Raw genomic sequence first — 112,586 nt, 5'->3', positions numbered from 1 at the left:
CCGTCCCGCCGCCGCACGGCCTCGGCCCGGAGCTTCTGGGGCAGGCCCCGGTTCCCCGCCACGAGCCTCCCGTGAACCGTGATCCCGTCCCCGGCCGGCACGAACCGCACCAGCTCCGCCCGCGCCCGCGATCGCGTCGCCTGCAACACCGCCCGCCCGCTACGGGCCCTGACGATCCGGACGAGCGTGCCGGTCAGGGGGTCGGGGGCGTGAGGCACGGTGGGCGTGGCGGGCGGCGGGGCGGTGGGCGGCGCGGGTGGGGGATTCGGCGGTGTGGTGGGGGTGCCCGTCTCGGCGGGAGCGAGACCGTACCGCCGTACGCGGCCGTCGGCGCCCCGCGCCTCGACGGTGAGCCGCCACACGCCGTCCCCCATGCCGCGCAGGGTCGCCGTGGCCGTCAGCAGGGGCATCCCGCCGGTACGCGTCTCCCGGACGAGCGGCACGACGAGCCTGCGCGGCCCCCGCGAGATCACCAGGCGGGCGCCGCCCGTCCCGCCGAGGACGCCTTCCGCGCGGAGTGCGAGGTTGAGGGTCCGGCTGTCCCGCAACGAGAAGTGCACAGGTGCCAGCAGCGGCGCCCCTGCCGCACGGCGGCCCGGCCCCGCCGCGGGCCCACGCTGCCGCCCCGCCGCCGCCCGCTCCAGGCGGAAGCGGGTGGTCCGGGCGGTGGCGAGCAGGCGTCGTACGAGAGCAGCGGGTGGTCCGGGACGTCGGCGCGGCCTCAAGCTCAAGTGGTACATCTGTCCACTCTGACCGCATATGTTCGGAACCTCGCGCGCAGCTACGCCATTCTCGCGGGGGCCGGACGGGTCATGCCCTGCCCCCGACCCGGCCCTCGCCCGCTTACTTCACCGCCCCCGCCATCACGCCGGAAACGAACTGCCGCTGGAACGCGAAGAAGACGGCCAGCGGAATCACCATCGAGATGAACGCGCCCGGCGCCAGGATCTGCACGTTGTCGCCGAAGAACCGCACCTGCTGCTGGAGCGCCACCGTGATCGGCGGGTTCTGGGAGTCCGCGAAGATCAGCGCGATCAGCATGTCGTTCCAGACCCAGAGGAACTGGAAGATGCCGAGCGAGGCGATCGCGGGCGCCCCGAGCGGCATCACGACCCGCAGGAACAGCCGCATCTCGCCCGCGCCGTCGAGCCGGGCCGCCTCCAGGAGTTCGCGCGGGATCTCCGCGAAGAAGTTCCGCAGCAGGAAGATCGCGAACGGCAGGCCGAACGCGACATGGAAGAGGATCACGCCGATCGTCGTCTCGAAGATGCCGATCTCGCCGAACAGCTTGGAGACCGGCAGGAGCGCCACCTGCACCGGGACGACGAGCAGCCCCACCACGCCGATGAACCACCAGTCGCGCCCCGGGAAGTCCATCCACGCGAAGGCGTACCCGGCGAGCGCCCCGATCACCACGACGAGCAGCGTCGCCGGCACGGTGATCATGACGCTGGCCAGGATCGAGTCGGTGATCGTGTCGTCTTCCAGGAGGTTGGAGTAGTTGTCCAGCGTCAGCTGCGAGGGCGCGCCGAAGACCTTCCACCAGCCGCTCTCGCTCATGTCGGCGGGCGTCCTCAGCGAGCCGATCAGCAGCCCGACCGCCGGCACCAGCCAGAAGAGGCCGACCAGCACGAGGAACACGCGCAGCGCGGTGCCGCCGAGCGCCGAGGCGACGCGGGCGCCCACGGACTGCTTGGCCTTGACGGTCACGGTCTCGGTCTGCGTCGTCACCGCTGCGCCTCCCGCCTCATGCGCCGAATGTTGAACAGCATCACGGGAATCACGAGCAGGAAGAGCAGGACGGCGATCGCGCTCGCCACGCCCGCGTCCCGGTCGCCGAAGGCCGAGTTGTACAGCTGGACCGCGAGCACGTTCGCCTCGTCCTTCGACGAGCCCGGCGGGATCACGAAGACCAGGTCGAAGATCTTCAGTACGTTGATCATCAGCGTGACGAGGACCACCGCGAGGACCGGGGCGAGCAGCGGCACCGTCACCCGGCGGAAGACCTGCCACTCGTTGGCGCCGTCCACGCGCGCCGCCTCCAGGAGTTCACGCGGCACGCTCGCGAGACCCGCCGCGATCAGGACCATCGCGAAACCCGCCCACATCCACAGGTAGGAGCCGATGATCGCGGGCGTGATCAGGCTCGGGCCCAGCCAGTCCACGCCGTTGTACGCCTCGCGGAAGTTCGACGCGGGATAGCGGAGTTGGGCGCCGTCGGCCTCCTTGGGGAGGGCGAAGGTACCGTCCGCCGCCGCCTCCGTGGACGCCACGACCTCACCGTCCTTGACGGCCTCGATCTTGATGCCCGCGTAGCCGAACTCCGAGGAGTCGGGGGCGTTCGGCTCGCCCCGGCCCTTGCCGCGCGTGAAGTCCTGCCAGGCCGTACCGGTGACCCGGTCCGGGTCGGCCCGCGCCGGCTCCGCGGCCTTCGCGTCGTCCGGCATCTCGTTCGGCGGCACACCCGTCAGCGGCAGCACCACCGGCTTGCCCGCCTCGACCGGCTCCTTCGTGATGAAGGCGCCGCCGCCCGCCGACTTGAGGGGCGAGTTCATGCTCGGATGCGCCTGCGGGAACGCCGACGCCTCGGCGAACGTGTCGTGCACGCTCACCGCCACCGCGTTGGCCACGCCCCGGTCGGGATCGGACTCGTACACCAGCCGGAAGATGATGCCCGCGGCCAGCATGGAGATCGCCATCGGCATGAAGATGACGAGCTTGAACGCCGTGCCCCAGCGGACCCGTTCGGTCAGCACGGCGAAGATCAGGCCGAGCGCGGTCGCCACGGTCGGCGCCACCACCAGCCAGATCGCGTTGTTCTTGATGGCGGTCACGATGCTGTCGTCGGTGAACAGCGTCTCGTAGTTGCCGAACGCCGTGAAGTCGCCCGACTTGTCGAAGAAGCTGCGGAACAGCGAGTACCCGATGGGGTAGAGGACGAGCGCGCCGAGCAGCACCAGGGCGGGCAGCAGGAACAGCACCGCCACGGTCTTCCGGGTGCCGGTCACGCTCTTGCGCGAGGTCGGGGCCGGGGGCACCACCTGCGGGGTGCCCTCGGCGTTCGCGGACGCCACCGCGTCAGTCCTTGTAGGCCTTGGCGGCGGCCGTCTCCAGGACCTTCTGCGTGCCGGCGACGTCCTCCGGGTTCTTCAGGAAGTCCTGCAGCGCCTTCCACTCGCCCTTGCCCGGCGTACCGCCGAAGGACTGCGGGGCCTGGTCGGACATGTCGAAGCGGATGTCGTCACCGGCCTCGATCAGCGCCTTGGCGATGTTCCGCTGCACGTCGTTCGGATACGCGGACATGTCCAGGTTCTTGTTCGGCGAGATGAAGCCGCCGGCCTCCGCCCAGATCTTCGCCGCGTCCGGCGAGCCCAGGAACGTCAGGAGCGCCTGCGCGCCCTTGCTGTCCTTCAGCGCGACCGCGGCGTCACCGCCGACCACGGCGGGGGACTCGTCACCGACCGCCGGGAAGGGGAACACCTTGGCGTCCTTCCCCACCTCCGCCTTGGTCTCCGAGATGGCGAGGGACACCATGTCGCCCTCGAACACCATGCCCGCCTTCGGTTGGTCGCCGCCCCGGAAGGTCTGCTTCACGGACGCGGGGAACTCGGTCTGCAGCGCGCCGTCCGCGCCGCCCGCCACGAAGCCCTTCTTCCCGAACAGCTCACCGAGGGTGGTCAGCGCGTCCTTGACGGACGGGTCCGTCCACTTGATCTCGTGCCGGGCGAGCTGGTCGTACTTCTCCGGGCCCGCCTGCGAGAGGTAGATGTTCTCGAACCAGTCGGTGAGCGTCCACGCCTCGGCGCCCGCCACCGACACCGGCGGCACACCGGAGTCGTAGACGGTCTGGGAGGTCTCCATGAACTCGTCCCAGGTCTTGGGCGGCTTGACGCCCGCGTTCTCGAAGACGAGCGTGTTGTACCAGATCAGCGACTTGTTGGCCGCCTTGAAGTACACGCCGTACTGCTTGCCGTCGACGGCTCCCAGGTCCTGCCAGCCCTTGGCGTAGTTCTTGTCGAGCTGCTTCTGGGCCTCGGGCCCGACCGGCTTGGCCCACTTGTTCGCCACGGCCTGCTCGATCGCGCCGACCTGCGGCAGCATCGCGACGTCCGGCGGCGCCCCGCCCGCCACCTTCGACTCCAGGAAGCTGATGATGGGGTCCTGCGCGGGCACGAAGGAGACCTTGGCGCCGGTCCGCTTCTCGAACTCGTCGAGGACCTTCAGGAACACCTTGCGCTCCGCGCCGCCCCACACGGCGGCCACGGAGACGTTCTCCCCGTCCAGCTTCGGCAGTCGGAGCGCGCTCCCCGTTTGCTTGTCGCCGCCGCCGGAGCCCTTGTCACCGTCGTCGCTGTCGTCACCGCCGCAGGCGGTGACGGTGAGAGCGAGCGCGCTCGCGACGACGGCGGAGGCGATCCTGGCGGTGGTACGCCGATGTAGCGGTGCCCTGCGTGTACGAAGAGTGCTGCGCATCACTGCCCCGTTCTCTTCCCTGGCGAGTCCCGTGCGGTCTGGTCTACGCCCGCGCGGGGAGGGGCGGCAAGATGGCCTGCGCTGTCAACTCGCTGATCGTAATGGCGTTGTGACGTGGCGTCATGAGGTTTAGGAGCGGTGTTCCCTCACCACCAGGGACTTGCTTCCCTTGCCTCCAGGGACTTGCTTTCCTCACTGCCAGGGACTTGATTCCCTCACAGCAGGGACGGCACCTGGTCCGCCGAGACGGACCGTGCGGCCCGCTCCAGCGCACTGGCCAGCAGGGCCAGATCCGTCGGTCCGTTCCCCAGCTCGCGCACGGGCCGCCGGGCCGGCGGGTCGCCCATCCGCTCCCACTCCAGAGGGACCACCGTGGGCCGCAGCGTCGCCGTACGGGGAATCCGGCCCGTCACCCGGCCCGCCTGGAAGGCCGTGGCCCGCCCGTCCGGGGAGCGGAGCTCGCCCCGCCCCGGCGCGGGCTCCTCCGGCCCCGAAGCGACCGCGTCGAGGACCACCCGCAGGGACGCCCGCTGCCCGAGCTCCGTCTCCGGCATCCGCTCACTGCGGCCCGTGGTCGCCACGAGATGCACCCCGAGCCGCTCCCCGTCCCGCGCCACGGCCTCCAGCGCGCGGACCACCGAACCGGCGGCGGGCCGCCCGGGGGAGCCGAGGGCGGGGGAGAGCAGCGCGTCGAAGTCGTCGACGAGGACGACGAGCCGGGGGAGCGGCGGCCCCGGCTCCACCCGCTGCCGCGCCGCGGCGGGCCGCAGCCGCATCGTGGCGCTGGGCGGCGGTTCGAGGTCGCCGTCGAGCCCCTGCGCCACTCCGGAAGCCGCCGCCGAGGCCGAGACCGAGGCTGCGGAGGCGGAGGGTGCGGAGGCGGAGGCCGTGGCCGCGGAGGACTGCGAGCGCTGCGTGACCATCCGCCCCGACACCTCCCGCTGCGTGTGCCACTCCGTGAAGCCAAGCCTGCCGAGCAGCTCGGCCCTGCGCTTCAGTTCGGCGGCCAGGGACTGGGCGAACTCCCGCATGCGGACAGGGTCGTTGGCCACGAGGTGCGTGGTGACGTGCGGCAGGTCCGTACAGACACCGAGTCCCGTCCCCTGCCGTCCCGTGGCGCCGCCCGCGCCGACGCCGTCCCGCCCGTCGACGAGCACGATGCCGAGCCGGTCGGGGCGCTCCGCGGCGGCCAGCGAGGCGGCGACGGAGCGCAACAGCTCCGTACGACCGCTGCCCGCGGGGCCCTCCACGAGCAGATGCGGCCCGTCGGCGGCGAGGTCCGCGACGACGGGCCCGCGCGGCCCCGCGCCGAGCACCGCCACGGCGCGCCCGCCGAGCGCCTCGGGGTCGTCGGCCGCCGCCGCCCACCGCGCCATCAGGGAGGCGGGGGTGGCCCTGGCGAGCCCCAGCTCGTCGAGCAGCCGGGCCGCCTGGGGCAGCGGCGCGGACACGCGCGCGTGGCCCTCACCGGCCGTGCCGTCCGAGCGCAGCGGCGCGAGCGCCCGCGCGAACCGCTCGGCCCAGGCCGCCGACACGGCGTCCACCGCGGCGACGGTGCCGTGCCCCGCGGGGCGGCCGCCCGCCGTCCGCATCAGCCTCAGCGCGGTCGCCACGTCACCGCTGAGCAGCGCGGCGGCACCGCAGGCACGGAAGGCCGGCGTCACCGCGCAGGCGGCTTCGTACGTGTCGAGGACCGGGGACGCGGGGGAGGCCGCCACCGTCTCGGCGAGGCACACGACGTGGATCCCGGCGCGCGCTCCCTCGTCGGCGAGCCGGACGGTGGCCTCGCGCAGCCCGGCGGACCCGGGGTCGCCGTCGACGACGACGACCGTGCGGGCACCGGCCGCCACGCCGTCCGTGCCGTACGCCCCGCCGTCGGCGATGCGGTCGTCGAGGCGCCGGGCCAGCTCGTCCGTGCGGGCGGCCGCCTGGTCGCGGTCGTAGGCGAGGAGGAGGCGGCAGTCCTGGCCGTGGGTGGGCCGCAGGTGGGGCAACCAGCCGAGCCACGCCCACTCGGCGGTGCGCTCGGCCGTGGGGCGCGCCCGGTCCGTGCTGATCAGCACGATCTCCAGGGAGTCGGGCGAGTGCAGCGCGGCGAGCTGGGCGACGACCGCCCTGGCCAGGCCGGCCAGCCGGTCCCTGGGCCCGGCGAGGCCCAGCGAGCCCGCCTCCCGCAGGCCGACCGTGACGGGCACGGCGGGCAGCAGCTCGTCGCGCCCGTCGGCGCCGGGCAGGGTCCGGTCGACCGTGCCGAGCCGCACCGCGAGCGCCTCCGGGTGGTCGGGGCCGCGCTCCCAGAGGCGGGGGCCGGGGCCGAGCGCGGTGAGCAGCAGGGTGGCGGGATCGGGCCACGACTCGGGCGTACGGGCGGCGGCCGTTATGGCGAGGTCCTCCGGGGAGAGCTCCAGGGGTCCGCCGGCGCCGCCCCGGCCGCCGTCGGCGTACGCCTCGTGGCGGCCGTCGTGGTCCTCGTACTCCTCGGGGCCGTCCGGGCCGTCGTACACGTCGTACCCCTCCGGGGTGCGGCCGCCGTCCCGGCCTCCGGTGAGCCGGCGGGCCCAGGCGGAGAGGCCGCCGCGCCTGCGCACGGCGCGCGGCAGGGCCGTCCCGCGCGCGGGGGTGCCGGTGGTGCTGCCGGGGGCCCCGGTGCTCCCGGTGCCGGTCCGCTCGGCGTCGGGCATGCCGCCCTGCTGCGGCACGACGGGGGTGTCGGTGCCGGTGGGGCCTGCGTGGGTCCCGTGTGTGCCGTACGCGGCCGTCGGCCGGTTCTCGTATGTTCCTCGTGTGCCGTACGCCCCTTCAGTGCCGACACCGGTGCCGGCCGCGGCGCCCCAGCCCGCCGAGCCGTACGCGTGGTGGGTGGCGGCGGGGGTGGGGGACGGCTCTCCGAGGGTGGGCGGCGGGGCCGCGGCGGGGCGCACGCGCACGTGGCCCTCGCCGTCCGGGGCCGTGGCGAGCACGCCGCTCACGCCGGGCACCGGGCCGCCCCTGCCGTCCGTCAGGCGGAGCGCGGACTCGCCGATGCGGAGCAGGGAGCCGGGGGAGAGCCGGACCGGGCGGTCGGTGATCTCCCTGCCGTCCACCGCCGTGCCGTTCGTCGAGTGCAGGTCCGCGACCGTGACGCGGCCGTCCGGGTCGAGCGTGACAGCGCAGTGCAGCCGGGAGACGTCCGGGTCGTCCAGCGGCACGTCGGCCTCCGCGGAGCGGCCCACGCGGATCTGGCCGCCGTGCAGCAGGTGGACGCCGCCCGCGTCCGGTCCCGCCACGACGTGCAACTGCGCGGCCGCGCCGGACAGTTCGGGACCCGGCTCGGCGGGGGCGCCCAGCGAGAGCACCGCGCCGTCGATCAAGGGGGGCTCGCCGAGCGTGCAGCGCTGGGCGTCGAGGCGGTCCGGGCCCGCGAACAGCACGAGGGGCGCCTCGCTGCCCGCCACGGCCGTGGCGAGACCGGAGACCACCGCGGCGAGCGCGGTCCCCGCGGGGGCGGTGACCAGGACGTCACAGGCACCTTGGGCCCCGGTCGCCGTCGCGGGGCGGCCTTGCTGCTCGGTCTGGCCGCTGCGCGGCCCGAGGACGGTCAGCCGGATCTGCATCGCCGTCAGCGGTCCCTTCTGCGCTGGGCGCCCGGCACGGGGACACGCGCTGTGATTCCCCCCACCGCACACGGGCACGTCGGCCAGTACTGGAGGCATCCTCGCACCTGCCACTGACAACACGCCCGGCGGCCACCTGTAAGTGATCTTGATTGGTCGGCTCTGCTCGGAAAAGTGCCTGCTTGGACCGTTGCGCATAAGCGCGGAGGTTCCTCGAAGAAGGTCAATCCGGGACCACTCGGCAACCAATGGCCACGGGCGAGCGTCTTTCCACCGAACAACGATCCGGAAAGCCCCGGAAAGAAATGGCCGAGAGGAATCCGACCGGCCGGTGCCCTGTTCGGCGGCACTACAGTGGGTCGGAACACCTTCGTCGGAACATCTTGTCGGAACACCTTCGGACAGCCCCCCGGACAGGACCAGCGTCCGGGCGGGACCAGCCAGACCAGCAGGGAGCGCATGACGTGCGGCCGGTAGGCAGCAAGTACCTGCTCGAGGAGCCGCTCGGGCGCGGCGCCACGGGCACCGTCTGGCGAGCCCGCCAGCGGGAGACCGCGGGCGCCGAGGCGGCCGTTCCCGGCCAGCCCGGCGAGACCGTCGCGATCAAGGTCCTCAAGGAAGAGCTCGCCAACGACGCGGACGTCGTGATGCGCTTCCTCAGGGAGCGGTCCGTCCTGCTCAGGCTCACGCACGAGAACATCGTCCGCACGCGTGACCTGGTCGTCGAGGGCGACCTCCTCGCCCTGGTCATGGACCTCGTGGACGGCCCCGACCTGCACCGCTACCTCCGCGAGAACGGCCCGTTCACGCCGGTCGCGGCGGCCCTGCTGACCGCCCAGATCGCCGACGCGCTCGCCGCGAGCCACGCCGACGGCGTGGTGCACCGCGACCTGAAGCCCGCGAACGTCCTCCTCAAGCAGGACGACGCAGGGATGCACCCGATGCTCACCGACTTCGGCATCGCCCGCCTCGCGGACTCGCCCGGCCTGACCCGCACCCACGAGTTCGTCGGCACGCCCGCGTACGTGGCGCCGGAGTCCGCCGAGGGCCGCCCGCAGACCAGCGCCGTGGACATCTACGGCGCGGGCATCCTGCTGTACGAGCTCGTCACCGGCCGCCCGCCGTTCTCCGGCGGCTCCGCCCTCGAAGTCCTGCACCAGCACCTCAGCGCCGAGCCGCGCCGCCCCTCGACCGTCCCCGACCCGCTGTGGACGGTCATCGAGCGCTGCCTCGACAAGAACCCGGACCGCCGCCCCAGCGCCGAGAACCTCGCCCGCGGCCTGCGTGCCGTCGCCGAGGGCGTCGGCGTGCACTCCACCCCGGCGCAGATCGCCGCCGCGGAGGGCGTGGGCGCGCTCCTCATGCCGGACCCGGCGCCGGCCCCCGTCCCGGGGACCCCGGGCGCGGCCGACCCCACGCAGGTCCTGCCGAGCAACGCGGGCTCGTACGACCCGAACGCCGCGACCAGCGTCATGCAGAGCACCGGCGGCCACACCCCCGGCTCCTCGGACGCCGACCCGACGTCCGTGCTGCCGCGCGGCGGCAACGCCGACCCGACCGCGGTCATGCCGCCCGTCCCGCCGAACGGCCCGGGAGCGGACCCGAACGACCCGCACCCCTGGCAGAGCCAGATGGCCGCGGCCCGCGACCGCAACGAACAGACCCAGTACCAGGCCTACCTGGACCCCGAGCAGGACCCGCTGCGCCGCCGCCCCCAGCGCCAGGTCGCCCGGCCCCAGCAGCAGCCGCCGCAGCAGCACCCCCAGCAGTACGCGCCGCAGCAGCCGCGGGGCCAGCGCCAGCAACGACAGCAGCGCCAGCAGCAGTACGCGCCCGCGCCGCAGCAGCACCAGCCCCAGCACCAGCCGCAGCAGTACGCGCCCCCGCAGGCGCCGCCGCCCCAGCAGCCCGCCCCGCGTCCCGCGCGGGAGCCGCGCGAACCGCGTCAGCCGAGGCAGCGCAGCGCCAACCCGATGAAGATCCCGGGCCTCGGCTGCCTCAAGGGCTGCCTGTTCACGATCGTCATCCTCTTCGTGGCGAGCTGGCTGGTCTGGGAGTTCAGCCCCCTCCAGGACTGGATCGGCACGACGAAGGGCTACTGGGAACAGCTGACGGATTGGTACAACACGGTCAGCGGCTGGCTCGGCAAGGTCGGCGGCAACTAGGCCGCACCCAGACGGTTCTGTGGATTTGTCGACATCTGCAGAGTGAAATCCGCTCCCGGAGTGAAGGTTGGCGGCAAGGCCGCGTAGTTTTGTCGCCAACACGCATCCGTAGGAGCAGTCTTGACGCGCAAGATCGGCAGCCGGTACACCGCCCACCAGATCCTGGGCCGTGGCAGCGCCGGCACGGTGTGGCTCGGCGAGGGACCCGAGGGCCCCGTCGCCATCAAGCTGCTGCGCGAGGACCTGGCGTCCGACCAGGAGCTCGTCGGCCGCTTCGTCCAGGAGCGCACGGCGCTGCTCAGCCTCGACCACGCGCGCGTGGTGGGCGTCCACGACCTGGTCGTCGACGGCAACGACCTCGCCCTGGTCATGGACCTCGTCCGCGGCACGGACCTGCGCACCCGCCTGGAGCGTGAGCGGCGCATGGCCCCCGAGGCCGCCGTCGCCATCGTCGCGGACGTCGCCGACGGCCTCGCCGCCGCGCACGCAGCGGGCATCGTCCACCGCGACGTCAAGCCCGAGAACGTCCTCTTGGACATGCAGGGCCCCCTCGGCCCCGGCGGCGCGCACCCCGCCCTCCTCACGGACTTCGGCGTCGCCAAGCTGATCGACTCCCCGCGCCGGACCCGCGCGACGAAGATCATCGGCACGCCGGACTACCTCGCCCCCGAGATCGTCGAGGGCCTGCCCCCACGCGCGGCCGTCGACATCTACGCCCTCGCCACCGTCCTCTACGAACTCCTCGCCGGCTTCACCCCCTTCGGCGGCGGCCACCCCGGCGCGATCCTGCGCCGCCACGTCACCGAGACGGTGGTCCCCCTCCCCGGCATCCCCGAGGAGCTCTGGCAGCTCCTCGTCCAGTGCCTGGCCAAGGCGCCCGCGTCCCGGCTGCGCGCCTCCGAGCTGGCCACGCGCCTGCGGGAGCTGCTTCCGCTGGTCGCGGGGATGCCGCCGCTGGACGTCGACGAGCCGGACACGGAGTCCGACGGGACCGAGGAGGCGTACGAGAACTCCGCCTCCGGCTCCTCCACCGCCCCCGAGCCCCGCGAGGCCGCGCCCCGGCGGGGTGCCGTCCCCCTCGTCCCCGGCTCGGCCTCCGCCGACTCCAACCGCGACACCCACACGTCCATGCGGGTCCCGGGCCCGGACGAGCTCGCCGGCGGCGCCCGCGGCACGGCCCGCGCCCCCCGTGCGGCAGGCGCGGCCCGCCCCGGCTCCGCCAAGCACCGCTCCTCGGCCCGCCGCCGCAGGATCACCCTGGGCGTGGCGGGAGCGGTCCTGGTCGCCGCAGCGGGCATCGGCACCTGGGCGGCCACCCACAGCGACGCCGCCGACACACCCCCCACGGACAGCGGAAACTCAGCGCCTCCGGCCCCGTAGAGGCCCCGGGCCCGGATGTCTCCCACCCACCCATCCGCTCACCCGCACCGCACGGTGCCGTAGGACACAGAGCCCTGCCCCGGACCGGGGCACTTGCCGCAGCCGTTACGCTGGAGTCGTGGCAGTCGTCGATGTTTCCGAAGAGCTCAAGTCCCTCTCCTCGACCATGGAGTCGATCGAGGCCGTCCTGGACCTCGACAGCATGAGGGCCGATATCGCCGTGCTCGAGGAGCAGGCGGCCGCGCCGTCCCTGTGGGACGACCCGGATGCGGCGCAGAAGATCACCAGCAAGCTGAGCCACCTCCAGGCGGAGGTGAGGAAGGCCGAGGCGCTCCGTGGGCGCATCGACGACCTCGGCGTGCTGTTCGAGATGGCTGAGGAGGAGGACGACTCGGACACCCGCGCGGAGGCCGAGACCGAGCTCACGGCCGTCAAGAAGGCGCTGGACGAGCTGGAGGTCAGGACCCTCCTCTCCGGTGAGTACGACGCCCGCGAGGCGCTCGTCACCATCCGCGCCGAGGCCGGCGGCGTCGACGCCTCCGACTTCGCCGAGAAGCTCCAGCGCATGTACCTCCGCTGGGCCGAGCGCCACGGCTACAAGACGGAGCTCTACGAGACGTCGTACGCGGAAGAGGCCGGCATCAAGTCGACCACCTTCGCCGTCAACGTCCCGTACGCCTACGGCACGCTCTCCGTGGAGCAGGGCACCCACCGCCTCGTGCGCATCTCGCCCTTCGACAACCAGGGCCGCCGCCAGACCTCCTTCGCCGGCGTCGAGATCCTCCCGGTGGTCGAGCAGACCGACCACATCGAGATCGACGAGAGCGAGCTGCGCATCGACGTGTACCGCTCCTCGGGCCCCGGCGGCCAGGGCGTCAACACCACCGACTCCGCGGTCCGGCTGACCCACCTGCCGACCGGCATCGTCGTCTCCTGCCAGAACGAGCGCTCGCAGATCCAGAACAAGGCGACCGCGATGAACGTCCTCCAGGCGAAGCTCCTCGAGCGCCGCCGCCAGGAGGAGCAGGCGAAGATGAACGCCCTCAAGGGTGACGGCGGCAACTCCTGGGGCAACCAGATGCGTTCGTACGTCCTGCACCCCTACCAGATGGTGAAGGACCTGCGGACGGAGTTCGAGGTCGGCAACCCCGAGTCCGTTTTCAACGGCGAGATCGACGGTTTCCTGGAAGCCGGAATTCGCTGGCGCAAGCAGCAGGAGAAGTAAAAGCCGCCGGAAACGGCTTTATCGACAAGGCAACTGCTGCCCCAGAGGCGGCAGTTGCCTTTTGCGTCACAGTCAGATGTCCGTACGCCGGGCAACTCCCCTAATTTCGGACATCGCGCCCGCAACGACCTTGACGCTGCTGTGAAAAGTGGAAAGGCTAGCGCGCGGCGTGCGTATTTCTGGGGCGCGTGGGATCCGTGGGGGCTGAAGGCTGATCGTGATGGCCGATCGAACGCCCCCGGCGAACGCAGCCCCGGACGCTGCCTCACTGACGATTCAGCTACTGGGGGTAGCAACCAGATGACGAAGAAGACGCGGATCCGTGTCGCGCGAATAGCTGCCGGCGCGGTGATCGCCGCCGGTGCCTCGCTGACCGCCGCGGGTGCCGCCTCGGCCCTCGACGTCGGTGTCGAGCTCGGCGGTGTGGGCGCCGGTGCCCACGCCGACGAGAGCGGCGTCGGCGTGGATGTGGACCTGGACCCCGCCGACCCGGCCCCGGGCGACCCGGACCCGGGTGACCCCGAGCCCTCCGACCCGCCGGAGCCCACCGAGGAGCCCACGGAGCCGACCGAGGAGCCGACGGACCCGGAGATCCCGACCGAGGAGCCCACGGACCCGGAGATCCCGACCGAGGACCCCACCACCGACCCCACCGACCCGGGTGAGGGGAACGGCAACGGCGGCAACAACGGCCACGGCAACGGCGGCGGTGGCGGCGACAACGGCAACGACGCCGGCCCCGACGGCGGCGGCTCCGTCCCCGTCGAGCAGGGCAAGGGCAAGGACAGCCTGACCGACACGGGCTCCCGGCCCGTCGAGCAGGGCGGCAACAACGCCCAGCCGGCGGCCGACAAGGGCGAGCTCGCCGAGACCGGCGCCGCCGAGACCACGTTCCTGCTGATCGGCGCCGCGACGATGATCGCCGGCGGCATCGGCTTCCGCATCCTGCCGCGCCTCGTCGGCAACCGCGGCGCAGCTGCCTGATCCGTACGAATGAAGAAGGGCCCGGAGCTCCACGGAGCTCCGGGCCCTTCTGTGTCGCCGCCGATGTCAGCTTCGGGACGCCTCGTGACTCTTTGTGTTCACTGTGTGCCCCGTGGGCGCCCCCGCAGGGGCCGGCGCGCTACGCGGTCTGCTGCGCCAGCAGCACGACCGCCGCGATCAACACGACGAGCAGCGCTATCAGTGCCGCGGGATTGAGCCCGGCGAAGGGCCCTTCCTGCTGCAGACGCTCGCGATTGGCCCGGCACACGGGGCAGCGGCCTTCATTCACGGGCGCTGCGCAGTTCGCGCATACCAACCGATCCAGGGTCATGCGCTTCTCCTCCCGCACAGTCTCAGCCTGCCCAACGCTACGGGGAACTCAATCGTTCCCCCTACCACTGTGCCAGCTTCCGCGGATTTCGGCGCGGCCCACCCCTTCGCCACGGTTTCCGCCCCGTACTTCCGTGACAATCCGCGCAACTCAGGACGCCGACTGCGCGCGCGTACCTGCTTCGCGTATGGTCACGCTCACCTACCCCCGGCAACCCGTGGTGCATCCGTGATCCGATTCGACAACGTCTCCAAGGCCTATCCGAAGCAGACCCGCCCAGCGCTCAGGGACGTCTCCCTCGAGATCGAGAAGGGCGAGTTCGTCTTCCTGGTGGGATCCTCCGGCTCCGGAAAGTCCACTTTCCTGCGGCTCGTCCTGCGCGAGGAGCGCACCAGCCACGGCCAGGTGCACGTCCTCGGCAAGGACCTCGCGCGCCTGTCCAACTGGAAGGTGCCGCACATGCGGCGCCAGCTGGGCACCGTGTTCCAGGACTTCCGCCTCCTGCCCAACAAGACCGTCGGTGAGAACGTCGCCTTCGCGCAGGAGGTCATCGGCAAGTCCCGCGGCGAGATCCGCAAGTCCGTGCCCCAGGTCCTCGATCTCGTGGGCCTCGGCGGCAAGGAGGACCGGATGCCGGGCGAGCTCTCCGGCGGTGAGCAGCAACGCGTCGCGATCGCGCGCGCGTTCGTCAACCGGCCCAAGCTCCTCATCGCGGACGAGCCGACCGGCAACCTCGACCCGCAGACGTCCGTCGGCATCATGAAGCTGCTCGACCGGATCAACCGGACCGGCACGACCGTCGTGATGGCCACCCACGACCAGCAGATCGTGGACCAGATGCGCAAGCGGGTCATCGAGCTGGAGAAGGGCCGTCTCGTGCGCGACCAGTCGCGCGGCGTCTACGGCTACCAGCACTGACACCGTCTCGCCCGACCGCTGTCTGTTCCACCTGATCCACTGAAAGGCCGCCATGCGCGCCCAGTTCGTCCTGTCGGAGATCGGCGTCGGTCTCCGCCGGAATCTCACGATGACCTTCGCGGTCATCGTCTCCGTAGCGCTTTCGCTCGCCCTCTTCGGCGGTTCGCTGCTCATGCGTGACCAGGTGAGCACGATGAAGGGCTACTGGTACGACAAGGTCAACGTCTCGATCTTCCTCTGCAACAAGGCCGACGCCGAGCAGGACCCCAAGTGCGCCAAGGGCGCCGTCACGAACGAGCAGAAGGACCTGATCCTCCGCGATCTGAAGAAGATGACCGTCGTGGACAAGGTCACGTACGAGTCGGCGGACGAGGCGTACAAGCACTACAAGGAGCAGTTCGGCGACTCGCCGCTGTCCAGCTCCCTGACGCCGGACCAGATGCAGGAGTCGTACCGCATCAAGCTGAAGGACCCGGAGAAGTACCAGGTGGTCGCGACCGCCTTCTCCGGGCGTGACGGCGTGCAGTCCGTGCAGGACCAGAAGGGCTATCTCGACAACCTCTTCGGGCTGTTGAACGGCATGAACTGGGCGGCCGTGGCGGTGATGGCGCTGATGCTCGTCGTCGCGCTGATGCTGATCGTCAACACCGTGCGCGTCTCGGCGTTCAGCCGCAGACGCGAGACCGGCATCATGCGGCTCGTCGGCGCCTCCAGCTTCTACATCCAGATGCCGTTCATCATGGAGGCCGCCGTCGCCGGCCTCATCGGCGGAGCCGTCGCCTGCGGAATGCTGTTGGTCGGGCGGTACTTCATGATCGACCACGGTCTGGAGCTGTCCGAGAAGATCAACCTGATCAACTTCATCGGCTGGGACGCGGTCCTCGCCAAGCTGCCGCTGGTGCTCGCAATCGGCCTTCTGATGCCCGCGCTTGCCGCGTTCTTCGCGTTGCGCAAGTACCTGAAGGTGTGACAAGAGCCGCCGGTGCGGCAGGGCGTCGTACGGTTCAACCAACCGTACGGCGCCCTTCGTTGTCCTAGACTCACCGGCATGTCAGGCCTCGTCCGGTTCGCCGACCGGTTGTCCCGGCCCCGCCGCATCCGCCGCGGGGCGACCCTGACATTGGTCTTCGCGAGCGTCCTCGTCACGGGCGCCGCCACCGGCTCCTGGAGCGACGCCGCGGACGACGGCCGAAATCCCCCTCCTCCTTCGTCACGTTCGGACGTGCTCGGCTCCTCGGAGCGTCCCGACGACACCGCGGAGGAAGCCGCCGACGCCGCCGCGGAGGCCATGGCCGACGGCAAGTCCGGCAAGAAGGCCGCCGAGGAGGCCGTCAGCCGCAGCGGGGACCGCTGGGGGTCGGTGTACTCGCCGGGGGAGTACCAGGAGTTCGAGAAGGCCCTCGGCGGCGGGTACACGGGCGTCGGGCTGTGGGCCCGGCGCGGGGCCGCCGGGCGCATCGAGGTCTCCCGGGTCCAGCGGGGCGGGCCCGCGGACCGGGCCGGGCTCCGCGAGGGCGACCGGCTGCGCACCGTCGACGGCAAGCGCGTCACGGGCCGGCCCGTCACGGAGGTCCTCGCCCTGCTGCGCGGCGACCGCGCGGGCACCCCGGTGACCCTCGGTGTGGAGCGCGGCACGCGCGCGTGGCGCGAGACCGTGCGCAGGGCCCACGTCTCCACGGACCCCGTCACGGTCAGCCGGCTGACCGGCGGCGCCGTCCTGATCAAGGTCGCGGCGTTCACCAAGGACTCCGGAGAGGCCGTGCGGACCGCCGTGCGGGAGGCCCCCGAGGGCGCGGGGATCGTGCTCGACCTGCGGGGGAACTCCGGAGGCCTCGTGTCGGAGGCGGTCACCGCCGCGTCCGCGCTGGTCGACGGCGGCCTCGTCGCGACGTATGACGTACGGGGTGAGGAGAAGGCGCTCCACGCCGAGCGGGGCGGCGACACGGAAAGGCCCGTGGTCGCGCTCGTCGACGGCGGCACGATGAGCGCGGCCGAGCTCCTCACAGGTGCCCTCCAGGACCGCGGCCGCGCGGTCGTGGTGGGGTCGAGGACCTTCGGCAAGGGCGCGGTCCAGATGCCGAGCCGGCTGCCCGACGGCTCCGTCGCCGAGCTGACCGTCGGCCACTACCGCACTCCTTCGGGGCGGGCCGTCGACGGCCGGGGTATCACCCCGGACCTGGAGGCCGACGAGCGGGCCGAGGAGCGGGCCGAGACGGTATTGACTGGCCTCGGACCCCCCTCGTAGTGCGAAAATGGCCGGACTATGGCGAAGGAAAAGGTAAAGCGCAAGGCCGCGAAGGCCGCTGAGAAGGCCCCTGCCCGCAAGATGGTCGCGCAGAACAAGAAGGCGCGGCACGACTACCACATCCTGGACACCTACGAGTGCGGCCTGGTGCTGATGGGCACCGAGGTCAAGTCACTGCGCATGGGCCGGGCCTCCCTGGTGGACGGCTTCGTCCACATCGATCACGGCGAGGCGTGGCTGCACAACATCCACGTCCCGGAGTACGTGCAGGGCACCTGGACCAACCACTCCGCCACGCGGAAGCGGAAGCTCCTGCTGCACCGGGCCGAGATCGACAAGCTGGAGTCCAAGGCGAACGAGACGGGCCACACGATCGTGCCCCTCTCCCTGTACTTCAAGGACAGCCGGGTCAAGGTCGAGATCGCCCTGGCCAAGGGCAAGAAGGAGTACGACAAGCGGCAGACGCTCCGCGAGAAGCAGGACACGCGTGAGACCAACCGCGCGATCTCGGCGGTGCGGCGGCGCCAGGGGATCGGCTAGCCCCAGGGGCCCGGATCGGCGGGCCGCCGGGAATACGCTGGCATCGTCGTGCGTTGGTCACGTACGATGGGCCGTGCCCCGCACAGCAGGGGCGCCGGGCCGAAAGGCCCAGATTGAAAAATCAACATGGGGATGATCGGTTTCGACAGCGGATGTCGAAGCAGGGGAAGCGTGTCGAGGAAGCGGCAATGATCTCGTAAACCATATGTCGCAAAAAATAATCGCCGATACCAAGCGCGATTCCTTCGCCCTCGCTGCCTAAGTAGCGACTTGCGAAGTGTCAGCCCGGGGCCGTTCCCGACCCGGATCCTGGCATCAGCTAGGGAACTAAACTTCTAGGCCCGGTCACGGGACCTAGGAGGAAATCAAACAGTGACTGGGCCCGTCGGCGACTTGTTCGCGTGATCGCCGGGGCCGAGAAAATCGCAGCGAACTGCACACGGAGAAGCCCTGATTCTGCACCGTTGGACGCGGGTTCGATTCCCGCCATCTCCACAATTCCCATGTGAGACTGAAGCCCTCTGGCCCTCCGGCCAGGGGGCTTCTGTCGTGCCCCAGGGGCTGTCATGCTCCGGGGTCATGAGTAGACCCGTGAGACGCGTCACCATCCGTATGCGCCACTGGATCTGGCCCGCCGTGCTCGCCGTCGCAGCGGCCGGGCTCGCCGTCGGCTCACCGGCCGGGGCGGACTCCGACCGGTCGGGGCTCCCCGAGGCCATCGACACCATCCTGGCCGACCCGCGCATGGAGGGCGGTGTGGCCAGCGTCGTCGTCGCCGACTCCGCGTCCGGCGACGTCCTGTACCAGCACCGCTCCAGCGGGCGCCTGATGCCCGCCTCCAACACCAAGCTGCTCACCTCGGCCGCGGCCATGGAACTCCTCGGCCCCGCCCACCGGTTCACCACCGACGTCCGCTCCACCGCACCACGGCGCGGCTCCGTGCTCCAAGGCGACCTGTACCTGCGCGGCACAGGTGACCCGACGACGCTCGCCGAGGACTACGACCGGCTCGCCGCGAAGATCGCCGACTCGGGGATCCGGCGGGTCTCGGGACGGCTGGTCGCCGACGACACCCGCTTCGACGACAAGCGCATCGGCGACGGGTGGAGCGGCGACGACGAGTCCGCGTACTACGCCGCGCAGATCAGCGCCCTGAGCGTCGCGCCCGACACGGACTACGACACCGGGACGGTCATCGTCGAGGTGGCGCCCGGGGCGCGGGCCGGGGACAAGCCGCGCGTCGGCGTGACGCCGAAGACCGACTACGTAGACATCGATCTGCGCGCGACGACCGTCGCGGAGGGCGGCGCCGACACCGTCGCGGTGGAGCGGCAGCACGGCAAGAACACCATCACCGTCAGCGGCACCGTCCCGGTCGGCGGGGACACCACCAAGGAGTGGGTCACCGTCTGGGAGCCCGCCGGGTACGCGGCCGCCGTCTTCCGCGACGCGCTCGCCGCGCACGGTGTGCGGGTGAGCGGACCGACCCGGACCGGGATCGCCACGCCGAGGGGCGCCCGGCAGCTCGCCTCGCACGACTCCATGCCGCTCAAGGACCTCATGGTCCCCTTCATGAAGCTCTCCAACAACATGCACGCGGAGAGCCTCACCAAGGCCATGGGCCACAAGGCGACCGGCCGGCCCGGGAGTTGGGGCGACGGCATCGCGGCGATCAACGGCTATCTGAAGACCGCCGGTGTCGACCCGGGCAAGCTGCGCCAGGTCGACGGCTCCGGACTCTCACGCAAGGACAACGCCGCCGCGGAGCAGTACATCAAGCTGCTGCGTTCGGTGAAGGCCGAACCGTGGTTCGCCGACTGGCACGCGTCCCTTCCGGTGGCCTGCGGCCCCGGCAAGTCCGTCGGCGGCACCCTGCGCTCGCGGATGTGCGGCACTCCGGCGGCCCTCAACGTCCACGCCAAGACGGGAACGCTGACGGCAGCGTCCGCCCTCTCCGGCTACGTCAAGGACAAGGACGGACGCGAGCTGGTCTTCAGCGTCATCCTCAACAACCACCTGGCCTCCTCGGTGAAGCCCGTCGAGGACGCGATCATGGTGACCCTCGCCTCCTCGACCGAGGACAGGGCCGTCCTGGTCAAGCCGCGCTCGACGCGTGCGGCCGAGCGGGACGGCGGCGAGCTGGAGTGCTCGTGGCGCAGGCCTGTGCGCTGCTGAGGAGCAGGGCGCAGCAGGCGGCGGTGACCGGCACTCCGTAGCCCGCGGCGGTACCCAGGTGCTCCACCGCCAAGCCGCCGCCCGCGGCGCCGCAGGCGATGCCTCCGAGGAGGCCGGTCACGGCGAGGGTCATGCCCTCGTTCAACCGGCCCTCGGGGGTGCGGCGCTGGACGAGCGTCATGGCGGTGACCATCGCGGGCGCCGTCGCCATCCCGGCGACGAGCAGCGCTCCGGAGAGGGCGATCAGCGAGCCGGTGGCCACCACCGCGAGCAGGGGCAGCGTCATCAGGGCCGCCATCGCGGCGGCGCACAGCAGGTGGCGGCGGCCCAGCGAGCCGCGCGGTTTCACGGCTCCGTAGACGAGGCCCGCCGCGCAGGACCCCGCGGCCTGGAGGGCGAGGACCACTCCCGCGGCGGCCTTGTGGCCCTGCGTGTCCGCGTAGGCGATCGTGACGACTTCGAGGGAGCCGAAGACGGCGCCGGTGGCGAGGAAGCCGGCGAGCAGAGCGGGCATCCCGCGCGCGCGGAGCAGCGATGTCGTCCCGGCGGATGAGTCCGTACGCCCCTGCGGCGGGGGTTCCGTCGCCCGCTGGGCGGCGAAGACGAGCACGCCGGTCAGCAGCAGGACCACGCCGATGAGCGTGCCCGCCTGGGGGAAGAGCGCGCCGCACAGGAAGGCGGCGAGGACCGGGCCGAGCATGAAGCAGAGCTCGTCGGCGGCCTGCTCGAAGGAGTTGGCGGTGTGCACGGCCTGCGCGTCGCCCTTGAGGAGGTGCGCCCAGCGGGCCCGGGACATGCCGCCCGTGTTGGGCGTGGTCGCCGTGGCGGCGTACGACGCGAAGAGGGTCCAGTCGGGCGCTCCGTAGCGTACGCACAGCAGCAGTGAGAGCGAGCCGAGCGCGGCGACGGCGGTGGCGGGCACGGCGACGCGCGCCTGGCCGTGGCGGTCGACCAGCCGCGCCGTCCAGGGCGCCACGAGGGCGGTCGCCGCGAGGCCGGTCGCGGTGACGGCGCCGGCCAGGGCGTACGAACCGCGGGCTCCGGAGATCATGATGACGGCGCTCACGCTGAACATGCCCATGGGGAGGCGGGCGATGAGGTTGCCGATGGTGAAGGCGGTGGCGCCGGGTATCGCGAAGAGACGGGCGTAGGGGTTGTGGGGCATGTGGTCACCCTCGCCGGGGGTGCCGGGCGGGGTCCAACACCTGTGGGGTGCCGATTCACGCACCTCCGTTGTAGGTTCCTGCGGTGACCGAGGAAACAGTCGTACGCAGGGACGAGGATTCAGTCGTACGCAGAGATGTGGACCCCAGGCTGCTGCGCGCCTTCGTCGCCGTCGCGGAGGAACTGCACTTCACCCGGGCGGCCAACCGCCTCTATGTCGCGCAGCAGGCGCTGAGCCGTGATGTGCGCCGACTAGAGCGGGAGTTGGGGGCCGAGCTCTTCGCGCGCACGACGCGGCAGGTCTCGCTGACCGCCGACGGCGAGCGGCTGCTGCCGTACGCGCGACGTGTCCTGGAGGCCCAGGACGACCTGGTCGCCGCTGTCACGGGTGCGGCCCGGCCCCTGCTCGTCGACCTGAACAGTCCCGGTCTGGTCTTCGGACGCATCCTGGAGCGGGCCCGCGAACTCGCCCCCGACTGCGAGCTGATGGCCCGTTTCGAGAGCGGCCTCACCGGCTCGGCCGCCGAGATCGCCGCCGGACGGCTCGACGTCTCCTTCGGGCGGTTCGCCGGACTCGACCCGGCGCTGCGGGCCGGGCTCGACCAGCAGCCCGTGCGGTACGAGCCGATGGCGGTGCTGCTGCCGACCGGGCACCCGCTGGCGGAGCTCGACGCGGTGCCGCTGGACGCGCTCGCGGGGGAGACCGTGTACGCGGGGGCGGGCAACCCGAAGACGCTGGAGTGGACCGGCCTCGCGCGGCTGCTCTTCGCGGGGCGCGGCATCGGGATCGCGCCACCGGCGCCGCTCGCCGTCGGCGCCGAGGAGTTCGAGCGGGTGATGGCGAAGAGCCGGTGTCCGGTCCTCGCCGTCGTCGACTTTCCGGCCATGCCGGGCGCCGAGCTGCGGCCGCTCGTCGACCCCGTCCCGCTGTCCCCCGTGTCGCTGGTGTGGCGAAAGGGCCTGACGCACCCGGGGGTCACCGCACTGCGGACGGCGGCCGCGGCGCTCGCGGCCGAGGAGGGCTGGCTGGAGAAGCCGGCGGACGGCTGGGTGCCCGCGGCGGACGCACTCGTCATGCGGACGAACTCATCCTGAGGAGACGGAACCGACGCGGCACCGACCGTCGAACGGATCAAGGCGTTGCGCGACTGTTACGTGCAACGGGGCGCCCGCAATGGTTTGAAATGCCGCCGTAAATGCGGGCGTTCGACGTGTGCGGCTCCCTGGCCGCAGGGGTCTCGCGGCCCCCGGGATTCGCACCCGTGAACAACTGCCGCACTAAAAGGCGCTGTCCGCGAAGAGATCCGAGATGCGCGCGCGTACAGCATTGCAACTGCCAATAGTTGGGCGGTGAAGGACCGTAACGATCTCGACGCACCCTGTAGCCGACTCCTAAGCTGACGGCTCTTCCCGCTGCTCACGCCGGACGACCGCCGTGCGGCGGGCCCCCCACTTCTGCCAGGAGATTGCTTTGCTTTACAGGAAGACGGCGCTGCGCGCCGCCGCGCCCGTCGCCGTGCTCGCCCTCGCGCTGACCGCCTGCGGTGGCGGCGACGACAAGAAGTCGGAGGACAAGCCGAAGGCCGGTGCCTCCACGTCGCAGAACAAGCCCAAGGAGGAGTCGGTGCTGGCGGCCGGCAAGAGCACCTCGGGCAAGGTGAAGGAGGACAAGGCCTTCGTGACGTACGACGTCACCGCCGAGAAGGTCGACGTCGGCACGGAGGCCGAGACCAAGAAGCTGGTCTCGGACCCGAAGCGGGCCAAGGGCCTGGTCACGGCGACCGCCCACATGAAGATCACGCACAAGGGCGGCGCCCCGCTCACGGACACCCCCGACGTCCAGGACACCACGGAGATCTACGCGGACGGCACCCGCGGCGGCCTCCTCATCGGCGCCGCCGAGGACGCGCCGGGCTGCGAGGACGAGCTGGACCTCGAAGGCTGGAAGAAGGGCGAGACCCACGTCCTCTGCGAGACGTACCTGATCCCGAAGGGCTCGAAGTCCATCGAGGTGCGCTGGTCGGCCAAGGAGGACGGGGACCAGGTGAGCTGGAAGTTCGCCGGCAAGTGACCGGCGACCGGCTCAGTAGCCGACGGTGAAGCGGGTGCGGGGGCGGCTCGGGCGTTCCGCCTCGTTCAGGAGGGCGATCGCGAAGTCCTCCATGGAGATGGACGAGTTGCCCTCCGCGTCCACCAGCAGCTCGTCGTCGGCGAGGCGGAACTCACCTGTGCGGGTGCCGGGTTCGAAGAGGGCCGAGGGGCTGATGTAGGTCCAGGGGACGTCCGTGTGCGCGGTGCGGAGGGCGTCGTACTGGGCGTTCGACGCCTCGGCGATGTGGCGCCAGGCCGTGGGGACGTACCTCGGATCGTCGATGGCGAGGACCCCCCGCGTGCCGGGGACCGTCAGGCTGCCCGCGCCGCCGATGACGATGAGGCGTACGCCGTCGGTGCGGGCGAGGCCTGTCAGGAGGGCCTTGATGATGGCCGGGTGCTCGTGTTCGTGGCCGGGGGCGGGTCTGGTCGCGTTGACCACGAGGTCCTGGCCGGCGCTCAACTCGGCGACGTGGTCGGGGTCCACGGCATCGCCGGTGCGGTGGGCGGCGGCCGGGTGCAGTTCGGCGAAGCGGGTGGTGTCCCGGACGACGGCGGTGACGTCGTGACCGCGGGCGAGGGCCTCGGCGACGACGCGGCTGCCCGCGTTTCCGGCTGCTCCGAAGACGGTGATGCGCATGGGGGTCGGCTCCTTGGGCTCGGGACAGGTGTGCGGGCGGGTGGGCGGTTCAGGAGCGGGGTGACGGGCGGCGGCGGGCCTGGCCGAGCAGCACGCTCGCCAGGACGAGGACCAGGCCGCCCAGCTGCCAGGCGGTCAGGGTCTGCCCCAGGAAGACCAGGCCGGCGAGGGTGGCGACGACCGGGTTGGTCAGGCCGAGGAACGAGACCGACGAGGCGGGCAGGCGCTCGATGCCGCGGAACCACAGGGCGTACGCGAGGGCCGTGCCGATGATGCCGAGGTAGGCATACCCGGCGAGGTTCGCGCCGGTGAAGTGGCCCGGCAGACCCTCGACGCTGAGCGCGATGGGCGCGAGGACCAGACCGCCCGCGGTCAGCTGCCATCCCGTGAGGGCGAGGAGCGAGACGCCTGCCGGGCGGCCCCACCGCTTGCTGAGCACGACGGCCAGCGCCATCAGCGTGGTGGCCGTCAGCATGGCGGCGATGCCCGCGAGGTCGACCGCGGCGGTACCGCGCAGGACGAGGAGCGCGACGCCCGCGACACCGACGAGCCCGGCGGCCAACGTACGGCCGGTGGGCCGCACCTTCAGCACACCGATCCCGAACCCGGCGACCAGCAGCGGCATGACGGCGCTGATCGTCGAGGCGACACCGCCGGGCAGCCGGTACGCGCCGAAGAAGAGGAGCGGGAAGAACGCTCCGAAGTTCAGGATGCCGAGCACCGCCGCCTTCCACCACCAGTCACCACTCGGCAGGCGCCGGGTGAGCGCGAGCAGGATGAGCCCGGCGGGCAGTGCGCGCAGAGCGGCGGCGAGCAACGGCCGGTCCGGCGGCAGGAGTTCGGTGGTCGTTACGTAGGTGGTGCCCCAGGTGGCCGGGCCGATGGCTGCGAGTGCGGCGATGCCGGCGGCGGCTTTGGCGGAGGGGCGGGGGGTGGTGGCGGACCCGGGGGTCGCCCGCTGTGCCGACCTCTGTGCGGTGCGCTGCGCGGTGCTGCTCCTGCTGCCGATGTCCATGACGCGCTTCCTCTCCCCGTTCCCTCAACGCTTAACGCTATTATTCTCAACGTTGAGATAAATATGGACCCGGGATCTGCGAACGTCAAGTATCTGAACGTTGAGAGATTTCGCCGGGCAGGCCCGGCACCCGGCACGCCGCGAGCGGAGACGACGACATGACCGACCACGACACCCCCGCACAGAACACGCCCGACCACGACGCCATCGACGAGCTACGTGCCCAATGGCGACGCGAGCGCCCCGACCTGGACCTCGCGCACCTGGACGCGATGGCCCTGGTGGGCCGCATCAAGCGGGCCGACCACCTGCTGAGCAAGGGCATGAAGCGGGTCTTCGTCGAGTACGGCCTGGAGTTCGCGGAGTTCGACGTCCTCGCCACCCTGCGCCGCGTCGGCGCCCCGCACGAACTGACCGCGGGCGGCCTCCTCAAGACCGCCATGGTGACCTCCGGCGCCATCACCAACCGCCTCGACAAACTGGAACGCAAGGGCCTGATCGAACGCCATCCGGACCCCAACGACCGCCGCGCCATCCGCGTCCGCCTGACCGAGGCGGGCCGCGACATGGTCGACCGCGCGGTGGTCGACCACGTGGCGAACGAGGAGCGCATGCTGGCCGCCCTGACCCCGGAGGACCGCACCGCCCTCGACGGCGCACTGCGCCGGCTGCTGGTGTCGCTGGGGGACACGCATCTGGGGTGAGGGCGTCCGTGGCGGCCCGGGGGGACCTGAGGGGCTGAGGCCAGCGTTGCTTTCGCGGATGTGGCGAGCCGTGAGGCGAGGTGCCCTGTCGTGGCGCTCCGTCACCAACTCGGTGCGGTTGGCGAAAGATTCACGCCAACGACAGACGCGCACGACTGCTTTACCCGAGTATGCGCAGTGTGTGACTGGTCTCGACGTGACCCCGACTTTCTCTCATGGATAGCTTGGTTCACTCCAGAGAACTCTTCCCCACCAGGAGCTCACAGTGAACCGCCGACCCGCCCTGCTCACAGCAGCTGCCATGACTGCTGTGGCAGTCTTCTCGCTCTCCGCCTGTGGCGGGGGCAGCGGCGACTCCAAGGACAGCGACAAGATCGCGGGCGCCGAAAGCGATGCTCCGAAGCCGACCTCGCCGTCGCCTTCGGCTGACGGGATCGACCGGCCGGAGATCAAGCTGCCGAAGGGGGTGAAGGACGTCTTCGAGGGGAGCAAGACCGGCGACGTGAAGAAGGACGCGGTGCTGGCGGACAACGCGCAGCGGATCAGCTCGGTGACCGAGGCAGTCACGGGTGATGCGAAGAACCACCCGGCGCTGAAGTTCTACTCGACGGGCGATGCGCTGCTGTCAGCGGCGAACCACGTCCAGGGTTTCCACAAGAAGAACAAGAGCTTCGTCGGCACCACTCGCTACTACGACCGCAAGGTCACATTCCTCAAGGACGGCGCCGCTGCGGTGACGTACTGCATGGACGCAACGAAGACGTACCCCAAGGATCGCAAGACCGGCGCAGTCGACAGGTCGATCCCGGCATCCGCGCAGGACTACACCTTCTACAACACGCGCCTGGAGAAGAACGAAGACGGCGTCTGGCAGACCACGACCGTGCTGACCACGCCGGCGGCGAAGCGGTGCATGCCGTGAACTGTCGAATGCTGGCGTATGGGTGCGTTCCCCTGCTCGCTCTAGCCGTCGCCGCAGTGCCCTGCACCGCGTACGCCGCTGGTGGCAACGAGGCGGAAGCGCCGGTTGTGCAGGCCCAGGGTGGCGCCAAAGACCAGACGCTGCAGGTCGAGACGAAGATTCAGACGACCGTCAATGGCGCCCCGGAAACCGCGAAGACCGGCACACTGACACCGGCCGACAGCAATTGGGACCCACCGGCCTGCTGGTACGAGCCTGCATATTCCCCCAAGCAGATCCAGGCCACCGTCAAGGCGATCAGGCAGATGAAGCTGCTCGGTATCGGTGACTTGCTGGGCGGCGCGTTCGACCAGTACTTCAAAGAAGGCCACCCGTACAAGAACTACAACCTTGACAAGCAGGGCAAGGGACAGTTCTGGGCCGCGACCGTCAACAAGAACCGCAAGGACGACCCCGAGGCCAACTCCTGCAAGAGACTCCCGTTCTGGGTGCCCACGGGCAGCACGCCCAAGGAGCCGCTCGCAGTCTCACCCAAGATCCTCGCCGAGTACGCCTACGACGAACTCCCTGTCCCCAGCACCTCCGTCAGGATGGCGCCCGAGGGTACGACGAAGGTCAATCTCCCGACCTGGGTCTGGCTGGACAAGGCGAAGTTCAAGAAGGTCTCCGTCACCGCGAGCATCCCGGGGTCGGGGCTCTCCGCGACTACGACCGCCGAGCCGGTCTCCCTCTCGATCGACCCGGGGACGGAGGACGCCGAGACGTACCCGGCTTCCGGCGAATGCCCCATCGAGGACGGAAGGATCGGCGCACCCCGCGCCAAGGGCACCCCTGCGGACACAGACCCGCCTTGCGGCGTCAAATACCTCCGCTCCTCCGGCGACGGCGCGTATAACCTTCGGGCCACCATTACCTGGAAGATCAGCTGGACCAGCACGACCGGCCAGGGTGGTGACCTCCCCGACGGACAGTTCGGCGCGGACCAGCAGGTCGAGGTCGAAGAGGTTCAGTCCATCAACCGGTGATCGATGCCAGGTGTTTCTGGCTCCTACTCCTTGCCCGAGCGCAGTTGTCGGTGAGGGAGGTTCTGGGCTGGAGCAGACGCAACGAGGGAGGGCAGCGCGTGAGTGATCTGTACATCGACGGTGAAATGCTGAGTCGAGTGCGACGCAATTTGAGGAACATCGAGGATCTTCTAGGCAAGCCGATTCGCGCCATGGCTGATATTGACGCCAAAGCGATGGGAGCCAAGGATCTTGAGCGTCGTATGGAAGATTTCGGTCAAGAGTGGGAGTACGGGATCGGGCAGTTGCGGAAGTTCTCCAAGGGGGCAGCGAAGACTCTGTCTCACATTGAGAAGACCTTCGAAAAACTGGACGAGGATCTTGCTGCGGCGCTTTCGAAGGCGGCGAAGAAGAAGTGAGCGCCCCTACAGTCGACGACTTCCCGACACTGGAGTTCGTTCCGTGTCCTGGCGACCACGCCGCAGTGGACAAGGTCGCCGAATCGCTCCGAGGAGCTGCAACCGCGCTGGGAGAGATCAAAAGGGTCCTGCGCGGAGCTGACGACGGTAATTGGCGAGGCAAGGCAGCCATCTCCTTCCGGGAGCTGTTGGATGACGAGTTCCGCCCTAAGGTCGAGGAGGCTTTCGACTCGTTCGATGGGGCAAAGGGTGTCATCCAGGGCTGGGCCGACTACATGAAGGAAAAGCAGAAGGCGGCTCGCGGCCTCGAACGGGAAGCGGCAGAGGTCAAGAAGGCTGCTGACAAAAAAAAGGGCCAGGCGGAGAAGAGTGAAGAGAGGGGCAGTGCTGGAGGCAAGGGGTCATCCAGCGGTGCCGGTGATGAGGGAGATCCAGTTGAAGAGGTGCGCAAGCGGGCCCGGACTCTTCAATCTCATTATGAAGAGGAGGGGCGAAACGCCGCCAGCCGTTTGAAGGACGCCATCGATGTCGCGCCGAATGAACCGGGTTTCTGGGAAAGCCTGGGTGACTTCATCGGGGACGTACTCGACAAGGTCGGAGATGCGCTCGCCTGGGTTCACGATCAACTCATCGAGCTGCTGGGCGAGTTTGCCCCTTTGCTGGACCTCATTGGCGATATTGCTGGGCTGCTCAGTGCAGTCACGGGGCTCTTGGCTCTCATCCCAGGGCTGCAGTTCATGGCGGCCGCTTCTCTACCGCTGGCGGGTCTCGCGCTGGGAGCTCACTACCTCTCCGCTGTCGGTACCACGGGAAGTTTCGGTAAAGCCTTGCTGACCAAGGACGTCATCATGGATGCCGTAGGGTTCGGTGTCGGCAAGTTGGGGGCAAAGATGGGAGACAGCGTTCTCGCGGCAGCTCAACTGTCGGGAGCCCCGATGCGGACAGTCCCTCAACTTATCGGCCCAGCCCAGGAAATTCCGTACGGTATCTTCCAGTTGGCCAAGAGTACCCCTAGCGCCGGCTACGTCATGGGACAGGACGAATTCATCTCGCGCGCGGCCAGCTTTCACGTGACATGGGCAGGGCACGCGTTGACAGCCGAAGGCGGGGGCGACAGTGTCGAGACGGTCGGCAAGATCTTCAAGTGGGATTTCGGTGCGCTGACGCAGAAGCCAGAGGTGTCGAGTTGAGTGCCATGAGCTCCGAAACCGCAGGAATCGAGCCGGGTCGAGTCAACCTTTTCGTCCCTCCCGACTGGTTCGACTTGATGGCCGACGGGGCTGACCGGGAAGCAACTCGAACCCGTTGCGCTGAGATCGTACGCCGCACGTACCCCAACACGCCGGTGGAGCGGCAGGGAGAGTTTATCGACGGTTTGATGGCGTGCCACGAGCGGTATCAAGCTGACGGTGTGCTCATGTATGGGGTGATCACGGCGCCACTACCGAGCACGGGAGCTCAGGCTGTCTGGCAAGTGCAAGCAGGAGTTGTTGCTATTCCGCAAACTCCTGAAGAGGTGGACCTCGGTGAGTTGCTGACGAGGGTGTTCGATTCGCACTTCAAGGATCGAGTGGCTTACATCGAACGATTTACAACGGACATGGGAATCGGCTATGGGTTCTTGTCCCAGCCGCATGTTCCCGTCCCGGATGACTGGAGCGCCGAGGTTCCCCCGGACCTGCGTACAGGACTCGCAGGTGCGCTGACGTGTCCACCTGAAGGCGGGAGAGGCCTTCTGGTGATCGGGACCTGCCTGGACCCTGACCAAGTGCGTGAGCTCGCCGCTCTGGTGGCGGTCATCGCCGGGAATTCGGTCTTCGTGTCCACAGCGTCCCCGGACTCCGAGTAATCAGTAGGACGACAGAGGAACGGACATGACGAATACCACCAGCGCCAGATCCTCCTCACGAGGTTCGTTGTTTCGCGCGGCGCCACTTCCCGATGAGCCCGGACCGGCTTCGGCCTGGCCGGACCGGGCCGGCTTGCTGCGAGCGCAGTCGGAGGCGCTCAACGCACTGGTGCGAGAGGATCTCTCTCGCGGGCGTGGTTTCGCCTTTTTCCTGTGTTCGGCGGCGGTCACCCTCGTAGCTCTGCTGGTCCCGGTTCTTGTCGCTGATGCGGCCACGAGCGAGGACAGCGGTGGCAACGACGTGGCCGTCGCCGTCGTCGGGGCGGGCCTTCTGTTCGTGGTGGTGGCGCTTCCGGCACTCCTGGTTCTGCGGTCCCTGCGTGTTCGCGGGGTGCGGCGGAAGCGGCTGCTTCAGCAGTGGGGGGCCGTCGACCGGGGGCACGACTCCGAGATCCCTGCCGGCTACGGCTCGCAGGGCTCGCCGCACGCCCGCTTCTTCAATGCGGCGGCGCTTCTGGCACTGGCCTTCGTCCTGGTCGTCGTGGTGCTGGCGAATGCGGCCGAGGCGGATGACCTCGTGATGTTGCCGGGACTCGTGGTGGCGGCAGCCTTCGCCTGGGTGACGGTGAGGAAGTATGCCGACCGTTATGGCTGGGCTTCGCGGGAGAAGGTGATCCGCGGGCGGGAGCGTCGACGGCATCGGCACCGCGGGCTGATGGCCGGGACCGTGGAAGCCCATCCGACCGGAATTCGTCCCGCGCTGCTCTACATCGCTCTGTTCGCCCCGGTCACCGTCGTCGCCGTGGTCTTCGCGGTTGCCCGTCCGAAGAACGTCCTCGGCCTGGTGCTGGTCGGACTCGTCGCCCTTGCCGTGCTGGTGATCGGTTTTCCGATGGTCGCGCTCAAGCGGCGCCGGGAGCGGACCCGGGTCGCCCGGGCCGCGAGCGCCCTGACGGGTTCGCTTCCCGCTGGAGCAGTCGTGCACCCCATCCGTTACGGGTTGGGTGAGGCCACTGGACAGACTGGACAGGGTGCGGCCGTCGGGCCCGCTGCTTGGGACTGTGGGCCGCTGCGTGCAGGGGCTCTGGGGATCGGTGCGGGGGTGCTGCACCTTCGTGGCGCGGACGGGGACACGCTCGACCTCCCCTTCGCGGAGCTGGCAGGTGTGGCGTGCATCGCGAACACGGTGACCTGGCTCGATCCGACGCTCGACCTGCTCCTCCGCTCCGGCGAGTCGATCGAGGTGCGCACGGCTCATGCCGGGGAGATCGCTGACGAGCTCGCATCGGCCGGGGTGCGGACCCTCTCGGCCTAGCAGGGGGTGAGCCCGGCCCCTCACCGCCGCGCGCCCTGCCCCTCACCGCCCCACCCCACCCCCCGTGAGAGCAACGTTCCCCGGTGGTCATCGTGCGGCACAAGGTTGAAATGCGGTCTCTTTACGTTCGGGAGGGTCGGCCGGTGTGCGTGGACTACTCCTGGAGGCGTGTGATGTGGATCGAGCGGTGGGACCCGGAGGACGAGACGTTCTGGAAGGAGGAGGGCGGGGAGAAGGTAGCCCGGCGGAATCTCGCGTTCTCCGTGTTGTCCGAGCACATCGGGTTCTCCGTGTGGAGCCTGTGGTCGGTGATGGTGCTGTTCATGGGGCCCGAGTACGGGATCGACGCGGCCGGGAAGTTCTTCCTCGTGTCGATGGCGACCCTCGTGGGGGCCGTGGTCCGCGTGCCGTACACCTTCGCCGTCGCGCGTTTCGGCGGGCGTAACTGGACCGTCATCGCGGCCTCCCTGCTGCTCCTGCCGACCGTCGCCGCGTTCGTCGTGATGGAGCCCGGGACGTCCTACTCCACCTTCATGCTGTGTGCCCTGCTCACCGGGGTCGGCGGCGGCAACTTCGCCTCCAGCATGACCAACATCAACTCGTTCTTCCCGCTGCGGAAGAAGGGGTGGGCCCTCGGGCTCAACGCCGGCGGCGGCAACATCGGCGTGCCCGTGGTGCAGCTCGTGGGGCTCGCCGTCATCGGGGCGAGCGGTGGGCCGCGTGTGGTGCTGGGCATCTACATTCCGCTTGTTCTCGTGTCTGCTGTCTGTGCCTTTCTCTTCATGGACAGCATCTCGTCCGTCCGCAACGACACCGGTGCCGTGAAGGCGGCGACGCGCGACGCGCACACGTGGATCATGTCGTTCCTGTACGTGGGGACGTTCGGGTCGTTCATCGGGTACGGCTTCGCCTTCGGGCTCGTCCTGCAGACGCAGTTCGGGCGTACGCCGCTCGAAGCCGCCCAGCTCACCTTCATCGGACCCCTGCTCGGCTCGCTGATCCGGCCCGTCGGCGGGTGGCTCGCCGACCGGTTCGGCGGCGCGCGCATCACCTTGTGGAACTTCCTCGGGATGGGCGCCGCCACCGGCGTGGTCGTCCTCGCCTCCGTGCGTGAGTCGCTGCCGCTGTTCGTCGGCGCGTTCGTCGCGCTCTTCGTGCTCACCGGGCTCGGCAACGGATCGACGTACAAGATGATCCCCGGGATCTTTCAGGCGAAGGCGGAGGCGAGCGGGCTCGTGGGGGAGGCGGCCGCGGCTCAGGGGCGGCGGCTCTCCGGGGCGGCCATGGGGCTGATCGGGGCCGTCGGCGGGCTCGGCGGGCTCGGCATCAACCTCGCGCTGCGGCAGTCCTTCCAGACCGTGGGGTCCGGCACGGGCGCGTACATCGCCTTCCTCGCCTTCTACGGTGTGTGTGCGGCCGTCACCTGGGCCGTATACCTTCGCCGGCCGGTCGCCCGCACGGCCCCGGCGGCCGACACCGAGGAGAAGACGCAGCTCAGCTACGCCGAAGTGTGACGTAACACGGCGGACATCGTCGTGAACCGGGCCCGTCACGCGCCGTTGACAGGCTCGGTCGTCCGCCGCCCACGAGCCACGAGCGAAACGAGCGGGACAAGGAAAGCGGGACAAGGAACACGAGCGGGACGAGACGAGACGAGCCTATGCACGACAGCCCGAGCCCCAGCGCCAACCCCAGCCCCGGCCCCGGTCCCAGCGCCAACCCGAGCCCCGGTCCCGGTCCCAGCGCCGGCCCGAGCCCGAGCTCCAGCCCGAGCCCGGGCCCCAGGGCCACCCCCGCCGTCGGCGACCCGGCCGCGCACGGGCCCCTCGCCGGCTTCACCGTCGGCGTGACCGCCGCCCGGCGCGCCGACGAGCTCGGCGCGCTCCTCAAGCGGCGCGGCGCCACCGTGCTGCACGCGCCCGCGCTGCGCATCGTGCCGCTCGCCGACGACAGTGAACTCCTCGCCGCCACGAAGGAGTTGATCGACCACGCGCCGGACGTCGTGGTCGCCACCACCGCCATCGGGTTCCGCGGCTGGATCGAGGCCGCGGACGGCTGGGGGTACGGAGAGGCGCTGGTCCGCTGTCTGCGCGGGGTCGAACTGCTCGCCCGCGGGCCGAAGGTGAAGGGGGCGGTGCGCGCCGCGGGGCTCACCGAGGAGTGGTCGCCCTCGTCCGAGTCCATGGCGGAGGTCCTCGACCGGCTCCTCGGCGAGGGCGTCGACGGACGGCGCGTCGCCCTCCAGCTGCACGGGGAGCCGCTGCCCGGCTTCGTCGAGGCGCTGCGGGCCGGGGGCGCGGAGGTCGTCATGGTGCCCGTCTACCGGTGGCTGCCGCCCGAGGACCTCGGCCCCGTGGACCGGCTCCTCGACGCGGCCGTCGGGCGGGGCGTCGACGCGCTGACGTTCACCAGCGCGCCCGCCGCCGCCTCGCTGCTCGCCCGCGCCGAGGAGCGGGGCATGACGGACGAGCTCCTCGCCGCCCTCCACCACGACGTGCTGTCCGCCTGCGTGGGACCCGTCACCGCGCTGCCGCTGCAGTCCCTCGGCGTCGACACGGTGCAGCCCGAACGGTTCCGGCTCGGGCCGCTCGTCCAGCTCCTGTGCCAGGAACTCCCCTCCCGTGCACGGGTGTTGCGCATCGCGGGCCACCGCGTCGAGATCCGCGGGCACGCCGTCCTGGTCGACGACGAGCTGCGCGCCGTACCGCCCGCGGGTATGGCCCTGCTGACCGCCCTCGCCCGCCGCCCCGGCTGGGTCGTGGCCCGCGCCGAACTGCTGCGCGTGCTCCCGGGCGCGGGCCGCGACGAGCACGCGGTGGAGTCCGCGATGGCCCGCCTGCGCACCGCCCTCGGCGCGCCGAAGCTGATCCAGACGGTGGTCAAGCGGGGGTACCGGCTCGCGATCGACCCGGCGTCGGGGTCCAAATACGTGGGCTGACACACGTGGGGTGGGGCGGGTACGGTCGCGGCCGCCGAAGTGGGTTCTCGGGGCAACCTGGTACGCCGGGTTCCGGAGCCGCCCGGGGGAGTGCACTGTAGGGGTACGCAACGGCATTCACTCACCGGTGACCCCCACCAAGGCGGTGACAGGCGCATGGCGTTGGGCGCGGCCCCGGCTCCGTACGAGCTGCGATTCGACTCCGGGCGGAGCTGCCTGGACCTCGTGGCGACGAACCACCCCGTGGAACGGCTCGACTCCGTGGAGCGGCTGCGCGCCTGGCTCGCGGGCACCGGTCTCGTACCGGCCGGCGCGCCCCTGCCCGGCGCCGGCCCGCAATGGCTCACCGCCTTCCATGAACTGCGCGCCGCCATAGGGCAATTGGTGCTCGGTGAGATCGACGGGCGCCCCTTCACCGCGGCCGCCACCGCCGCCCTCGACCGCGTCAACGCCCTGGCCGCCACCGCGCCCCCGGCCCCCTGTGCGGTCCGCGCCGCCGACGGCACCCTGGTCCGCGTCCTGCGCGGCGACCCCGGCTGCGCGTCGCTCGTCGCCGCCGTCGCCCGGGACACCGTCGACCTGCTCACCGATCCCGCGGCCCGCGCCCTCCTGCGCCAGTGCGAGGGCGACAACTGCCTGATCGTGTACCTCGACACGTCCCGCGGCCGCCGCCGCCGCTGGTGCTCCAGCGAGGTGTGCGGCAACCGAGAGCGAGTGGCCAGGCACCGCAGGAGGGTGGCCGCGGTCGGACGGGAGTGAGGGGCAGTCCCGTATGCCCCGCCCCGCCCCCTACGCCCCCGCCCAAGTGCCCCCAGCGCCAACCCTCGCCCACCCCCGTTGAACATCCGCCACCCCGCATACGTACCTCCGTCGTGAGACCCGCCCGACCCGCCGAAAGGGCGGACACCGGAGGTACGCGTGCGCAAGGATTCCGCCGTGGCCGATGAGCGCCCGCAGCCGCACCGCCATCGCCTCGGACGGCCCCCGGGCCCGGACGAGGAGCTGATGCGCGCCCTCTACCGCGAGCACGCGGGAGCACTTCTCGCCTATGTGCTCCGGCTGGTGGCGGGCGACCGGCAGCGTGCCGAGGACGTCGTACAGGAAACGCTCATCCGTGCCTGGAAGAACGCCGGTCAGCTCAACAGAGCGACCGGTTCGGTACGCCCCTGGCTGGTGACGGTCGCTCGGCGCATCGTCATCGACGGCCACCGCAGCCGGCAGGCCCGGCCGCAGGAGGTCGACCCGTCGCCGCTGGAGGTCATCCCCGCGGAGGACGAGATCGACAGGGCACTGTGGCTGATGACGCTCTCGGACGCGCTGGAGGACCTGACTCCCGCACACCGGGAGGTACTTGTCGAGACCTACTTCAAAGGGCGTACGGTCAATGAGGCGGCCGAGACGCTGGGCATACCCAGCGGGACGGTCCGTTCACGGGTCTTCTACGCGCTTCGCTCGATGAAGCTGGCGCTCGAGGAGCGGGGGGTGACGGCATGACCGAGTTCCACAGCCACCACGGCGCGCGGCAGGACGACGAGCTCCACGAGACCGTCGGCGCCTACGCCCTCGGGATCCTGGACGACGCGGACGCCACACGGTTCGAGGAGCACCTCGCCGGGTGCGAGTTCTGCCGGCACCGACTGGACGAGCTCTCCGGCATGGAGCCGATGCTGGCCGCGCTCGCGGACCTCCCCGGGCCGCGCGGCATGCCCGCGATCGGCGAGCAGCTCGCCGCCCGGCCGAGCCCCCGGCTCGCCGAGCGCCTCCTCGCTGAGGTGTCCGCCAAGCGGGAGCGCGGGCGCAGGCGCGGCCTGTACCTGGTCGCGGCGGCGGTCGCGCTGATCGTCGGCGGGCCGCTCGTCGTCCTCGCGGTGGCCGGTGACGACGGCGGCTCGAAGGGCGTGGTGGCCGACCCGCACCCCTCCAGCCCCGCCGAGGACGCCTTCTTCCACCACATGGACGAGAAGGCGCGCGCCACCGACCCGACGACCAAGGTCAGCGCCACGGTCGGCACGGAGAAGAAGGCCTGGGGCACACACGCCGTCCTTGAGCTGAAGAACGTCAAGGGCCCGCTCAAGTGCTCCCTGGTCGCGGTCGGCAAGGACGGCGGGAAGGAGACCGTCAGCAGCTGGTCGGTGCCCGAATGGGGATACGGCATCAAGGACAGTCCGAACAAATGGGCGCGCAGCCCGCTGTACGTGCACGGGGGCGCGGCCATGGACCGGAACGACATCGATCACTTCGAGGTGACCACGTTCGACGGGGAGCGGCTGGTCAAGGTCGACGTGTAGCGCGTACCGGCCGCGAGACAAGTGCACAGGACGGGCCCCTTTCGCCTAAGGTGGACGGCTGCTCAATACGGGCAGCAGCACGGTGTGAAAGGGGCCTCGGTGGCCGACGTACGCGACCGCGAGATCAGCGTCGAACAAGAACATCTCGACCAGGTCTACCGACGTCTCGAGGAGAAGATCCACGAGGCCGAGTTCCTGATGAACGACGCTGCCCAGCGCTCCCAGGTCGGTACGCCGGGCGCGCTCGCCGAGCGTGACGCGCAGGTCTTCCGCGCCGGTGTCCACCTCAACCGGCTCAACAACGAGTTCGAGGACTTCCTCTTCGGCCGTATCGACCTGCTCCAGGGCAAGGACGGCAAGAAGGGGCCCGACGGCGCGTACACGGCGGTCGAGCCGGCGGAGGGCGCGGTGCGCGAGGACGCGAACGGCAAGTACGCCGACATCGCGGAGACCCTGCACATCGGCCGCATCGGTGTCCTCGACGCCGACTACTCCCCGCTGGTCATCGACTGGCGCGCGCCCGCCGCCGCGCCCTTCTACCGCTCGACGCCGGTCGATCCGGGCCGGGTGGTGCGCCGCCGCGTCATCCGCTCCAAGGGCCGCAAGGTCCTCGGCGTCGAGGACGACCTGATGCGCCCCGAGCTCACCGCCCGCCTCGACGGCGAGGAGCTCCCCGTCGTCGGCGACGGCGCCCTGATGGCCGCGCTCGGCCAGGCCCGCAGCCACTCGATGCGGGACATCGTGGCGTCCATCCAGGCCGAGCAGGACATGGTGATCCGCGCCCCCGCCGCGTCGGTGACGTACGTGGAGGGCGGCCCCGGCACCGGCAAGACCGCGGTGGCCCTGCACCGGGCCGCGTACCTCCTCTACCAAGACCGGCGCAGGTACGCGGGCGGCATCCTCATCGTCTCCCCGACCCCGCTCCTGGTCGCCTACACGGAAGGCGTGCTGCCGTCCCTCGGCGAGGAGGGGCAGGTCGCGATCCGTGCGGTGGGCTCCCTGGTGGACGGCGTGGAGGCGACGGAGTACGACAGCCCCGCGGTGGCCCGGGTCAAGGGCTCCTCGCGCATGCTGAAGGTACTGAGGAAGGCGGCGCGGGGAGCGCTGGAGACTCCCTCCGGCCCGGCCGCCCCCGCCGCCCCGCAGGACGGCCAGCTGTCCTTCGGCGACGAGGACGAGGAACCGCAGGCCGCCGCCCCCGCCGCCCCCACCCGCCTCCGCGTCGTCGCCTTCGGCCGCCGCCTCGAACTGGACGCCGGCCAGCTGGACCGCATCCGCCGCAACGCGCTCAGCGGCACCGCCCCCGTCAACCTCCTGCGCCCGCGCGCCCGCAAGCTCCTCCTGGACGCCCTGTGGTCCCAGTCCGGCGCGGCCGGCCGCCACACCGACCCCGAGCTCGCCGCCGAGCTCCGCTCCTCCTTCGACGACGACATCACGTCCGAGGACGACTTCATCCGCTTCCTCGACGCCTGGTGGCCGGAGCTCACCCCGCGCGGCGTGCTGGCCGCGATGGGCGACGAGCGGCGCCTCGGCCGCTGGGCGCGCCGGATCCTCAACCCCGGCGAGGTCCGCAAGGTCGCCCGCTCGCTGCGGCGCGACGCCCTGTCCGTGCACGACGTGGCGATGCTCGACGAGCTCCAGGCGATCCTCGGCACGCCGCACCGACCCAAGAAGAAGCGGGAACTCGACCCCCTCGACCTGCTCACCGGCCTCGAAGAGCTGATGCCGCAGCGCGAGGAGTCCCAGCGCGAGCGCGCCGAGCGCCTGGCGGCGGAGCGCACCGAGTACGCGCACGTCATCGTGGACGAGGCCCAAGACCTGACGCCCATGCAGTGGCGCATGGTCGGCCGCCGCGGCCGCCACGCCACGTGGACCGTCGTCGGCGACCCGGCCCAGTCCTCCTGGTCCGACCCCGACGAGGCGGGCGAGGCGCGCGACGAGGCGCTCGGCAGCCGCCCGCGCCGCCGCTTCACGCTCACCGTCAACTACCGCAACCCCGCCGAGATCGCCGACCTGGCCGCGCGGGTCCTGGCCCTCGCGATGCCGGGGGCCGAGTCCCCGTCGGCGGTCCGCTCCACCGGCGTGGAGCCCCGCTTCGCGGTCGTACGGGGCAAGGACCTCGCCTCGTCCGTGCGCGAGGAGGCGGCCCGGCTCCTGGAGCGGGTCGACGGCACGGTCGGTGTCGTCGTCGCGATGAACCGCCGTGAGCAGGCGGCGCGCTGGCTCGCGGGGCTCGGCGACCGGGTGGTGGCGCTGGGCAGCCTGGAGGCCAAGGGCCTGGAGTACGACGCGACGCTGGTCGTCTCGCCCGCGGAGATCGCCGACGAGTCCCCGGCGGGCCTGCGCGTCCTGTACGTGGCGCTGACGCGCGCGACGCAGCAGCTCACGGTCCTGTCGGGGGAGCGCGACGAGCCGGACGCGGCCGGGGTGCCGGATCTGCTCAGGGACTGACCCTTCGCGGTGAAGGACCGTCCTCCGAGATTGACCCGAGCGGCTTCTCGGGACGGGAATTGCCTTACGGGATTCGTTTGTTACCTTGGATGTGGCACCGGCTCGATCCAAGCCCCCGGGCCCAACCATCGTCGCTACGAGCGACCACTTGCCGCGAGGCGAGCATGGCGGGTCGGTGTCATAAGCGTGAGAGAGAGGCCCACGTCACCACGTGACGTGGGCCTCTTTCTGTTCCGGTCCCTCTTTCCGATCCACGTAACTTCTCGTATGGTGGAAACAAGTTTCCGAAACTGCAGCGCACTGGCCGGTGAACAAAACGTTCTCAATCCGGGGCGGCTACCACGTACTCAGCGGTAGGTGCGACCATCGGACGGCAAGAGCTACAAGGTGAAAGCAGAGGAAGTCCGCCATGGCAACGGCGCCCAGCGTCTCCTACTCGATGACGGTCCGACTGGAGGTGCCCGCCAGCGGGACAGCGGTCTCCCAGCTGACCACGGCCGTGGAGTCCTCCGGGGGTTCGGTCACCGGCCTCGACGTCACGGCCTCCGGCCACGAGATGCTGCGGATCGACGTGACGATCGCGGCGTCCTCCACCACGCACGCCGACGAGATCGTCGAGCAGCTGCGCACCATCGAGGGCGTCACCCTCGGCAAGGTCTCCGACCGTACGTTCCTGATGCACCTCGGCGGCAAGATCGAGATGGCGTCCAAGCACCCCATCAGGAACCGTGACGACCTCTCCATGATCTACACCCCGGGTGTCGCCCGGGTCTGCATGGCGATCGCCGAGAACCCCGAGGACGCCCGCCGCCTCACGATCAAGCGCAACTCCGTTGCGGTCGTAACGGACGGCTCGGCCGTCCTGGGCCTCGGCAACATCGGCCCGAAGGCCGCGCTGCCCGTCATGGAGGGCAAGGCGGCCCTCTTCAAGCGCTTCGCCGGCATCGACGCCTGGCCGCTCTGCCTGGACACCCAGGACACCGACGCCATCGTCGAGATCGTCAAGGCCATCGCCCCCGGCTTCGCGGGCATCAACCTCGAGGACATCTCCGCGCCGCGCTGCTTCGAGATCGAGGCCCGGCTGCGCGAGGCCCTCGACATCCCGGTCTTCCACGACGACCAGCACGGCACCGCCATCGTCGTCCTCGCCGCCCTCACCAACGCCCTGCGCGTGGTGGGCAAGGGCATCGGCGACGTGCGCGTGGTGATGTCGGGCGCCGGCGCGGCCGGCACGGCCATCCTCAAGCTGCTGCTCGCCGCCGGTGTGAAGAACGCCGTGGTGGCCGACATCCACGGCGTCGTGCACGCCGACCGCGAGGACCTGGTCTCCCACGACGTCGACTCGCCGCTGCGCTGGATCGCCGACAACACCAACCCCGAGGGTCTCACGGGCACGCTCAAGGAGGCCGTCGTCGGCGCCGACGTCTTCATCGGCGTATCGGCTCCGAACGTGCTGAACGGCGACGACGTCGCCGCCATGGCCGACGGCGCCATCGTGTTCGCGCTCGCGAACCCGGACCCCGAGGTCGACCCGGCAATCGCCCGGCAGACGGCGGAAGTTGTGGCCACCGGGCGCTCGGACTTCCCGAACCAGATCAACAACGTCCTGGTCTTCCCCGGCGTCTTCCGCGGCCTGCTCGACGCCCAGTCGCGCACGGTCAACACGGAGATGATGCTGGCTGCCGCCGGCGCCCTGGCGGACGTCGTCGCCGAGGACGAGCTGAACCGGAACTACATCATCCCCAGCGTCTTCAACGACAAGGTCGCGGGTGCCGTGGCCGGTGCCGTGCGCACCGCCGCGAAGGCCGCGGGGGCCGCTGTGACAGGCGCCACGGCCTAGCCGCACGGCGCGTCGCGGAACCCGGGCCCCTCGGGGCCCCTCTAGGGTGGCTTGGCAGCAAGCCCTCCCCTGCACCCGTATTTCAGGGGGTGGCGGACGCTTTCCGTGTGACCCCCAAGGGCGCCGGATTGGCTTTCCCGCCGCAGGTGGGGGCAGGATGCGTAATCGGGCGCGAGGGTCTGGACGTCAGACCCGGGTCCGGGGACTGTCCGAGGACCCTGGCAGCATCGTCTTCGCTGTGCCCATCATGCGGCCCTGCCGCGTGGCACGCCTCAACGGCAAAAGAACACGGGAGTACAAACATGAACCGCAGTGAGCTGGTGGCCGCGCTGGCCGACCGCGCAGAGGTGACCCGCAAGGACGCCGACGCCGTGCTGGCCGCGTTCGCCGAGACCGTCGGCGAGATCGTTGCCAAGGGCGACGAGAAGGTCACCATCCCCGGCTTCCTGACCTTCGAGCGCACCCACCGTGCCGCTCGCACCGCCCGCAACCCGCAGACCGGTGAGCCGATCAACATCCCGGCCGGTTACAGCGTCAAGGTTTCGGCTGGTTCCAAGCTGAAGGAAGCGGCCAAGGGCAAGTAGCCCCGGGCAGCTGAAAGGGGCGGTCACCCACTGGGTGACCGCCCCTTTCGTATGCCGTGCGGGAACCGCTAGCCGAGCGGTGCCCTGCCCGGCAGCTCGACCTTCGCGCCGAGCTCCTTGAGCTTCTCCATGAAGTTCTCGTAGCCGCGGTTGATCAGGTCGATGCCGTGGACGCGGGACGTGCCCTGCGCCGCGAGGGCCGCGATCAGGTACGAGAAGCCGCCGCGCAGGTCGGGGATGACCAGATCGGCGCCCTGCAGCTTCGTGGGGCCGCTGACGACCGCCGAGTGCAGGAAGTTGCGCTGGCCGAAGCGGCAGTCGGAGCCGCCGAGGCACTCGCGGTAGAGCTGGATGTGCGCGCCCATCTGGTTGAGCGCCGAGGTGAAGCCGAGCCGGGACTCGTAGACCGTCTCGTGGACGATGGACAGGCCCGCGGCCTGCGTCAGGGCCACGACGAGCGGCTGCTGCCAGTCGGTCTGGAAGCCGGGGTGGACGTCCGTCTCCAGGGCGATCGCGTCGAGGGAGCCGCCCGGGTGCCAGAAGCGGATGCCCTCGTCGTCGATCTCGAAGGCACCGCCCACCTTCCGGTAGGTGTTCAGGAACGTCATCATCGAGCGCTGCTGGGCGCCGCGGACGTAGATGTTGCCTTCGGTCGCCAGGGCCGCGGAAGCCCAGGAGGCGGCCTCCAGGCGGTCCGAGAGGGCGTGGTGGTTGTAGCCGCCGAGGCTGTCGACACCGGTGACCCGTATGGTCCTGTCGGTGTCCATGGCGATGATCGCGCCCATTTTCTGCAGGACGCAGATCAGGTCCTCGATCTCCGGCTCCACCGCGGCGTTCGACAGCTCGGTGACGCCCTCCGCGAGGACGGCGGTGAGCAGGACCTGCTCGGTGGCGCCCACGGACGGGTACGGCAGGCGGATCTTGGTGCCGCGCAGGCGCTGCGGGGCCTCCAGGTACTGGCCGCCCTCACGCTTCTCGATGGTGGCGCCGAACTGGCGGAGCACCTCGAAGTGGAAGTCGATCGGCCGGCCGCCGATGTCGCAGCCGCCGAGGCCGGGGATGAAGGCGTGCCCGAGGCGGTGCAGGAGCGGGCCGCAGAAGAGGATCGGAATGCGCGACGAGCCCGCGTGGGCGTCGATGTCGGCGACATTCGCGCTCTCCACGTGCGACGGGTCCATGATGAGCTCGCCCGGCTCCTCGCCGGGCCGGACCGTCACGCCGTGCAGCTGCAGCAGGCCGCGCACGACGCGCACGTCGCGGATGTCGGGGACATTGCGCAGCCGGCTCGGGGCGCTGCCGAGCAGCGCGGCGACCATGGCCTTGGGCACAAGGTTCTTCGCGCCGCGGACACGGATCTCGCCCTCCAGCGGGGTTCCGCCGTGGACAAGCAGTACATCGTCGGTGACGGTCATGAATCTCGCGTTCCGATTGGATGGACGGGGGGACCAAAGGGCAAGCGTAATGGCCGCGTACCCCCCTTCCGTAAGGCCAAGGGCGTGCAAAGCACGTCATGAGTTCGTGACAACACGAACCGTGCGGAACCGGACACTCCGGGTCACCGCCCGGCGCACCGGCTCCACCGGCCACTTCCGGCCCTGAGCTGCGTTCACTCCGGTATGCGCATTGCCTCCCCGCGCAGGGCGAATATGCGGGATCATGTGGTCCATGACCGAGGTGTCCTCGCTCACAGGGCGGCTGCTCGTGGCCACACCGGCCCTGGCGGACCCGAACTTCGACCGCGCGGTGGTGCTGCTCCTCGACCACGACGAGGAGGGCTCGCTCGGCGTGGTCCTGAACCGTCCGACGCCGGTGGACGTCGCCGACATCCTGGAGGGCTGGGGAGAGCTCGCCGGGACGCCGGGCGTCGTCTTCCAGGGCGGCCCCGTCTCGCTGGACTCGGCGCTCGGCGTCGCGGTGATCCCCGGCGACGAGGCGGTGTCCGCGGCCGCCGGGTCGCGGACCGGCAGACAGGACCCGGTCGGCTTCCGGCGCGTGCACGGCGCGATCGGCCTCGTCGACCTGGAGGCCCCGCCCGAGCTCCTCGCCTCGGCGCTCGGCTCGCTGCGGATCTTCGCCGGTTACTCGGGCTGGGGCCCGGGCCAGCTGGAGACCGAGCTGGCGGACGGCGCCTGGTACGTGGTCGAGTCCGAGCCCGGCGACGTGTCGTCCCCCGACCCTGAGCGGCTGTGGCGTGCGGTGCTGCGGCGCCAGCGCAGCGAGCTCGCGATGGTGGCGACCTATCCGGACGACGCGTCGCTGAACTGACCCGCCCGCCGCTCGGGGCAGTCTCCGGTGCCGTGCAGGTACCGCTCGGCCAGCGGGTGCGCGTCCCTCGCCGGGATCGCCAGGTGTACGGCGACGGGCGGGGCGTTCTTCAGGCGTACGTGGCGCAGGGCCGGGTGGGAGTGCCTGCGGGCCACCGGCTCCGGCGCCACCCCCACCCCGTGGCCCGCCGCGACCGCTTCCAGCCACTCGTCGAAGTTGTCGGCGGTGCAGGCGAGGCGCGGGCGGCGGGAGGCCGGCCACAGGTCGGGGCGGGTCGTGCCGGTGACGGTGTTCACCACCAGCGGCACGTCCGCGAGCTCCGCCCAGTCGACGACGCGGCGGCCCGCGAGCTCCGCGGCGCCGCGCGCGACGACGGCGACGCGCGGCTCGTGCAGCAGCACGCGGGTGCGGACCGGTGCGCCGGACGGGACGTCGCCCCGTACGACCGCGACGTCGCACGCGCCCGTGGCCAGGCCCGCCAGCGGGGCGTCGCGCCGCACCAGCCGCACGCCCGCGCCGGTCGCCGCCCGGAAGGCGGAGGTCAGTTCGACGCACGCCTCGGGCAGCACGGAGGTGAAGCCGAGCCGCAGCAGCGGGGGCTCGGCGCGGGTGGCGCGCAGGGTGGCGTCCAGGCGGGTCAGCAGCGGGGCGAGGTCGTCGCGCAGCCGGTGGCCCGCCTCGGTGAGGACGACGCGGCGCGTGGTGCGCTCCAGGAGCCGGGTGCCGACGGCTTCCTCCAGGGCGCGGATCGTGCGCGTGAGGGCGGGCTGGCCGACGCGGAGCCGGTCGGCGGCGTGCGTGAAGCTCAGCTCGTCGGCGACGGCGAGGAATCCTCGCAGGTGGCGCAGCTCTACCCCGTCCAGTCCCTGATCCGTACCCAGTCCTTGATTCATGCCGCCCGAGCATAAATGGGCTCGGCGGACATTTCTCGCCGGATACGGAGGCTGCCTACGTTTCCCTCCCGGAACCGCGAGGAAGAGGGAGCTGAGCGCCGTGCGCAAGGTGTGGTTGTTGATGTTGGGGTCCTTCACGCTGGGGCTCGACGCCTATGTGATGGCGGGGCTCCTGCCGGTGGTCGCCGACGACCTGGGGACGACCGTCTCGCTCGCCGGGCAGATGGTCACCGTCTTCACCCTCGCGTACGCGGTGAGCGCGCCGCTCGTCGCCGGGCTGCTGTCCGGAGTGCGGCCGCGCGTGCTGATCGTCGCCGCGCTGGCCGTCTTCACGGTCGGCAACGGGCTCACCGCGCTCGCCCCCGGTCTCGCCGTGCTGCTCGCCGCCCGGGCGGTGGCGGGGGGTGGGTGCCGGGGTCTACTCGGCGCTGTCCACGGCGGCCGCTGCCTCGCTCGTGGGGGAGGAGCGGCGCGGGCGGGCGCTCGCGATGGTGATGGGCGGGATGAGCTCGGGCACGGTGCTCGGTGTTCCGCTGGGGGTGCTGCTCGCCGGCCACACGTCCTGGCGGGCCACGATGTGGCTGGTGACGGGGCTCGGCGCGGTCGCTCTCCTGGGCCTCGCGGTGGGGCTGCCGGAGGTGCCCGCCGAGCCGCCGGTGCCGGTGCGGGCGCGGCTCGGGGCGCTCGCCGACCGGCAGGTGCTGCCGATCGTGGGCGTCTCCTTCCTGGGCGCGGTGGCGAGCCTCGGCCTCTACACGTATCTCGCGCCGGTGCTCGCCTCGTCGGGCGGTGTGGGCGAGGGGGCGGTGGCGCCGTACCTGTGGGCGTGGGGGATCGGCGGGGTGCTCGGCAGCCTGGTCGCCGGGCCGCTCGTGGACCGTACGGGCCGGGTGGGCGTCCTCGTGACGGGGATCGTCTCGACCCTGACCGTCGCGATCGCCGTCCTGCCGCTGTTGGGCGCTGCGGCGTATCCGGCGCTTGTCGTCTGGGGTGCGGCGGGGTGGGCCTTTCAGGTCCCGCAGCAGCACCGGCTGCTCGCGCTGCGCGCCGAGCGCGGGACGGTGGCCCTTGCCCTCAACAACTCCGCCCTGTACCTGGGCAGTGCGGTGGGCTCCGGCGTGGCCGGGCTGGCTCTCGCGGCGGGGCTCGCGCCTCGGGCTCTGCCGTGGGCGGCGGCGGGGGTGGCCCTGGCGGGCCTCCTCCTCCACCTGTCCGCTGCGCGGGGCCGGTCCGTCCACCTGCGGCTTGGTGGGGGCTGGTCGCGCAGTTCCCCGCGCCCCTAGGTGGGCCGGCGTGCGGCCCCCGTGGGGATGCCCTGGCGGGCGGGGCTCCTTCCGTCTGCGGGCCGGTGGGGGCTAGTCGCGCAGTTCCCCGCGCCCCTAGGTGGGCCGGCGTGCCGCCTCGCGTCTGGCCCTGGTCACCCGGGGGTGCCCTGGCGGGTGAGGGGCGGTGGTCTTCCCCAGGGGCGCGGGGAACTGCGCGAGCAACCCCCACCGGGCCGCACGATATGAAGAACCCCCCCGTGGGCACGGGCGCTGCCGGGACGTCGCGGGCGTGAGTACCCTTGGCCCTTATGAGCACTCTTGAGCCCGAGCCCGAGCGCGGGGCAGGTACGGGGACCCTCGTAGAGCCGACGCCACAGGTGTCGCACGGTGACGGCGACCACGAGCGCTACGCGCACTACGTCCAGAAGGACAAGATCATGGCGAGTGCGCTGGACGGCACCCCCGTCGTGGCGCTCTGCGGCAAGGTGTGGGTCCCCGGCCGCGATCCGAAGAAGTACCCCGTCTGTCCCATGTGCAAGGAGATCTACGAGTCCATGGGCGCCGGCGGCGACAAGGACAAGGGCGGCAAGGACGGCAAGAAGTAGCCCTGCCGAGGACGAGACGACGAAGTAGGCATCCCTTTCGTCCGTTGTGAGACCTCTTCGCCCGAGGGGCGTTGCGCCTGCCGCAACGCCCCTTTTGCGTCGCGCAATCGCGTGACAGCCTTGGGCGCCATGACCTTTGGGCAACTCATCCCGGCGCCCGCACGCGCCGAGGCCACGCAGAGCTCTTCCTTCGTCATCGACGCGTCCACCACCGTCTGGGCCGGCCCCGGCACCGGGTCCACCGAGCGGTGGCTGCGCGCCGCGCTCGGCCCCGCGCTCGGCCTCCCGCTCCGCGACGGCACCGAGGGCGCGGCCAACTCCCTCTCCCTGTACGTCGACGACTCCCTGGAGCCCGAGGCGTACAAGCTCACCATCGACAGCGACCGCGTCGAGATCCGCGGCGGCGCGGGCGCCGGCGTCTTCTGGGGCGCCCAGACGCTGCGCCAGCTCCTCGGCCCCGACGCCTTCCGACGCGCGCGGCTGCGGCCCGGCGCCGAGTACGCCGTCCCGGCCGGCGTCGTCGAGGACGCCCCCCGCTTCGGCTGGCGCGGCATGATGCTCGACGTGTCACGGCACTTCATGCCGAAGGACGGGGTCCTGCGCTACCTCGACCTGCTCGCTGCCCACAAGCTCAACGTCTTCCACTTCCACCTCACCGACGACCAGGGCTGGCGCGTCGAGATCAAGCGCCACCCGAAGCTGACGGAGACCGGCTCGTGGCGGGCCCGCTCCAAGTGGGGCCACCGCGCCTCCCCCCTCTGGGAGGAGCGCCCGCACGGCGGGTACTACACCCAGGACGACATCCGCGAGATCGTCGCGTACGCCGACTCCCTGCACATCGCCGTCGTCCCGGAGATCGACATCCCGGGCCACTCGCAGGCCGCCATCAGCGCGTACCCGCACCTCGGCAACACCGACGTCGTCGACACCGAGGCGCTCACCGTCTGGGACACCTGGGGCGTCAGCAAGAACGTCCTCGCCCCGACCGAGGACGTACTCCGTTTCTACGAAGGGGTCTTCGAGGAGATCCTCGACCTCTTCCCGTCCACCTTCATCCACGTCGGCGGCGACGAGTGCCCCAAGGACCAGTGGAAGGAGTCGCCCGCCGCGCAGGCCCGCATCAAGGAGCTGGGCGTGGACGGCGAGGACGGGCTGCAGAGCTGGTTCATCCGCCACTTCGACCGGTGGCTCTCGGCCCGCGGACGGCGCCTCATCGGCTGGGACGAGATCCTGGAGGGCGGCCTCGCCGAGGGCGCCACCGTCTCCTCCTGGCGCGGCTACCGGGGCGGCATCGCCGCGGCCAAATCCGGCCACGACGTCATCATGTGCCCCGAGCAGCACGTGTACTTGGACCACCGGCAGCACGGCGGCCCCGACGAGCCGATGCCCATCGGTTTCATCCGCACCCTCGAGGACGTCTACCGCTTCGAGCCCGTCCCCGCCGAGCTCACCGAGGAGGAGGCGGCCCGCGTCCTCGGCACCCAGGCCAACGTCTGGACCGAGGTGATGGAGCACCAGGGACGCGTCGACTACCAGGTGTTCCCGCGCCTCGCCGCCTTCTGCGAGGTGGCGTGGCGGCAGCTGCCCGCACCCGCCGAGCGGGACTTCGCCGACTTCGAACGGCGAATGACCGAGCACTACGCGCGACTTGACGCCCTCGGTGTCGACTACCGCCCGCCGGGCGGTCCGCTGCCGCACCAGCAGCGACCGGGCGTGCTCGGACGCCCGATCGAGGGGGCGCCCCCGAACGTGTGAGGAAGCTCCGGGATGCGTGCTCCCGGCGGTCCGTGCCGGGAGCATGGGCCGCCGGAAGCCGTGCGAAAACGGCATATCCCCCTGGTCTGGGGACGAATGCCTCCTAGCGGACCCCCGCGTCGGGGCCCGGGGAAGATGTGCCAGAGTTGCCACGTCCGGGTTGTGAGCACGTACCGTACGGCGGAACAGGCGTAACGGTGACACGTCGCGAAACGGCGAGCACTTCACATACGCGATGGATGTACGTGGAGCACGCGGCCGGACATCGGGAAGGGGCAGCCGGTTTTGAGCACGCACGCACCGCAGGCGGCACAGACACCGCAATCGGTGAAGCTGCCCGCCACGCTGGACGAGGCAGTGGCGGCGCTCGCCGCCATGCCCGCCGCCGTGCCCGTCGCCGGCGGCACGGACCTCATGACATCGGTCAACTCGGGACAATTGCGGCCCGCCGCCCTCGTCGGCCTCGGCCGCATCAACGAGATCCGCGGCTGGCAGTACCAGGACGGCCACGCCCTGCTCGGCGCCGGTCTCACGCACGCGCGCATGGGACGCCCCGACTTCGCCGCGCTGATCCCCGCCCTGGCCGCCGCCGCGCGCGCCGCGGGACCGCCACAGATCCGCAACGCGGGCACCCTCGGCGGCAACATCGCGTCCGCCGCCCCGACCGGCGACGCGCTGCCCGTCCTCGCCGCCCTCGAAGCCGTGCTGATCATCGCGGGACCCGGCGGCGCCCGCCGCGAGGTCCCCGTCTCGCACCTCCTCGCCGGCATGGAGATGCTCCGCCCCGGTGAGCTCATCGGCTTCGTGCGCGTGCCGCTCCTGCACGCCCCCCAGGTCTTCCTCAAGGCGACCGGACGCACCGGACCCGGCCGGGCCACGGCATCCGTCGCGCTGGTCCTCGACCCCGCCCGGCGCGGTGTGCGGTGCGCGGTCGGTGCCATCGCGCCGATGCCCCTGCGGCCGCTCGAGGCCGAGGAGTGGGTGGCCTCACTGATCGACTGGGACGGTGAGCGCGGCAGCCTCGTCCCGGAGGCGGTCACCGCCTTCGGCGAGTACGTCGCGTCCGCCTGCATCCCGGACCACCCCCCGGCGGCCGACGGCACCGAACAGCCGCTGGCGCCCGCCGTACTGCATCTGCGGCGCACCGTCGCCGCGCTGGCCCGACGAGCACTGGGGAGGGCGCTGTCGTGAGCGACGACCAGAACACCCACAACGGCGGCGGCTGGCAGCCGCACCCGCAGGGCGAGTACGACTCCGACGCCACGGCGTTCGTGCAGCTCCCCGAAGGCATGCTGGACACCCCGCTCGCCGCCCCGGGACACGGTTACGTACCGCCGCAGATAACGGTCACCCCCACCACCGCCGACGCCACCGACCCGGCCGCCACGGGCACCTGGGTCATGCCTCCCGAGGTCACGGGGGCGGCCGGCGGCGGCCGCGCGGTGAGCTGGCCCGACGCGGGCACGGTGCAGGAGCAGCAGCCGGAGGCGCACCCCTACGACCCGCGGGCGACCGGCCAGTGGAGCTTCGGCGAGGCCGAGGCCGCCGGTCTCCAGCAACCTTTCGGACAGGGGTACGAGCAGGAGACGCAGGGCTACGAGCAGGAGGCGTACGAGCAGGGCTACGGCCACCAGTACGGGCAGGCGCCCTCCGCTCCCGCCCCCTCCGACGTCACCGGGCAGTGGTCCATCCCCGTCGCCGACGGGGACCTGCCGGACGAGTCCGGTGAGTACACGGCGTCGTCGCTGACGGCCCAGTGGGGCGGCACGCCCCCCGCGACCCTGCCCGGCGGCGCGCCCGCGCCGTGGGCGACGGGAGCGGGAGCCGGTGCGCCCTGGGGCACGCAGCCGCAGGAAGCCGCCGCGCACGCCCCTGCCGAGCACGCCCCCGCACCGCCCGCTGCCGAGCACGCCCCCGCCGAGCACCGTCAGGAATCGCCGCAGGAGAGCCGGTTCGAGCAGACGACGCTGCTGCGGGCGATCAGCGTGCCGCCCGCCGGACGGTCCGGCGCGGAAGCGGCACGGGCCGCGGAGGCCGCCCTCGCCGCGGAGGCCGCCCACGCCATGGAGGCGACGGAGGCCGTCGAGGCCGCCCGGGAAGCCGTCGAGGCCGCGGAGATCGCGGAGGCCGCGGAGATCGCGGAGGCCGCGGAGATCGCGGAGGCCGCGGAGATCGCCGACGTCCTGGAGTCGTCCGAGCCTGCGGACGAGTTCGAGGCCGCCGCCGAGCACGTCGGCGTCCCCGTGACGCCCCCCGAGGCCATCCCTGAGTTCGCCCCCGAGCCCGCCCCGGAAGCCCCGGAGGCCGACCTCGAAGCAGTACCGGAGCCCGCCCCCGCGCCCGCCCCCGAAGCCGCCGAGGAGCCCCCGGCCGAGCTGGAGCCGGCCGACGAGGCCGACGTGACCGGCGAGGCGGACGCGACCGCTGAGGCGGACGAGCCCAGCGGAAGCGACCCGGCCGAAGCCGCGGCACAGGAGCCGCACGAGCCACTGGACGCGCCACAGGAGTCCCCGGAGTCACCGGAGTCCTCGGAGGCAGCGGAGGCGGAGGCCTCCGACGGCCCCGTCATCGCGCCCAACCCCCTCCACGACGACCACCCCCTCGTCTCCTACGTCCTCAGCGTGAACGGCACCGACCGGCCCGTCACCGACGCCTGGATCGGCGAGTCCCTGCTCTACGTCCTGCGTGAGCGGCTCGGTCTCGCCGGGGCCAAGGACGGCTGCTCGCAGGGCGAGTGCGGGGCCTGCAACGTCCAGGTGGACGGCCGTCTCGTCGCCTCCTGCCTGGTGCCCGCCGCGACCACCGCGGGCAGCGAGGTCCGCACCGTCGAGGGCCTGGCCACCGACGGGCAGCCCTCCGACGTGCAGCGCGCCCTCGCCGCCTGCGGAGCCGTCCAGTGCGGCTTCTGCGTGCCGGGCATGGCCATGACCGTGCATGACCTCCTCGAGGGCAACCCCGCCCCCAGCGACCTTGAAACCCGCCGCGCGCTCTGCGGCAACCTCTGCCGCTGCTCCGGCTACCGCGGCGTGCTCGACGCCGTGCGCGAGGTGGTGGCCGAGCGCGAGGCGACCTCCGCGGCCGCCGCCGAGTCCTCCGCGCAGAACGCGCACGAGCACCCGCACGAGCACCCACATGGGCACGCTGACGAGGCGCGCATTCCGCATCAGGCGGGCCCGGGAGCCGGTGGCGTCCACCCCGCCGCGTACGACGAACCGCAGGGCCCCTACGGCCAGGACGGAGGCCACGCGTGACCACCGAAGCCGGCACCGCGACCACGCCCACCGCCGCCCCCGACGGGCCGGGTCAGCCGGCGCACGGCATCGGCGCGTCGCTGCCGTCCGCGGAGTCCCGCGAGAAGACGGAGGGCACCTTCCCCTACGCCGCCGACCTGTGGGCCGAGGGCCTGCTGTGGGCGGCGGTCCTGCGCTCCCCGCACGCGCACGCCCGCATCGTCTCCATCGACACCAGCCACGCCCTCGACATGCCGGGCGTGCACGCCGTCGTCACGCACGAGGACGTCCCCGGCGAGCCGCTGCACGGCCGCAGGACCGCGGACCGCCCGGTCTTCGCCTCCGATGTCGTACGCCATCACGGCGAGCCCATCGCCGCCGTGGCCGCCGACCACCCCGACACCGCGCGGATGGCGGCCGCCGCCGTCATCGTCGAGTACGAGGTGCTCGAACCGGTCACCGACCCGGAGAAGGCCTTCGAGGCCGAACCGCTGCACCCCGACGGCAACCTCATCCGCCACATCCCGCTGCGGCACGGCGATCCGGAGGCGGCGGGCGAGCTCGTCGTCGAGGGCCTGTACCGCATCGGCCGCCAGGACCCGGCGCCCATCGGCGCGGAGGCGGGCCTCGCGGTGCCGCGCCCCGACGGGGGAGTGGAGCTGTACGTCGCCTCCACCGACCCGCACGCCGACCGCGACCGGGCCGCCGCCTGCTACGGCCTCACCCCGGACCACGTGAAGGTGGTCGTCACCGGCGTGCCGGGCGCGACCGCCGACCGCGAGGACGCGGGCTTCCAACTCCCGCTCGGGCTCCTCGCGTTGCGGACCGGCTGTCCGGTTAAGCTCACCGCGACCCGCGAAGAGTCCTTCCTCAGCCACGCCCACCGCCACCCCACGCTCCTGCGCTACCGCCACCACGCGGACGCCGAGGGCCGGCTGGTCAAGGTGGAGGCACAGATCCTGCTCGACGCGGGCGCCTACGCGGACACGTCGTCGGAGGCACTGGCCGCCGCGGTTTCCTTCGCCTGCGGTCCGTACGTGGTGCCGAACGCCTTCATCGAGGGCTGGGCGGTCCGCACGAACAACCCGCCCTCCGGACACGTCCGCGGCGAGGGCGCGCTCCAGGTGTGCGCCGCGTACGAGGCGCAGATGGACAAGATCGCCAAGAAGCTGGGCGTCGACCCGGCCGAGCTGCGGCTGCGCAACGCCATGGCGACCGGCGACATCCTGCCCACCGGCCAGACCGTGACGTGCCCCGCCCCGGTGGCCGAACTCCTCGCCGCCGTTCGGGACTTCCCGCTCCCCGAGCTGCCCAAGGACACCCCCGAGGACGAGTGGCTGCTGCCCGGCGGCCCCGAGGGCGCGGGCGAACCGGCCGCCGTGCGCCGGGGCGTCGGCTACGGCCTCGGCATGGTCCAGCTCCTCGGCGCCGAGGGCACGGACGAGGTCTCCACGGCCACCGTGAAGGTCCACGACGGCATGGCGACGGTGATCTGCGCGGCCGTCGAGACCGGCCAGGGCTTCACCACGCTGGCCCGCCAGATCGTCCAGGAGACGCTGGGCATCGAGGACGTGCGGGTCGCGCCCGTCGACACCGACCAGCCCCCGGCGGGCCCGAGCTGCCGCGGCCGCCACACGTGGGTGTCGGGCGGCGCGGTGGAACGCGCGGCGAAGATGGTCCGCACCCAGCTGCTCCAGCCCTTGGCGCACAAGTTCGGCATGTCCACCGAGCTGCTCCAGATCACCGACGGCAAGATCACCTCGTACGACGGCGTGCTGTCCACGACCGTCACCGAGGCCCTGGAGGGCAAGGAGCTCTGGGCCACCGCCCAGTGCCGCCCGCACCCGACCGAGCCGCTGGACGAGGCCGGGCAGGGCGACGCCTTCGTGGGCATGGCGTTCTGCGCGATCCGCGCGGTGGTGGACGTGGACATCGAGATCGGTTCGGTCCGCGTCGTCGAGCTCGCCGTCGCCCAGGACGTGGGCCGCATCCTCAACCCCGCCCAGCTGAAGGCCCGTATCGAGGCGGGCGTCACCCAGGGCGTGGGCGCGGCGCTCACGGAGAACCTCCGCACCCCGCGCGGTATCGTCCGCCACCCGGACCTCACCGGGTACGCCCTCCCGACCGCCCTGGACGCCCCCGACATCCGCATCGTGAAGCTGGTGGAGGAGCGCGACGTCGTGGCCCCCTTCGGCGCGAAGGCGGCCAGCGCGGTCCCGGTCGTGACGTCCCCCGCGGCCATCGCCTCCGCGGTCCGCGCGGCGACGGGCCGCCCCGTCAACCGCCTCCCGATCCGCCCCCAGGCCGCGGTCGCCACATGACCCCGCCCGAGGGCGGGGTCGTGGTGCTCACCGGCATCATGGCGTCCGGCAAGTCCACGGTCGCGCAGGCACTGGCCGAGCGCCTGCCGAAGGCCGCGCATGTGCGGGGCGACGCCTTCCGCCGCATGATCGTCTCGGGCGGTGTGGAGTACGAGGGCGAGCCCGGCGGCGAGGCCGAGGCCCAACTCCACCTGCGCTACCGCCTCTCGGCGTCGACGGCGGACGCGTACGCCGCCGCGGGCTTCACCGCCGTCGTCCAGGACGTCATCCTGGGCGAAGAGCTGAAGCCGTACGTGGACCTCCTCCGCACCCACCCCACGTACGTCCTCGTCCTCGCCCCGCGCCCCGAAGCGGTCGCCGCCCGCGAAGCCGCGCGAGGCAAGACGGGTTACGGCGCGTGGACGGTCGAAGACCTCGACGCGATCCTGCGCGAGCAGACACCGAGGCTCGGACTCTGGCTGGACAGCACGGAGTTGACGGTCGAGGAGACCGTGGACGCCATCCTGGAGCGCTTGGGCGAAGCCCGGGTGAAGTGACTCCACCCGGACTTCGCGGTGCGCGCTACTTGCCGTAGTAAGCGTTGTACAGGGACACGGACGACTTGTTGCCACCCTTGTCCGTGATCTCGGCGCGGAACGAGATGCCCTCACCCTTCGCCGGATTCGTCACGGACACCTCACCGTCCCGGACAGGGACCTTCTTCCAGCTCCGGCCCTCGTCGTACGAGACGTACACGGCAAGGGACTTGAGCTGCCCGGCGCCCGCAGCGGCGCCCTGCACCGTCACCGGAACGGACTGGTTCGCACCCGCAGGGGCGCGGCTCTCCAGATCAAGGGCCGGGGCGAACCGAGCGACGGAAACCGGAAGTGCAGCACGTCCCGCAGCCCTCTTGGAGCGGAACGTCCAGGACGCCTCGACACGCGACGAAGCTCTCGCGACCCTCGGGTCACGCGTCACCGACGCGGTCAGCCGGTACTCGGCGTCACCCGCCGGCACCTCGAACATCTCGGCGCCGGTCACCGGGTCGTCGTTCTCCGCGATCTTCGTGCCGTCGCGGTAGAGCGCCGACTTCGCCGCGGAGTACGCGGTCCAGCCCGCATGGCCCTCGCCGTCGGCGACGACCGGGATGCGGCCGCCCAGCCGGTCGCCTTCGCGGAAGACGCCGGTACCGGCGGCGTTCAGGGCGGGCCCGAAGACGCCGACGTTGAAGGTCTCCGTGTACTTCCGGCCCGCCTTGAAGGTCCGCGGATCCATCTCGTAGTACCCCTCCATGACCGGCTCGCCCTCCTCGCCCCTGTCGCCGTACTGATCGAAGTCGATGCCCCACTTCGTGGCGCCGAGCGCGGTGACGTGCACCGTCGTGGTGCGCGGCAGCTTCCGCGGGGCGAAGATGTGCGAGATGCCGCCCGCCTCGGGCCGGTATCCGGCGACGGCGAGGGAGCCCGACTTCCCCGGGGCCGAGGCGCCGGAACGCACCTCGACCGTGGCGAAGTCCGCGCGCTTCAGGTGCTTGGTGTAACCCGTCGACAGCTTCTTGACCGTGCCGCCGATGAGCATGTCGTAGCGGGTGCCCGCGCCCTTCGTCCAGGTGCCGAGCCACTGCTCGCCGAAGCCCTCGGGAACCTCCGGGCCGAGGTGGGCGGTGCGCAGGCCCTTGAACGTGGCGTTGGTGGGGCCGGATTCATACCCCTTGTACATGTACCGCGGTTCGCCCGACACCAGCGTGGCGTCGCGGTCCGGGACCGTGATGTCGACCGGCTTCGCCCTGCGGGCGTCGAGCGTCACCGTCATGTTCCTGTCGACGGTCAGCCGGGGCTGGACGAGCCAGTCGGTGCCCTTCTCGGTGTTGTCCGGGTCGGCATTGATCGACCAGTCCAGCAGGTAACTCCCCTTGGCGACCCGGACCTTGGTGCTCACGCCCACCGGGAAGACGTTGAGTCCCTTGTCCTTGCCGGTGATGGCCGACATCGTCGAGTCGTGGTGCGGCGTCGGCCTGCCGTCGCGGCCGATGGTCTTCAGCGTCACGTCATAGCGCTCGATCTCGCGGTCGAGTGCGGCGGCGGTGCGGACGGACTGGCCGCCGCCGTTCGCCACGACGTACGCGGAGTAGGCGCCGTCCACGGTGCCGCCGAGCTTGGAGTCGGCGGTCAGGTCCACGGAGGCGGTGCCGCCCGCGGGGACGGTGACCTTCTTCGCGCCGAGCGTGAAGAACCCGGCCGGGGCCGGGCGGCCCTTGGGGTCGGTCGCGGTCACCGTGAGGTCCAGGGTGACGTCGTCCTTGCCGAGGTTCTTGTACGTCACCTTCTTGGTGACCGGCTTGTCGTCGGTGTGCGGCCACTGCTGCGTGCCGAAACTCACCGACACCGGGTCGGCGATCACCGTCTGCTTGATCGCCTTGTCCACGGCGATACGGCCCGAACCCTGCTGGAAGGGCGTGTACTTGCCGCCCTTGGTGGAGCCGGTGAGCGCGCCCTTGAGCTCGGGCTGCTTCCAGTCCGGGTGCTGCTGCTTGAGCAGGGCGGCGGCGCCCGCGACGTGCGGGGCGGCCATCGACGTACCGGAGATCGTCAGATAGCCCTCGGGGTTCTGGCCGACCTCCCTCTCGATGACGGAGCCGGGCGCTGCGGCGGCCGTGATGTCCACGCCGGGCGCGGTCACGTCGGGCTTGATCGCACCGTCACCGACCCGCGGGCCCTGACTGGAGAAGTCCGCCGGCTTGTCGTTGTCGTCGACCGCGCCGACGGTCAGCGCGGCGTCCGCACTACCAGGCGAACCGACGGACTCAGCCGCGCCTTCATTGCCCGCTGAGACGGCGAAGAGGACGCCTTTGTCCTTGGAGAGCCTGTTGACGGCGGCTTCGAGCGGGTCGATCCCGGGGCTGTCGTAGCCGCCCAGGCTGAGGTTGACGACATCGGCGCCCTCTGCGGCCGCCCAGTCCATCGCGGCGATGATGCCGGAGTCCTCGCCTTCGCCGTCATCATCCAGGACCTTGCCGCTGAGGAGCTTCGCGCCGGGGGCGACACCCTTGAACTTCCCGCCGGACTCGGCGCCCGTGCCGGCCGCGATGGACGCGACGTGCGTGCCATGACCGATGCGGTCCTTGGCGTCCGGCGCGGTGGAGAAGTTCTTCTCCGCGAGGATCTGGCCCTTGAGGTCCGGATGGGCGGCGTCCACGCCCGAGTCGAGCACGGCGACCTTGACGCCCTTGCCGTCGTACCCGGCGGCCCAGGCCTGGTCGGCGCCGATCTGCTTGACGCTCTTGTCGAGGGTGGCTTTACGGGTGGCGTCCGGCCAGACGTGGCTGATGCCGTTCTTGCTGCGGGTCAGCGTCTTCCACAGGGCGGCCGCGTCCCGCGTGGGCGTACTGAGCGCGTCCGCGTTCAGCACCTTCAGGCTCCGGCGGACGGTGGTACCACCGGCATCGCGAACTGCGCCCTTGGCGCCGGTGGCGGCTCCCCGGTACCCGACGATGACCTTGAGGCCCTTCTCCTGGGGCTTCAACTCTGCGACATCGAAGAGCCGTTGATCGATCTTCCCGTCGGCGATCAGGCGCCGGGCGTCGGAGGGCAGGACGAGCGTGTGGCCGTTCGGCAGCCGTTGGGTCCGTACGGGTATGTGCTCGCGTCCCTTCGCGGGCCGGAACCCCGTGACGCGTCCTGAACGGTCGACGGCGACGCGGTCGCCGGTGAGGAGGGTGAGGTGCGTGGAATGGCTGGACGGCTTGAGGGCAGGGTCCGCCACCGGAGGCCGGGTGATCACCGGCGCGGCCACCGGTGCGGTCACCGGCGCGGTCTCCGGTGTGGCCGACGCGGGGCTGGTCGTGCCCGCTGCGAGGGCCGTGGCGGCGGCTGCGGCGACGGTGGCCGCGGCTGCTCTTCTGGCGTGGTTGCGCAAGTCTTCCCCCTGGAGTCGTGGCCCGAGGTGCTGTCCGGGGAGTATGTCGAGGGATGAGTCGCGCGCCGAACTCCGTTACGCAATCGCCTAGTTGGGGTTACACGTCCGTGTGGTTCCCATGAGATTCTGAGAGATGGCTCACGGGAACCCCCGCCGGGGCCGGTTGCGGGCCCCGCCAGACGCGGAAAGGGTGGCCCCTCGTGGGGGACCACCCTTTCGCTTGTTGCGGTACGGCGCGGTGACGCCGTCGGAGGCCGTGGCGGGATTCGAACCCGCGTTACTGGATTTGCAGTCCAGCCCCTGAGCCTCTCGGGCACACGGCCAAGTCGCCGACCTGACTTCTCGAAGGTAGCGGGGGCCTGCGGGGGGCTCAAGCGATCACGGGGGGACGCAATGGGACTGCCATGCCGCGTTCATGAAGGGGCGGTGGTCGGGGTTGCGGCGCCTTCGGTGGGCCTGTGCCTTCGATGCTTACCGGGGCCGCCCGGTTTTTTCCGGAGTGTGGCGCTTCCGGGCCGGCAGTAAAGGGCGCTCCCTGCGGTCGCGTCGGCTACGCCGATTCCGCTTCGCTCCACCCTTGACTCCCGCCCCTCCACCGCACGTTGACTTCGACCCGGACGGCCAGGGGTGGGGCCGACGGGTATCCCTGGGATGGGTCATCCCCTTTCGCTGCCGGGTGCGGCCCGGTCCATCGTGTGTGCCTGTCACGGTCGGGCCTCGGCCTCCCGCCTCCCGGCTTCGCGGCTCGGGTCATCGGCTTTCGCTGCCGGGTGCGGCCCGGTCCATCGTGGGCGCGGGCCACGCTCGGGGCGCGGCCGCCCGGCACGGCCCGGCTGGCCGGGCCATCCCCCTTCATTGCCGGGTGCGGGCCGGTCCATCGTGTGTGTCCGTCGCGGTGGGGGTGATGCCGGGCATGTGGGCGGCCGGTCGGGCACCTACTTTGGAAAAGTTGTGAATGGGGAGGTCGCGCGCCCCCCTGTCACGCCCTGCGCGCCGTCACGCAGGGCCGGTCGTGGAGGGATTGTGGCGCGGTGGGCTCGGATGCTGGGGGCGCATCGGCTAGTGAGGGGGGCGTGCGGCGAACGCATTCGCAACTTCGCGAAAGTAGGTCCCCGAGGGGGCAGCCTCTCCAGCCCGGCCGGGACGGCGCATAGGTCGTGAAGGGGGGGGCGCACGGCTTCCCCATTCGCAACTTTCCCAAAGTTGGTCCCCGACAGGCGGCCTCCCCCCCCCAGCCGGGCGGCGTATTGGTCGTGAAGAGGGGGCGCGCGGCTCCTCCATTCACAACTTCGTGAAAGTTGGTGCCCGGCAGGCGGCCTTTCCCTCCCGGTCGGGGCGGCGCATTGGTCGTGGAGGGGGGCGCGCGGCCTCCTCGTTCGCAACTTTTCCGAAGTAGGTGCCCGGGAGGGCGGGGCCCGGGCCTGCTCAGCGCCCTTGACCGTGACGGTCGCCCACGATGGGCCGGTCCGCACCCGGCAGCGAAAGTTGATGACCCGGCCAGCCGGGCCGTGCGGGCGGCCGAGTCGGGACCGTGACGGCCACGCACGATGGGCCGGTCCGCACCCGGCGGCGAGAGGCGATGACCCGAGCGGCGAAGCCGGGAGGCGGGAGGCCGAGGCCCGACCGTGACGGACACGCACGATGGACCGGGCCGCACCCGGCGATGAAAGGGGATGACCCCACAGACAGTCCCCGTCGGCCCCACCCCTGGCCGTCCGGGTCAAGGTCAACGTGCGGTGGAGGGGCGGGAGTCAAGGGTGGAGCGGAGCGGAATCGGCGTAGCCGACGCGACGCAGGAGCGCCCTTTACTGCCGGCCCGGAGCCGCCACACTCCGGAAAACACCGGGCGGCCCCGGTAAGCATCGAAGGCACGGGCCCACCAAAGACGCCGAGTCCTCAGCCGTCGGGCGAAAGGTTCCCCGAGAGCACCGGGATGTTGCTGAGGATGTGGGAGAGGGCCTCGTCACCCTTGGCCTCGGAAGCCTTCTCGATGCACTGCTGATTCTGCGGGTTGGACAGGACATTGATGTCCTGCACTCCGACATTGACCAGGGACAAAATGCTTTGTGCGTTGATCTTCGACGGGAGATTGAGGCAGGACTTGTTCAGTGATCCTTCCAGGAGTGCGGCCTGCGGCCCCAGCTCCTCCGCAGGGGCGTTACGTGCACCGTCAGAGCCCGCACCCGGCGGCTTGGGAACCGTGCCCTTGGCGGCGTTCAGCTTCTCGATGAGGGCGTTGACCGGGTTGTTCTTGTCGTCCTTGATGGCCTGAACGCAGCGATCCATGCCCGGACTCCGGAAGCGGGAAAGGTCACCCACGGTGAACGTGGTCAGGTCGGGGATGCCCTTGAGCGGGGCCTTGGCCGGCATGCCCAGGCACTTGGCGGTGGTCTCCGCGATGAGACCGATACGGACGTCGGGAGCCCGCTCGCCGGCCGCCGCGGGCACCGTGGACACGGCGGTACTCAGGAGACTGGCGGCGGACAGGGCAAGGGCGGTCACGGCGGTACGGGTGCGCATGCGCGGGACTCCTTCGAACGGATGTACGGAGGTTCTCCTGTCCTCCATTCATTCCGGTCCGTCGAGCGCCCGCACGCACACGGCACCCATACGGGCAGGGCCCCCGCACTAGGTCAAGATCTGACCTATATGCCTTCTAGCGTGGTGCTTGTCCTTATGGAGCGGTACCCAAGGAAGGCGGCCACCACCATGCCCGGAACCGACACCACGACCTTCGACCAGCCGGCGACCACCGGCGAGCGCGCCGACCTGCTGGAGGCGCTGGACCACCACCGGACCATGCTCCGCCGCACCGCACGCGACCTCACCGACGAGCAGGCCGGCCTGCGCACCACCGCCAGCGAACTGTGCATCGGCGGCATCATCAAGCACGTCACCTCGGTCGAGCGGGTCTGGGCCGCCTTCATCCAGGACGGCCGGGCGGCCTTCGGCGATTTCACCGCCATGAGCGACGAGGACTTGGCCCGGCGCGCGGACGAGTTCCGCATGCTGCCGGGTGAGACGCTGGCGGGCGTCCTCGCCGCCTATGCCGAAGCCGCCGCCGCGACGGACGCGTTGGTACGGGCGCTGCCCGACCTCGACGTCTCCCACCTTCTCCCCGCGGCTCCCTGGTGGGAGCCCGGCGGGTCGTGGACGGCCCGGCGTGTCCTGCTGCACGTCATCGGCGAGACCTCGCAGCACGCGGGGCACGCGGACATCATTCGCGAGTCCCTCGACGGCGCCCAGAGCATGGCCTGAGCTACGTCGGCCGGGGCGCGTCCAGCTCCGCCCAGACCGTCTTGCACGGGCCGTACGAGGGCGGCCGCAGGTCCGTGCCCCAGCGGTCGGCCAGGGCCTCGACCAGGAGCAGGCCCCGGCCCGACTCCTCGTCGGGGGCCGGCCGTCGGGGGTGCAGTGGCGGGCTCCGGTCCGCCCGCGCGTCCGACACCTCGATACGGAGTGTGTTCGTCGCCGTGACGGTCAGCGCCAGCCGGAAGCTCCTGCCGGGCACGTGGCCGTGCAGCACGGCGTTGTTCGCCAGCTCGGCGACGATCTGCTCCGCGTTCGCGGAGGGCTGCTCCCAGCTGCGCAGTTGCTCCCTCGTCAGGAGCCGGGCCAGGCGGGCGCCTCTTCGTGTCGCGGAGAGCAGGACCGTGAACTGGTGGGCGGGTGTGGGGGTTTGAGCCCGGGTTGTTTTCTGGTTCACGTCACTCAGCGTGGCGGCCCGAGCGCAGCGCGGATAGCGGTGCGCGCTGTGCGTACCGATTTTGTCCCACGCTTGTCCTGCCTTGTCCCGGCTGTCCCGGGTGACGTACGGGTACGAGTGCGCGTTGGGCCTGGACGGGACGGCGGAGGTGGCGCGGTGGAAGAACGTAACGACGGCGTGGACGAACCCGGTTGGGACGTCGACCCCGAGGACGAGATCAGCGCGGTGGTCGAGATGGTCGGCCAGCAGTTGAAGCGCTGGCGTGAGGCGGCGGGCTTCAGGGTGGCGGAGTTCGGGGAGGCGATCGGGTACGGGGAGGACTTGATCCGCAAGATCGAGCGCGGGGCGCGGATTCCCCGCCCCGAGTACCTGGACAAGGTGGAGGAGGTGGTCGACGCCCGTGGGCTCGTCTCCGCGATGAAGAAGGAGATGCGGGAGGCAAGGTATCCGAAGCGGGTTCGGGCACTTGCGAAGTTGGAGCAGCGGGCGGTCGAGCTCGGGATGTACAGCAACCACAACATCCACGGCCTGCTGCAGACGGAGGAGTACGCGCGGGCGCTGCTCGGAACGCGACGGCCCGCGTACACGGATGAGGCGCTGGAGCGCCTGGTGGCGGCACGTTTGGCGCGGCGGTCGGTTTTCGAGCGTAGCCCGGCACCCGAGTTCAGCTTCGTCCAAGAAGAGGTGACGCTGCGGCGGCCGATCGGAGGGACAATGGCTCTGCGTCGTCAGCTCGAACGCCTCTTGGAGTTGGGGGAGTTGCGGCACGTCGAGATCCAGGTGATGCCGACGTCCTGTAGTGACCACCCCGGGATGGGCGGTCGGATCCAGGTGCTGAAGTTCGGAGACGGTACAGCGATGGGGCGTACTGACGACGAGTTCGCAGGCCGTCCGGTCTCCGATCCGAGGCAGCTCCGCATCCTCGAACTGCGGTATGGCATCATCCGGGCCCAGGCTCTCTCACCCCGGGAGTCTCGGGCCTTCATCGAGCAAGTGCTGGGAGAGACATGATCCGCAAGGCTTCTGCCGGGCACGCCTCCAGGCTGGAGTGGTTCAAGAGCAGCTACAGCAGCAGCAACGAGTCCGGCGACTGCGTCGAGGTCGCCCTGGAGTGGTTCAAGAGCAGCTACAGCGACAGCAGTAACGGCGAAGACTGCGTCGAAATAGCCACCACCCCCGACACCATCCACATCCGCGACTCCAAGACCCCCCAAGCCCCCCACTTCACCATCACCCCCTCCGCCTGGTCCCACTTCGTCACGTACGCCTCACGGGACTCAGAGGCGTAAGACCAAGGGACGAGCAAGCCCCCACCCCAGGACAGGGGTAAAACCGCCCCACGCCTCTTACCCTGGCGTGCATGACTGACGACACCGGCGGCGTACTGAGCAAGCCCTACAGAGCCCTGAGCATCGGCATCGTCTCCGTCGTGCTGCTCATCGCCTTCGAGGCGACCGCCGTCGGGACGGCGATGCCCATCGCGGCCCGGGAGCTCGACGGCGTGGCGCTGTACGCCTTCGCCTTCTCCGGGTACTTCACGACGAGCCTCTTCGGCATGGTGTTCAGCGGGCAGTGGTCGGACCGGCGCGGTCCGCTGGGACCGCTCGCCACCGGTATCGCGCTGTTCGGGGCGGGGCTGCTGCTGAGCGGGACCGCCGCGACGATGTGGCTGTTCATCGCGGGGCGGGCCGTGCAGGGGCTCGGCGGCGGACTGGTGATCGTCGGGCTGTACGTGGTCGTCAGCCGGGCCTACCCGGAGCATCTGCGGCCGTCGATCATGGCGGCGTTCGCGGCGAGTTGGGTCGTGCCGTCCGTGGTGGGGCCGCTGGTGTCCGGCACGGTGACCGAGCACCTCGGGTGGCGGTGGGTGTTCGTCGGCATTCCGGTCCTCGTCGTCGCGCCGCTCGCCCTCGCGCTGCCCGCGATACGGCGGACGGCGTCCGGGCCGGTGGACCCGGACGCGCCGGCCGCCGGGTTCGACCGGCGCCGCATCCGGCTGGCGCTCGGCATCTCGCTGGGGGCGGGGCTCCTTCAGTACGCGGGGCAGGATCTGCGGTGGCTGTCGGTGCTGCCCGCCGCGCTCGGCGGGGCGGTCCTCGTGCCGGCCGTCCTGGGGCTGCTGCCCGAGGGGACGTACCGGGCCGCGCGCGGGCTGCCCTCCGTCGTGCTGCTGCGCGGCGTCGCGGCCGGGTCGTTCGTGGCCGCCGAGTCCTTCGTGCCGTTGATGCTCGTCACGCAGCGCGGGCTGAGCCCGACCATGGCGGGGCTTTCGCTGGCCGTGGGCGGGGCGACCTGGGCGCTCGGGTCGTACGTCCAGTCGCGCCCCGCGATGGAGCCGTACCGGTCGCGGCTCGTGGCCGCCGGCATGGTGCTGGTCGCGGCGGCCATCCTGGCCGTGCCGACCGTGCTCATCGAGTCCGTGCCCGTGTGGATCGTCGGGGTCGCGTGGGCCTTCGGATGCTTCGGCATGGGCATGGTGATCGCCTCGACCAGCGTGCTGCTGCTGCGGCTCTCGCCGCCCGCGGACGCGGGCTCGAACTCGGCCGCGCTCCAGATCTCCGACGGACTCTCGAACGTCGTCCTGCTCGCCGCGGGCGGCGCCGCGTTCGCCGCGCTCGGCGGCGGCACGGTGGGCGCGGGCCACGGGGCGGGGGAGGCCACGGGTTCGCACCCGGCCGCGTTCGTCGCCGTCTTCGTGCCGATGGCGGTGGTCGCCCTGATCGGGGCGTGGGTGGGGACGAGGCTCCAGGGGGCGCGGGTGCCGGACGCGGCGGCGGTCCCGGCGGCGGACGAGACAGGGGTCGTGGTGACCGACGTGGTGACGGACGTACGGATGGACGTGCTGTCGGACGCGGCGTCGGACGTACGGACGGACGCGCGGGCGGACGGGTAGCCGGGTGCGATGTCCGACGTTCGTACGGACGTGACAGGGCACACCAGGTGGGCTGGTGAGGCACGTCACGACGGCCCGCACGTGGACGTGCGGGAGGCCCTGCGTACCGGCATCCGCGCCCCCGCGAGAGCCTCGCCCCCAGTGGAACGTCCCCGCATCACCGGTAAGGTGGCCCGGTTGTCATACGTGCCGCCGACCTTGCGAACCCGGAGACCGTGACTACCACCAGCGCCGCCGCCAACTCCTCCCACCACCTCTCTCCCGCCTTCCCCGGCCGTGCCCCCTGGGGCACCGCCAACAAGCTGCGCGCCTGGCAGCAGGGCGCGATGGAGAAGTACATCCAGGAGCAGCCGCGAGACTTCCTGGCCGTCGCCACCCCCGGCGCCGGAAAGACGACGTTCGCGCTCACGCTCGCGTCCTGGCTGCTGCACCACCATGTCGTGCAGCAGGTCACCGTGGTCGCGCCCACCGAGCACCTGAAGAAGCAGTGGGCGGAGGCCGCCGCCCGGATCGGGATCAAGCTGGACCCCGAGTACAGCGCGGGACCGCTCAGCAAGGAGTACCACGGCGTCGCCGTGACGTACGCGGGCGTCGGCGTGCGGCCGATGCTGCACCGCAACCGCTCCGAGCAGCGCAAGACCCTCGTGATCCTCGACGAGATCCACCACGCCGGTGACTCGAAGTCGTGGGGTGAGGCGTGCCTCGAAGCCTTCGAGCCCGCGACGCGGCGCCTCGCGCTCACCGGTACGCCGTTCCGGTCCGACACGAACCCGATCCCCTTCGTCACGTACGAGGAAGGGAACGACGGCATCCGGCGCTCCGCCGCCGACTACACGTACGGCTACGGCAGCGCGCTCGGCGACGGCGTCGTGCGGCCCGTCATCTTCCTCTCGTACTCCGGCAACATGCGCTGGCGCACGAAGGCGGGCGACGAGATCGCGGCGCGGCTCGGCGAGCCCATGACCAAGGACGCCGTGTCGCAGGCGTGGCGGACCGCCCTCGATCCGCGCGGCGAGTGGATGCCGAACGTCCTCAAGGCCGCCGACAAGCGGCTCACCGAGGTCAGGAAGGCCATTCCCGACGCGGGCGGGCTCGTCATCGCCACCGACCAGGACTCCGCGCGCGCCTACGCCAAGCTGATCCGGGAGATCACGGGCACGAAGGCGACCGTCGTCCTCTCCGACGACACCGGGGCGTCCAAGCGGATCGACGACTTCAGTGCGAGCACCGACCGGTGGATGGTCGCCGTCCGCATGGTGTCCGAAGGCGTCGACGTGCCGCGCCTCGCGGTGGGCGTGTACGCGACGACGATCTCGACGCCGCTCTTCTTCGCGCAGGCCGTCGGCCGTTTCGTACGGTCCAGGAGGCGCGGCGAGACCGCGTCCGTCTTCCTGCCGACCGTCCCCGACCTGCTCACCTTCGCCAACGAGATGGAGGTCGAGCGCGACCACGCCCTCGACAAGCCGAAGAAGGAGGGGGAGGAGGACCCCTACGCCGAGTCCGAGAAGGAGATGGACGAGGCGAACAAGCAGGAGGACGAGGACACCGGGGAGCAGGAGCAGTTCTCCTTCGAGGCGCTGGAGTCCGAGGCCGTCTTCGACCGGGTGCTCTTCGACGGCGCCGAGTTCGGCATGCAGGCGCACCCGGGGAGCGAGGAGGAGCAGGACTACCTGGGCATCCCGGGGCTCCTCGAACCCGACCAGGTGCAGATGCTGCTCCAGAAGCGGCAGGCCCGGCAGATCGCCCACAGCAGGAAGAAGCCGGACGAGGAGGCGGACCTCCTGGAGCTGCCCGCCGAGCGGCGACCGGTGGTCTCGCACAAGGAGCTGCTCGGGCTGCGGAAGCAGCTGAACACGATGGTCGGCGCGTACGTCCATCAGAGCGGGAAGCCGCACGGGGTGATCCACACCGAGCTGCGGCGCACGTGCGGCGGGCCGCCGAGCGCGGAGGCGACGGCCGGGCAGCTGCGGCAGCGGATCGAGAAGGTCCAGGAGTGGGCCACCCGCATGAAGTGACGTTCGAGTAAGGAGCGGGGCGTTCCGAGTGCGGAGGGCTTGTGTGGATCTCGCGCGTACGTCTTTTTGGCGGCGCCCCGCGTAACGGGGCAGATGGGGGCGCTAGGGGCGTCCCGGTGCCCGGATTCTGGACGAAGTCTTCCGCTGAGCGGGACGGCCTCGCTACTGTCCCCGCAACGCACACGCCCCGTGGCAGCGCCGCCGCGGAGCGCAGCCGGTGTTCCGACCGGCGGCCTCTGACGCGCGTCGCCCACGGGACCGGCGGCGCAACCGCCGCGTAAGGGGGCCGCCGACCCTCACCTAAGGAGTGGGCGTCGTGACCGCGGAGACTTCCCAGACGCTCGACAGAGGACTGCGCGTCCTCAAGCTGCTGGCCGACACCGACCATGGCCTCACGGTCACCGAGCTGTCCAACAAGCTCGGGGTGAACCGGACCGTGGTGTACCGCCTGCTCGCCACCCTCGAACAGCATGCGCTGGTACGACGGGACCTGGGCGGTCGGGCCCGCGTCGGCCTCGGCGTGCTCCGCCTCGGCCGCCAGGTGCATCCGCTGGTGCGGGAGGCCGCGCTGCCCGCGCTGCGCTCCCTCGCGGAGGACATAGGGGCGACGGCTCACCTCACCCTCGTCGACGGGTCCGAGGCACTCGCCGTCGCGGTGGTCGAGCCCACGTGGACGGACTACCACGTCGCGTACCGCACCGGGTTCCGGCACCCGCTGGACCGGGGTGCGGCGGGCCGCGCGATCCTCGCGGCGCGGCAGGGGCTGGTGACGGACCCCGGTTACGCGCTCACGCACGGGGAGCTGGAGGCCGGGGCGAGCGGGGCGGCGGCGCCGCTGGTGGGCGTGACGGGCCTGGAGGGAAGCGTCGGCGTCGTCATGCTGGCGGACTCGGTGCCGGAGCGGGTGGGGCCTCGGGTGGTGGACGCGGCGCGGGAGGTGTCCGATGCGTTGCGCTGAGGCCGCGCGGGCGAGCGGGGTCACGGGGCTCGGTCTGTCGCCGGCTGCGCCGAGCTCGTCCTCAAGCGCCGGACGGGCTTGATATCCCCCTCGCGCTCGTTCCCATGCCGCGGGGCTGATCACGGGGCTCGGTCGATCGCCGGCTGCGCCGAGCTCGTCCTCAAACGCCGGACGGGCTTGATATTCCGCCCCTCGGGCTCGTCCGTGAACGCCGGGCGGGCTTGATATTCGCCCTCGGGCGGGTCCCCGGCCCCTCGTGGCCTCACGTTAGATTGATCCCGTGTTCTCGTTCTCTCGTCTCACGCGCCCCCAGGCCCTTGCCGTCTGCGCTCTGCCCGTCGTGGCCCTGCTGGCGGTCGCGGGGCTCGCGCCGTTGCCGTTCGCTGTGGCTCAGCCGGGTGGGACGGCGGACGTCCTCGGGAAGCACGAGGGGAAGCCCGTCCTGACGGTGTCCGGCGTGCCCACGCGGGAGACCAAGGGGGAGCTTCGGATGACCACGATCGTCGCGACCGGGCCCCAGATGGACGTCTATCTGGACGACGTCGTCGACGGGTTCTTCCGGAGCGATCGGGCCGTGATGCCGAAGGACTCCGTCTACCCCGTCGGGGACGACGTGAAGGAAGTCGAGAAGCACAATCTCGGGGACATGAAGAAGTCGCAGGACGCCGCCACCGACGCGGCACTGCGGTACCTGAAGGCGAACGGGGTCGACGCCACCGACAAGGTGAAGGTCAAGGCCGACCTCGGCAAGATCGGCGGACCGAGCGCCGGCCTGTTCCTCACGCTCGGCATCATCGACAAGGTGGACGGCGACGGCAGCGGCGGCGACCTCACGGGTGGCCGCACCATCGCGGGCACCGGCACGATCACGGCCGACGGCAAGGTCGGGCCGGTCGGCGGTGTCGCCCTGAAGACGCAGGCCGCGCGGCGCGACGGCGCGACCGTCTTCCTCGTGCCGAAGGACGAGTGCTCGGACGCTCAGGCGGAGCTGCCGAAGGGGCTTCGGCTGGTCCCCGTCACGACGCTGACGGGAACGGTCGACGCGCTGCGCGCCCTGGAAAAGGGCGGGAAGGTTCCGAGCTGCTGACCAGGCGCAGGCCCAGTTCGACCAGGGTCCAGCCCAGTTGAGTGCGGAAACGGGGTCCGCGGCGGCGTACGGGTGCCGCGAGGTGTAACTCCCGCGCACGCTCTTGGTGCAGCTTCAGGTGGATGTCGGGGTGCATGGCTCGGTCCTCTCAGGTGCCTTCGGCCTTCGGCCGGCTCGGGAAGACGTTGGCGTGGACGCGCACCTTCGCGACGTCCTCGGCGCCTTCCGGCACCGGTGTGCGGTAGCTCTCGACGAGGTCGTGGATCTTGTGGGCCAGCTCGGAGGCGAGTTCGGGGGTCAGGTCCAGGGTGAAGTCGCTGATGTCGGCGGCCTCGTCCCACTCCTGTGACCACTCGTGCCGCGTGGCGATCCAGGTGTTCACCTCCTGCGCGTGCTGTGTCGCGTACTCGTGCAGGAGGGTGCTGAGGGCGCCGCGCACTTCCGGGTCCTGGTCGCGGATGAGGTCCTCGTCGGTGTACGTGCCCTGGTGCGCCGACCGCCACCACCGCTCCCTGCCCTTGCCCCGCTCCGGGTCGTCCTCGACGAAGCCGTACTCCGCGAGCTGCCGCAGGTGGTAGCTGGTCGCGCCGCTCGACTCGCCCAGGCGGGCGGCGAGTTGGGACGCGGTCGCCGGGCCGTCGAGCCGCAGGGAGCTGAGGAGCCGCATCCGCAGCGGGTGCGCGAGGCCGCGCAGCGTGCGGGCGTCGAGGTGGTGGACCTTGCGGCCCGCCTGTTCTCTCGCCTGTTCTTCCGTCATGTCCGTCAGCGTAGGCATACAAAGGCTCCGTTGCAATGCTTCCTTTGCAACGGAGTCTTTGTAACTATGGCCGAACCTACTCCTTGACGAAGCCCTCCTCGATCAGCCAGTCCTTCGCCACCTCATGCGGGTCCTGGCCCTCCACGTCCACCTTGGAGTTGAGCTCCCGCGCCACCGTGTTGTTCAGCTTCTTCGTGATGGGCGCCAGGACCTCCGCGATCTCCGGGTGTTCCTTCAGCGACTTGCTGTTGATCTCGGGGGCCGCGTTGTAGTTGGGGAAGAAGTGCTTGTCGTCCTCCATCGTCGTCAGGTTCATCGCCTTGATGCGGCCGTCCGTCGTGAAGACCTCGCCGTACGTGCACGACCCCTTGGCGGCCTGGGTGTAGATGATCCCGGTGTCCATCTTGGTGATGCTGGAGGAGGGGACGTGCATCCCGTACTTCTTCTGCATGCCGGGCAGTCCGTCCTCCCGCGACGCGAACTCGCTCTCCACGCACAGCGATACGGCCTTCGGGTTCGACTTCGACAGCTTCGCCACGTCCGAGAGCGTCTTCGTCCTGTACTTGGCCGCGTTCCGCTGGTTCATCGCCAGGGCGTACGTGTTGTTGAGCGTGGCCGGGGGGAGCCAGGTGACGCCGTTCTTCAGGTCCGCGTCGTGCACCGCCTGCCACTGCTTCCGCGGGTCGGTGATCGGCTCGGTGTTGCCCTGGTATGTGATCCAGGCCGTGCCCGTGTACTCGTACATGGCGTCCGCGTCGCCGCCCTTGACCGCCTCGCGCGCGCCGATCGAGCCCTGGATGCCGGTGCGGTCCAGCACGTCCGCGCCGGCCGCCTGGAACGCGATGCCCATGATCGCGCCGAGGATCAGCTGCTCGGTGAACTCCTTCGAGGTGACCGTGAGATCGGCGCCCTTCAGGGGCAGGCCCTTGCCGATGGAGCCGGGCTTGACGTCGTCCACCATCGGGCTGCCGCTCGTGAGGCCGCAGGCGGTGAGCAGCGAACCGGCCAGGACGGCGACGACGGCCGTGCGGGCTGTGATCCTCATGCGTCCACCTCCAGGCCGCGCGGGCGCAGCACCAGTTCCGCGAGCGAGGCCAGCCAGTCCACCAGGAGCGCCAGCACGATCGTCAGGATCGAGCCGAGCATGAGGACCGGCATCCGCTGGTTGGTCATGCCCGTCGTGATCAGGTCGCCGAGGCCGCCGCCCCCGCCGAACGTGGCGAGGGTCGCCGTGCCGACGTTGAGGACGAGCGCCGTGCGGACGCCCGCGAGGATCAGCGGGACGGCCAGGGGGAGTTCGACCTTGGACAGGACGCCGAGCGGTGACATGCCGATGCCGCGTGCCGCCTCCAGGAGCGTCGGGTCGTTCGCCTTCAGGCCCGCGATCGTGTTGGAGAGGACCGGCAGGACTGCGTAGATGATGATGCCGATCAGCGCGGCCTTCTCGCCGATGCCGAGCCAGATCACGAGCAGTGCGAGGAGGCCGATGGCCGGGGTCGCCTGGCCGATGTTGGCCAGGGCCATCGCCACCGGGGCGCCTTTGCGCAGCCGCTTGCGGGTCAGCAGGATGCCGAGCGGGATGGCGATGATGAGGACGAAGAACGTCGAGATCGCCGTGAGTTCGATGTGCTGGCGCAGCCTGAGCCAGACGTTGCCGTCGGCCAGCGCGTTCCTGGAGATCGAGTCGAGGTCGGCCTGCTGGAACCACCCCCAGGTCGCGAGGAGGACCACCGTGAGGACGGCGGGCAGGAAGGTCAGCTTCTGCCAGGTGACCCTGCGCGGCTGCCGGGCGGCGAGCGCGGCGGGCGGCGCCTCCAGTTCGGCCTCGCCCTCGTCGCGGAAGGCGAGGCCCTTGACCTCGTGCTCGCCCTCGGGGCGGGACGGTTCCCTGGGGGACGGTTTGCGGTCGGGGATCCGGGGCGTGCTCCCGGTGGGGCCGCTCACGCCTTCGCCTCCCCGCCGTAGCCCTCCTGCTCGAAGTGGGTCAGCCGGGCGCGCTGCTCCTCCAGCTGGTGCTGGTGCTCGACGGCTTCGAGGCGGTCGGCCTCCAGCATCTCGTGGACGGAGTTCATCAGCGTCTCCATGTCGACGACGCCCGTGTACTCGCCGCGCCGCCCGGTCACCGCGACGCGGCCCGCGTTGTCCGTGAGGACGGCTTCGAGCGCGTCGCGCAGGGTGGCGTCGCGGGTCACCGTGTCGTGGACGAGGGTGCCCGCGCGGGCCAGCGAACCCTTGGCGCGCATCAGGTCGCCGCGCCGCAGCCACTTGTAGGGGCGGCGGCGCTTGTCGAGCAGGAGCAGTTCGTTGGTGTTGCTGCCGCGCAGCTTGTCGAAGATGTCCTGGAGCGGGTCGTCGACGGTCACCGTGGGAATGTCGGCGATCTCCACGTCCCGTACGCGGGTCAGGTTCAGGCGCTTGAGCGCCGCGCCCGCGCCCACGAAACCCGACACGAAGTCGTCGGCGGGGTTGGTGAGGATCGCTTCGGGGGTGTCGAACTGCGCGATGTGCGAGCGCTCCCGCAGGACGGCGATGCGGTCGCCGAGCTTGATGGCCTCGTCGAAGTCGTGCGTGACGAAGACGATCGTCTTGTGCAGCTCGTGCTGGAGCCGGATCAGCTCGTCCTGGAGGTGGTCGCGGGTGATCGGGTCGACGGCGCCGAACGGTTCGTCCATCAACAGCACGGGCGGGTCCGCCGCCAACGCCCGGGCCACGCCGACGCGTTGCTGCTGGCCGCCGGAGAGCTGGCGCGGATAGCGGTGGTGGAACTCCGCCGGGTCGAGCCCCACCAGGTCGAGCATCTCCTCGACGCGGGAGGCGATCCTCGCCTTGCCCCAGCCGACCATCTTCGGCACGAGCGCGATGTTCTGCGCGACGGTCATGTGCGGGAAGAGGCCGGAGGACTGGATCGCGTACCCGACCTTGCGGCGCAGCTTCACCGGGTCGATGTCGGTGACGTCCTCGCCGTTGATGCGGATGCGCCCGCCGGTCGGCTCGATCAGGCGGTTGATCATCTTCAGGGTGGTCGACTTGCCGCAGCCGGAAGGCCCTACGAGGATGACGGTCTCGCCCGCCTTGATCTCCATGTTGACGCTGTCCACGGCGGGTTCGCCGTTGCCCGGATAGCGCTTGGTGAGGTTCTCCAGCTCGATCGTGGCCCCGGAGGTGGTGGCCCCGGAGGCGGTGGTGGCCCCGGAGGCGGCGGTGGTCTCAGGCACGGATCCCCCTCGAAATGGTCAGCCTGCCGATCAGGACGTACGCGGCGTCGAAGAGCAGCGCGAGGACGACGATCCCGAGCGTGCCCGCGAGCACCTGGTTGAGCGCGTTCTTGCTGCCGAGCGAGCCGATGCCCCGGAAGATCTCGTTGCCGAGGCCGGGCCCCGACGCGTACGCGGCGATGGCCGCGATGCCCATCAGCATCTGCGTGGAGACGCGGATGCCGGTGAGGATGGGCGGCCAGGCGATCGGCAGCTCCACCCTGAAGAGCCGGGCGGCACGGGACATCCCGATGCCCTTGGCGGCGTCGACAAGGGAGGGGTCGACGCCGCGCAGCCCGACGATGGCGTTGCGCACGATCGGCAGCAGCCCGTACAGGGTCAGCGCGACGACGGTCGGCGCGACCCCCAGCCCCACCACCGGGATCAGCAGGCCGATCATGGCGAGGGACGGCACGGTGAGGATGGTGGACGTGACGGTCGTGGCGAGGTTGCCCGCCCATTCGCTGCGGTACGTGAGGACGCCGATCAGTACGCCGATGACGGTGGCGACGACCATGCACTGGAAGACGGCGCTCGCGTGTTGATACGCGTCCGTCAGCAGTTGCTGGTGGCGGTTGCCGAGGTAGTCCCAGAAGTTCACTGAAGTGCTCACCTCGTCTTTCCGAAGGAACTCAGGGGTCTTCGGACGCCTGCTCCACCAGCGGGATGATCCGCAGCGGAACGGGGTTTTCCATGACGATCGCCGTGGAGGCCCGGACGATGCCATCAAAGCCCACGACCCGGTCGATCACACGTTGGAGATCGGCGTTCGACCGGGCCACGAGGCGGCAGAGCATATCGCCGTGACCGGTGATGGTGTGCAGTTCGAGCACCTCGGCGACGGTCGCCAGATGCGCGCGTACGTCCGCGCCCTGGCCCTGTTTGATCTCCAGCGTCGCGAAGGCCGTCACGGGATAGCCGAGCGCCGCCGGATCGACCTCGGGGCCGAAGCCCCGGATGACTCCATTGGACTGAAGCCGGTCCATCCGCGCCTGCACCGTGCCGCGCGCGACCCCGAGCCTGCGGGACGCCTCAAGAACCCCGATACGCGGCTCCCGTGCCAGCAGCACGATGAGTCTGCCGTCCAGATGATCGATCGCCATGACGCCTCCACGGTGGTCATGATGTACAGATAGCCCGCCCATCCTGGTCACCCACTGGGCAGATTGACCACTGAAAACGCGAACTATTGCGCACCTTGCGGTTCGGCGGGAGTCTCACAGCATGACTGAGACCACCACTCACACCCCTGACACCGCGCGCGAGGCCGACCCCTTCCCGGTGAAGGGAATGGACGCGGTCGTCTTCGCCGTGGGCAACGCCAAGCAGGCCGCGCACTACTACTCCACGGCGTTCGGCATGAAGCTGGTCGCCTACTCCGGACCGGAGAACGGCAGCCGCGAGACCGCGAGTTACGTCCTCACCAACGGCGGTGCGCGCTTCGTCTTCACCTCCGTCATCAAGCCCTCCACGGACTGGGGTCACTTCCTCTCCTCCCACGTGGCCGAGCACGGCGACGGCGTCATCGACCTCGCCATCGAGGTGCCGGACGCGCGCGCCGCGTACGCCTACGCCGTCGAGCACGGCGCCCGCGGCATCACCGAGCCGTACGAGGAGAAGGACGAGAACGGCACGGTCGTGCTCGCCGCCATCGCCACGTACGGCAAGACCCGCCACACCCTGGTGGAGCGCACCGACTACGACGGCCCGTATCTGCCCGGTTTCGTGCCCGCGAACCCGATCGTCGAGCCGCCCGCCAAGCGCACCTTCCAGGCGATCGACCACTGCGTCGGCAACGTCGAGCTCGGCAAGATGAACGAGTGGGTCGGCTTCTACAACAAGGTCATGGGCTTCACGAACATGAAGGAGTTCGTGGGCGACGACATCGCGACCGAGTACAGCGCGCTGATGTCGAAGGTGGTCGCGGACGGGACGCTGAAGGTCAAGTTCCCGATCAACGAGCCCGCCATCGCCAAGAAGAAGTCGCAGATCGACGAGTACCTGGAGTTCTACGGCGGCGCCGGCGTCCAGCACATCGCGCTCGCCACGAACGACATCGTCGAGACCGTGCGCACGATGCGCGCGCAGGGCGTCCAGTTCCTGGACACCCCCGACTCGTACTACGACACCCTCGGCGAGTGGGCCGGTGAGACCCGCGTGCCCGTCGAGACCCTGCGCGAGCTGAAGATCCTCGTCGACCGCGACGAGGACGGCTACCTGCTCCAGATCTTCACCAAGCCGGTCCAGGACCGCCCGACCGTCTTCTTCGAGATGATCGAGCGGCACGGCTCGATGGGCTTCGGCAAGGGCAACTTCAAGGCGCTCTTCGAGGCGATCGAGCGCGAGCAGGAGAAGCGGGGCAATCTTTAGGCACCGTTCGTCGCGGGCTGCGCCCTGCTCGTCCTCAAACGCCGGACAGGCTGGATTCCCCCAGCCTGTCCGGCGTTGCCGCCGTTCAGGCCGATGTGCGTCGCCGCGCGAACTCCAGCGAGCGCGCGAAGATCCGCTCGACCTCCGCGTCGGCCACACCGTGCCAGCCGTGGTCCGCGCCCGGGACCGTCCACAGCTCCGCCGGTGCCCCGGCCCGCTCCAGCGCGGCGGCCAGCGACGCGCTGTGGGAGTGGTCCACCATCGTGTCCGCGTCGCCGTGCACCAGCAGGAACGGCGGGGCGCCCGGGCGGACCCGGGGCAGCGGGCTCGCCCCCCGCGCCCGCTCCGGGACCGTCGCCGGGGCCGCGCCGAGCAGGAGCGCCTCGGGAGTCGCGGGGTCCTCCGGGGTGAAGTGGCCGCGCGGGGCGGTCAGATCGCTCGGCCCGTACCAGATCACGGCCCCGGCGACGGCGCCCTCCTCGTGGGTCAGGGCGAGCAGCGAGGCGAGGTGGCCGCCCGCCGACTCGCCCCAGACCACGGTCCGTCCGGCGTCGACGCCCAGTTCCGCACCGCGCAGGGTGAGCCAGCGCAGCGCGTCCCGCAGGTCGTCGAGCGGGCCGGGGAAGTCTGCCTCGCCGCTGAGCCGGTAGTCGACGCAGGCCACGGCGAGACCGGCGGCGGCGATCCGCGCGAACGGCCCCGGCGACCAGTGCCGGGTGCGCATCCCCATGTCGTCGCGGCGCCCCTGGAGCCAGGCGCCGCCGTGCACGAAGAGCACCAGCGGCGCCGGCCCCGCCGCGGGGGCGGTCCCGGGCAGCCACAGGTCGAGTTCCAGGGGGCGGCTGCCCCGGTCCTGGCGGTAGGGCACGCCGCGCAGTTCGCGTACGCCGGGCGCGCGCACCGCCGGGGGCGGCAGGGGAGCGACGTCGGGGTGGGGCGCGGCGATCAGCTCGCGGAGTGCGGGCCCCGTCACCGGGTCCGCCACTGGTGGTCGGGCAGGAAGTTCACGTCGTACTGCTTGGGAACGGTGCCGAACTTGTGGGGCTCGGGGATCAGCGGCCGGTGCGGCAGGCCGTGGTCCTCAGCGGGCGCGCCGAGGTTCTCGAAGAAGCGCTCGAACGTGCCGCCGGGGCCCGCGGCGACGCCGACGACCTGGCTGTGGTGGCGCTCCATGCGGTAGGCGTGCGTGCAGTTCTTCGGTACGAAGCCGAAGTCGCCGGGGGTGAGCAGCTTCTCCTGCTGGATGCCCTCGGTGTCCTCGACGAAGAGCCGGACGGCGCCCTGCGTGACGTAGAAGACCTCGTGGGTGTCGGCGTGCACGTGGGCCGGTATGAGGTCGCCCTTGGGGCCCTCGACGGTGAAGAAGTTGAAGGTGTTCTCGGTCTGCTCGCCGCCCGCGTAGACGGTGACGAGGTCCCCGAACAGGTGGGCGCGGTCGCCGTCGCCCTTCTCGATGAAGTAGGGCTTGCCGGGCTCCGGGGGGATGTGGGAGGTGCGGCGGTAGCGGGTGGCGTACTCGATGGTCATGGGGGTGCTCCTCGCGGCTCGGGCACTGAAGGCATCGCCGGACCACCGTGCGGCCCGGCAATGTCAGGTACCCTGACATTAATGACCGAGAAACCCGTTCGACGCAACCTGCCCCAGCTCCTCGGTGAGGCCCGCCGCTGGTTCGAGGAGGGCCTCCTCGCCGCCATGGAGACGACCGGCGCCCCGCCCGTCTCCCTGACGCAGGTGCAGCTCTTCGCCGTCCTCGACGACGACGGCACCACCGTCTCCGAACTGGCCCGCCGCATGGGCGTCACCCGCCAGACCGCCCACCAGGCCGTGCACGGCCTCGTCGGCGCCGGACTCCTGGAGCAGGTCCCCGACCCCGCGTCCGCCCGGCAGCGGCTCATCCGCCGCACCCCCCAGGGCGAGCGCGCCCACCACGAGGCGACCACCGTCCTCACCCGACTGGAGGAACTGCTCGCCGACCGCATCGGCCCGGCCCCGGCCGACGCCCTGCGGGCCGCACTCGAAGCGCCGTGGGGCCCGGTGCCGGGACCGGACTCAGTCGCGGGGTGACGGCTTGGCTTGCGGCTGCTTGCGCGGCGGCGTCTGCCGTGGCCGGGGCAGCGGCGGAGCCACCTCCCCGCTCGGCGCGTACACCTGCTCGGGGCCGCCCTCCGGCGGCTCGCCCAGCGCCTTCAGGGCCTTCTTCGCCGCGGGCACGCCGAGCGGCGAGAAGTACGGGTTGACGCGCAGCGCCTCCCGCAGGTGGCGGCGCGCGGCGCCGTACCAGCCGAGCTCCCGCTCGATCTGCCCGCGGTGGTAGGCGAACAGGGCGCTGCGCGGCCCCTTGTCCATCGCCTTCGTGACCAGCTTCAGGCCCGCCTCGCCGTCCCCCGACCTGTGCAGCGCCCAGCCCAGCGCGTCCGCCGTCTCCGGACTGCCGTGCCGCTTGTACTCCGCGGTGAGCCGCTTCACCGCCGCGTCCGCGTCGCCGTGGTCCGCCTCGAAGAGGCCGAGGATCCGCTGGTTGTTGACGCCGCCCGCACCGCCCTGCCGCACCCGGGTCCGCAGCACGTCGTACTGCGCCCGCGCCGCGGGACCCAGCTTCAACGACTCGTACAACTCGCCCAGCTCCAGGGCGTACTCGGGCAGCGGATGCCGGATGAGCGCCGACCGGTAGGCCTGCAGCGCCTCCGATGTCCGGCCGAGGGCGGCGAGGGCACGGCCCCGGCCCGCCAGCGACGGATGGTGGTCGGCCTCCGTGGCGAGCGCCACGTCGTAATAGCGCAGCGCCTCCGTCGGCTCGCCCCGCTCCCACGCCAGCTCCCCGACCCGGTGCAGCGCCGCCGCCTTCTCCGCCGGGGCCTCCGCGAGCGCCGCCGCGTCGGTCAGCGCCGCGTTCGCGTCCTCGCGCCAGCCGCGGTTGCGGTAGACCTGCCCGGTCCGCGTCAGGACCGCGGCGCCCGAGCCCAGCTTCTGCAGGGACTCCAGGGCCTTGCCCGCCGCCTTCGTGTCCCCGAGCCCGCTGTACGCGTCGATCAGCGCGGGATACGCCGTCCACCGCTTCGGCGCCTGCCGCACCGCGAGCTCGCCCCACTTCCGGGCCGCCCGGAAGTCGTGCCGGGCATTGGCGAGCGTGGCAAGACCGGTCAGGGCCTCCGGGTTCCCCTCGGGCCGCGTCCTGAGCGAGGTGCGCAGCGCGCTCTCGGCCTTCGGGTAATTCGCGAAGTCGGCGGTCCGCACGCCCTTCGCCACATACGCGGAGCCGAGCACCGCCCAGGACTGCTCGTCGCCGGGGTGCGCCCGCAGATGCGCCTCGCGCTCCCCGATCAGCGCCGTCAGATCCGGCAGCGCGGCGGGCATCCCCGCCCCCACGGCCACCATCGCCCGCCCCGCCGGGCCGAGCGCGGGCGGCGCCGCGTCCCCGCCGTCCCGCGGCAGCAGCACATACGCACTGCCGATCACCACGCTCCCCGCCACGGAGCCGATCAGCACACGCTTCACCGAAGGCCTCATGACGCTCACTGTGCGCCACTGCCGTCCATACGAAGAGCACATCCCGGCCTGCGGAACGGCGTCGCACACGGGTTCACACCGATGGCCCCGGGTGCGAGGCTGTGATCATGAGCCGCACCCTCATCGACCTCCTTCAGGAGGGCCTCCCGGCCGAGGCGGTCCTCACCGACCCGGACGTGACCTCCGCGTACTCCCACGACATGGCGAGCTTCTGCGACGCGGGCACCCCGGCCGTCGTGGTCCTGCCCCGCACCGTCGAACAGGTCCAGCACGTGATGCGCACCGCCACCGAGCTGCGCGTCCCCGTCGTCCCGCAGGGCGCCCGCACCGGCCTGTCCGGCGCCGCCAACGCCAGCGAGGGCTGCATCGTCCTGTCCCTCGTCAAGATGGACCGCATCCTGGAGATCAGCCCCGTCGACCGGATCGCCGTCGTCGAGCCGGGCGTCGTCAACGCCACGCTGTCCCGGGCGGTCGGCGAGCACGGCCTGTACTACCCGCCGGACCCCTCCAGCTGGGAGATGTGCACCATCGGCGGGAACATCGGCACCGCCTCCGGAGGTCTGTGCTGCGTGAAGTACGGCGTCACCGCGGAGTACGTCCTCGGGCTCGACGTCGTCCTCGCCGACGGGCGCCTCATGAGCACAGGGCGCCGCACTGCCAAGGGCGTCGCCGGATACGACCTGACGCGGCTCTTCGTCGGCTCCGAGGGCAGCCTCGGCATCGTCGTCCGCGCCGTCCTCGCGCTGCGGCCCGAGCCGCCGCGACAGCTCGTCCTCGCGGCGGAGTTCCCGACGGCCGGGGCCGCCTGCGACGCCATCTGCGCGATCATGGCGGGCGGCCACGTCCCCTCGCTCCTCGAACTGATGGACCGTACGACGGTCAAGGCCGTCAACGCGCTCGCCCACATGGGCCTGCCCGAGACCACCGAAGCGCTGCTCCTCGCCGCCTTCGACACCCCCGACCCGACGGCCGACCTCGCCGCGGTCGGCGCGCTCTGCGAGGCCGCGGGCGCCACGCAGGTCGTCCCGGCCGAGGACGCCGCCGAGTCGGAACTCCTCCTCCAGGCGCGGCGGTTGTCGCTCACCGCGCTCGAAGCCGTCAAGGGCACCACGATGATCGACGACGTGTGCGTGCCCCGCTCCCGGCTCGCGGAGATGCTCGACGGCGTCGAGCGCATCGGCGAGAAGTACGGCCTGACCATCGGGGTCTGCGCGCACGCCGGCGACGGCAACACCCACCCCACCGTCTGCTTCGACGCGGCGGACCCCGACGAGGGCCGGCGCGCCCGCGAGTCCTTCGACGAGATCATGGCCCTCGGTCTGGAGCTCGGCGGCACGATCACCGGCGAGCACGGGGTCGGCGTCCTGAAGAAGGAGTGGCTGGCGCGCGAGATCGGCCCGGTGGGAGTGGAGATGCAGCGGGCCGTCAAGGCGGCCTTCGACCCGCACTCACTCCTCAACCCGGGCAAATTGTTCTGACCGTGTGTCCGCTCCGTGGTCGCCCCCGTGGCGGCGGAGCTCACTCACCGTCCTTGGACTCGTCCGAGGGCCACGGGTCGCGCAGCCACAGCTCGTCCACGCGGCCTCGGCCTGCGGCGGGCGCGAGCAGCTCGGCGAGGCCGTCGTCGATGCCGAGCTGCTCGCCCTCGGAGCCCGGCGGGACCACGCGCAGCGTCCGCTCCAGCCAGGCGGACACGGCGGCGGCCGGCGCCTCCAGGAGGGCGTCGCCGTCCGGCGAGCTCAGGGCCATCAGGACGACGCTGCGGCCGTCCACCTTCGTCGGCCAGACGCGTACGTCGCCGTGGCCGCACGGCCTGAACACCCCCTCCACCAGGAGCTCGCGGGCGAACGTCCAGTTCACCGGGTGCTCGGAGCCGATGTGGAAGGCGATGTGGACGGCGTAGGGGTCGTCGGTGCGGTAGGTGAGGCGGGCCGGGACGGGGATGGCCCGCTCCGGGGAGAGGACCAGTTTGAGCTCCAGCTCGCGTTCCACCACGGAGTGCATGTCGATGCCCTTCTTCTCTGCGGGGGTCCTGGGACCGGACCCGTACGAGTGGAGAGGGCGGGATCGCCGGAGCATTACGCGGCTTCGGGAAATTTCTTCGTACGACTTCGGGGCGGGGTGCGGGGGACGCGGGGGAAGTGTGGGGAGCGTGCCCGGAAAGTGGTTCGGAAGGGCGGGAGCCGCCCGGTGGGACACGGAGGTCTGATAGATGTGGAGCCCCCAGAAGACCCCCGAGCAGATACGGGACGACGGACATGAGCGCCCCAACTCCGGCCCCAGGCGACGAACGGCCTCGCGAAGGCTACTACCCCGACCCGTCCATTCCCGGATATGTCCGGTACTGGAACGGCACCGCCTGGGTCCCCGGCACGAGCCGCCCCGCCCCGTCCGACGGCGAACCCCTCCCGCCCCCGCCGGGCGCACCCACCCCCTCCCGCACGGAGGAAACGGGCCCCGTCTTCTTCGACGAACACCACCCCCAGACGGGCCAGTTCGAAACGGGCCCCCCTGACACGGGCCCGATCGCGACGGGCCCGCTCACGGAGGGGACGACTGGGACGGGCTCGCCTCCGACGGGCTCGTCCGCGGCGGGGCAGGCTGTGTCAGGGCAGGCGGCACAGGGTCAATTCCCGCCCGGGCACTCCGTGCCGGGCCAGGGCGCGGCGGGCCACGCCGTGTCGGGGCAAGTCGCGCCGGGGCAGGGCGCCTCGGGGCAGCCCGGGCCGCAGAGCCAGGCTGCGTCGGGCCAAGCCCTGCCGGGACAGTCCGGGTCGGGACAAGTCGCGTCGGGGCAAGGTCGGGTCGGGCAGGGGCAGCACGGGGGGCGGCCCGAGCCTGCTACTGCCTGGCAGGCCGATGCGGGGCGGCAGGCCGGACTCGGTGCCGAGCAGGAGCGACGGGTTTCCTGGGGCGATGCCCAGGAGCCGAGCGCTCCCCGGGTGACCGAGGACACGGCGCCCCGCGCCGAAGCCGCCGCCGAGAGCCCCTCGCACGAGGACAGCAACCCCGGCACGGTCACCATCCGCGCCGTGAAGCCGGGCGCCGCCAAGCCGACCGCCGGCGAGGGCACAGTGACGTTCCGCCGGCCCACCCCGTCGGCCGGCACCGACGGCACCATGTCCATCCGCGCGATCCGGCCCAAGTCCAAGCAGCCCTCCGTACCGCAGCAGGGTGGCGTACCCCCGCAGGCGGCCACGCCTCAGGCCCGGGCCCCGCAGCCTCAGACCTCCGTGCCGCAGCAAGGTGGTGTCCCCGCACCCGTCACCTCCGGGCCCGGCGGTGGCTCGCAGTCGTGGGCGCAGCAGGTGCACCAGCTCGCGCAGGGCCCGGCCGAACCGGCCCCCGCCCAGCAGGGCGAGGGACAGCCCGTCGTGCCGTGGAAGCCCGTCGCCGCGGACCCGTTCCTCGCCGTCGCGCAGGCCCAGGCCGCGGCCCGCCCCGCGGGACTCGGCAGGCGCCTCGCCGCACGGCTCCTCGACACCCTCGTCCTCGCCGTCGTCACCGGCGCCGCCGCGCTGCCCCTCGGCACCAAGGCCGCCGACCACATCGACAGCAAGATCGACGCGGCGAAGCTCTCCGGCGAGAAGACCACGGTCTGGCTGCTCGACGGCACCACCGCGGGCTACCTCGGCATGATCCTCGCCGTCCTGCTGCTCTTCGGCGTCGTGTACGAGGCGCTGCCCACCGCCAAGTGGGGCCGCACCCTGGGCAAGAAGGTGTGCGGCATCGAGGTGCGGGACATCGAGGAGCACGAGGCGCCGACGTTCGGGGCGGCGCTGAAGCGCTGGCTGGTGTACAGCGTGCCGGGCGTGCTCGTGATCGGCGTCGTCGGCGTGGTCTGGTGCCTCTTCGACCGGCCGTGGCGCCAGTGCTGGCACGACAAGGCGGCGAACACCTTCGTCGCGGGGTGAGCAGCGCCGAGGTCGCGTAACCCGGTCGGCCGCTCGCCGGATGCGGAGCCCGGACCGGCGCGGTCGACTCGGGCCATGAGCACCGAACCGCCGCAATACCCGTCACCGGACGACGACCCGTTCAAGAAGCGGCCGCCGCAGCCCCCGCAGGGCGGCGGAGGCGGGTCCCCGTACGACACCCCGCCCCCCGGTTCGGGGCCCCCGCCCCCGGGAGCGGGCGGCGGCTCTCCCTACGGCGCCCCGCCCCCTCCGTACGACGGCGACCCGTACGGCGGCGGACCCGGTGGCTACGGCGGACAGGATCCCCTCGCCGGGATGCCTCCGCTCGCCGACAGCGGCAAGCGTGTGCTCGCCCGCATCATCGACATGGTTCTGGTGGGCATCGTCGTCGGCCTGCTGTCGTGGCTGTTCGGCACGGCGGCGTACGACATCGACCCGGACGAGGTGAACACGGGCAAGTCGTTCGGCCAGTCGCTGCTGGCCGCCGTGCTCTACATCGCGTACGACACCTATCTGATCTCCAGGACCGGGCAGACACTCGGCAAGAAGTGGCTGGGGATGCGGGTCGCCAACCTCAACGACGGTGCCACGCCCACCCTGCAGACCGCGCTGGCCCGCGCGGCCGTCCTCTGGCTGCCGTTCGCGTTCTGCTGCGCCTGTGTCTGGACGGTCATCTGTGGCGGCTGGAGCTTCTTCGACAAGCCCTACAAGCAGGGCCTGCACGACAAGGCCGCCAAGACGGTGGTGGTCAGCGCCTAGGCACCGCGGCGTGCCGCGCCGGTACGCGCGTGTCGGCGGGGGCGGCCGCCGGCACCGTGCGCGCGAGCGGCGCCGCGGGTTTCTCGGGACGCCTCGGCAGCGGAACCGTCATGGCGACCAATAAGCCGAGGCCGAGCGCGGCCAGGGCTATCACCGCGATACCGACTCCCGAGGCGGTCCGGGAGAGCAGCAGCATCGCGAGGGTCGAGAAGACGACGGTCACCGAACCGTAGGTGATCTGTGCGGTGGTCGGACGTGGCATGGGACGAGGCATGACGTGATCCGTCCTCGGCAGTGATCCCCCCACGGCTTGTGGCCGCGGGGGCGGATGCGGATGTGTGAACGAACGTTTACGAATCAAAGGGGCCTCGACGCCGGCGACTTGGGATGTGCCGCCATGCGCGGTGGCGCACCGTCGATTGACTCTATGACGCTCCATGCCCGACGGGAACGGGCAGTAAGCGTGACCTAACCCACGGTGCCGCAGCACAGGGGGCGCACGGGTTCATGGCGTCCAGTAAGTGGACGGTGCGGCGCGCCCGTTGACCATGCGCGTGGAGCAGTGCCCCATGTCCGGATACCGGACCCCGGCGTCTGCATAGTGCACTTGGCCTGTCCAAGTCAAGGTCTGTCTTTTCTCCCGTACTTCCGGTCGAATGTCGTCACTTGTGACGCGTACATCGCGCGCGGACCCCCCTCCGACCGGGAATTTCGGTCCGCCATTTTCGCGCGGGCGCGGGGGAGGACAACATCAAGTGACAGCCAGAACACGGACGTTCAGAGCCACCGCGGTGGCCGTGGCGATGGCCGCGGCCGCCGCGACGTTCTCGGCGGCGACGGCAGCGACGGCCTCGGCGGAGGACGGCGCATCGGGCGGGGCGCCGGCCATCGACCGGCAGGACCCGGCGCACCCGAAGGCGCATGTCGACCACGACCTGGACGGACCGTTCAGCAAGCAGCAGGCGCAGCAGCGCAAGGCCGCCCTGCAGCAGGTCGTCGAGGGCGACGCCAAGGTGCAGAAGCGGGGCGCCTCCAAGGTCGTCAAGCTCGACGACAAGAAGTACGTCGAGCTGGGCCGCGAGAAGACCGACAAGATCTTCACGATCCTGGTGGAGTTCGGGAACAAGGTCGACGACACGACCATGTACGACCCGGACGGCCCCGAGGGCCCGGAGCAGCCCGTCAAGAAGTACGGCGGCAAGCCCGGCCCGCTGCACAACAAGATAGCCAAGCCGGACCGTGCGAAGGACAACAGCACGGCCTGGCAGAAGGACTACAACCGCAAGCATTTCCAGGACCTCTACTTCGGTGAGGGCAAGGACAGCAAGGGCAAGACCAAGCACTCGCTGAAGACCTACTACGAGAAGACCTCCTCGGGCCGCTACTCGGTCGACGGCGAGGTCTCCGACTGGGTCAAGGTCGACTACAACGAGGCGCGTTACGGCTCGAACTACTGCGGCGACACCAACTGCGCCAACGTCTGGGACGCGGTCAAGGACGGCGTGACCGCCTGGACGAAGGCCCAGAAGGACGCGGGCCGCACGGACGCGCAGATCAAGGCGGACCTGGCCAAGTACGACCTCTGGGACCGCTACGACTTCGACAACGACGGCGACTTCAACGAGCCCGACGGCTACATCGACCACTTCCAGATCGTCCACGCGGGCGAGGACGAGTCGGCCGGCGGCGGCGCCGAGGGCGAGAACGCCCTGTGGGCGCACCGCTGGTACGCGTACGGCAACGACGCGGGCCGCACGGGTCCCGGCAACAACAAGGCCGGCGGCACCCAGATCGGCGACTCGGGCATCTGGGTCGGCGACTACACGATGCAGCCGGAGAACGGCGGCCTCGGCGTCTTCGCCCACGAGTACGGCCACGACCTCGGCCTGCCCGACCTGTACGACACCACGGGCAAGGGCGAGAACTCGGTCGGCTTCTGGTCGCTGATGTCGGCCGGCTCCTGGCTCGGCACCGGCAAGGACGCCATCGGCGACCTGCCGGGCGACATGACCGCCTGGGACAAGTTCCAGCTGGGCTGGCTCGACTACGCCAAGGCGAAGGCGGCCACGACGTCCGAGCACAAGCTGGGCGTCGCGGAGTACAACACCCGGCACCGTCAGGCGCTCCTCGTCGACCTGCCGAAGAAGGCCGTCACCACCAAGATCGTGAAGCCCGCCGAGGGCGCCAAGCAGTGGTGGAGCGACCAGGGCGACGACCTCAAGAACACCCTCACGCGCTCCGTCGACCTGACCGGCAAGTCCAAGGCCGAGCTCTCGCTGAGCGGCTGGTGGGACATCGAGGCCAACTACGACTACCTCTACACCGAGGTCTCGACGGACGGCGGCGCCAACTACACGCCGGTGGACGGCACCGCGGACGGCAAGCCGATCACCCGTGACGCCGGTGACAAGCCCGCGCTGACCGGTGTCTCCGGCGCGTACAAGAAGCTCGTCTTCCCGCTCGACGCCTACGCCGGCAAGAAGATCGACATCCGCTTCCGCTACGCCACCGACGGCGGCGCGGGCGGCAAGGGCTTCACGGCCGACGCGCTCGCCATCACCGCGGACGGCGCCAAGCTGTTCGAGGACGGCGCCGAGGGCGACGACAACGGTTGGACGGCGAAGGGCTTCTCGCGCATCGGCGAGTCCTTCACCAAGAAGTACGACCAGTACTACCTCGCCGAGAACCGCCAGTACGTGTCGTACGACAAGACCCTGAAGGTCGGCCCGTACAACTTCGGCTTCTCGCAGTCCCGTCCCGACTGGGTCGAGCACTACCCGTACCAGACCGGCCTGATGGTCTGGCAGTGGGACACCTCCCAGAAGGACAACAACACCAGCCAGCACCCCGGCCAGGGCCTGATCCTGCCGGTCGACGCGCACGCCAAGCCGCTGAAGTGGAAGGACGGCTCGCTCCTGCGCAACAAGATCCAGCCGTTCGACGCGCCCTTCAGCAAGTACGCGACCGACTCGTTCACGCTCCACAACGCGGACGTCGCGCTGAAGATCAAGTCCCAGAAGGGCGTCCCGGTCTTCGACGACCGCAAGGGCACCTACTGGTACGCCTCGAACCCCACGGGCAGCGTGAAGGTCACTGACACCAACACGCAGATCAAGATCATCAAGCAGCCCAAGGACGGCTCGACGATCACGGTCCAGGTGGGTCGCTCGACGAAGTAGCCAGCATTTCCGCAGGTCAAGCCATGATCGGCCGTCGCCCCCTAGCGGGCGGCGGCCGATCGTGTTTAGGTGCGTCCTGTGACTGTCTTATTGACGCGACGTTTCACGGGGGTGTGACCGAGCATGTCCGCAGGTGGTTTCTGCAAGCTGCCCAACGGCAGCGTGGTGGTGGCGCTGACGCTGCCGAGCCCGGCGCCGGGCGGCGGCACGGTCAGGATGATCGTGCACGCCGTGAACCGCGCCAGGGCCCTGACCCGGCTGCGGAACCTCGGCCTGCGGGCGGTCTACCTCCGGGGCAACGCCGAGCCGCCCACCCCGGACGAGATCACCGCGGTCCTGCACCATCCGGACGGCCTCATATGGCGCACGGCGCCCGACACGGTGAACGAGCTGTGGCATCCGATCCGGGCACTGTTCGGGCGGCGCGCCGCCGCGTAGGGCCCGCCCCGGCGAGGAGATGCGCGCGCTCACCTGGGGGTGATGGCGATGCCCTCGGGCTGGTCCCCGGTGGGCAGGGTCGCCCGCACCTTCCCCGTCGCCGGGCTGACCACCGAGACGGTGTCCGAGCCCTCGTTGGTGACCCAGACCCGGTTGCCGCCCGGGCTGACCGCGAGCCCCTGCGGCGTCCTGCCGACGGGCACCTGCTGGAGGACCCGCCCGGTCGAGGTGTCGATGACCAGGAGCGTGTCGGCCGCGGAGTCGGCGGCGTACAGACGCAGCCCGTCGGGGCTGAGCCCCAGGCCCAGCGGGCCCTTGCCGACCGCCCAGGTGGCGGTCACCTTGCGGGTGCCGGTGTCGATGACCGAGACGGATCCCGAGCCCGTGTTGGCGACGTAGACCCTGTCCCCCTTGCCGGTGCTGGTGATGCCGCTGGGGAAGTCGCCCACCGGGATGCGGGCCACCGCGCGGTCCTCCTTGGACAGCACGGTGACGTCGTTGGTGCCGCTGTTGCTGACGTAGGAGACCCCGCCGGGCAGTGTGGTGACGCTGTGCGGGAGCTCCCCCACGGGAATGGTCGCGACGACTTTGCGGGATGAGGTGTCGATGACCGACACGGTGTCGCTGCCCCAGTTCGCGGTGATGACCCGCCGCCCGTCACGGCTCGGCGTGGCCGCGAACGGATACGAACCGACGGGGACGGTCGCCACGACCTTGTGGTGCGTGGTCTCGATGAAGGAGACCGTGTCGGACAGGCCGTTCGCCACGTACACGGTGGAGCCGTCCGGGGCCGCGCCCACACCGGTCGGCCCGTTGCCCACCTGCGTGCTGGTGACGCGCCGTTCGAGCCGTACGTCGTACGAGGGGGCGGTCCCGGAGCCGCTGCTCGCCACGTAGGCGACGATCCGCATCGGGAAGTCGCCGCCGGGCCCGCCCTTCGGTCCTGCCGCCGCAGGCACGGGCGGCCCGGGAGCCGCGGCGGCCGAGGTGCACGCCACGGCCGTGAGCACGGCACCGAGCGTCAGCCGGGCACGGAAACGGAAACGGCCGGGTACGGAAGGGCGCTGCATGATTCCCACCTTTTGGGGCTGGCGTTCGGAAGGACCCTCTAGGGACACATCCGTTCAAACGCACGGCGGGTGATCAGCGCACGGCAGGAGTGTGAATTCGCTCTTTCGCCTGCGCCGGGTGGACGAATTCGGCTATGACCCCACTTCGCGACATGACGGGTCTACAGCACCGGCTTGCCGGTGAGTTCCACGCCCGCCGCCCGCAGCTCCTGGAGGGCCCGCTCCGTCGTGGCCTCGGCCACCCCTGCGGTGAGGTCGAGCAGCACGTGCGTACGGAAGCCCGCGCGCACCGCGTCGAGCGCCGTGGCCCGCACGCAGTGGTCCGTGGCGATGCCCACCACGTCGACCTCGGTGATGGACCGCTCCCGCAGCCAGTCCGCCAGCGGCACCCCGTTCTCGTCGACGCCCTCGAAGCCGCTGTACGCCGCGGAGTAGGCCCCCTTGTCGAAGACGGCGTCGATCCCGCCGGAGGCGACCGCGGGCGCGAAGTTCGGGTGGAAGCCGATGCCCTCCGTGCCGGCCACGCAGTGCGGCGGCCAGGAGTCCACGAAGTCCGGGCGGTCGGAGAAGTGGGCGCCGGGGTCGATGTGGTGGTCGCGGGTGGCCACCACGTGGCGGTAGCACGCCGGGGCCTGGCCGATCAGCTCCGTGATGCCGGCGGCCACGTCCGCGCCGCCGGCGACCGCGAGGCTGCCGCCCTCGCAGAAGTCGTTCTGCACGTCTACGACGATCAGTGCGCGGCGCATGGCGGGTGTCCTTCTGCTGGGGGACTACGAGCGTAGAGACTTCGGGTGCGTTGCGGGAGGGGGCGGCCGAAGCGCCCGGGGCGGGATCACACGGACCGGCCGGGCGGGGTCACACGGACCCGGCCCGGCGGGTCACACGTACTCGGTCGGAATGACCGCTTCGCCCCGGGACAGCTGCGTCGCCGACAGGGGGAGCCCGGCGCGCGCGGCGGCGTGCCGGTCGCGGACGGCGTCCAGCGGCTCGCGGGCCACGACCGTGCCGCCCTTGACCAGCTCGACCAGGAGCTGCCGGTCGACGAGCTCGGGCGGCACCGGGCCGGTGCCGACGACCTCGGCCTCGGCGACGCCGTGCTCGTCGGTCCTGCGCGCGGCCCACTTGCGGCCGCCCACCGAGGACTTGGCGCCGAGCGACTTCTTCGCCACGGGCTCCAGGGGGGCCTTCGGGTCCGCCGAGTGGGCGCGGGCCACCAGTTTGTAGACCATCGAGGCGGTGGGGTGCCCGGAGCCGGTGACGAGCTGCGTGCCCACGCCGTACGCGTCGACGGGCGCCGCGGCGAGCGAGGCGATGGCGTACTCGTCGAGGTCGGAGGTGACGACGATCTTCGTGTCCGTCGCGCCGAGCTCGTCCAGCTGCTGGCGCACCCGGTGCGCGACGAGCAGCAGGTCGCCGGAGTCGATGCGGACGGCGCCGAGCTCGGGCCCGGCGACCTCGACGGCCATCCGGACGGCCTCGGTCACGTCGTAGGTGTCCACGAGCAGGGTGGTGCCGCGGCCGAGCGAGTCGACCTGGGCGCGGAACGCGTCGCGTTCGTTGTCGTGCAGCAGGGTGAAGGCGTGGGCGCTGGTGCCGACGGTCGGGATGCCGTAGCGGAATCCGGCGGCCAGGTCCGACGTGGTCGCGAAGCCGCCGACGTACGCGGCGCGGGCGGCGGCCACGGCGGCCAGTTCGTGGGTGCGGCGGGCGCCCATCTCGATCAGCGGGCGCTCGCCCGCGGCCGAGGACATGCGGGAGGCGGCGGCCGCGATGGCCGAGTCGTGGTTGAGGATGGAGAGGATCACGGTCTCCAGGAGCACGCACTCCGCGAAGGAGCCCTCGACCCGCAGGATCGGCGAGCCGGGGAAGTAGACCTCGCCCTCGGGGTAGCCCCAGATGTCGCCCTGGAAGCGGTAGCCGGAGAGCCACTCGAGGGTCGCCTCGTCGACGATGTTCCGCTCGCGCAGGAAGCCGAGGACGCCGGCGTCGAAGCGGAAGTTCTCCACGGCGTCCAGGACGCGGCCGGTGCCGGCCACCACGCCGTAACGCCGCCCCTCGGGCAGTCTGCGGGTGAAGACCTCGAAGACCGAACGCCGGTCGCCGGTACCGGCCCGCAGCGCGGCCTGCAGCATCGTCAGCTCGTACTGGTCCGTGAAGAGCGCCGTCGACGGAACATCCACCGGCAGCCCAAGGTCCGCTGTGTTCATACGATGGATGCTACCCCCAATCTCGTCACTCTGACGATTTCGAGGCCCGGGCAAGAGGCCATTTGTGCGAGGGGCCTCTCGTGGTGGCAGCATGGGGCGTGTGAGTACGGCTCCCGCAGAGATCACGCGCCCGGAATCGGACGAAGAGGCGCTCGTCGTCCCCGAACCGGACGTTCCCTGGATCACGCTCGTGCACAACGACCCGGTCAACTTGATGAGCTACGTGACGTACGTGTTCCAGACGTACTTCGGGTACTCGAAGGAGAAGGCCACGAAGCTGATGATGGACGTGCACCAGAAGGGCCGAGCGGTCGTCTCCAGCGGCACCCGCGAGGAGATGGAGCGCGACGTCCAGGCCATGCACGGGTACGGGCTGTGGGCCACCCTTCAGCAGGACCGGAAGTAGCGGACCGGAAGTAGCGACGCATCTGATGCCAGGACAATTCGAAGCGATTCCAGGGGGCGGCGCGGCCGTCGCGCTCGACGAGGTCGAGATCTCGATCATCCGCTCCCTCGCCGTGCAGCTCCTGGAGCTGATCGGTCCGGGGCCGGGCGGTGAGGTCTCCGACGACCCGCTCGCGGAGCTCTTCGCCGAGGGGCCGAGCGAGCCGCCCTCCGACCCGGTGATGAAGCGCCTGCTGCCCGACGCGTACGGCGGCCCGGGGAGCGAGGACGCGGCGGGCGACGCGGACGAACTCCGGGCGTACTCGTCGGAATTCCGCCGTTTCACGGAGAACGACCTGCGGGCCAAGAAGCGCGACGACGCCCTGGCCGTGATCCGCTCGCTCGACTCGATGACGGCGTCGGGCGAGGGCGGAGCTGTCCTGAAACTGTCGGTCGAGGAGTCCCGGCACTGGCTCGGAGCCCTCAACGACCTCCGGCTCGCGATCGGCACGCGCCTGGAAGTCAGCGACGAAGAGGACGCGGATCTGCTCTACCGGCTGCCGGACTCCGACCCCCGCAAGCCGATGGTGATGGCCTACCTCTGGCTCGGCGGACTGCAGGAGACGCTGGTCGGGACGTTGCTGGACTGAATCCGGGCAGAAATCCGTGCAGACGGCAGCGAAATTTGTTGTAGTGGACAGGTTCTGTTCACCCGGCGGGCCGTTCGCTCAGCGGAGCCTCAAATCCGGATAACGATCCCGTCACTTCATTGTCCGCCTTTGTCGCGTCAAGGGAAGTTTGTCCGCTTCTTCTTGTGGGGTGCGCCACAGGTGGCTCATTCCCTCACTGTTGCCACCGTGATAAATCTTCACGACCACTCGGCTACGCCACCCATGTCGCCGAGGGCGCTCGAGCCGGCAGACCGCCGGTAGCACTCCATTCGTATCCGGGGGGATCAGGACCTGATCCGCAGCCACAACGCAGATGTGCGGGCGCGGATCAGCATGGAGAAAGGCGTCACCATGACCTCAGTGCAGGTCGAAGAGCAGCACGACGAGCACGGCGGCAACGGTGTCGCGCAGGACGGCTCGTCCGGCGAGGGTTACCAGCGCGGGCTCGGAGCCCGGCAGATCCAGATGATCGCGATCGGCGGTGCCATCGGCACCGGCCTGTTCCTCGGCGCGGGCAAGGCCATTCACAAGGCCGGCCCCAGCCTCATCCTGGCGTACGCCATCGCGGGCCTCGTCATCTTCTTCATCATGCGGGCGCTCGGCGAGCTCCTCATGTACCGGCCCGTGTCCGGCTCCTTCTCGGAGTACGCCCGTGAGTTCATGGGCCCGTTCTTCGGATTCGTGACCGGCTGGACGTACTGGCTCTTCTGGGTCGTCACCGGCATCACGGAAGTGACCGCGGCCGCCCAGTACATGCAGTACTGGACACACGGCTCCGTCCCGCAATGGGCGTACGCGCTGATCTTCACGGTCATCCTGTACGGCGCGAACCTCATCTCCGTGAAGCTCTTCGGCGAGCTGGAGTTCTGGTTCTCGATGGTCAAGGTCACCGCCATCATCGGCATGATCCTGATCTGCATCGGCATCCTCACCATCGGCTTCTCCGACGCCGGTGACACCGCGACCGTGGCCCACCTGTGGAACCAGGGCGGCTTCTTCCCGAACGGCATCGGCTCCACGCTGATGACGCTGCAGATCGTGATGTTCGCCTTCCTCGCCGTCGAGCTCGTCGGCGTCACCGCGGGCGAGTCCAAGGACCCGAAGACCGTCCTGCCCAAGGCCATCAACACCGTGCCGTGGCGCATCGCCGTCTTCTACGTCGGCGCGCTCATCATGATCCTGTCGGTCGTGCCGTGGACGCACTTCCAGCCCGGCGTCTCGCCGTTCGTCGCGGCCTTCGAGAAGATGGGCCTCGGCGTCGGCGCCGCGATCGTGAACTTCGTGGTCCTCACCGCCGCGCTCTCCTCCTGCAACTCCGGCATGTACTCCACCGGCCGCATGCTGCGCGACCTGGCGATGAACGGCCAGGGCCCGAAGTTCTTCACCAAGCTGACGAAGAACGGCCTGCCGCTCATCGGCACCACGGCCTCCGCCGCGTTCATGCTGGTCGGCGTCTGGATCAACTACCAGTGGCCGGGCGAGGCGTTCAACTACGTCGTCTCCTTCGCGACCATCTCCGGCATGTGGGCCTGGATCATGATCCTGGCCTGCCAGATCCGCTACCGCCGCAAGGCCGACCGCGGCGAGCTGCCGCAGTCCACCTTCCGGGCCCCGGGCGCCCCGTACACCAGCTGGTTCGCGCTGCTCTTCATCGGCATGGTCATCGTGATGATGGGCGTCGACAAGGACGCGCGGATCTCGCTGTACGCCGCTCCGGTCTGGGCCGCGATCCTCGGCGTCTCCTACCTGGTCCTCAAGAGCCGCAACCCGCAGGCCGCGGCGTTCAACAAGCGGAAGATCGGCCTCTCCGAGGACGCCTCCGCGGGTGCCTCCACCGGCGACCGCCTCTCCAAGGACTGACCGGCTCCCCAAGGCCGCTGTCCAGCATTCGGGCCCGCGCGTACCACACTCCGGTACGCGCGGGCCCCTCTGCTTATCCTGGCGCCATGCTGACCATCACCCAGGCCCTCCACGACCAGATCGTCGCGCACGCGCGCCAGGACCACCCCGACGAGGCGTGCGGCGTGGTCGCGGGCCCGGCGGGCACCGGCCGCCCCGAGCGGTTCATCCCGATGCTCAACGCCGCGCGCTCGCCCACGTTCTACGAGTTCGACTCGGGCGACCTGCTCAAGCTCTACCGCGAGCTCGACGACCGCGACGAGGAGCCGGTGATCATCTACCACTCGCACACGGCGACCGAGGCCTACCCCTCGCGCACCGACATCACGTACGCCAACGAACCCGGCGCCCACTACGTCCTGGTCTCCACGGCGGACACCGACGACGCGGGCCCCTTCCAGTTCCGCTCGTACCGGATCGTCGACGGCGAGGTCACCGAGGAAGACGTAAAGGTCGTACAGGCATACTGAGCTTTACTCACGAGGGCGGCAGGACCCAGGAAGCCGGTGCGAACCCGGCACGGTCCCGCCACTGTGACCCCGCCCCACCGGCACACGCCGGCCGGGGCGGGGGAGTCAGGAACTGACCTGCCGCCTTCCTCCACACGACGCAGGGGACGCGGAAATCCCCTGGAGGAGGCAGTTCAGCCATGTCCCGACCGATACGTGCCCTGGCCGCCGCGGCCCTGCTCGTCCCGCTCGCCGCGTGCTCCTCGGGCCCGGGCGGTGACGGCGGTGACGGCAAGCCCGCCGCCAAGGCCGCCGGATTCCCGTACACCGTCACCAACTGCGGCGTGAAGACCACTTACGACGCACCTCCGAAGCGCGCGGTCACCATGAACCAGCACACCACCGAAGTGATGCTGGAACTCGGTCTGAAGGACCACATCGCCGGCACCGCCTACCTCGACGACAAGGTCCTCCCGAAGTATGAGAAGGCCTACAAGTCGCTCCCGATGCTCGCCAAGGAGTACCCCTCCTACGAGAAGCTGCTCTCCGCCAACCCCGACTTCGTCTATGGCGGTTACGCCAGCGCCTTCCTCCCCGGCGACGGCCGCAGCCGCTCGGCACTCGCCAAGTCCGGCATCGAGAGCCGCCTCAACGTAGAGGGCTGCGCCAAGAAGCCCGTCTCCATGGACGACGTCTACCGCGAGGTCCGCGAGGTCGGCTCCACCTTCGGGGTGCGGGCCCGCGCCGACCGGTGGGTGAAGGGCGCCCAGCGCGAACTGGCCGCCACCGCCGAGAAGTCCAAGGACAAGAAGCCGCTCTCCGTCTTCGTCTACGACAGCGGCGACAAGACGGCGTTCACCGCGGGCGGCCGCGGCATCGGCAACGACATCATCGAGCGGGCGGGCGGCCGCAACATCTTCGCCCACGTCGACAAGTCCTTCAGCGACGCGTCCTGGGAATCGGTCGTCGAGCGCAGGCCCGAGACCATCCTGATCCTCGACTACGGCGCCACGACGGTCGCCCAGAAGAAGAAGCGCCTCCTGGAGGACCCGGTCCTCAAGGACGTCCCCGCCGTCAAGAACAAGCGCTTCGCGGTCCTGCGGCTCTCCGACATGGTCACGGGAGTACGAGCGCCCGAGGCGGTGAGGAAGCTGGCGGCACAGCTGTGAAGCACCTGCGCTACGCCACCGTCGTGACGACGCTCTGCGCGGCCCTCGCGGTGGCGCTCGTGGCCGGTCTCGCCCTCGGCTCCGTCCGCATCCCCGCCGCCGACGTCCTGGACATCCTCACGGGCCGCGCCGAACCCTCCCCGTTCCGCACGATCGTGCTGGACGTCCGCCTGCCCAGGGTCCTGCTCGGAGCGACCGTGGGCGCCGGGCTCGCGGTCATCGGCACCGTCCTGCAAGCCCTCGTCCGCAACCCCCTCGCCGACCCGTTCCTGCTCGGCGTCTCCTCGGGCGCCTCCGTCGGCGCGGTCTGCGCGATCGTGCTCGGCAGCGTCTTCGGCCTCGGCGCGGCCCTGTCCACCACCGTCACGATCCCGGCCGCCTCCTTCGCGGGCGCGCTGCTCTCCCTCGTCCTCGTCTACGCCCTGGCCCGCGGCGGCGGCAGCTTCGCCACCGGGCGCCTGATCCTCGCGGGCGTCGCCGTCTCGTACATCCTGACCGCGCTGACCAGCCTCATCCTCGTCACCGCCGACAGCGCGGACCACCTCAAGGAAGTCCTGTACTGGACGCTGGGCGGCCTCGGCAGCGCCCGCTGGGACATGCTCGCCCTGCCCTGCGCCACCCTCGCCGTCGGCACGGCCCTCCTGGTGTCCATGGCCCGGCCCCTCGACCTGCTCCTCGCCGGGGAGGAGGGCGCCACCGTCCTCGGCCTGCACGCCGCCCGCTTCCGCGCCGGCGTCTTCGTCCTCGCCTCGCTCCTGACCGGCGTCCTCGTCGCGTACAGCGGAGCCATCGGCTTCGTCGGCCTCATGGTGCCGCACGCCGCCCGCATGCTGGTCGGCGCCGCGCACCGCGCGCTGCTCCCGGTGGTGGCGCTGATGGGCGCCGTGTTCCTGGTCGTCGCCGACCTCGCCGCCCGCACCGTCGCCGCGCCGCAGGACATCCCCGTCGGCGTGCTCACCGCGCTGACCGGCGGCCCGTTCTTCCTGTGGCTGCTGCGGCGGCGTACCGAAGGAGTCCCGGCATGACCGGCGAGCTGCGCACCCGGGCCCTCACGTACGAGATCGACGGCAGGCGGCTCGTCGACGCCGTGGACCTCACCGCCGCCCCCGGCGAGACCGTCGGCGTCGTCGGCCCCAACGGCAGCGGCAAGACGACGCTGCTCCGCTGCGTCTACGGCACGCTGCGCCCCACCGCGGGCCACGCCCTCCTCGACGGCGACGACCTGCACACGATGACCCCGAAGGCCCGCGCCCGGCGCCTGGCCACCGTGCCGCAGGACGGGCAGGCGGCGTTCGAGCTGACCGTCCGGCAGGTGGTCGCGATGGGCCGCTCCCCGCACAAGCGGTTCTGGGAGGCGGACACGGCGGCCGACGAGGCCCTCGTCACGGCGGCCCTCGCCCGCGTCGGCGTCGAGGGGCTGGCCGACCGCGCCTTCCCGTCCCTGTCCGGCGGCGAGCGCCAGCGCGCCCTGGTGGCCCGTGCCCTGGTGCAGCAGCCCACCCTCGTCGTCCTCGACGAGCCCACCAACCACCTCGACATCCGCTACCAGCTCGAAATCCTCTCCTTCGTACGGAACTTGGGCACGACGAACCTCCTGGCCCTGCACGACCTGAACCTCGCGGCCTACTACTGCGACCGCCTCTACGTCCTCGACGGCGGCCGCCTCGTCGCCTCCGGGGCGCCCAAGGAGGTCCTCACGGCCGAGCTGCTCGCCACCGTGTACGGCGTGACGGCCGAGGTCAGCACGCATCCGCTGACCGGTGCGCCGACCGTCGTCTACCTGCCGCCGCCCGCATCCTGAACGGATTCCGTCCAGCAGGTGAGATCACATTCCGGGATCCGGACCGGGAATCGATACGATGACCGCATGGTTCCCCATGACGTGAGCGAAGAGACGCCGAGCGCACCCCTGCTGCTCGTGGCGCGGCTGCACGTCGACCTGTGCCGCCTCGCCAGCGCGATCTGTTCCCGCTGAACCGATCCGCCGCCCGGCCGTGGGCCGCGGCGCCGCACCACGCACGCGGGCGCACCCCGCGTACGCCAGGCACCACCCCGCAAGCACAGCGCCGCCGCGCGCCCACCGACCGCACTTTCCCGCCCCCCGACAGGAGCCCCCAGCCATGGCCATCGAGGTCCGCATCCCGACCATCCTCCGCACCTACACCGGCGGCGCCAAGGCCGTCGAAGGCAGCGGGGACACCCTCGCCGAGCTCTTCACGGACCTCGACTCGCGGCACGAGGGCATCGCCGCCCGCATCGTCGACGACGGCAAGCTGCGCCGCTTCGTGAACGTGTACCTGAACGACGAGGACGTCCGCTTCCTCGACGGCATCTCCACGAAGCTCTCCGACGGCGACAACGTCACGATCCTGCCGGCCGTCGCCGGCGGCATGGTCTAGGCCCGATCCCGGATGCCTCGCTACGACTCCCCGCTCGCCGCGGTCGGCAACACGCCGCTCGTCCGCCTGCCGCGCCTGTCCCCCTCGGCGGAGGTCCGCATCTGGGCCAAGCTGGAGGACCGCAACCCGACCGGCTCCATCAAGGACCGGCCCGCGCTGCACATGGTCGAACAGGCCGAGAAGGACGGCCGGTTGACGCCCGGCTGCACGATCCTGGAGCCGACCTCCGGCAACACCGGCATCTCGCTCGCCATGGCGGCCAAGCTCAAGGGCTACCGCATCGTGTGCGTCATGCCGGAGAACACCTCGCAGGAGCGGCGCGACCTGCTCGCCATGTGGGGCGCCGAGATCATCTCCTCACCGGCCGCCGGCGGCTCCAACACCGCCGTCCGCGTCGCCAAGGAGCTGGCCGCGGAACACCCGGACTGGGTCATGCTCTACCAGTACGGCAACCCGGACAACGCGGGCGCCCACTACGCCACGACCGGCCCCGAGGTCCTCGCCGACCTCCCCTCGATCACCCACTTCGTGGCGGGCCTCGGCACCACGGGCACCCTCATGGGCGTCGGCCGCTACCTGCGCGAGCAGAAGCCCGACATCAAGATCGTCGCCGCCGAGCCGCGCTACGACGACCTCGTCTATGGCCTGCGCAACCTCGACGAGGGCTTCGTCCCCGAGCTGTACGACGCCTCCGTCCTCACCACCCGCTTCTCCGTCGGCTCGGCCGACGCGGTGACCCGCACCCGGGAGCTCCTCCAGCAGGAGGGCATCTTCGCGGGCGTCTCCACCGGCGCGGCGCTGCACGCGGCGATCGGCGTCGGCAAGAAGGCGGTGGCGGCGGGCGAGCGGGCCGACATCGTCTTCGTCGTCGCCGACGGCGGCTGGAAGTACCTCTCGACGGGCGTGTACACCGCCCCGACCACGGAGGCGGCGATCGAGACGCTGCAGGGCCAGCTCTGGGCGTAGCGGTGCCGGGTCGGAGGGGCTGAGATCTCAGCCCCTCTGGGGGTCCCCCCTGCTCTTCAAGAGCTCGGGGGAGTTTGAGGAGCGGGGTCCGGGGCGGAGCCCTGTGGACACGGCGGGTCAGCCCGCCAAGTACTTCACCTGGTCCCACAGCACCGGGTCCACCACCCCGGCCCGCCTCCGAAAGTCCCCGAGGGACACGTCCCTCAGCTCATCGGTCTCCAGGAAACTGGGCCGCCCGTGCGCGTCGCCCACCGAGCCCGGCGGCAGCGGAATCACGCCCGCGCGCTCCTCGTGGTACTTGCTGGTGATCTTCGCGACCCGGGCGCGCCGCCCGCGCACGGACAGCACCAGACACGGCCGGTCCTTGCCGCCGGGCCCGTCCTCGTACGGCACCCGGGCCCACCAGATCTCCGCCGGCCGCGGCGCGGGCAGCCGCTGCTGAGGCCCCCGCGGTCCTCGCGGCGGCCGTGTCCGGCCCGCCGGGCGGCTGCTCCGCTTACGCGGTCCGCGACCCCAGCCGTCCACCAGCGTGACGACGAACGCCAGCACCACCACGGCTGCCAGCGCGAGCCACCACGACGTGTCCATACGCACGACGGTACCGGTGGCGATCCCGTGGCGCCCGCCGCCTCCCCCCGGTCCCACAAGCCCCCCGAACCGGTGACAGCGCAGGTGAGTTCCCCCACAACGGCCCGCGACGGAGGAGCGACCAGGGCTTTTGCGCCTTACGCTCGATCCACCGCACACTCCCCAGCTCTCCTGCCAGCGCGGAGGTTCCAGCTTCATGAAGCTCACCGTCGTCGGCTGCTCGGGGTCGTTTCCGTCCGCGGAGTCGGCCTGCTCGAGCTACCTCGTCGAGGCCGACGGCTTCCGGTTGCTGCTCGACATGGGCAACGGCGCCCTCGGCGAGCTGCAGCGCCACATCGGTCTGTACGACCTGGACGCGGTCTTCCTCAGCCATCTGCACGCCGATCACTGCATCGACATGTGCGCGTACTTCGTGGCCCGCTACTACCGGCACGAGGGCGGCCGCTGCGCCCCCATCCCGGTCTTCGGCCCCGAAGGCACCGAGCAGCGGCTGACGACCGCGTACGCCGACACGCCCTCCGCCTCCTCGATGAGCGAGGTCTTCGACTTCCACACGGTCAAGCCGGGCTCGTTCGAGATCGGCCCGTTCTCGGTGCGCACCGAGAAGATGTGCCACCCGGTCGAGGCGTACGCCATCCGGGTCGAGCACGCCGGGAAGTCCCTCACGTACTCCGGGGACACCGGGCCCTGCGAGCCCCTGGACGAACTCGCCGCGGACACCGACCTGTTCCTGTGCGAGGCGGCCTTCACATACGGCAAGGAGAACATCCCCGACCTCCACCTGAACGGCCGCGAGGCGGGCGAGTCCGCCCGGCGCGCGGGCGCAGGAAGGTTGCTGCTCACCCACATCCCGCCGTGGACGGACCCGCAGGTGAACCTCGCCGACGCGCGCGCGGTGTACGACGGCCCCACCGCGCTGGCGGCGCCGGGCGCGACGTACGAGATCTGACGACAGCGAAAGAGCCCCTCACCGTCGCGTGGACGGTGAGGGGCTCTTTCGTGTGAGCTTCGTGTGGGCCGGTGCGGCGGAGGCTACTTCGCCTCGGCCTTCTGGAGCTCGGCGAGCTCCTCGTCGGACTCGCGGCCCGGCGTCGGCAGGTTGAACTTGGTGATCGCGAAGCGGAAGACCACGTAGTAGACCGCCGCGAAGCAGAGGCCGACCAGGGCCAGGCCCCACGGGTTCTTCGCGATGCCGAGGTTCAGGAAGAAGTCGACCGCGCCGGCCGAGAAGCCGAAGCCGTCCTTCATGCCGAGCGACCAGGTCAGCGCCATGGAGATGCCGGTGAGCACCGCGTGGATCGCGTACAGGACCGGGGCGATGAACATGAAGGTGAACTCGATCGGCTCGGTCACACCGGTCACGAAGGCGGTGAGCGCGAGCGAGAACATCATGCCGCCGACGACCTTGCGGCGCTCGGGACGGGCGCAGTGCACGATCGCGAGGCAGGCCGCCGGGAGGGCGAACATCATGATCGGGAAGAAGCCGGTCATGAACTGTCCGGCGGTCGGGTCACCGGCGAGGAAGCGGTTGATGTCGCCGCTCTTGCCCTCGTACGAGCCCGCCTGGAACCACGGGAAGGAGTTCAGCAGGTGGTGCATGCCGACCGGGATCAGCGCACGGTTGGCGACACCGAAGATGCCCGCGCCGACGGCGCCCGAACCGACCAGCCACTCACCGAAGTTGTGCAGGCCCGTGCCGAGGACCGGCCAGATGTAGCCGAAGACGATGCCGAGGATCAGGCCCGCGAAGGCGGACAGGATCGGGACGAGACGGCGGCCGCCGAAGAAGCCCGCCCAGTCGGGCAGCTTGGTCCGGTAGAACTTCTGGTAGAGCAGGGCCACCACGATGCCCATCACGACACCGCCGAGGACCTTGGCGTCCACGGGCGCCTCGGTCATGACGATCTTGCCGTCGACGACCTTCGCGATCTTGTCGAGGTTCGGGTCGGTGAACGTGGCGAGGACGTTCTTGAAGACCAGGTAGCCGGTGACGGCCGCCAGCGCCGTCGAACCGTCGGACTTCTTGGCGAAGCCGATCGCGATGCCGACGGCGAACAGCAGCGCCATGTTGTCGAGGATCGCGTTGCCGCCCGCGGCCATGAAGGAGGCGATCTTGGTGATGAAGGTCGGGAAGGAGTCCCGGCCCAGCATGTCGGGGTTGCCGAGGCGGACGAGCAGGGCGCCTGCGGGCAGCACGGCGACCGGCAGCATGAGGCTGCGGCCGATGCGCTGCATGACAGCCATCACGCCGGCGCCCTTCTTCTTCTCGGCCGCGGGAGCGGAACTGGCCGTGGACACAACTTCCTCCAGTGGGCAAGGCGCCGCCTGGGGACATGGAAGTGGGGGACGGCGGCGTCTCCGGGGGACGCGGCCAGAACGGCCGCGTGGTCTACACCATTAGTGGTGTAGACCTGTTGTAGCACGGTGAAGGTGGCGTAAGGAACCTGCGATTCCTGTTACCTGGGCCATATCCGGAAATGCCGGAGGAAAGCGCCGCCCGCAGGGGAGTTAGGCCTCGGTGGTCAGGCCTTGGTCTGCTCCCGGTCCTCTGCCTCCGCCTCCTCCTCCGGTTCGCGTCCGGGCGTGTGCAGATCGAACTTCGTGATGACGAAGCGGAACAGCGCGTAGTACACGACGGCGAAGCACAGCCCGATCGGAATGATCAGCCATGGCTTCGTCGCCAGGCTCCAGTTGATGACGTAGTCGATCAGGCCCGCCGAGAAGCTGAAGCCGTCCTTGACCCCCAGCCCCCACGTCACCGCCATCGAGACGCCGGTGAGCACCGCGTGGATCGCGTACAGGACCGGCGCGATGAAGAGGAACGAGTACTCGATCGGCTCGGTGATGCCCGTGACGAACGATGTCAGGCCGACCGAGAGCATCAGGCCGCCGACCACCTTGCGGCGCTCGGGGCGCGCGCAGTGCGTGATCGCGAGGGCCGCCGCGGGCAGCGCGAACATCATGATCGGGAAGAAGCCCGAGGTGAACTGGCCCGCCGTCGGGTCGCCCGCGAGGAAGCGGTTGATGTCGCCGTGCACGACCGTGCCGTCCGGCTTCGTGTAGTCGCCGAACTGGAACCAGACGAACGTGTTCAGGAACTGGTGCAGCCCCACCGTGAGCAGCGCGCGGTTGGCGACGCCGAAGATGCCCGAGCCCAGCCAGCCGAGGTCGACGAGCCACTTCGAGAAGCTGGTCAGCGCGTCGCCGATGGGCGGCCAGATCCAGACGCAGAGACCGGCGAAGATCAGACCGACGAAGGCCATGATGATCGGCACGAGGCGGCGGCCGTTGAAGAAGCCGAGCCAGTCGACCAGCTTCACGCGGTGGTAGCGCTGCCAGAACCAGGCGGCGAGCAGGCCCATCACGATGCCGCCGAACACCCCCGGATTCTGGTACGCGGCCTGCGCCACCGTCCCGTCCTCCGCCACGCACACCCCGCTCCACATGCCCGCGCTGCCGAACACCGTGTCCTGCGGGCAGTCGTCGGGGAAGGCGCGCAGCACCCCGTAGTAGACGAGGAACCCCGCGACCGCCGCGAGGGCCGTGGAGCCGTCCGCCTTCTTCGCCATGCCGATCGCGACACCGATGCAGAACAGCAGCGGCAGGCCGAGCGTGGAGTCGAGCAGCGAACCGCCCGCCGCCGCGAAGACCTTGGCGACGTTCGTCCAGCCGAGGCCGTCGTCGCCGAACACGTCGGGCTGTCCGAGGCGGTTCAGGATGCCGGCGGCGGGCAGCACCGCGATGGGCAGCTGGAGGCTGCGGCCCATCTTCTGCAGGCCCTGGAACAGGCCGTTCCACCACTTCTTCTGCGGCACCGTCGCGGCTGGGGAACTCATCGGCGTCCCTCCCGGAACAAGCCAGGTTTGGCGGTCGTTGAAAACTGGTGTAGACCAGTTGCGGTACGTGTGGAGCGCCGTCCGGCAGGGGCCGGCACCTTGATCGTCATCATTGGGCACGGCTGACGTAACCGCCCGCGAAGATGGTCCAACCGTGCGTTACCGTGACAAAGCGGTCCCCCGGCCGCGAGAAACACAGGGAGAAACACATGGCCAGCAAGGCTGAGAAGATCGTTGCCGGGCTCGGCGGCATCGACAACATCGAAGAGGTCGAGGGCTGCATCACGCGCCTGCGCACCGAGGTCAAGGACCCGGCCCTGGTGGACGACGCCGCCCTGAAGGCCGCCGGCGCCCACGGCGTCGTCAAGATGGGCACCGCCATCCAGGTCGTCATCGGCACCGACGCCGACCCCATCGCGGCGGACATCGAAGACATGATGTGAGTCGCCGGACTCACCCGTGAGGGCCCCTCCCCGACAAGGGGAAGGGGCCCTCACTCATGTCCGGATAGGCTCAGCCCATGTCCTCTACGCCCTCGCCCCGCATCGACGGCCGCACCCCCGAACAGCTCCGCCCGATCACCATCGAGCGCGGCTGGAGCAAGCACGCCGAGGGCTCCGTCCTCATCTCCTTCGGCGACACCAAGGTCTTCTGCACCGCCTCCGTCACCGAAGGCGTCCCGCGCTGGCGCAAGGGCAGCGGCGAGGGCTGGGTCACCGCCGAGTACTCCATGCTTCCCCGCTCCACCAACACCCGCGGCGACCGCGAGTCCGTCCGCGGCAAGATCGGCGGCCGCACCCACGAGATCAGCCGCCTCATCGGCCGCTCCCTGCGCGCCGTCATCGACTACAAGGCCCTCGGCGAGAACACCATCGTCCTCGACTGCGACGTCCTCCAGGCCGACGGCGGCACCCGCACCGCCGCCATCACCGGCGCGTATGTGGCGCTGGCCGACGCCGTCGCCTGGGCCCAGGCCAAGAAGATCGTGAAGGCCGGCCGCAAGCCCCTCACCGACACCGTCAGCGCCGTCTCCGTCGGCATCGTCGGCGGCGTACCGCTCCTCGACCTCTGCTACGAGGAAGACGTGCGGGCCGACACCGACATGAACGTCGTGTGCACCGGCGACGGACGCTTCGTCGAGGTCCAGGGCACCGCCGAGGCCGAGCCCTTCGCCCGCAAGGAGCTCAACGCGCTCCTCGACCTCGCCGTCGGCGGCTGCGAGGACCTCGCCGCCCTCCAGCGCGAGGCGCTGGAGGCGACGCGCTAGCGGCGCGGGTCACGCGACGTAGGTCACGCAAGCAACCAACAACCCCCTGCCGGGCGTTGTTACGAGTACGGGCGCGCGGGAAAAGCCGCGCGCCCGTCCACACCCTGGGGAGGGACCGAACCATGGCCGCGCGCCACCGACGTATCGCCACCGCCGTCGTCACAGCCCTGATCGTCATCCCGGCCGGTGCCGGCCTCGTCGGCTGCGACGCCGTCGAGAAGGCGCTCGACTGTGTCCAGACCGCCGACACGATCGCCGACAGCGTCACCGACCTGCAGACGGCCGTCGAGAACGCCGGTGACAACCCGGCCGAGGCGGACAGGGCACTCGACGACATCGGCAAGAACCTCGACAAGATCGGCGACAAGACCGACAACGCCGATGTCAACAAGGCCGTCGACGACCTCGACAAGGCCGTCGACAACGTCCGCGACGCCATCGACAAGGGCGACGCCACACCGGACGTCTCCGGCGTCACGGACGCGGCAGGCGAACTGACCAAGGTCTGCACGCCGTAAGAGCACGCGCGGCGGACGCGCGGCCGGGGCGGTGAGGGAGGCGGCGATACTGGGGAGCATGACCCGCCTCATCCTCGCCACCCGCAACACCGGCAAGATCACGGAACTGAGGGCGATCCTCGCCGACGCAGGCCTCACCCACGAGCTCGTCGGCGCGGACGCCTACCCCGAGATCCCCGACGTCAAGGAAACCGGCGTCACCTTCGTCGAGAACGCCCTCCTCAAGGCCCACGCCCTCGCCAAGGCCACGGGCCTGCCCGCCGTCGCCGACGACTCGGGCCTCTGCGTCGACGTCCTCGGCGGCGCCCCCGGCATCTTCTCCGCCCGCTGGGCCGGCCGCCACGGCGACGACACCGCGAACCTGAACCTGCTCCTGGCCCAGCTGTCGGACATCTCCGCGGAACACCGCGCCGCCCACTTCGCGTGCGCGGCGGCCCTGGCCCTGCCCGACGGCACGGAACGCGTGGTCGAGGGCCGCCTGCGCGGCGTCCTCCGCACGGCCCCCGCGGGCACGGGCGGCTTCGGCTACGACCCGATCCTCCAGCCGGACGGCGAGACGCGCACGTGCGCGGAGCTCACGGCAGCGGAGAAGAACGCGATCAGCCACCGCGGGGAGGCGTTCCGGGCGCTGGCGCCGGTCGTGCGGGAGCTGCTGGGCTGAACCGAACAGCGCACACACATGGCCTGCGAATCGTGCTCCTGATTCGCAGGCCATTCACGTGCGGCGGAAGGGATTCGAACCCTCAAGCCCGATCAAGGGCCACAGATCCTAAGTCTGCTGCGTCGCCGTTGCGCCACCGCCGCCAGCCGCCTGCCATCGTACCGGGCAGGCGGCTCCGGCTGATCACGGGTTTGCCCACAAGGCGCGGGGTCAGAACCTCGGCGCCGTCGCCTGGGCCTCGACCATTTCCGCGGCCTCCTCCTTCGTCTCCACCGAAGGCGGCGAACCCGACAGCGGCTTCTGCGCCGTCTCCTTCATGCAGGCCACCGCGATGACGCCGACCAGGGCCGCCGCCATCGAGTAGTACGCCGGGACCATGTCCGTGCCCGTGACGCTGATCAGGGACGTGATCACCAAGGGGGCCGTGCCGCCGAAGAGGGAGGCGGAGAGGTTGTAGCCGACGGACAGGGAGCCGTAGCGGACCGAGGTGGGGAAGAGGGCGGGTAGGGTCGCCGACATCGTGCCGAGGAGGCAGACCAGGGAGAGGCCGAGCATCAGCATGCCGCCGGAGACGGCCAGCAGGCTGCCCTGCTTGATCAGGAGGAAGGCGGGGACGGAGAGGACGAGGAAGCCCAGCATGCCCGTCATCAGGAGCGGCTTGCGGCCGAAGCGGTCCGACAGCTTGCCGACCTGGTTCATGATCAGCATCAGCACGATCATCGTGCCGATGAGGATCAGCAGCCCGTGCGAGTCGTCGTACCCGAGCTCGTCCGAGAGGTACGTCGGCATGTACGACAGGAGCATGTAGTCCGTGACGTTGTACGCGCCGACCAGCGCGATGCAGAGGATCAGCGTCGGCCAGTAGTCGCGGAAGATCTTCGCCAGGTCGCCCTTGGCCGTGGTCTCCACCGTGGAGGCGCCCTCGGTCGCCGAGTGGAAGGTCGCGTCCTCCATCTTCTGGAAGGCCGGGGTCTCGTCCAGCTTCAGCCGGAGGTAGAGGCCGACGAGGCCGAGCGGGCCCGCGACGAGGAACGGGATGCGCCAGCCCCAGGAGTCCATGGCGTCCGAGCCGAGGGCGGTGTTGAGGATGAGGACGAGCCCGGCCGCACCCGTGTAGCCGGCGAGCGTGCCGACCTCCAGGAAGCTGCCGAAGTAGCCGCGGCGCTTGTCGGGCGCGTACTCGGCGATGAACGTGGAGGCACCGCCGTACTCACCGCCCGTCGAGAAGCCCTGCACCAGGCGGAAGAAGATCAGCAGGACCGGCGCCCAGAAGCCGATCGTCGCGTAGGACGGGATCAGGCCGATGGCGAGCGTGCCGATCGCCATCAGGATCATCGTCAGCGCGAGGACCTTCTTGCGGCCGATCTTGTCGCCCATCGGGCCGAAGACCATGCCGCCGATGGGGCGGACCAGGAAGGAGACCGCGAAGGTGGCGAAGGACGAGATCAGCTGTGCCGTCTCGTTCCCGGAAGGGAAGAAGACGTGGCCGATGGTGACGGCCAGGTAGCTGTAGATACCGAAGTCGAACCATTCCATGGCGTTGCCGAGCGAGGCCGCTTTGACGGCCCGCTTGACCGCCGCCTCGTCCGTGACCGTGATGTCCGTGCGGCGCAGGGGAGGGTTCCTCCGGCGTTTCACGGCCCGGAACAGGGTCCGGTGGCGTCTCATCGCCTCCGGGTCGGCCTCGGCGTCGAGCTCTTCGTGGGCCGCCATGGAGTGGTTCCTTTCGTTCTTCGTACAAGTTCCCCGTGGGATCACTTGCTCGAAGATGGCCGTTGCAAACGAAAGCCCCTCGCGAGAGGGGCTTCGTCACATCACGGCGCGGGCGGCCGGCACGGCTCAGACGCCGAGGTCCCTGATGATCTTCGCCACGTGGCCCGTCGCCTTCACGTTGTAGAACGCGTGCTCGACCTTGCCCTGCTCGTCGACCACCACGGTCGACCGGATCACCCCGGTCACCGTCTTGCCGTACAGCTTCTTCTCGCCGAAGGCGCCGTACGCCTCCAGGGTCTCCTTGGAGGGGTCGCCGACCAGCGTGACCTTGAGGTTCTCCTGCTCACGGAACTTGGCGAGCTTCTCCGGCTTGTCCGGCGACACGCCGATCACGTCGTAACCGGCGGCGGCGAGCACGTCGAGGTTGTCCGTGAAGTCGCAGGCCTGCTTGGTGCAGCCGGGGGTGAGGGCCGCCGGGTAGAAGTAGACGATGACCTTGCGGCCCTTGTGGTCGGCCAGCGAGACGTCCTTGCCGTCGGCGTCGGGCAGGGTGAAGGCGGGGGCGGTGTCGCCGGGCTGCAGTCGCTCGCTCATGGTCGGTCTCCTCGTACGCGTGCTTCGCAAAGGGTGGGTGACGGAGTCGAGCGTAATAGGGGTGCCGTGGGGTGCGGCGCGCGCGAAGCTGACAGACTGTGGTCACAAGTCACGTCCACATCATCGATACGACCACGGAGGCAGCGCGGTGTCGGATGCCAGGACCCCTGCGCAGATCGAGGCGGACATCAAGCGCCGGCGCGACCAGCTGGCCGAGACCCTCGACGAGATCGGGGTGCGCGTCCACCCGAAGACGATCGTCGGTGACGCCAAGGCGAAGGTCGTCTCCAGCGTGGACAACTCCCTCGGCCGGGCGTACGTCGGTGCGAACCGCATCGTCTCGGACGTGCGGGGCCAGCTGGTCTCGGCGGACGGTTCGCCGCGCATCGAGCGGATCGTGCCGGTCGCCCTGGTGGCGGTGGGCCTCGTCGGACTGCTCGTGGTGAGCTCGCGGCGACGTAAGTGAGTACCGACCCGGGAGCCCACGGCCCCGGCCGGGCCAGGTAGGTTCGGGGTCGTGAGCGAGAAGACCTCCCAGACCCACGACGACAAGCTGCCCATTCGCATGCTGCACGACCGCGTGCTCGTGCGGCAGGACACCAGCGAGGGCGAGCGGCGCTCCGGCGGCGGCATCCTGATCCCCGCGACCGCGGCCGTGGGCCGGCGGCTCGCCTGGGCCGAGGTGGTCGCGGTCGGGCAGAACGTCCGGACGGTCGAGACGGGCGACCGGGTCCTGTACGACCCGGAGGACCGCGCCGAGGTCGAGGTGCGGGGCGTGGCCTACGTCCTGATGCGCGAGCGCGATCTGCACGCCGTGGCCGCCGACCGGTTCGAGGGGTCGGAGGACTCGACGGGCCTGTATCTGTAGCGGACGCCCGGGTGAGGGACCTATGACGTGAAGGGCTGGTGACCATCGTCACCAGCCCTTAGCCATGGGCTTTGCTACCTTGGAAGGACCCCGACGAGACGCGCCGTACCGGGTTATCGCAAAGACGACGCACCCCCATCAGGTAACGCGCTGAGCGTTTCTACTCGTCGGAGGTGCCGTCATGGCCTGGGTTCTGTTGATCGTCGCCGGACTGCTCGAAGTGGGCTGGTCGATCGGGATGAAGTACACGGACGGCTTCACGCGGCTGTGGCCCAGCCTGTTCACGGGTGTGGGCATCGTCGCCAGCATGATGCTGCTGTCGCAGGCCGCCAAGACGCTGCCCATCGGTACGGCGTACGGCGTGTGGGTCGGCATCGGCGCGGCCGGTGCGGCGGTGCTCGGCATGGTGATCCTGGGTGAGCCGGTCACCGCCGCCCGGATCTTCTTCGTCTGTCTGCTGCTGGTGGCCGTGGTCGGCCTGAAGGCGACCTCGGGCCACTAGAAGGGGCCGTCGGCCTTGGGCCTCGGGCCACCAGCGGCGTCCGCTAGCCGTCCGTGAGGCCGCCGAGCGCCCCGCCGTCGTCCGTGCCGCCGTCGACCGCTCCTCCTCCGGTGTCGGTGCCGCCACCCGTCGGCCCGCCCTGGGCGCCGCCGTCGGTCGGTCCGCCGTCGGCGGCGCCCCCGTCGGCGGCTCCGCCCGGGTCCTGGCCGCCGGTCTGGTCACCCGTCTGGCCCCCGTCCTGCCCACCGGTCTGACCGCCCGTCTGGCCGCCGCCGTCCTGGCCGCCCGTGGTGGCGCCTCCGCCGGTGTCCTGGCCGCCCGTGGTGGCGCCGCCCGTGTCCTGTCCGCCGTCGGTGGTGGCGCCGCCGTCCGTGGTGCCGCCGGTGCCGGGCTCGTCGACGCCGCCCGTCGTCGGGTCCGGCACCTCGGGCACGTCCGCGCCCTGCTCCAGCTCCAGGTCGAAGTCCTTGACGGGCTTGCCCTCCAGGGCGTCCTTGGTGAACTCCGCCCAGACGCGGGCCGGGTAGCCGCCGCCGTTGATCCGGGGCTCGCCGAGCGCGCCGTACAGCGGGGTGTGGGCGCCGGTCTCGGGGTCCTGGCCCATCACCGCGACGACCGTGGCGAGGTCGGGGGTGTAGCCCGCGAACCAGGCCGCCGTGTCGTTCTCCGCGGTGCCGGTCTTGCCCGCGGCCGGCCGGCCCGCGCCCTGTGCCGCCGTACCGGTGCCGCCCTGGACGACGCTCTGCAGGATCGAGGTGGTGGTGTCGGCGGCCTCACGGCTCACGGCCTGCCGGGTCTTCGGCTCCGGCAGCGTGATCTCGTCGCCGTTCTTGGTGATCTTCTCGACGAGCGTGTACGTGCCGTGCTTGCCGTGGTTCGCCAGCGTCGCGTACGCCTCGGTCATGTCGAGGACGCTCGCGGTGGACGGGCCGAGCGCGATCGACGGGGACGCGGTGAGGTCCGGGGTGGTCCTCGGGACGCCGAGGGCGACGGCGGTGTCCTTGACCTTGTCGGAGCCGACGTCGACGGCCATCTGCGCGTACACCGAGTTCACGGACTTGTCGGTGGCGGTGCGGACGGTGATGTCGCCGTAGTTGACGTGGTCCTCGTTCTCGGGGGCGTACGTGCCGCCGCTCCAGCCCTGGACGGGACGCTTGTTGGTGCCGTCGTAGACGGTGTTCGGGGTGATCGGCCGGCCGTCCTGGGTGACCGAGCCGTTCTCCACCGCCGAGGTGAAGACGAACGGCTTGAACGTGGATCCGACCTGGTAGTCGCGGCGGGTCGCGTTGTTGACGTACTGCTTGGTGTAGTCGATGCCCCCGTACATGGCGACGACCTTGCCGGTGGCCGGGTCGATGGATGCGCCGCCCGCGCGGACGTTCCGGTCGACCTTGCGGGCGTCCTTGTCGACCTTCGACATGACCTCCTCGTCGACGGCCTTCTTGAAGGCGTCCTGGCGGTCCTTCTGGAGGGTCGTGGTGATGCGGTAGCCGCCCTTGGCGAGGGTGTCCTCGTCGATGATCTTGTTGGCCATGAGGTAGTCCTCGACGGCCTTCACGACATAGCCGCGCTGCCCGGACAGGCCGGCCGCGCCCTTGGCCTCGTCGGGCATCGGGAACTTCGTCTTCGCCCGGTCGGCCTTGCTGAGCCAGCCCTCCTTGACCATGCCGTCCAGGACGTAGTTCCAGCGGCCCGCGGCGCGCTGCTTGTTCTCGGGGTGCGTGGCGACGTCGTAGGCGTTGGGGGAGTTGAGGAGGGTGGCGAGGTAGGCGCCCTGGCCGACCGTGAGGTCCTGGACGTTCTTGCCGTAGTAGGCCTGGGCTGCGGCCTGCACGCCGTACGCGTTGCGGCCGAAGTAGCTGGTGTTGAGGTAGCCCTCGAGGATGTCGTTCTTGCTCACCTCGCGGTCCAGCTTGATCGAGATGAAGAACTCCTTCACCTTGCGGGTGACCGTCTGCTCCTGGCCCAGGTAGTAGTTCTTCACGTACTGCTGGGTGATCGTGGAGCCGGACTGCTTGCCCTTGCCGGTGACCGTGTTCCAGGCCGCGCGGATCATCGCCTTCGGGTCGACCGCGGACTCGCCGTAGAAGTCCCGGTCCTCGGCGGCGAGCACGGCGTGCTGGACGGTGAGCGGGACCTGCTTGAGGGGCACCTTCTCGCGGTTGACCTCGCCGTCGCGGGCGATCTGGGTGCCGTCGGAGTACAGGTAGACGTTGCTCTGCTTGGTGGCCGCGGCGTTCGCCGGCGGGATGTCGACCAGCATGTAGCCCGCCATGAAGCCGCCGACGCACAGCAGGACGATCAGGATGAAGCCGCCGAGGACCATGCGCCAGGTCGGGAAGATCCGCCGCCAGCCCTTGCGCTTGGGGCGCTTGGGCTTCTTGGCCTTTTTGGCCTTCGGGCCGTCGCCGGAGTCCGCGGAGGCTTCAGAGGCCATGGAGGCCGCAGAGACTTCAGAGGCCGCCGAGGCCGTGGAGGCTTCGGAGGCCGCGGGGGCTTTGGAGGCCGCGGGGATCGCCTCGGCAGGGGGCGTGTCGGCGGGAGGCGTGGCGTTGTCGGCGGTCGCCGCGTCCTCGGGCGTGTCCTGCGGCTCACGGGGCTTCCAGCCCCGGCGCCCGGCAGGATCCTGCTGCCCGGCAGGACCTTGCTGCTGCGGCTCGTCACTCATGTCTTGCGGAACTCCCGGTTAGCGTCGTACATCCAGCACGCCTCGTAAACCCCATGGCAACCCCATAGCCACCCCATTGCACACCCTGCTCACACACCTTCATGACCAGGCACGCGCCCCACGCCGAAAATGCCTGGCACGAGCGACCCCGATCGCACTAGGCTCCAGCGCTTTGGCCCGGTTCGGGACGAAGCCCACGGTGAAAGGGATGCTCGTGCGTGCAGGACGGTTCCGTTTGTACGCGGCCGTCACCGGAGGGAGCTTCCGCAGGTACGCCACGTACCGGGTGGCGACGGCTGCCGGGGTGTTCACCAATACGGTCTTCGGCCTCATTCTCGCCTACACCTATGTGGCGCTCTGGGACGAGCGGCCGGGGCTCGGCGGCTACGACCAGTCGCAGGCGCTCACCTATGTCTGGCTCGGCCAGGGCCTCCTGACGGCGATGGCGCTGATGGGCGGCGGCTTCGAGAACGAGCTGATCGAGCGCATCCGCACCGGGGACATCGCCGTCGACCTCTACCGGCCCGCCGACCTCCAGGCCTGGTGGCTCGCCACCGACCTCGGCCGGGCCGCCTTCCAGCTGCTCGGGCGGGGGATCGTACCGATGATCTTCGGCGCGCTCGTCTTCGACCTGACGCTGCCCCCGGACGCGCTGGGCTGGCTGGCGTTCCTGGTCGCCGTCCTGCTCGGCACGGTGGTCAGCTTCGCGATCCGATTCCTGGTGGCGCTCTCCGCCTTCTGGCTGACGGACGGCGCCGGCACCACCCAGGTGGCGATGCTCGCCGGCACCTTCTTCTCCGGGATGCTCCTCCCGCTGAACGTCTTCCCCGGGGCGCTCGGCGAGTTCGCCCGCGCGCTGCCCTGGTCGGCGCTGCTCCAGGTGCCCGCCGATGTGTTCCTCGGGGAGTACTCGGGCGCCGGGCTGCTGCGGACGTACGCCTTCCAGCTCGGCTGGGCGGCGGCGCTGCTCACGGCCGGGCGGCTGCTGCAGGGCGTGGCCACGCGACGGGTGGTGGTCCAGGGTGGCTGACCTGCGACAGGCCCGGGAGGGGCTGCGTGCCTACCGGCTGATCTCCGCCATGTGGATCCGCTCCCTCATGGCCTACCGCGTGTCGTTCGCGATGACGGCGCTCGGCAACTTCGCGGTGACCGCGTTCGACTTCGTGGCCATCCTGCTGATGTTCTCCCAGGTGGACAGGCTCGGCGGGTACTCGCTCTCCGAGATCGCGTTCCTGTACGGCGCATCGTGCACCGCGTTCGGCCTCGCCGACCTGGCCATCGGGTCCATGGACCGGCTCGGCAGACGGGTGCGCGACGGCACGCTCGACACGCTCCTGGTGCGGCCCGCCCCGGTCATCGCGCAGGTCGCCGCCGACCGCTTCGGGCTGCACAGGATCGGCCGCCTCACGCAGGGCGCGCTGGTCCTCGCGTACGCGCTCGTGGCCCTGGACATCGACTGGACGCCGCTGAAGGTCCTGATGGTGCCGCTGATGCTGCTGAGCGGGGCGGGCATCTTCGGGGCCCTGTTCGTGGCGGGCGGCGCCTTCCAGTTCCTGGCGCAGGACGCGGCCGAGGTGCAGAACGCCTTCACGTACGGCGGTACGACACTGCTCCAGTATCCGCCGACCGTCTTCGCCAAGGACCTGGTGCGCGGCGTCACCTTCATTCTGCCGCTCGCCTTCGTCAACTGGCTGCCCGCGCTGTACGTCCTCGGGCGGCCCTATCCGCTGGACCTGCCGACGTGGGTGGCGTTCACGCCGCCGCTGGTGGCCGCGGGGTGCCTCGCGCTCGCCGGCCTCGCCTGGCGCACCGGACTCCGTTCGTACCGCAGCACAGGAA

101 protein-coding genes, 2 tRNA genes, 1 other RNA gene, 2 pseudogenes and 2 riboswitches (2 of these 108 only partly in view) are annotated in these 112,586 nt (G+C 70.8%); of the genes and pseudogenes, 70 read left to right on the top strand and 36 right to left on the bottom strand.

From position 1 onward, the window contains the following. From ACZ7LU_RS36920 to ACZ7LU_RS36900, 5 genes are all read right to left on the bottom strand, one after another. Positions 1-740: the 5' portion of a hypothetical protein gene (locus tag ACZ7LU_RS36920; protein WP_471919242.1), read on the bottom strand. The gene continues 412 nt to the left of window position 1, outside the view; 740 of the gene's 1,152 nt are visible here — the first part of the coding sequence; its start codon is at positions 738-740; its stop codon lies off the left edge, out of view. Between the two features lie 103 nt (positions 741-843). After that, positions 844-1,731 carry a carbohydrate ABC transporter permease gene (locus tag ACZ7LU_RS36915; protein ID WP_398298363.1) on the bottom strand — a complete coding sequence of 296 codons (888 nt, stop codon included), beginning with the start codon at positions 1,729-1,731 and terminating at the stop codon, positions 844-846. Continuing rightward, the gene (locus ACZ7LU_RS36910; protein WP_471919241.1) at positions 1,728-3,074 is read right to left on the bottom strand and encodes a carbohydrate ABC transporter permease; all 1,347 of its coding nucleotides are present in this window, start codon (positions 3,072-3,074) and stop codon (positions 1,728-1,730) included. Before ACZ7LU_RS36910 ends, ACZ7LU_RS36915 begins: the two co-directional genes overlap by 4 nt. A gap of 4 nt (positions 3,075-3,078) precedes the next feature. Next, positions 3,079-4,473, bottom strand: a complete 1,395-nt coding sequence (locus tag ACZ7LU_RS36905; RefSeq protein ID WP_468082634.1) for an ABC transporter substrate-binding protein — start codon at positions 4,471-4,473, stop codon at positions 3,079-3,081. 215 nt (positions 4,474-4,688) lie between these two features. Further along, the gene (locus ACZ7LU_RS36900) at positions 4,689-8,066 is read right to left on the bottom strand and encodes an FHA domain-containing protein (RefSeq protein WP_471919240.1); all 3,378 of its coding nucleotides are present in this window, start codon (positions 8,064-8,066) and stop codon (positions 4,689-4,691) included. A 464-nt stretch (positions 8,067-8,530) separates the two neighbouring features. Between ACZ7LU_RS36900 and ACZ7LU_RS36895 the strand changes: the two genes are divergently transcribed. The 4 genes from ACZ7LU_RS36895 (at position 8,531) to ACZ7LU_RS36880 (ending at position 13,820) form a co-directional block, all read left to right on the top strand. Beyond that, the gene (locus ACZ7LU_RS36895) at positions 8,531-10,231 is read left to right on the top strand and encodes a serine/threonine-protein kinase (RefSeq protein ID WP_468717118.1); all 1,701 of its coding nucleotides are present in this window, start codon (positions 8,531-8,533) and stop codon (positions 10,229-10,231) included. A gap of 120 nt (positions 10,232-10,351) precedes the next feature. After that, positions 10,352-11,611: a serine/threonine-protein kinase gene (locus ACZ7LU_RS36890; protein ID WP_471919239.1), complete on the top strand. Its 1,260-nt coding sequence runs from the start codon at positions 10,352-10,354 to the stop codon at positions 11,609-11,611. Positions 11,612-11,729: 118 nt separating this feature from the next. Next, positions 11,730-12,836, top strand: a complete 1,107-nt coding sequence (prfB, locus tag ACZ7LU_RS36885) for a peptide chain release factor 2 (protein WP_398298351.1) — start codon at positions 11,730-11,732, stop codon at positions 12,834-12,836. A 300-nt stretch (positions 12,837-13,136) separates the two neighbouring features. Then, positions 13,137-13,820 carry an LPXTG cell wall anchor domain-containing protein gene (locus ACZ7LU_RS36880; RefSeq protein WP_398298349.1) on the top strand — a complete coding sequence of 228 codons (684 nt, stop codon included), beginning with the start codon at positions 13,137-13,139 and terminating at the stop codon, positions 13,818-13,820. 139 nt (positions 13,821-13,959) lie between these two features. On the opposite strand, the gene ACZ7LU_RS36875 is transcribed toward ACZ7LU_RS36880, so the two are convergent. Continuing rightward, positions 13,960-14,151 (bottom strand): hypothetical protein, encoded by a 192-nt coding sequence (locus ACZ7LU_RS36875; protein WP_362987089.1) that lies wholly within the window; start codon positions 14,149-14,151, stop codon positions 13,960-13,962. Positions 14,152-14,379: 228 nt separating this feature from the next. Between ACZ7LU_RS36875 and ftsE the strand changes: the two genes are divergently transcribed. From ftsE to dacB, 6 genes are all read left to right on the top strand, one after another. Further along, a complete protein-coding gene (ftsE, locus tag ACZ7LU_RS36870) occupies positions 14,380-15,069 on the top strand; it encodes a cell division ATP-binding protein FtsE (RefSeq protein ID WP_055569411.1) in 690 nt (229 codons plus the stop codon). Positions 15,070-15,121: 52 nt separating this feature from the next. Then, positions 15,122-16,039 carry a permease-like cell division protein FtsX gene (gene ftsX / locus ACZ7LU_RS36865; protein WP_398298346.1) on the top strand — a complete coding sequence of 306 codons (918 nt, stop codon included), beginning with the start codon at positions 15,122-15,124 and terminating at the stop codon, positions 16,037-16,039. A 78-nt stretch (positions 16,040-16,117) separates the two neighbouring features. Next, positions 16,118-17,314 (top strand): S41 family peptidase, encoded by a 1,197-nt coding sequence (locus tag ACZ7LU_RS36860; RefSeq protein WP_471919238.1) that lies wholly within the window; start codon positions 16,118-16,120, stop codon positions 17,312-17,314. Positions 17,315-17,332: 18 nt separating this feature from the next. Next, complete coding sequence (gene smpB / locus ACZ7LU_RS36855) at positions 17,333-17,854, top strand: SsrA-binding protein SmpB (RefSeq protein ID WP_468082644.1); 522 nt, start codon at positions 17,333-17,335, stop codon at positions 17,852-17,854. A gap of 128 nt (positions 17,855-17,982) precedes the next feature. Continuing rightward, positions 17,983-18,352, top strand: a transfer-messenger RNA (tmRNA) gene (gene ssrA / locus ACZ7LU_RS36850). Positions 18,353-18,433: 81 nt separating this feature from the next. Next, complete coding sequence (gene dacB, locus ACZ7LU_RS36845; RefSeq protein ID WP_471919237.1) at positions 18,434-20,029, top strand: D-alanyl-D-alanine carboxypeptidase/D-alanyl-D-alanine endopeptidase; 1,596 nt, start codon at positions 18,434-18,436, stop codon at positions 20,027-20,029. On the opposite strand, the gene ACZ7LU_RS36840 is transcribed toward dacB, so the two are convergent. After that, on the bottom strand, positions 19,950-21,194 hold the full coding sequence (locus ACZ7LU_RS36840) for an MFS transporter (RefSeq protein WP_471919236.1): 1,245 nt from the start codon (positions 21,192-21,194) through the stop codon (positions 19,950-19,952). The genes dacB and ACZ7LU_RS36840 overlap by 80 nt on opposite strands. An 83-nt stretch (positions 21,195-21,277) precedes the next feature. Here ACZ7LU_RS36840 and ACZ7LU_RS36835 point away from each other — a divergent pair, with 83 nt between their 5' ends. Both ACZ7LU_RS36835 and ACZ7LU_RS36830 read left to right on the top strand, forming a co-directional pair. Continuing rightward, the gene (locus tag ACZ7LU_RS36835) at positions 21,278-22,288 is read left to right on the top strand and encodes a LysR family transcriptional regulator (protein WP_471919235.1); all 1,011 of its coding nucleotides are present in this window, start codon (positions 21,278-21,280) and stop codon (positions 22,286-22,288) included. A gap of 376 nt (positions 22,289-22,664) precedes the next feature. Further along, positions 22,665-23,264, top strand: coding sequence for a hypothetical protein (locus ACZ7LU_RS36830; protein ID WP_468560127.1), 600 nt, complete (start codon positions 22,665-22,667; stop codon positions 23,262-23,264). Between the two features lie 12 nt (positions 23,265-23,276). Here the strand turns inward: ACZ7LU_RS36830 and ACZ7LU_RS36825 are convergent, their stop codons facing one another. Continuing rightward, on the bottom strand, positions 23,277-23,924 hold the full coding sequence (locus ACZ7LU_RS36825) for an NAD(P)-dependent oxidoreductase (protein ID WP_471919234.1): 648 nt from the start codon (positions 23,922-23,924) through the stop codon (positions 23,277-23,279). Between the two features lie 49 nt (positions 23,925-23,973). Then, positions 23,974-24,939: an EamA family transporter gene (locus ACZ7LU_RS36820; protein ID WP_471919233.1), complete on the bottom strand. Its 966-nt coding sequence runs from the start codon at positions 24,937-24,939 to the stop codon at positions 23,974-23,976. A gap of 158 nt (positions 24,940-25,097) precedes the next feature. Between ACZ7LU_RS36820 and ACZ7LU_RS36815 the strand changes: the two genes are divergently transcribed. The 15 genes from ACZ7LU_RS36815 to ACZ7LU_RS36745 all read left to right on the top strand — a co-directional run bounded on the left by ACZ7LU_RS36815 (position 25,098) and on the right by ACZ7LU_RS36745 (position 41,253). Then, positions 25,098-25,643 (top strand): MarR family winged helix-turn-helix transcriptional regulator, encoded by a 546-nt coding sequence (locus ACZ7LU_RS36815; protein WP_398298329.1) that lies wholly within the window; start codon positions 25,098-25,100, stop codon positions 25,641-25,643. A gap of 265 nt (positions 25,644-25,908) precedes the next feature. Then, positions 25,909-26,565: a hypothetical protein gene (locus ACZ7LU_RS36810; protein WP_471919232.1), complete on the top strand. Its 657-nt coding sequence runs from the start codon at positions 25,909-25,911 to the stop codon at positions 26,563-26,565. 107 nt (positions 26,566-26,672) lie between these two features. After that, positions 26,673-27,590: a hypothetical protein gene (locus ACZ7LU_RS36805; protein ID WP_471919231.1), complete on the top strand. Its 918-nt coding sequence runs from the start codon at positions 26,673-26,675 to the stop codon at positions 27,588-27,590. 98 nt (positions 27,591-27,688) lie between these two features. Next, a complete protein-coding gene (locus tag ACZ7LU_RS36800; RefSeq protein WP_471919230.1) occupies positions 27,689-27,988 on the top strand; it encodes a hypothetical protein in 300 nt (99 codons plus the stop codon). Next, entirely contained in the window at positions 27,985-29,178 is a 1,194-nt protein-coding gene (locus ACZ7LU_RS36795; RefSeq protein ID WP_471919229.1) for a putative T7SS-secreted protein, read from the top strand. The genes ACZ7LU_RS36800 and ACZ7LU_RS36795 overlap by 4 nt, the downstream gene beginning before the upstream one ends. Before the next feature lie 5 nt (positions 29,179-29,183). Beyond that, positions 29,184-29,837, top strand: a complete 654-nt coding sequence (locus tag ACZ7LU_RS36790) for a hypothetical protein (RefSeq protein WP_471919228.1) — start codon at positions 29,184-29,186, stop codon at positions 29,835-29,837. A gap of 25 nt (positions 29,838-29,862) precedes the next feature. Next, positions 29,863-31,152, top strand: a complete 1,290-nt coding sequence (locus tag ACZ7LU_RS36785) for a hypothetical protein (RefSeq protein ID WP_471919227.1) — start codon at positions 29,863-29,865, stop codon at positions 31,150-31,152. 173 nt (positions 31,153-31,325) lie between these two features. After that, positions 31,326-32,666 carry an MFS transporter gene (locus ACZ7LU_RS36780; protein WP_471919226.1) on the top strand — a complete coding sequence of 447 codons (1,341 nt, stop codon included), beginning with the start codon at positions 31,326-31,328 and terminating at the stop codon, positions 32,664-32,666. 146 nt (positions 32,667-32,812) lie between these two features. Beyond that, on the top strand, positions 32,813-34,090 hold the full coding sequence (locus ACZ7LU_RS36775) for a uroporphyrinogen-III synthase (RefSeq protein ID WP_471919225.1): 1,278 nt from the start codon (positions 32,813-32,815) through the stop codon (positions 34,088-34,090). A gap of 156 nt (positions 34,091-34,246) precedes the next feature. Next, positions 34,247-34,849, top strand: coding sequence for a CGNR zinc finger domain-containing protein (locus ACZ7LU_RS36770; protein WP_398298323.1), 603 nt, complete (start codon positions 34,247-34,249; stop codon positions 34,847-34,849). A gap of 159 nt (positions 34,850-35,008) precedes the next feature. Further along, positions 35,009-35,584, top strand: a complete 576-nt coding sequence (locus ACZ7LU_RS36765; protein ID WP_398298322.1) for a sigma-70 family RNA polymerase sigma factor — start codon at positions 35,009-35,011, stop codon at positions 35,582-35,584. Further along, positions 35,581-36,378 (top strand): zf-HC2 domain-containing protein, encoded by a 798-nt coding sequence (locus ACZ7LU_RS36760; protein WP_398298320.1) that lies wholly within the window; start codon positions 35,581-35,583, stop codon positions 36,376-36,378. The genes ACZ7LU_RS36765 and ACZ7LU_RS36760 overlap by 4 nt, the downstream gene beginning before the upstream one ends. A gap of 99 nt (positions 36,379-36,477) precedes the next feature. Further along, positions 36,478-38,829: a HelD family protein gene (locus ACZ7LU_RS36755; protein ID WP_471919224.1), complete on the top strand. Its 2,352-nt coding sequence runs from the start codon at positions 36,478-36,480 to the stop codon at positions 38,827-38,829. Between the two features lie 409 nt (positions 38,830-39,238). Further along, positions 39,239-40,669: an NAD-dependent malic enzyme gene (locus ACZ7LU_RS36750; RefSeq protein ID WP_362987124.1), complete on the top strand. Its 1,431-nt coding sequence runs from the start codon at positions 39,239-39,241 to the stop codon at positions 40,667-40,669. Positions 40,670-40,971: 302 nt separating this feature from the next. Then, entirely contained in the window at positions 40,972-41,253 is a 282-nt protein-coding gene (locus ACZ7LU_RS36745) for an HU family DNA-binding protein (protein WP_016645140.1), read from the top strand. A gap of 68 nt (positions 41,254-41,321) precedes the next feature. Here the strand turns inward: ACZ7LU_RS36745 and murA are convergent, their stop codons facing one another. Further along, positions 41,322-42,665, bottom strand: coding sequence for a UDP-N-acetylglucosamine 1-carboxyvinyltransferase (murA, locus tag ACZ7LU_RS36740; RefSeq protein ID WP_398298315.1), 1,344 nt, complete (start codon positions 42,663-42,665; stop codon positions 41,322-41,324). A gap of 244 nt (positions 42,666-42,909) precedes the next feature. Here murA and ACZ7LU_RS36735 point away from each other — a divergent pair, with 244 nt between their 5' ends. Continuing rightward, positions 42,910-43,518 (top strand): YqgE/AlgH family protein, encoded by a 609-nt coding sequence (locus tag ACZ7LU_RS36735; protein ID WP_468601654.1) that lies wholly within the window; start codon positions 42,910-42,912, stop codon positions 43,516-43,518. On the opposite strand, the gene ACZ7LU_RS36730 is transcribed toward ACZ7LU_RS36735, so the two are convergent. Further along, complete coding sequence (locus ACZ7LU_RS36730; protein ID WP_471919223.1) at positions 43,491-44,411, bottom strand: LysR family transcriptional regulator; 921 nt, start codon at positions 44,409-44,411, stop codon at positions 43,491-43,493. The two genes, ACZ7LU_RS36735 and ACZ7LU_RS36730, sit on opposite strands and share 28 nt — an antisense overlap. Here ACZ7LU_RS36730 and ACZ7LU_RS36725 point away from each other — a divergent pair. The 8 genes and pseudogenes from ACZ7LU_RS36725 to ACZ7LU_RS36690 all read left to right on the top strand — a co-directional run. Further along, a pseudogene (locus ACZ7LU_RS36725) lies at positions 44,410-44,775 on the top strand (hypothetical protein); the annotation flags it as partial. The gene ACZ7LU_RS36730 and the pseudogene ACZ7LU_RS36725 sit on opposite strands and share 2 nt — an antisense overlap. 40 nt (positions 44,776-44,815) lie before the next feature. Further along, on the top strand, positions 44,816-45,694 hold the full coding sequence (locus tag ACZ7LU_RS36720) for an MFS transporter (RefSeq protein WP_471919222.1): 879 nt from the start codon (positions 44,816-44,818) through the stop codon (positions 45,692-45,694). Positions 45,695-45,984: 290 nt separating this feature from the next. Beyond that, a complete protein-coding gene (locus ACZ7LU_RS36715) occupies positions 45,985-46,281 on the top strand; it encodes a DUF3039 domain-containing protein (RefSeq protein WP_033263869.1) in 297 nt (98 codons plus the stop codon). A 129-nt stretch (positions 46,282-46,410) separates the two neighbouring features. Next, positions 46,411-48,036, top strand: a complete 1,626-nt coding sequence (locus tag ACZ7LU_RS36710; RefSeq protein ID WP_471919221.1) for a beta-N-acetylhexosaminidase — start codon at positions 46,411-46,413, stop codon at positions 48,034-48,036. A 285-nt stretch (positions 48,037-48,321) separates the two neighbouring features. After that, positions 48,322-49,227 (top strand): FAD binding domain-containing protein, encoded by a 906-nt coding sequence (locus tag ACZ7LU_RS36705; RefSeq protein ID WP_398298305.1) that lies wholly within the window; start codon positions 48,322-48,324, stop codon positions 49,225-49,227. Continuing rightward, on the top strand, positions 49,224-51,287 hold the full coding sequence (locus ACZ7LU_RS36700) for a (2Fe-2S)-binding protein (RefSeq protein WP_471919220.1): 2,064 nt from the start codon (positions 49,224-49,226) through the stop codon (positions 51,285-51,287). The genes ACZ7LU_RS36705 and ACZ7LU_RS36700 overlap by 4 nt, the downstream gene beginning before the upstream one ends. Further along, complete coding sequence (locus ACZ7LU_RS36695) at positions 51,284-53,587, top strand: xanthine dehydrogenase family protein molybdopterin-binding subunit (RefSeq protein WP_471919219.1); 2,304 nt, start codon at positions 51,284-51,286, stop codon at positions 53,585-53,587. The genes ACZ7LU_RS36700 and ACZ7LU_RS36695 overlap by 4 nt, the downstream gene beginning before the upstream one ends. After that, entirely contained in the window at positions 53,584-54,123 is a 540-nt protein-coding gene (locus ACZ7LU_RS36690; RefSeq protein WP_471919218.1) for an AAA family ATPase, read from the top strand. The genes ACZ7LU_RS36695 and ACZ7LU_RS36690 overlap by 4 nt, the downstream gene beginning before the upstream one ends. 25 nt (positions 54,124-54,148) lie before the next feature. On the opposite strand, the gene ACZ7LU_RS36685 is transcribed toward ACZ7LU_RS36690, so the two are convergent. From ACZ7LU_RS36685 to ACZ7LU_RS36675, 3 genes and pseudogenes are all read right to left on the bottom strand, one after another. Next, positions 54,149-57,481 carry a S8 family peptidase gene (locus tag ACZ7LU_RS36685; protein WP_471919217.1) on the bottom strand — a complete coding sequence of 1,111 codons (3,333 nt, stop codon included), beginning with the start codon at positions 57,479-57,481 and terminating at the stop codon, positions 54,149-54,151. Between the two features lie 251 nt (positions 57,482-57,732). Further along, positions 57,733-57,804 (bottom strand) — tRNA-Cys (locus tag ACZ7LU_RS36680). A 1,573-nt stretch (positions 57,805-59,377) separates the two neighbouring features. Continuing rightward, positions 59,378-59,617, bottom strand: a pseudogene (locus ACZ7LU_RS36675) (rodlin); the annotation flags it as partial. Between the two features lie 573 nt (positions 59,618-60,190). Between ACZ7LU_RS36675 and ACZ7LU_RS36670 the strand changes: the two are divergent. Continuing rightward, the gene (locus tag ACZ7LU_RS36670) at positions 60,191-60,739 is read left to right on the top strand and encodes a DinB family protein (RefSeq protein WP_468560149.1); all 549 of its coding nucleotides are present in this window, start codon (positions 60,191-60,193) and stop codon (positions 60,737-60,739) included. A 1-nt stretch (position 60,740) separates the two neighbouring features. On the opposite strand, the gene ACZ7LU_RS36665 is transcribed toward ACZ7LU_RS36670, so the two are convergent. Then, positions 60,741-61,187 carry an ATP-binding protein gene (locus tag ACZ7LU_RS36665; protein WP_398298291.1) on the bottom strand — a complete coding sequence of 149 codons (447 nt, stop codon included), beginning with the start codon at positions 61,185-61,187 and terminating at the stop codon, positions 60,741-60,743. Positions 61,188-61,343: 156 nt separating this feature from the next. On the opposite strand from ACZ7LU_RS36665, the gene ACZ7LU_RS36660 reads away from it, so the two are divergent. The 6 genes from ACZ7LU_RS36660 to ACZ7LU_RS36635 all read left to right on the top strand — a co-directional run bounded on the left by ACZ7LU_RS36660 (position 61,344) and on the right by ACZ7LU_RS36635 (position 68,140). Beyond that, complete coding sequence (locus tag ACZ7LU_RS36660) at positions 61,344-62,198, top strand: helix-turn-helix domain-containing protein (RefSeq protein ID WP_471919216.1); 855 nt, start codon at positions 61,344-61,346, stop codon at positions 62,196-62,198. Then, positions 62,195-62,476, top strand: coding sequence for a DUF397 domain-containing protein (locus ACZ7LU_RS36655; protein WP_398298287.1), 282 nt, complete (start codon positions 62,195-62,197; stop codon positions 62,474-62,476). The genes ACZ7LU_RS36660 and ACZ7LU_RS36655 overlap by 4 nt, the downstream gene beginning before the upstream one ends. Before the next feature lie 71 nt (positions 62,477-62,547). Continuing rightward, positions 62,548-64,080: an MFS transporter gene (locus ACZ7LU_RS36650; RefSeq protein WP_471919215.1), complete on the top strand. Its 1,533-nt coding sequence runs from the start codon at positions 62,548-62,550 to the stop codon at positions 64,078-64,080. A 215-nt stretch (positions 64,081-64,295) separates the two neighbouring features. Beyond that, positions 64,296-66,095 (top strand): DEAD/DEAH box helicase, encoded by a 1,800-nt coding sequence (locus tag ACZ7LU_RS36645; RefSeq protein WP_398298285.1) that lies wholly within the window; start codon positions 64,296-64,298, stop codon positions 66,093-66,095. Positions 66,096-66,411: 316 nt separating this feature from the next. After that, positions 66,412-67,053: an IclR family transcriptional regulator gene (locus ACZ7LU_RS36640; RefSeq protein ID WP_362987159.1), complete on the top strand. Its 642-nt coding sequence runs from the start codon at positions 66,412-66,414 to the stop codon at positions 67,051-67,053. A 280-nt stretch (positions 67,054-67,333) separates the two neighbouring features. Continuing rightward, on the top strand, positions 67,334-68,140 hold the full coding sequence (locus ACZ7LU_RS36635) for a S16 family serine protease (RefSeq protein WP_468311937.1): 807 nt from the start codon (positions 67,334-67,336) through the stop codon (positions 68,138-68,140). A 148-nt stretch (positions 68,141-68,288) separates the two neighbouring features. On the opposite strand, the gene ACZ7LU_RS36630 is transcribed toward ACZ7LU_RS36635, so the two are convergent. The 6 genes from ACZ7LU_RS36630 to ACZ7LU_RS36605 all read right to left on the bottom strand — a co-directional run bounded on the left by ACZ7LU_RS36630 (position 68,289) and on the right by ACZ7LU_RS36605 (position 73,254). Then, a complete protein-coding gene (locus ACZ7LU_RS36630; protein ID WP_468560158.1) occupies positions 68,289-68,897 on the bottom strand; it encodes an ArsR/SmtB family transcription factor in 609 nt (202 codons plus the stop codon). Positions 68,898-68,973: 76 nt separating this feature from the next. Further along, entirely contained in the window at positions 68,974-69,942 is a 969-nt protein-coding gene (locus ACZ7LU_RS36625; RefSeq protein ID WP_471919214.1) for a glycine betaine ABC transporter substrate-binding protein, read from the bottom strand. Beyond that, the gene (locus ACZ7LU_RS36620) at positions 69,939-70,811 is read right to left on the bottom strand and encodes an ABC transporter permease (protein ID WP_471919289.1); all 873 of its coding nucleotides are present in this window, start codon (positions 70,809-70,811) and stop codon (positions 69,939-69,941) included. The genes ACZ7LU_RS36625 and ACZ7LU_RS36620 overlap by 4 nt, the downstream gene beginning before the upstream one ends. Before the next feature lie 26 nt (positions 70,812-70,837). Further along, positions 70,838-72,112, bottom strand: coding sequence for a betaine/proline/choline family ABC transporter ATP-binding protein (locus ACZ7LU_RS36615; protein ID WP_468717070.1), 1,275 nt, complete (start codon positions 72,110-72,112; stop codon positions 70,838-70,840). Then, complete coding sequence (locus ACZ7LU_RS36610; RefSeq protein WP_398298543.1) at positions 72,105-72,752, bottom strand: ABC transporter permease; 648 nt, start codon at positions 72,750-72,752, stop codon at positions 72,105-72,107. The genes ACZ7LU_RS36615 and ACZ7LU_RS36610 overlap by 8 nt, the downstream gene beginning before the upstream one ends. A gap of 31 nt (positions 72,753-72,783) precedes the next feature. Next, positions 72,784-73,254, bottom strand: coding sequence for an Lrp/AsnC family transcriptional regulator (locus ACZ7LU_RS36605; RefSeq protein ID WP_030794967.1), 471 nt, complete (start codon positions 73,252-73,254; stop codon positions 72,784-72,786). A 121-nt stretch (positions 73,255-73,375) separates the two neighbouring features. Between ACZ7LU_RS36605 and hppD the strand changes: the two genes are divergently transcribed. Further along, on the top strand, positions 73,376-74,521 hold the full coding sequence (hppD, locus tag ACZ7LU_RS36600) for a 4-hydroxyphenylpyruvate dioxygenase (protein ID WP_398298276.1): 1,146 nt from the start codon (positions 73,376-73,378) through the stop codon (positions 74,519-74,521). 85 nt (positions 74,522-74,606) lie between these two features. On the opposite strand, the gene ACZ7LU_RS36595 is transcribed toward hppD, so the two are convergent. Then, the gene (locus ACZ7LU_RS36595) at positions 74,607-75,494 is read right to left on the bottom strand and encodes an alpha/beta hydrolase fold domain-containing protein (protein WP_471919213.1); all 888 of its coding nucleotides are present in this window, start codon (positions 75,492-75,494) and stop codon (positions 74,607-74,609) included. Continuing rightward, positions 75,491-76,048, bottom strand: a complete 558-nt coding sequence (locus tag ACZ7LU_RS36590; protein WP_470981965.1) for a quercetin 2,3-dioxygenase — start codon at positions 76,046-76,048, stop codon at positions 75,491-75,493. The genes ACZ7LU_RS36595 and ACZ7LU_RS36590 overlap by 4 nt, the downstream gene beginning before the upstream one ends. An 81-nt stretch (positions 76,049-76,129) precedes the next feature. On the opposite strand from ACZ7LU_RS36590, the gene ACZ7LU_RS36585 reads away from it, so the two are divergent. After that, positions 76,130-76,585 (top strand): MarR family winged helix-turn-helix transcriptional regulator, encoded by a 456-nt coding sequence (locus ACZ7LU_RS36585; protein ID WP_468560167.1) that lies wholly within the window; start codon positions 76,130-76,132, stop codon positions 76,583-76,585. On the opposite strand, the gene ACZ7LU_RS36580 is transcribed toward ACZ7LU_RS36585, so the two are convergent. Continuing rightward, the gene (locus ACZ7LU_RS36580) at positions 76,571-78,028 is read right to left on the bottom strand and encodes a tetratricopeptide repeat protein (protein ID WP_471919212.1); all 1,458 of its coding nucleotides are present in this window, start codon (positions 78,026-78,028) and stop codon (positions 76,571-76,573) included. The two genes, ACZ7LU_RS36585 and ACZ7LU_RS36580, sit on opposite strands and share 15 nt — an antisense overlap. A 107-nt stretch (positions 78,029-78,135) precedes the next feature. Here ACZ7LU_RS36580 and ACZ7LU_RS36575 point away from each other — a divergent pair, with 107 nt between their 5' ends. Further along, the gene (locus ACZ7LU_RS36575; protein ID WP_398298266.1) at positions 78,136-79,506 is read left to right on the top strand and encodes an FAD-binding oxidoreductase; all 1,371 of its coding nucleotides are present in this window, start codon (positions 78,136-78,138) and stop codon (positions 79,504-79,506) included. Between the two features lie 40 nt (positions 79,507-79,546). Here the strand turns inward: ACZ7LU_RS36575 and ACZ7LU_RS36570 are convergent, their stop codons facing one another. Continuing rightward, positions 79,547-80,032 (bottom strand): SsgA family sporulation/cell division regulator, encoded by a 486-nt coding sequence (locus ACZ7LU_RS36570; RefSeq protein WP_468560172.1) that lies wholly within the window; start codon positions 80,030-80,032, stop codon positions 79,547-79,549. Between the two features lie 254 nt (positions 80,033-80,286). Here ACZ7LU_RS36570 and ACZ7LU_RS36565 point away from each other — a divergent pair, with 254 nt between their 5' ends. Beyond that, complete coding sequence (locus tag ACZ7LU_RS36565) at positions 80,287-81,942, top strand: RDD family protein (protein ID WP_471919211.1); 1,656 nt, start codon at positions 80,287-80,289, stop codon at positions 81,940-81,942. Positions 81,943-82,017: 75 nt separating this feature from the next. After that, positions 82,018-82,701 carry an RDD family protein gene (locus ACZ7LU_RS36560; protein ID WP_471919210.1) on the top strand — a complete coding sequence of 228 codons (684 nt, stop codon included), beginning with the start codon at positions 82,018-82,020 and terminating at the stop codon, positions 82,699-82,701. Here ACZ7LU_RS36560 and ACZ7LU_RS36555 read toward each other — a convergent pair. Beyond that, complete coding sequence (locus ACZ7LU_RS36555; protein WP_470981966.1) at positions 82,691-82,963, bottom strand: hypothetical protein; 273 nt, start codon at positions 82,961-82,963, stop codon at positions 82,691-82,693. The genes ACZ7LU_RS36560 and ACZ7LU_RS36555 overlap by 11 nt on opposite strands. 541 nt (positions 82,964-83,504) lie before the next feature. Here ACZ7LU_RS36555 and ACZ7LU_RS36550 point away from each other — a divergent pair. Next, positions 83,505-85,880, top strand: a complete 2,376-nt coding sequence (locus tag ACZ7LU_RS36550; RefSeq protein WP_471919288.1) for an immune inhibitor A domain-containing protein — start codon at positions 83,505-83,507, stop codon at positions 85,878-85,880. Positions 85,881-86,003: 123 nt separating this feature from the next. Beyond that, entirely contained in the window at positions 86,004-86,318 is a 315-nt protein-coding gene (locus tag ACZ7LU_RS36545) for a hypothetical protein (RefSeq protein WP_362987193.1), read from the top strand. Between the two features lie 29 nt (positions 86,319-86,347). Here ACZ7LU_RS36545 and ACZ7LU_RS36540 read toward each other — a convergent pair whose 3' ends face one another. The 3 genes from ACZ7LU_RS36540 to ACZ7LU_RS36530 form a co-directional block, all read right to left on the bottom strand. Beyond that, positions 86,348-87,388, bottom strand: coding sequence for a YVTN family beta-propeller repeat protein (locus ACZ7LU_RS36540; RefSeq protein ID WP_471144710.1), 1,041 nt, complete (start codon positions 87,386-87,388; stop codon positions 86,348-86,350). 161 nt (positions 87,389-87,549) lie between these two features. After that, positions 87,550-88,134, bottom strand: coding sequence for an isochorismatase family protein (locus ACZ7LU_RS36535; protein ID WP_471919209.1), 585 nt, complete (start codon positions 88,132-88,134; stop codon positions 87,550-87,552). 132 nt (positions 88,135-88,266) lie between these two features. Beyond that, entirely contained in the window at positions 88,267-89,595 is a 1,329-nt protein-coding gene (locus ACZ7LU_RS36530) for a nicotinate phosphoribosyltransferase (protein ID WP_471919208.1), read from the bottom strand. A gap of 91 nt (positions 89,596-89,686) precedes the next feature. On the opposite strand from ACZ7LU_RS36530, the gene clpS reads away from it, so the two are divergent. The 10 genes from clpS to ACZ7LU_RS36480 all read left to right on the top strand — a co-directional run bounded on the left by clpS (position 89,687) and on the right by ACZ7LU_RS36480 (position 97,532). Further along, positions 89,687-90,001, top strand: coding sequence for an ATP-dependent Clp protease adapter ClpS (gene clpS, locus ACZ7LU_RS36525; protein ID WP_398298252.1), 315 nt, complete (start codon positions 89,687-89,689; stop codon positions 89,999-90,001). Positions 90,002-90,026: 25 nt separating this feature from the next. Next, entirely contained in the window at positions 90,027-90,629 is a 603-nt protein-coding gene (locus tag ACZ7LU_RS36520) for a DUF2017 domain-containing protein (RefSeq protein ID WP_398298250.1), read from the top strand. A 372-nt stretch (positions 90,630-91,001) separates the two neighbouring features. Then, the gene (locus tag ACZ7LU_RS36515) at positions 91,002-92,510 is read left to right on the top strand and encodes an amino acid permease (protein WP_468311917.1); all 1,509 of its coding nucleotides are present in this window, start codon (positions 91,002-91,004) and stop codon (positions 92,508-92,510) included. Between the two features lie 86 nt (positions 92,511-92,596). Further along, the gene (locus ACZ7LU_RS36510; protein WP_398298246.1) at positions 92,597-93,019 is read left to right on the top strand and encodes a M67 family metallopeptidase; all 423 of its coding nucleotides are present in this window, start codon (positions 92,597-92,599) and stop codon (positions 93,017-93,019) included. Between the two features lie 3 nt (positions 93,020-93,022). Beyond that, positions 93,023-93,154: riboswitch (cobalamin riboswitch) on the top strand. 44 nt (positions 93,155-93,198) lie between these two features. Next, a complete protein-coding gene (locus ACZ7LU_RS36505; protein ID WP_471919207.1) occupies positions 93,199-94,167 on the top strand; it encodes an ABC transporter substrate-binding protein in 969 nt (322 codons plus the stop codon). Next, a complete protein-coding gene (locus tag ACZ7LU_RS36500; RefSeq protein ID WP_468311913.1) occupies positions 94,164-95,192 on the top strand; it encodes a FecCD family ABC transporter permease in 1,029 nt (342 codons plus the stop codon). Before ACZ7LU_RS36505 ends, ACZ7LU_RS36500 begins: the two co-directional genes overlap by 4 nt. Next, positions 95,189-95,968, top strand: a complete 780-nt coding sequence (locus ACZ7LU_RS36495) for an ABC transporter ATP-binding protein (protein ID WP_471919206.1) — start codon at positions 95,189-95,191, stop codon at positions 95,966-95,968. The genes ACZ7LU_RS36500 and ACZ7LU_RS36495 overlap by 4 nt, the downstream gene beginning before the upstream one ends. Positions 95,969-96,034: 66 nt before the next feature. After that, on the top strand, positions 96,035-96,142 hold the full coding sequence (locus tag ACZ7LU_RS36490) for a putative leader peptide (protein ID WP_398298238.1): 108 nt from the start codon (positions 96,035-96,037) through the stop codon (positions 96,140-96,142). A gap of 145 nt (positions 96,143-96,287) precedes the next feature. Then, positions 96,288-96,566 (top strand): MoaD/ThiS family protein, encoded by a 279-nt coding sequence (locus tag ACZ7LU_RS36485; protein ID WP_468082708.1) that lies wholly within the window; start codon positions 96,288-96,290, stop codon positions 96,564-96,566. Between the two features lie 12 nt (positions 96,567-96,578). Further along, entirely contained in the window at positions 96,579-97,532 is a 954-nt protein-coding gene (locus tag ACZ7LU_RS36480; RefSeq protein ID WP_398298234.1) for a PLP-dependent cysteine synthase family protein, read from the top strand. 117 nt (positions 97,533-97,649) lie between these two features. Here ACZ7LU_RS36480 and ACZ7LU_RS36475 read toward each other — a convergent pair whose 3' ends face one another. Beyond that, positions 97,650-98,120, bottom strand: coding sequence for a type II toxin-antitoxin system PemK/MazF family toxin (locus ACZ7LU_RS36475; protein ID WP_398298232.1), 471 nt, complete (start codon positions 98,118-98,120; stop codon positions 97,650-97,652). A gap of 196 nt (positions 98,121-98,316) precedes the next feature. On the opposite strand from ACZ7LU_RS36475, the gene ACZ7LU_RS36470 reads away from it, so the two are divergent. After that, positions 98,317-99,069: an MBL fold metallo-hydrolase gene (locus ACZ7LU_RS36470; protein ID WP_468560182.1), complete on the top strand. Its 753-nt coding sequence runs from the start codon at positions 98,317-98,319 to the stop codon at positions 99,067-99,069. 83 nt (positions 99,070-99,152) lie between these two features. Here the strand turns inward: ACZ7LU_RS36470 and ACZ7LU_RS36465 are convergent, their stop codons facing one another. Next, positions 99,153-100,418 (bottom strand): PTS transporter subunit EIIC, encoded by a 1,266-nt coding sequence (locus ACZ7LU_RS36465; protein ID WP_471919205.1) that lies wholly within the window; start codon positions 100,416-100,418, stop codon positions 99,153-99,155. Positions 100,419-100,642: 224 nt separating this feature from the next. Next, complete coding sequence (locus ACZ7LU_RS36460; protein WP_398298226.1) at positions 100,643-101,956, bottom strand: PTS transporter subunit EIIC; 1,314 nt, start codon at positions 101,954-101,956, stop codon at positions 100,643-100,645. Between the two features lie 143 nt (positions 101,957-102,099). Between ACZ7LU_RS36460 and ACZ7LU_RS36455 the strand changes: the two genes are divergently transcribed. The 4 genes from ACZ7LU_RS36455 to rdgB all read left to right on the top strand — a co-directional run bounded on the left by ACZ7LU_RS36455 (position 102,100) and on the right by rdgB (position 104,402). After that, the gene (locus ACZ7LU_RS36455) at positions 102,100-102,399 is read left to right on the top strand and encodes a PTS sugar transporter subunit IIB (protein ID WP_079075054.1); all 300 of its coding nucleotides are present in this window, start codon (positions 102,100-102,102) and stop codon (positions 102,397-102,399) included. A gap of 77 nt (positions 102,400-102,476) precedes the next feature. Next, on the top strand, positions 102,477-103,223 hold the full coding sequence (gene rph / locus ACZ7LU_RS36450) for a ribonuclease PH (RefSeq protein WP_471919204.1): 747 nt from the start codon (positions 102,477-102,479) through the stop codon (positions 103,221-103,223). Between the two features lie 122 nt (positions 103,224-103,345). Then, positions 103,346-103,741: a hypothetical protein gene (locus ACZ7LU_RS36445; RefSeq protein WP_468082713.1), complete on the top strand. Its 396-nt coding sequence runs from the start codon at positions 103,346-103,348 to the stop codon at positions 103,739-103,741. Positions 103,742-103,799: 58 nt separating this feature from the next. Next, positions 103,800-104,402, top strand: coding sequence for an RdgB/HAM1 family non-canonical purine NTP pyrophosphatase (rdgB, locus tag ACZ7LU_RS36440; protein ID WP_471919203.1), 603 nt, complete (start codon positions 103,800-103,802; stop codon positions 104,400-104,402). A gap of 59 nt (positions 104,403-104,461) precedes the next feature. Here the strand turns inward: rdgB and ACZ7LU_RS36435 are convergent. The 3 genes from ACZ7LU_RS36435 to bcp form a co-directional block, all read right to left on the bottom strand. After that, positions 104,462-104,545 (bottom strand) — tRNA-Leu (locus ACZ7LU_RS36435). Between the two features lie 67 nt (positions 104,546-104,612). Further along, positions 104,613-106,115 (bottom strand): glycine betaine/L-proline transporter ProP, encoded by a 1,503-nt coding sequence (gene proP, locus ACZ7LU_RS36430; RefSeq protein WP_471919202.1) that lies wholly within the window; start codon positions 106,113-106,115, stop codon positions 104,613-104,615. A 126-nt stretch (positions 106,116-106,241) separates the two neighbouring features. Beyond that, entirely contained in the window at positions 106,242-106,709 is a 468-nt protein-coding gene (gene bcp / locus ACZ7LU_RS36425) for a thioredoxin-dependent thiol peroxidase (protein ID WP_223774844.1), read from the bottom strand. Positions 106,710-106,857: 148 nt separating this feature from the next. On the opposite strand from bcp, the gene ACZ7LU_RS36420 reads away from it, so the two are divergent. From ACZ7LU_RS36420 to ACZ7LU_RS36410, 3 genes are all read left to right on the top strand, one after another. Beyond that, complete coding sequence (locus ACZ7LU_RS36420) at positions 106,858-107,175, top strand: DUF3618 domain-containing protein (protein ID WP_398298213.1); 318 nt, start codon at positions 106,858-106,860, stop codon at positions 107,173-107,175. 99 nt (positions 107,176-107,274) lie between these two features. Next, entirely contained in the window at positions 107,275-107,577 is a 303-nt protein-coding gene (locus ACZ7LU_RS36415; protein ID WP_237695642.1) for a GroES family chaperonin, read from the top strand. A gap of 72 nt (positions 107,578-107,649) precedes the next feature. After that, positions 107,650-107,711: riboswitch (guanidine-III (ykkC-III) riboswitch) on the top strand. A gap of 47 nt (positions 107,712-107,758) precedes the next feature. After that, on the top strand, positions 107,759-108,079 hold the full coding sequence (locus ACZ7LU_RS36410; RefSeq protein WP_361166116.1) for a DMT family transporter: 321 nt from the start codon (positions 107,759-107,761) through the stop codon (positions 108,077-108,079). Between the two features lie 43 nt (positions 108,080-108,122). On the opposite strand, the gene ACZ7LU_RS36405 is transcribed toward ACZ7LU_RS36410, so the two are convergent. Continuing rightward, complete coding sequence (locus tag ACZ7LU_RS36405) at positions 108,123-110,747, bottom strand: transglycosylase domain-containing protein (RefSeq protein WP_471919201.1); 2,625 nt, start codon at positions 110,745-110,747, stop codon at positions 108,123-108,125. A 208-nt stretch (positions 110,748-110,955) separates the two neighbouring features. On the opposite strand from ACZ7LU_RS36405, the gene ACZ7LU_RS36400 reads away from it, so the two are divergent. Together ACZ7LU_RS36400 and ACZ7LU_RS36395 are read left to right on the top strand one after the other, a co-directional pair. Continuing rightward, positions 110,956-111,777, top strand: coding sequence for an ABC transporter permease (locus ACZ7LU_RS36400; RefSeq protein ID WP_471919200.1), 822 nt, complete (start codon positions 110,956-110,958; stop codon positions 111,775-111,777). Beyond that, a protein-coding gene (locus ACZ7LU_RS36395) for an ABC transporter permease (protein ID WP_468717044.1) crosses the window boundary here: on the top strand, positions 111,770-112,586 show its 5' portion. Its footprint extends 5 nt past the window's final position; the window shows 817 of its 822 coding nt (coding positions 1-817); the start codon lies at positions 111,770-111,772; its stop codon lies beyond the right edge, outside the window. The genes ACZ7LU_RS36400 and ACZ7LU_RS36395 overlap by 8 nt, the downstream gene beginning before the upstream one ends.

It is taken from the genome of Streptomyces sp. NPDC039462 (assembly GCF_055639375.1).
The sequence above is the reverse complement of the archived record's forward strand: the minus strand, read 5'-3'. Positions and strand labels throughout refer to the sequence as shown.

Excerpts from the sequence above, each read along its gene's own strand:
- hppD (WP_398298276.1), top strand. The coding sequence starts at position 73,376 with ATGACTGAGACCACCACTCACACCCCTGACACCGCGCGCGAGGCCGAC.
- ACZ7LU_RS36555 (WP_470981966.1), bottom strand. The coding sequence starts at position 82,963 with ATGCCACGTCCGACCACCGCACAGATCACCTACGGTTCGGTGACCGTC.
- ACZ7LU_RS36735 (WP_468601654.1), top strand. The coding sequence starts at position 42,910 with ATGTGGTCCATGACCGAGGTGTCCTCGCTCACAGGGCGGCTGCTCGTG.
- clpS (WP_398298252.1), top strand. The coding sequence starts at position 89,687 with ATGGGGCGTGTGAGTACGGCTCCCGCAGAGATCACGCGCCCGGAATCG.
- ACZ7LU_RS36825 (WP_471919234.1), bottom strand. The coding sequence starts at position 23,924 with ATGCGCATCACCGTCTTCGGAGCAGCCGGAAACGCGGGCAGCCGCGTC.
- ACZ7LU_RS36535 (WP_471919209.1), bottom strand. The coding sequence starts at position 88,134 with ATGCGCCGCGCACTGATCGTCGTAGACGTGCAGAACGACTTCTGCGAG.
- ACZ7LU_RS36780 (WP_471919226.1), top strand. The coding sequence starts at position 31,326 with ATGTGGATCGAGCGGTGGGACCCGGAGGACGAGACGTTCTGGAAGGAG.
- ACZ7LU_RS36410 (WP_361166116.1), top strand. The coding sequence starts at position 107,759 with ATGGCCTGGGTTCTGTTGATCGTCGCCGGACTGCTCGAAGTGGGCTGG.
- ACZ7LU_RS36905 (WP_468082634.1), bottom strand. The coding sequence starts at position 4,473 with ATGCGCAGCACTCTTCGTACACGCAGGGCACCGCTACATCGGCGTACC.
- ACZ7LU_RS36415 (WP_237695642.1), top strand. The coding sequence starts at position 107,275 with ATGCTGCACGACCGCGTGCTCGTGCGGCAGGACACCAGCGAGGGCGAG.
- ACZ7LU_RS36790 (WP_471919228.1), top strand. The coding sequence starts at position 29,184 with ATGAGCTCCGAAACCGCAGGAATCGAGCCGGGTCGAGTCAACCTTTTC.
- ACZ7LU_RS36540 (WP_471144710.1), bottom strand. The coding sequence starts at position 87,388 with ATGCAGCGCCCTTCCGTACCCGGCCGTTTCCGTTTCCGTGCCCGGCTG.
- ACZ7LU_RS36670 (WP_468560149.1), top strand. The coding sequence starts at position 60,191 with ATGCCCGGAACCGACACCACGACCTTCGACCAGCCGGCGACCACCGGC.
- ACZ7LU_RS36505 (WP_471919207.1), top strand. The coding sequence starts at position 93,199 with ATGTCCCGACCGATACGTGCCCTGGCCGCCGCGGCCCTGCTCGTCCCG.
- ACZ7LU_RS36585 (WP_468560167.1), top strand. The coding sequence starts at position 76,130 with ATGACCGAGAAACCCGTTCGACGCAACCTGCCCCAGCTCCTCGGTGAG.
- rph (WP_471919204.1), top strand. The coding sequence starts at position 102,477 with ATGTCCTCTACGCCCTCGCCCCGCATCGACGGCCGCACCCCCGAACAG.
- murA (WP_398298315.1), bottom strand. The coding sequence starts at position 42,665 with ATGACCGTCACCGACGATGTACTGCTTGTCCACGGCGGAACCCCGCTG.
- ACZ7LU_RS36770 (WP_398298323.1), top strand. The coding sequence starts at position 34,247 with ATGGCGTTGGGCGCGGCCCCGGCTCCGTACGAGCTGCGATTCGACTCC.
- ACZ7LU_RS36815 (WP_398298329.1), top strand. The coding sequence starts at position 25,098 with ATGACCGACCACGACACCCCCGCACAGAACACGCCCGACCACGACGCC.
- ACZ7LU_RS36715 (WP_033263869.1), top strand. The coding sequence starts at position 45,985 with ATGAGCACTCTTGAGCCCGAGCCCGAGCGCGGGGCAGGTACGGGGACC.
- ftsX (WP_398298346.1), top strand. The coding sequence starts at position 15,122 with ATGCGCGCCCAGTTCGTCCTGTCGGAGATCGGCGTCGGTCTCCGCCGG.
- ACZ7LU_RS36520 (WP_398298250.1), top strand. The coding sequence starts at position 90,027 with ATGCCAGGACAATTCGAAGCGATTCCAGGGGGCGGCGCGGCCGTCGCG.
- ACZ7LU_RS36860 (WP_471919238.1), top strand. The coding sequence starts at position 16,118 with ATGTCAGGCCTCGTCCGGTTCGCCGACCGGTTGTCCCGGCCCCGCCGC.
- ACZ7LU_RS36580 (WP_471919212.1), bottom strand. The coding sequence starts at position 78,028 with ATGAGGCCTTCGGTGAAGCGTGTGCTGATCGGCTCCGTGGCGGGGAGC.
- ACZ7LU_RS36445 (WP_468082713.1), top strand. The coding sequence starts at position 103,346 with ATGGCCGCGCGCCACCGACGTATCGCCACCGCCGTCGTCACAGCCCTG.
- ACZ7LU_RS36775 (WP_471919225.1), top strand. The coding sequence starts at position 32,813 with ATGCACGACAGCCCGAGCCCCAGCGCCAACCCCAGCCCCGGCCCCGGT.
- ACZ7LU_RS36900 (WP_471919240.1), bottom strand. The coding sequence starts at position 8,066 with ATGCAGATCCGGCTGACCGTCCTCGGGCCGCGCAGCGGCCAGACCGAG.
- ACZ7LU_RS36490 (WP_398298238.1), top strand. The coding sequence starts at position 96,035 with ATGGTTCCCCATGACGTGAGCGAAGAGACGCCGAGCGCACCCCTGCTG.
- ACZ7LU_RS36480 (WP_398298234.1), top strand. The coding sequence starts at position 96,579 with ATGCCTCGCTACGACTCCCCGCTCGCCGCGGTCGGCAACACGCCGCTC.
- ACZ7LU_RS36745 (WP_016645140.1), top strand. The coding sequence starts at position 40,972 with ATGAACCGCAGTGAGCTGGTGGCCGCGCTGGCCGACCGCGCAGAGGTG.
- ACZ7LU_RS36495 (WP_471919206.1), top strand. The coding sequence starts at position 95,189 with ATGACCGGCGAGCTGCGCACCCGGGCCCTCACGTACGAGATCGACGGC.
- dacB (WP_471919237.1), top strand. The coding sequence starts at position 18,434 with ATGAGTAGACCCGTGAGACGCGTCACCATCCGTATGCGCCACTGGATC.
- ACZ7LU_RS36840 (WP_471919236.1), bottom strand. The coding sequence starts at position 21,194 with ATGCCCCACAACCCCTACGCCCGTCTCTTCGCGATACCCGGCGCCACC.
- ACZ7LU_RS36485 (WP_468082708.1), top strand. The coding sequence starts at position 96,288 with ATGGCCATCGAGGTCCGCATCCCGACCATCCTCCGCACCTACACCGGC.
- ACZ7LU_RS36515 (WP_468311917.1), top strand. The coding sequence starts at position 91,002 with ATGACCTCAGTGCAGGTCGAAGAGCAGCACGACGAGCACGGCGGCAAC.
- ACZ7LU_RS36475 (WP_398298232.1), bottom strand. The coding sequence starts at position 98,120 with ATGGACACGTCGTGGTGGCTCGCGCTGGCAGCCGTGGTGGTGCTGGCG.
- ACZ7LU_RS36510 (WP_398298246.1), top strand. The coding sequence starts at position 92,597 with ATGCTGACCATCACCCAGGCCCTCCACGACCAGATCGTCGCGCACGCG.
- ACZ7LU_RS36655 (WP_398298287.1), top strand. The coding sequence starts at position 62,195 with ATGATCCGCAAGGCTTCTGCCGGGCACGCCTCCAGGCTGGAGTGGTTC.
- ACZ7LU_RS36630 (WP_468560158.1), bottom strand. The coding sequence starts at position 68,897 with ATGACGGAAGAACAGGCGAGAGAACAGGCGGGCCGCAAGGTCCACCAC.
- ACZ7LU_RS36650 (WP_471919215.1), top strand. The coding sequence starts at position 62,548 with ATGACTGACGACACCGGCGGCGTACTGAGCAAGCCCTACAGAGCCCTG.
- ACZ7LU_RS36690 (WP_471919218.1), top strand. The coding sequence starts at position 53,584 with ATGACCCCGCCCGAGGGCGGGGTCGTGGTGCTCACCGGCATCATGGCG.
- bcp (WP_223774844.1), bottom strand. The coding sequence starts at position 106,709 with ATGAGCGAGCGACTGCAGCCCGGCGACACCGCCCCCGCCTTCACCCTG.
- ACZ7LU_RS36470 (WP_468560182.1), top strand. The coding sequence starts at position 98,317 with ATGAAGCTCACCGTCGTCGGCTGCTCGGGGTCGTTTCCGTCCGCGGAG.
- smpB (WP_468082644.1), top strand. The coding sequence starts at position 17,333 with ATGGCGAAGGAAAAGGTAAAGCGCAAGGCCGCGAAGGCCGCTGAGAAG.
- ACZ7LU_RS36605 (WP_030794967.1), bottom strand. The coding sequence starts at position 73,254 with ATGGCGATCGATCATCTGGACGGCAGACTCATCGTGCTGCTGGCACGG.
- ACZ7LU_RS36730 (WP_471919223.1), bottom strand. The coding sequence starts at position 44,411 with ATGAATCAAGGACTGGGTACGGATCAGGGACTGGACGGGGTAGAGCTG.
- ACZ7LU_RS36560 (WP_471919210.1), top strand. The coding sequence starts at position 82,018 with ATGAGCACCGAACCGCCGCAATACCCGTCACCGGACGACGACCCGTTC.
- ACZ7LU_RS36570 (WP_468560172.1), bottom strand. The coding sequence starts at position 80,032 with ATGCACTCCGTGGTGGAACGCGAGCTGGAGCTCAAACTGGTCCTCTCC.
- ACZ7LU_RS36875 (WP_362987089.1), bottom strand. The coding sequence starts at position 14,151 with ATGACCCTGGATCGGTTGGTATGCGCGAACTGCGCAGCGCCCGTGAAT.
- ACZ7LU_RS36530 (WP_471919208.1), bottom strand. The coding sequence starts at position 89,595 with ATGAACACAGCGGACCTTGGGCTGCCGGTGGATGTTCCGTCGACGGCG.
- ACZ7LU_RS36400 (WP_471919200.1), top strand. The coding sequence starts at position 110,956 with ATGCTCGTGCGTGCAGGACGGTTCCGTTTGTACGCGGCCGTCACCGGA.
- proP (WP_471919202.1), bottom strand. The coding sequence starts at position 106,115 with ATGGCGGCCCACGAAGAGCTCGACGCCGAGGCCGACCCGGAGGCGATG.
- ACZ7LU_RS36455 (WP_079075054.1), top strand. The coding sequence starts at position 102,100 with ATGGTCCAACCGTGCGTTACCGTGACAAAGCGGTCCCCCGGCCGCGAG.
- ACZ7LU_RS36710 (WP_471919221.1), top strand. The coding sequence starts at position 46,411 with ATGACCTTTGGGCAACTCATCCCGGCGCCCGCACGCGCCGAGGCCACG.
- ACZ7LU_RS36550 (WP_471919288.1), top strand. The coding sequence starts at position 83,505 with ATGGCCGCGGCCGCCGCGACGTTCTCGGCGGCGACGGCAGCGACGGCC.
- ACZ7LU_RS36785 (WP_471919227.1), top strand. The coding sequence starts at position 29,863 with ATGACGAATACCACCAGCGCCAGATCCTCCTCACGAGGTTCGTTGTTT.
- ACZ7LU_RS36820 (WP_471919233.1), bottom strand. The coding sequence starts at position 24,939 with ATGGACATCGGCAGCAGGAGCAGCACCGCGCAGCGCACCGCACAGAGG.
- ACZ7LU_RS36575 (WP_398298266.1), top strand. The coding sequence starts at position 78,136 with ATGAGCCGCACCCTCATCGACCTCCTTCAGGAGGGCCTCCCGGCCGAG.
- ACZ7LU_RS36545 (WP_362987193.1), top strand. The coding sequence starts at position 86,004 with ATGTCCGCAGGTGGTTTCTGCAAGCTGCCCAACGGCAGCGTGGTGGTG.
- ACZ7LU_RS36625 (WP_471919214.1), bottom strand. The coding sequence starts at position 69,942 with ATGAGGATCACAGCCCGCACGGCCGTCGTCGCCGTCCTGGCCGGTTCG.
- ACZ7LU_RS36590 (WP_470981965.1), bottom strand. The coding sequence starts at position 76,048 with ATGACCATCGAGTACGCCACCCGCTACCGCCGCACCTCCCACATCCCC.
- ACZ7LU_RS36760 (WP_398298320.1), top strand. The coding sequence starts at position 35,581 with ATGACCGAGTTCCACAGCCACCACGGCGCGCGGCAGGACGACGAGCTC.
- ACZ7LU_RS36565 (WP_471919211.1), top strand. The coding sequence starts at position 80,287 with ATGAGCGCCCCAACTCCGGCCCCAGGCGACGAACGGCCTCGCGAAGGC.
- ACZ7LU_RS36880 (WP_398298349.1), top strand. The coding sequence starts at position 13,137 with ATGACGAAGAAGACGCGGATCCGTGTCGCGCGAATAGCTGCCGGCGCG.
- rdgB (WP_471919203.1), top strand. The coding sequence starts at position 103,800 with ATGACCCGCCTCATCCTCGCCACCCGCAACACCGGCAAGATCACGGAA.
- ACZ7LU_RS36460 (WP_398298226.1), bottom strand. The coding sequence starts at position 101,956 with ATGAGTTCCCCAGCCGCGACGGTGCCGCAGAAGAAGTGGTGGAACGGC.
- ACZ7LU_RS36405 (WP_471919201.1), bottom strand. The coding sequence starts at position 110,747 with ATGAGTGACGAGCCGCAGCAGCAAGGTCCTGCCGGGCAGCAGGATCCT.
- ACZ7LU_RS36750 (WP_362987124.1), top strand. The coding sequence starts at position 39,239 with ATGGCAACGGCGCCCAGCGTCTCCTACTCGATGACGGTCCGACTGGAG.